Raw genomic sequence first — 111,280 nt, forward strand, 5'->3', positions numbered from 1 at the left:
AATCTGTGAAACCCGTAATCTGGATTACTCGTCAGCGATGCTGGCGGGCGGCCAATTCTCGAGGCGCATGCCAAGAGACAGACCACGGGAGGCCAACACGTCCTTGATCTCAGTCAGGGACTTCTTACCGAGGTTAGGAGTTTTAAGCAACTCAACTTCGGTACGCTGTACCAGATCACCAATATAGTGGATAGCTTCTGCCTTCAGACAGTTCGCAGAACGAACTGTCAGCTCCAAATCATCGACAGGACGCAGCAGAATCGGATCAAACTCGGGTTTCTCTTCTTTCTTCTCGGGCACGCTGACATCGCGCAGATCCACGAAGGCTTCCAGTTGTTCAGCCAGAATAGTGGCGGAACGACGGATGGCTTCTTCAGGATCCAGAGTACCATTGGTCTCCATGTCGATGACCAGCTTGTCCAAGTCGGTACGCTGTTCCACGCGTGCTGCCTCAACATTGTAGGCAATACGAACGATGGGGCTGAACGCGGAGTCCAGCAGCAGGCGACCGATAGGACGCTCTTCATCATCGTTGTGAACACGAGCAGAAGCAGGCACATAACCACGACCGCGCTGAACTTTCAGGCGCATGCTGATTTCAGCATTGGCGCCAGTCAGGTGGCAGATTACGTGCTCCGGGTTTACGATCTCGACTTCATCACCGTGAGTGATATCACCAGCGGTAACGGGGCCTGTTCCAGACTTGGTCAGGGACAGAGTTACCTCGTCCTTGCCTTCCAGCTTCACAGCGATACCTTTCAGGTTGAGCAGGATTTCAAGAATGTCTTCCTGTACACCTTCTTTGCTGCTGTACTCGTGCAGTACTCCGTCAATTTCGACTTCAGTAACCGCACAACCGGGCATAGATGACAGCAAAATACGACGCAGAGCATTGCCCAGCGTGTGACCAAAGCCACGCTCAAGCGGCTCGAGAGTCACTTTCGCGTGAGTCGGGCTAACTTGCTCGATGTCAACTAGCCGCGGTTTAAGAAAATCTGTTACAGAACCCAGCATTGTGTCCTCTCTTTAGAAGCTAGCTTTACTTGGAGTAAAGCTCGACGATCAGCTGTTCGTTAATGTCGGCAGACAGGTCGGAACGCTCTGGCAGGCGCTTGAAGGCACCTTCCATCTTAGCAGCGTCAACCTCTACCCAAGTCGGCTTCTCGCGCTGACCAGCAACTTCCAGGGAAGCTTTGATACGCGCTTGCTTCTTAGCCTTCTCACGAACGCAGACCACGTCCTCAGGGGATACCTGGAAAGAAGGAACATTTACGACACGGCCGTTTACCATGATGGCTTTGTGGCTCACCAGCTGACGAGATTCAGCACGGGTAGCGCCGAAGCCCATACGGTAGACGACGTTGTCCAGACGACCTTCCAGCAGCTGCAACAGGTTTTCACCGGTGTTACCCTTTTGACGGGCAGCATCGCGGTAGTAGTTGCGGAACTGTTTTTCCAATACGCCGTAGATACGACGAACTTTTTGTTTCTCGCGCAGTTGCACACCGTAGTCAGACAGACGCGCTTTACGCGCACCGTGTTGACCTGGAACGGTGTCAATCTTGCACTTAGAATCAATCGCACGAACACCAGACTTCAGGAAGAGGTCGGTGCCCTCACGACGGCTAAGCTTAAGCTTAGGACCGATATATCTTGCCATCTTCTTTCTCCAACAATCCTAGACCAAGTAGCTACAGCGTTATACGCGGCGCTTCTTGGGAGGACGACAACCGTTGTGCGGGATCGGAGTCACATCAGTAATATTAGTGATGCGGAAACCAGCCGCGTTCAGAGCGCGGATGGAAGACTCACGACCGGGACCCGGACCTTTGACCATGACTTCCAGGTTCTTCACGCCGTATTCTTTGGCGATCTCACCAGCACGCTCAGCAGCTACCTGGGCAGCAAACGGAGTGGACTTACGGGAACCACGGAAACCGGAACCACCAGAGGTAGCCCAAGACAGAGCATTGCCCTGACGGTCAGTAATGGTCACGATTGTGTTGTTGAAAGATGCATGAACGTGTGCAATACCGTCGCTCACTTGCTTTTTAACGCGCTTGCGAGCACGAGTCGGAGTTTTAGCCATTTTCTACCTTCCCGTTACTTCTTGATAGCCTTGCGCGGACCCTTACGGGTACGAGCGTTGGTCTTGGTACGTTGACCACGAACAGGCAGGCTACGACGGTGACGCAAACCACGGTAGCAACCCAGATCCATCAAGCGTTTGATGTTCATGGAAATCTGACGACGCAAGTCACCTTCAACGGTGAATTTACCTACTTGCTCGCGCAGACTTTCGATCTGAGCTTCGTCCAAGTCTTTAATTTTCACATTCTCAGCAATACCGGCTGCGGCACAGATGGCCTTGGAGCGGGTACGACCGACGCCATAAATCGCAGTCAACGCAATGACTGCATGCTTATGGTCAGGAATGTTAATGCCAGCGATACGGGCCACTGTTCACTCCTACGTAGCGTAGATAACGACCACCACAAAGCCCGTGAGCGGATACGTGGCGGTCAACCAATACACAACAAAAGTTGGCTGGCTATAATAGCCAGCACAACTATTTGTTGCAAGTACTAACCGTAAAAATTAGCCTTGGCGCTGTTTATGCTTTGGCTCGCTGCAAATCACACGCACCACACCGTGACGCTTGATGATTTTGCAGTTACGGCAGATTGCCTTAACGGAAGCACGAACTTTCATTGCTTAACTCCGTAACTACGCCGACCTTTAGCGGCCGTAGCCCTTCAGGTTGGCCTTCCTCAGGACGTCGCCATATTGATGAGACATCATATGGGTTTGTACCTGAGCCATGAAGTCCATGATAACTACCACGATAATCAGCAGCGAGGTGCCACCGAAGTAGAACTGTACGTTCCAGGCAGTCATCAAGAACTGGGGTACCAGACAGATAAAGGTGATATAGAGCGCACCTGCCAATGTCAGGCGAGTCATAACCTTATCGATGTAACGTGCTGTCTGCTCGCCCGGGCGGATCCCCGGGATAAAGGCTCCACTCTTCTTCAAGTTATCTGCTGTCTCGCGGGGGTTGAACACCAGCGCGGTATAGAAGAAGCAGAAGAAGATAATGGCTGCTGCATAGAGCATCTCATACAAGGGTTGACCCGGCTGCAGGACCATAGAGACCTGCTGCAGAACGTCAGCTACCTTGCCCTCGCCCTGACCAAACCAAGAGGTAATGGTCCCAGGGAAGAGGATGATGCTGGATGCGAAAATCGCAGGAATCACACCGGCCATATTTACTTTCAACGGCAGGTGTGTGCTTTGCGCGGCGAATACCTGGCGGCCTTGTTGACGCTTGGCGTAGTTCACGACGATACGACGCTGACCACGTTCCACGAACACCACAAAGTAAGTCACTGCGAAAACAATCAAGCCCAGCAACAACAACAGCAGGATGTGCAATTCCCCTTGACGTGCCTGTTCGGCCGTAGCGCCAATGGCATGAGGCAGACCAGCAACGATACCCGTGAAAATAATCAACGAGATACCATTACCAATCCCACGCTCGGTAATCTGTTCACCCAACCACATCAAGAACATGGTACCGGTGACCAGACTCACAACGGCCGTGAAATAGAAGCCCAAACCCGGATGAGTCACGAGTCCCTGCATCATATTCGGCAGACCGGTTGCAATACCAATGGCCTGGAAAGTTCCCAAAACCAGCGTGCCCCAACGGGTATATTGGCTAATCTTGCGACGGCCGGATTCACCTTCTTTCTTGAGTTCAGCAAGAGCGGGGTGAACCACAGTCAGCAGCTGGATAATGATCGACGCCGAAATGTACGGCATGATCCCCAGTGCAAGAATAGAAGCACGCGAGAGTGCACCACCACTGAACATGTTAAACATCTCAATGATGGTGCCCTTCTGTTGTTGGAACAACTCGGCCAGTACGGCGGCGTCAATACCAGGAATAGGCACATAAGAGCCTGCACGGAAAACGATAATCGCCCCGAGAACGAAGAGCAGACGGCTCTTCAGTTCACTCAGACCACCCTGTGCTTTAACATCCAATCCTGGTTTCTTAGCCATTGTACTGATTATTCCTCGATTTTACCGCCAGCGGCCTCGATGGCTGCACGTGCACCTTTGGTGACGGACAGACCACGAACGGTCACAGCACGGTCAATGTTGCCAGACAGAACAACTTTAGCGAAAACGATGTTCTTAGTAACAACACCGGCTTGCTTCAGAGTGCTCAAATCGACCACATCACCTTCTACCAGGGCCAGTTCGTTCAGACGCACTTCGGCAGATACCAAAGATTTGCGAGAGAAGAAACCGAACTTCGGCAGACGGATTTTCAAAGGCATCTGACCACCTTCGAAACCGTTGCGGACTTTCCCGCCACCGGAACGAGAGGTTTGGCCTTTCACACCACGACCACCAGTCTTGCCCAGACCTGAACCGATACCACGGCCCGGACGGTGCTTAGCAGACTTGGAACCTGGGGCCGGAGACAGAGTATTCAGACGCATGCTTAGCCCTCCACCTTAACCATGTAATAAACCTGGTTGATCATACCGCGTACGCAAGGAGTATCTTCCAGCTCGACGGTGTGACCAATGCGACGCAGACCCAGACCACGCAGAGTCGCCTTATGCTTTGGCAGACGGCCGATAGAGCTGCGAGTTTGAGTTACTTTTACAGTGTTAGCCATGTCGCATTACCCCAGAATTTCTTCAACGCGCAGACCACGCTTGGCAGCGATCTGAGCCGGGGATTGACCCTGCACCAGAGCGTCGACAGTTGCGCGAACAACGTTGATTGGGTTGGTGGAACCGTAGGTCTTAGCCAGCACGTTGTGGATACCAGCAACTTCCAGCACAGCACGCATGGCGCCGCCTGCAATGATACCAGTACCTTGTGAGGCCGGCTTCATGAACACGGTGGAGCCAGAGTGAACACCACGCACCGGATGGTGCAGAGTGCCATTGTTCAGCTCAACTTTGCTCAGGTTACGCTTAGCCTGTTCCATTGCCTTTTGAATGGCAGCTGGAACTTCACGGGCTTTACCGTAACCGTAACCTACACGGCCGTTACCATCACCCACCACGGTCAACGCGGTGAAGGACATGATACGACCACCTTTAACAGTTTTCGAAACACGGTTTACTGCAATCAGCTTTTCTTGCAGTTCGCCGGCTTGAGATTCGACTTTAGCCATCTTCGACTCCTAGCTTAGAACTGAAGACCAGCGTCACGAGCAGCGGTAGCCAGAGCGGCTACACGACCGTGATACTTGAAACCGGAACGATCGAAAGATACGTTCTGAACGCCTTTGGCAATAGCACGCTCAGCGATTGCTTTACCTACTGCGGTAGCTGCATCAGCATTACCGGAGTATTTAAGCGCTTCACTGATGGCTTTCTCTACTGTAGAAGCAGAGGCCAGAACTTCGGAACCGTTGGCTGCGATAACCTGCGCGTAGATATGACGCGGGGTACGGTGAACAACCAGACGGGTCGCTCCCAGTTCCTGCATCTTCTTCCGAGCACGAGTAGCACGACGGAGACGAGCTGCTTTCTTGTCCATAGTGTTACCTTACTTCTTCTTAGCTTCTTTAGTACGCACTTGCTCGTTGGCATAGCGTACACCCTTGCCCTTGTAGGGCTCCGGAGCGCGGTAAGAACGGATATCGGCGGCGACTTGGCCAACCAGCTGCTTGTCCACACCACGGAGAACGATCTCAGTAGCAGTCGGGCATTCAGCGGTGACACCAGCCGGCAGCGCATGCTCTACCGGGTGAGAGAAGCCCAGAGCCAGCGCGACAGCATTGCCCTTGATGGAGGCTTTGTAACCCACACCAACCAGCTGCAGCTTACGCTCGAAGCCTTGGGTAACACCGATTACCATGTTGTTAGCCAATGCACGTGCAGTACCGGCCTGAGCGTCAGCACCAGCGATGCCGTCGCGCGGGGCGAACTTCAGTACATTGTCTTCTTTGGTCACTTCTACACCGGCGTGGATGGAACGAACCAGGGAACCTTTACCACCTTTGATGGACAGTTCCTGACCGTTCAGAGTCACCTCTACGCCAGCAGGAATAGTGACGGGTGCCTTAGCAACGCGAGACATTTCCGACCTCCTATTAAGCGACGTAGCAGATGATCTCACCACCCATGCTTGCCTGACGGGCAGCACGGTCGGTCATCACACCTTTAGACGTGGACACGATAGCAACACCGAGACCGCCCATAACTTTCGGCAGATCAGTAGTGCGCTTGTAAATACGCAGGCCGGGACGGCTCACGCGTTGGATCAGTTCTACAACCGGCTTGCCCTGGAAATATTTCAGTTCAATTTCCAGTTCCGGCTTCACATCACCTGCTACGGAGTAGCCAGCGATGTAACCTTCTTCTTTCAGCACGTTGGCAATAGCCACTTTCAGCTTGGAAGAAGGCATGGAAACCGCAACTTTGCTCGCCGCTTGACCGTTACGGATGCGGGTCAGCATGTCCGCGATCGGATCTTGCATGCTCATAGTCTAACTCCCGAGATTCTTACCAAGAGGCCTTTTTGAGACCTGGAATTTCGCCCTTCATGGCATGCTCACGCACCTTGATGCGGGACAGGCCAAACTTGCGCAGGAAACCGTGCGGACGACCAGTAATATTGCAACGGTTACGCTGGCGGGACGGACTGGAATCACGGGGCAGCTGTTGCAGTTGCAAGACAGCATCCCAACGCGCTTCTTCAGAAGCGTTCATATCAACAATGACAGCTTTCAGCTCGGTTCGCTTAGTGGCGAACTTGGCTACCAGCTTCGCACGCTTTGCTTCACGTGCTTTCATGGATGTTTTAGCCATAACCCTAACCTTACTTGCGGAATGGGAAGTTAAAGGCAGCCAGCAGAGCACGGCCTTCTTCGTCGGTATTCGCGGAAGTGGTGATGGTGATATCCAGACCACGGACGCGATCGACTTTGTCATAGTCGATTTCCGGGAAGATGATTTGCTCACGCACGCCCATGGAGTAGTTACCACGACCATCGAACGCTTTAGCGTTCAGGCCACGGAAGTCACGGATACGCGGTACGGAGATGCAAATCAGCCGTTCCAGGAACTCCCACATACGCTCGCCACGCAGGGTTACTTTACAACCTATCGGGTAGCCTTCACGAATCTTGAAGCCCGCAACAGATTTGCGAGCTTTGGTGATCAGTGGCTTCTGACCGGAAATGGCAGCCATATCGGCAGCAGCATTTTCCAGCAGTTTCTTGTCAGAAATCGCCTCACCAACACCCATGTTCAGGGTGATTTTCTCGATCCGAGGGACTTGCATGATCGTCTTGTAACCGAACTGCTTTGACAGTTCTTTTGCTACATCGGATCTGTAGTAATCATGCAGTTTCGCCATCGTTAAACTCCAATTACTTTACAAGTTCGCCGGTAGACTTGAAGAAACGAACTTTTTTGCCGTCTTCAATCCGGAAACCAACGCGATCAGCCTTGCCAGTGGCAGAGTTGAACAGCGCTACGTTTGAAACATCGATCGGGGCTTCTTTGGTGATGATACCGCCAGCCTGACCCAATGCGGGTACCGGCTTCTGGTGTTTCTTCACCTGGTTGATGCCTTCCACGAGAACCTTACCTTTAGCGATCAGGACTTGAGTGACTTTGCCACGCTTGCCCTTGTCTTTACCGGTAAGAACAATCACTTCGTCTTCGCGACGGATTTTAGCTGCCATCGTTCGACTCCTTACAGTACTTCGGGTGCCAGGGACACAATCTTCATGAACTTCTCATTACGGAGTTCACGGGTCACCGGGCCAAAAATACGAGTACCGATTGGCTGTTGGTTGCCGTTAAGCAAAACAGCCGCATTGTTGTCGAAACGGATGACAGAGCCGTCCGGACGACGAACGCCTTTACGGGTGCGTACGACCACCGCGTTATACACATCACCTTTCTTCACTTTACCGCGAGGAATAGCTTCCTTGATGGAAACCTTGATGATGTCGCCGATGCCGGCGTAACGGCGGTGCGAGCCACCCAGAACCTTAATACACATTACACTGCGAGCGCCGGAGTTGTCGGCTACACCCAGCATACTTTGCATCTGGATCATTTTAGTGCTCCGCTTTGTTTACTTCTTATCCCTTCCGGGATCTGGCTGCCTTCAAAAGGCGCGAAACTATAACACAGCTTCTTTTGAAAAGGTAGCCTAAAAAACAAACGGCCCCGAAGGGGGGCCGTTTGGGCAAAAAAGGACCATTAGGCCTTTTCTACGACAGCAACCAGGGTCCAGGACTTGGTCTTGGACAGCGGGCGGCATTCGCGGATTTCCACGAGGTCACCAGCTTTACACTCGTTGTTTTCGTCATGTACGTGCAGCTTGGTAGTGCGCTTGATGATCTTACCGTAGATCGGGTGCTTTACCTTGCGCTCGATAGCGACGGTGATGGACTTGTCCATCTTGTCGCTAATTACACGACCTTGCAGAGTACGGATTTTGTCAGTCATTACGCACCTGCCTTCTCTGTCAGTACAGTCTTAATACGTGCGACGTCACGACGCACTTGTTTCAGAGTGTGAGTCTGAGCCAGCTGGCCGGTGGATGCTTGCATGCGCATGTTGAATTGCTCACGCAGCAGACCCAGCAGCTCCTGGTTCAGTTCATCGACGCTCTTTTGACGCAGATCTTGGGCTTTCATCACATCACCGTCTTAATTACGAAAGTGGTCTGAACGGACAGCTTGGCAGCGGCCAGGGCGAAGGCTTCACGAGCCAGAGCCTCAGGAACACCATCCATCTCGTACAGAACCTTGCCAGGTTGGATCGGGCATACCCAGTATTCGACGTTACCCTTACCTTTACCCATACGAACTTCGAGGGGCTTTTCGGTAATCGGCTTGTCCGGGAACACACGGATCCAGATCTTACCCTGACGCTTAACGTGACGGGTCATGGCACGACGGGCTGCTTCGATTTGACGAGCAGTCAGTTGACCACGGGTAGTCGCCTTCAGGCCAAAGGTACCGAAGGAAACTTCGTTACCAGAGTTGGCCAGACCGCGGTTACGACCTTTGTGGGTCTTGCGGAATTTAGTACGCTTTGGTTGCAACATTTACCGAATCTCCTTACTTAGCAGCGCGGCGCTTGTTGTCACGCTTGGGCTTTGCAGGAGCTTGCTCTTGAGCAGCGGCAGCATTGACTGCAGCCAGACCGCCCAGAACTTCGCCCTTGAAGATCCAAACTTTGACGCCGATCACACCGTAAGTGGTGTGGGCTTCAGAAGTTGCGTAGTCGATGTCGGCACGCAGGGTGTGCAAAGGCACACGACCTTCACGGTACCATTCGGTACGCGCGATTTCAGCGCCGCCCAGACGACCGGACACTTCCACTTTGATGCCCTTGGCACCCAGGCGCATGGCGTTCTGTACGGCGCGCTTCATAGCACGACGGAACATTACGCGACGTTCCAGCTGGGAAGTGATGCTGTCGGCAACGAGTTTGCCATCCAGCTCCGGCTTGCGGACTTCGGAAATGTTGATCTGAGCAGGCACGCCAGCAATGACGGCGACGGCTTTGCGCAGTTTCTCAACGTCTTCGCCTTTCTTACCGATCACAACACCCGGACGAGCGGTGTGAATGGTCACACGGATGCTCTTGGCCGGACGCTCGATGGTGATCTTGGACAAGGACGCGTTTTTCAGCTCCTTGGTCAGGAACTGGCGTACTTGAAAATCGCTGTACAGGTTGTCAGCGAAGTCTTTGGTGTTCGCGAACCAGGTAGAATTCCAAGGCTTGGTAATACCCAGGCGAATGCCATTAGGATGTACTTTCTGACCCATTGCTTATCTCCCAGCCTTAGCGTCGGATACCACTACAGTGATGTGAGCGGTACGCTTGAGGATACGATCCGCGCGACCTTTGGCACGAGGACGGATGCGCTTCATGGAGGGACCTTCGTCGACCATGATAGTAGCAACACGCAGGGCGTCGATGTCGGCGCCTTCGTTGTGCTCAGCGTTTGCAATGGCAGATTCCAGCACTTTCTTCACCAGAACAGCAGCCTTTTTCGGGCTGAAGGTCAGGAGAGTCAGAGCCTTGTCTACGGACAGACCACGTACTTGATCGGCTACCAGACGAGCTTTCTGGGCAGAAGTACGGGCATAACGGTGTTTAGCGATAGCTTCCATCATTTATCCCTTAGCGCTTCTTAGCCTTCTTATCAGCAGCATGGCCGCGATAAGTACGAGTCGGTGCGAATTCACCCAGTTTGTGACCGATCATTTCTTCGGTAACGAAAACCGGAACGTGCTGACGACCATTATGGACAGCGATGGTCAAACCGATCATATTCGGGATGATCATTGAACGACGGGACCAGGTCTTAACCGGCTTTTTATCCCCGCTTTCCACCGCTTTCTCTACCTTCTTCAGCAAGTGCAGGTCAATAAAAGGACCCTTCTTGAGAGAACGTGGCATGGTGATTCCTCTATGTTAACAATTACTTGTTACGACGACGTACGATGTACTTGTCGGTACGCTTGTTCTTACGGGTCTTGAAGCCTTTAGCCTTCTGGCCCCATGGGGACACAGGCTGCATGCCTTTGTTACGACCCTCACCACCACCGTGCGGGTGATCAACCGGGTTCATCGCCATACCGCGAACGGTCGGACGAATACCACGCCAGCGGTTTGCACCGGCTTTACCCAGTTGACGCAGCATGTGCTCGGAGTTACCGACTTCACCGATGGTAGCGCGGCACTCGGCCAGAACTTTACGTACTTCGCCGGAACGCAGACGCAGAGTTACATAGTTACCATCACGCGCCAGGATCTGGATGAAAGTACCAGCGGAACGAGCCAGCTGGGCACCTTTACCAGGTTTCATCTCTACGGCGTGAACGGTAGAACCGACCGGGATGTTGCGCATCGGCAGGGTGTTACCCACCTTGATTGCAGCATCAACACCAGAAGCGATAGCGTCACCAGCTTTCAGGCCTTTCGGCGCCAGGATGTAACGACGCTCACCGTCTGCATACAACACCAGAGCGATGTTAGCGGTACGGTTAGGATCGTATTCCAGGCGTTCTACTTTAGCCGGGATACCGTCTTTGTCGCGCTTGAAGTCGACGATACGGTAGTGTTGCTTGTGACCACCACCGATATGACGGGTAGTGATACGGCCGTTGTTGTTACGACCACCGGACTTGCTTTTGCTGTCCAGCAGAGCGGCGAAGGGCTTACCCTTGTACAGCTCTTGATTGACGATCTTAACGACGTGGCGGCGGCCCGGAGAAGTAGGCTTGCACTTAACGATTGCCATTTTTCAGAACTCCTCTTACTCGGCTGCGCCCATGAAGTCGATGTCCTGACCAGCTTTCAGGGTCACATAAGCCTTTTTCCAATCGGAACGACGGCCTACACGCGCACCTGAGCGCTTGGTTTTACCCTTCATGTTCAGGGTACGGACGGTCTCAACTTCGACCTCGAACAGTTTCGCAACTGCAGCTTTGACTTCCGCCTTGGTGGCATCAACAGCAATCTTGAACACGATAGTGTTCTGCTTTTCTGCGACCATGGTGCTCTTTTCAGAGATATGCGGAGCCTTCAGAACTTTCAACAAACGCTCTTCGCGGATCATGCCAGCATCTCCTCGATTTGCTTAACTGCATCAGCAGTCATCAGAATCTTGTCGAAAGCGATCAGGCTGACCGGGTCGATACCGGCAACGTCACGCACGTCAACTTTGTACAGGTTGCGAGCAGCCAGGAACAGGTTCTCATCGACTTCAGCAGTCACGATCAGAACGTCAGTCAGTTCCATCTCTTTCAGCTTGGCGATCAGTTCTTTAGTCTTCGGCGCTTCGATGCCGAATTTCTCAACAACGATCAGGCGCTCTTGACGTACCAGCTCGGACAGGATGCTACGGATAGCGCCGCGGTACATCTTCTTGTTAACTTTTTGGCTGTGATCTTGCGGCTTAGCAGCAAAAGTCACACCACCGGAACGCCAAATGGGCGAACGGATGGAGCCAGCACGGGCACGACCAGTACCCTTCTGACGCCACGGCTTTTTGCCGCCACCAGACACTTCAGAGCGAGTCAGCTGCGCACGAGTACCCTGACGGGCACCTGCGGCATATGCAACGACGACCTGGTGAACCAGAGCTTCGTTGAATTCGCGCCCGAAGGTAGTCTCGGAAACTTCAAGAGCGCTCTTGGCGTCTTTCATTACCAATTCCATTACTATCTCCTCAGACGTTACGCTTTGACGGCAGGTTTGACGATCACGTTGCCGTTGGTTGCACCCGGTACTGCACCTTTGATGAGCAGCAGGTTACGTTCAGCGTCAACACGAACCAGTTCCAGGTTCTGAGTCGTTACACGCTCAGCACCCATGTGACCAGCCATCTTTTTGCCCTTGAATACACGACCCGGAGTCTGGTTCTGACCGATAGAACCCGGAGCGCGGTGAGACAAGGAGTTACCGTGGGTCATATCCTGGGTGCGGAAGTTGTGGCGCTTTACAGTGCCCGCAAAACCTTTACCCTTGGATGTGCCAGTAACGTCTACCATCTTAACGTCAGCGAGAAGATCTACTTTCAGCTCGCTACCAACAGTGAAAGTTTCACCGTTGTTCAGGCGGAATTCCCACAGACCGCGGCCGGCTTCGACACCAGCTTTGGCGAAGTGGCCAGCTTCCGGCTTGGTTACACGGCTGGCTTTTTTGGCGCCAGTGGTAACTTGAATAGCGTTGTAGCCGTCGGTTTCTACAGATTTGACCTGAGTTACACGGTTAGCTTCAACTTCGATAACAGTCACCGGGATAGAAACGCCATCTTCAGTGAAGATGCGAGTCATACCCACTTTGCGACCTACAAGACCGATTGTCATTGTTATCAACCTCTTTCCGTAATTAACCCAGGCTGATCTGGACGTCTACACCGGCTGCCAGATCCAGACGCATCAGGGCGTCTACGGTCTTGTCAGTCGGCTCAACGATGTCTACCAGACGCTTGTGAGTGCGGATCTCGTACTGATCACGCGCATCTTTGTTGACGTGCGGGGAGATCAGGACGGTGAAGCGCTCTTTGCGAGTCGGCAGCGGGATAGGACCGCGAACCTGCGCGCCAGTGCGCTTTGCAGTTTCAACGATTTCCGCTGTGGATTGATCGATCAGGCGATGATCAAAAGCCTTCAGGCGAATACGGATTCTTTGGTTCTGCATTGACAGAGCTCCAATAGATAAAAGAACATAAATCAACACCGCCCGACCGAGAATACTCCCGCCAGAGGTGCGATTTTTCACGTTTCCTCCCATATCGGGAGGACTGTATGGCTGGCGACTCGTAAACGGGAAGCTCAGCAGCAGACCAATCGTCTGGCTTACCTCATGGGTAAGCGGAGGGGATTATACGGATTTTTTCAATTCGCGCAAGGGCGGGCGGACAGATAGTGCGCAACTTTGTGTGGCGGATGGATCTCGCTGACGATCCCCTGCCCGCCTACCGCAAACCGGTAACGACAATGTTGCAAACAGGCTGATAGACTGCGCCCTTGCCTCTGTCAGCGGAACGACCCCGATGCTCAAAGATCAGAAAAAAGCCTATCAATATGGACTCTGCGCCGTCGCCCTCTGGTCGACGGTGGCCACCGCCTTCAAGATCTCCCTCGCCTACTTCGAGCCGGTGCAGCTGCTGCTCGTGGCGGCCCTGACCTCGACCCTGACTCTCGGCGCTATCGTTGCCAAACAGGGCAAGCTGTCGCTGCTGCGGAGCTATATCAAGGAGCGTCCCTTCTACTATCTGGCATTGGGGGTGTTGAATCCCTTCCTCTATTACCTGCTGCTGTTCAAGGCCTATGATCTGCTGCCCGCCCAGCAGGCACAGACCCTCAACTACACCTGGGCCATCACCCTCAGTCTGCTGGCCGTCCCCTTCCTCGGCCAGAAGCTGCGCCGCCGCGACGGGGTCGCCATAGTGCTGGGTTACTTCGGCGCCCTGGTGATCGCCACCAAGGGGGATGTGTTCGGCCTGCAGTTCGACAGCCCGCTCGGGGTGACGCTGGCACTGGTGTCGACCCTGATCTGGGCCGGCTACTGGATCCTCAACACCCGCAACCAGGGCGATCCTGTGGTCAGCCTGCTGCTCGGCTTCCTCATCAGCCTGCCGTTTATCGTCGTGGCGACCTGGCTGCTCTCCGACTTTGCCATGACCGCCTGGCAGGGTTGGGCCGGCGCCATCTATGTCGGCCTGTTCGAGATGGGGTTCGGCTTCGTGCTCTGGTTGATGGCCCTGCGCCACGCCACCAACACGGCGCCCATCAGCAACCTCATCTTCATCTCGCCCTTCGCCTCCCTGGTGCTGCTCAACCTGCTGATCGGCGAGACCATACACCCGGCGACCCCCATAGGGCTGGCCCTGATAGTGGCGGCCCTGCTCATTCAGCAGCTGAAATACGGCAAGCGCTACCGCAAGACGAGCGAACCCCAGGCCTGACAATGCAAAAGGGGCGCATCCATCGATGCGCCCCTTCTCAATCCATCCACTCCAGCGGCTGGTGCTTGGGCAGCCGGATCTCCACCAGCAGGCCCCCCAGCTCCGAGTCTCCCAGCCGTATGGTGCCGTGGTGCTGGGACACTATCTTGGCGACGATCGCCAACCCCAGCCCGCTGCCACCCCCGGTGCGCGCCACATTGCCCTGGGTAAAGGGCTTGAGGACCCGGGAGTGATCCTGGGCCGGAATGCCGGGACCATCGTCCGACAGCCGCAGCCGGACCCAGTGACCGTCGTCTTTCAGCTCCACCTGCAGCCGGCTCGCCCCATAGCGTCGCGAGTTGCCCGACAGGTTGTTGAGGATGCGGCGAAGGCTGATGGGGTTGCAGGCCACCCGCACCGCCTGCTCCGGCAAGACCAGCTCCAGCTCCAGCCCCTGATCGGTCTGCATCAGCAGGGCATCGTGGATCAGCTGGGTCAGATCGATCTGCTGGGTGTCCAGCCCCTCGTCCGGGCGTATGTAGTCGATGAACTGATCGATGATACCGTTGGATTCATCGATGTCCGCGTTGATGCTCTCCCGCAAGTACTCGTCTCCGGACGACATCATCTCGGTCGCCAGCCGGATGCGGGTCAAGGGGGTGCGCAGATCGTGGGAGACCCCGGCCATCATCAGGTTGCGCTCCTCGATCAGCCGCTTGATGGAGCTCGACATGTGGTTGAAGGTGCGGGTCAGCCGGCGCACCTCCCGCGAGCCTCGTTCCCCCAGCGCATCGGGGAAGTTGCCGCGCGCCACCGCCACGGCGCCCGCCTCCAGATCCTCCAGCGGACGCACCAGCTGGCGGGCGAAGCGCCAGGCGGCAAACAGGGTCACCACCAGCAGCACGCTCATGTAGATGATCAGCGGCTCGATGTCATCATCCTCGATCTCGGTCAGCGGGATCCGCACCCATATCTGGCTGGCATGGGGCGGCTGGATCCAGATGATGTAGTGATCCTGGATCTCGACCCGCACCTTGGTCGGCCCCTTCAGCTCACGGCTGATGTTCTCTTCCAGATAGGCGTAGGGTTTGGAGTCGTTGAGCCCGTGCTGCTCCGCTTCGCTCTGGGTGTAGATGTCACTGCCGGTGGCCACATAGACCAGCGCCTCGGCATCTTCGCTCAGCGCCAGCTGCTTGCTGTCGATGGGGAAGATCAGCTTGACCTGATTGGCCAGCAGATGGCTGATCTGCTTGACGGTGGGTGACAGCAGATAGTTATAGAAGGTGACATAGGAGACAAACTGATAGACCACCAACACGGCAGCCAGGAACCAGAGCATGCGGGAGAACATGCTGCTCACTTTCTTCATGCGCCATCACCGTCCGGCACAAACACATAACCCAGACCCCAGACGGTCTGCAGGTAACGGGGCTGGGCCGGGTCCTGCTCCAGCAGGCGGCGCAGGCGGGACACCTGCACGTCTATGCTGCGCTCGGTCGCGGTGTACTCGCGGCCCCGGGCCAGGTTCATCAGCTTGTCACGGGAGAGCGGCTCGCGGGGGTGGCTCACCAGCACCTTGAGCACCGCAAACTCGCCGCTGGTCAGGGCGACGGGGTCGCCGTCGCGGCTCAGCTCACGGGTCGCCAGGTTGAGTTGATGGGCGCCAAAGCTCACCACCTTCTCGGCGGAAGAGGGGGCACCGGGCAGCTCGACGGTGTGGCGCCGTAGCACGGCGCGGATCCGGGCCAGCAGCTCGCGAGGGTTGAACGGCTTGGGCAGGTAGTCATCGGCCCCCATCTCGAGCCCGACGATGCGATCCACCTCGTCCCCCTTGGCGGTGAGCATCAACACAGGTATCTGGTTACCCGCCTCGCGCAGGCGGCGGCAGATGGAGAGTCCATCCTCCCCCGGCAGCATCAGGTCCAGCACCATCAGGCTGAAGTTCTCACGGGTCAGCAGCCGATCGGCCTGCTCACCGTTGGCGACGCCCCGCACCATGAACCCCTGCTCGGTGAGGTAACGCTCCAGCAGGGAGCGTAATTTCAGATCGTCGTCGACCACCAGAACCTTGTATTGCTGACTCATCGCTGCCTCTCCTCTCTCTCTTCTGCCCCAATACTAGGGCGCCCCCCGGCAACGACAAAGCATAAATATGTTACCGGTTATTACCCTCATCCCGGGAACCACGGGGGATGGCACCCGCGCTGGACAAGCTTGTGGCACCTTTTTGCTCGACAGCCAGACGCCAATGGCTAAGATCCCGGGCAGCACAATGCAACCCGCCATGCTGGCGCAAGGGATTGATAAGCTCATGAAAACCAAACTCATCACCCGCGAAGGCTACAACAGACTCCGGCAGGAGCACGACACCCTGTGGCGCGAGGAGCGGCCCGAGGTCACCAAGAAGGTGGCCTGGGCGGCGAGCCTGGGGGATCGCAGCGAGAACGCCGACTACCAGTACAACAAGAAGCGGCTGCGGGAGATCGATCGGCGGGTGCGTTACCTGCGCAAGTGCCTGGAGGAGCTGACCATAGTCGATTATGCCCCGTCCCAGGAGGGCAAGGTGTTCTTCGGCGCCTGGGTCGAGGTGGAGAGCGAAGAGGGAGAGACCAAGCGCTTTCGCATCGTCGGCTATGACGAGATCTTCGGTCGCAAGGATTACATCTCTATCGACTCCCCCATGGCCCGCGCCCTGCTCAAGAAGGAGGTGGGGGATGAGGCCATAGTGCGCACCCCCGTCGGTGACGCCTGCTGGTATGTCAACGACATCAGCTACCCCAAGTGACCCTATCGGGAGAGCGCGGGCCCACCCGCCCCGGTGACCACCTGCCCCCGCGGGGTCAGGCTGGCGCCCTTGCCCGGGGTGGCATCCCCAGCGTCGACCTCATATAGTGCTCACACCCGGCGCCTTGCGGCGCCAACCGGCCCGCGCTGCAGCGGCCTGGCTGGTACCTTGAGTACCGCCAGGACAGACCCCTTGCACGGCGACATAGCCCCGCGCTGGCCAGTTAGACAGGACCCGACCACAGAGACCCCAGATGCACAGCCATGTAATTGAGAGACAGATTGCCGGTGAGCTGAATGCCCGCCCGGAACAGGTGCAGGCCGCCGTGCGCCTGCTGGACGAAGGTTCCACCGTGCCCTTCATCGCCCGTTATCGCAAGGAGGTGACCGGCGGCCTGGACGACAGTCAGCTGCGTACCCTGGAGAGCCGCCTCGGCTATCTGCGTGAACTGGAAGATCGCCGCCAGGTGATCATTCGCTCCATCGAGGAGCAGGGCAAGCTGACCCCCGAGCTGGCGCGCGAGCTGAACGGTGCCGACAGCAAGACCCGGCTGGAAGATCTCTATCTCCCCTACAAGCCCAAACGTCGCACCAAGGGGCAGATGGCCATCGAAGCCGGGCTGGAGCCGCTGGCCAATCTGTTGCTCACCGACCCCATGCAGGATCCGGAGCAGGAGGCGGCCCGCTTCCTCAATGCCGAGCAGGGAATAAACGACAGCAAGGCCGCCCTCGACGGCGCCCGCTACATACTGATGGAGCGCTTCGCCGAGCAGGCCGATCTGCTGGAGAAGCTGCGGGACTACCTGTGGCAAAACGCCACCCTGCGCGCACGGGTGGTGGCGGGCAAGGAGCAGGAAGGGGCCAAGTTCAAGGACTACTTCGAACACGATGAGCCGCTGCACAAGGCCCCCTCCCACCGGGTGCTGGCCATGCTGCGTGGCCGCAATGAAGGGGTGCTCAACCTGGCGCTGGTGACCGGCGACGACGAGAGCGCCAGCCCCTGCGAGGGCATCATCACCCATCACCTCAGGCTGAACCTGCAGGGCCGGCCGGCCGACAAGTGGCTGCAGGGGGTAGTGAGCTGGACCTGGAAGATCAAACTCTCGCTGCAGATGGAGACCGAGCTCATCGGCCGCATCCGCGAGAGTGCCGAGGAAGAGGCGATCAAGGTGTTTGCCATGAACCTGCAGGATCTGCTGATGGCGGCGCCGGCCGGTATGCGCTGCACCATGGGGCTGGATCCGGGCATCCGTACCGGGGTCAAGGTAGCCGTGGTCGATGCCACCGGCAAGCTGGTCGATCACGCGACCATCTACCCGTTCGAACCCAAGAAGCAAGTCGATCAGAGCCTCAGGACCCTGAGCGAGCTGTGCCAGAAGCACAAGGTCGAGCTCATCAGCATCGGCAACGGCACCGCCTCGCGGGAAACCGACCGGCTGGTGAGCGATCTGTTCGAGCGCTATCCCGCCGCCAAGGCGCAGAAAATAGTGGTGAGCGAAGCCGGCGCCTCCGTCTACTCCGCCTCCGAACTCGCCTCCCAGGAGTTCCCGGATCTCGACGTCTCCATCCGCGGTGCCGTCTCCATCGCCCGCCGGCTGCAGGATCCCCTGGCCGAGCTGGTCAAGATCGATCCCAAGAGCATAGGCGTGGGCCAATACCAGCACGATGTGGGTCAGAGCCAGCTGGCGCGCCGGCTGGACGCCGTGGTCGAGGATTGCGTGAACGCGGTGGGGGTGGACGTGAACACCGCCTCGGTCGCCCTGCTCAACCGGGTCTCCGGCCTCTCCCAGACCCTGGCCCAGAACATAGTCGCCTACAGAGACGACAACGGCGCCTTCCACAACCGCCAGCAACTGCTCAAGGTGAGCCGGCTCGGCCCCAAGGCGTTCGAGCAGTGCGCCGGCTTCCTGCGCATTCGCGGCGGCAGCAACCCGCTGGACGGCTCGGCGGTGCACCCGGAATCCTATCCCGTGGTGGAGCGGATCCTGGCGCAACTCCAGCAGCAAGTGGAGAGCCTGCTCGGCAACGGCAGCCTGCTGCGCGGCCTGAGGGCCGCCGACTACACAGATGAGCGATTCGGGGTCCCCACGGTCACCGACATCATAGGTGAACTGGACAAGCCGGGCCGTGACCCGCGCCCCGAGTTCAAGACCGCCACCTTCAAGGACGGGGTGGAGAAGATCAGCGACCTGGTGCCCGAGATGGTGCTGGAGGGCGTGGTCACCAACGTCACCAACTTCGGCGCCTTCGTCGACATCGGCGTGCATCAGGACGGGCTGGTGCACATCTCCTACCTGACCGATCGCTTCATCAAGGATCCCCGCGAGGTGGTCAAGGCGGGCGACATAGTGCGGGTCAAGGTGCTGGAGGTGGATGCCCCGCGCAAGCGGATCAGCCTCACCATGCGCCTCAATGAGAAAGCCGGCGAGAAGAGTGGGCAGCAGGCCCGCAAACCAGCCGAGCCGCGTCAAACGATGGGCGCGCCCAAGGCGAGAAGCGAGCCGAGGCCGGCCAATCCCATCGGGGGGGCCATGGGCAACGCCTTCGCCGCCGCCCTCTCCAAGAACAAGAAATAGCCGACCGGCACGATGAAAAAGCCCCGAAAGGGGCTTTTTCATGGGTCTTCGCCAAGGCTGAGGAGTCACAGGCCATCAAGGTTGCCCTGCACTGACAGTAGGCGACTTAGATATCCAGGCTGAAGCTCTGACGGGGGGTGGGCCTGACCGCCTGCCGATAGTGCTGGGCGATGATCTGATTGCGTCTGTCCATATAGGCACCGAGCGGGCCGGATGCACCGCTGGCAGGCTCGACCTCCATCAGCTCCCTGCGGGCCTGCGCCTGCTTGAGCGTGGCGGTGCGGGCCACGCTCAGATCCTGGGAGGAGGGCTCGGCCGGTGCCAGGGCGGCAGCGCGCACCTGCTCATGCTGGCGCATCTCACGACCCCGCTCCACCCGCTGCTGTTGCTTCTGTTGCTCCTGCTGGCCTGACTCCTGCTGCCTGCGCTTCCCGTCTTCATCGGTGGCGTCGACAAAGCGCTGGGGCGCCGCCGTCGGGCTGGCTGGCGTACTCTCACGGGAGGATTGGGCAGCGGGGTTGGCCTGGGCGGCCCTGGACTGGTCTTTCTGGGAGGCCACGCCGGACTCGGCAGCGGAGGCCTCGCCCTGGCGCGCCTGGGGTACGAGTTCGGTGCGGCGATTGTCAGTCCGTGCCGATTCCATCTGCGGGTGCAGCTGATTGGGAATCATCGGCGGCAGACCGACGTTGATGTTCATCTCACACCCTGATGTCGATCAGGGTACCCAGCATGTCGCTGGCGGTCTGGATCACCTTGCCGGAGGCGCCGGCCTGCAGCTCGGCCACCTTGAGCGTGACCAGCTCGTCCGGCAGCTCCACCCGATCGCCGCCCGGCGTATTGAGGCGGGCGATCTGGCCGGATGCCTGCTCGGCGAGCAGTTCCGCCCGCTGGAATCCCTGTACTCCCGTCGTCATGGCGGAATCTATACGCATCATCTTGCTCCTCTGGCTGTTGACTGATTATTCACCACCCAGAGGAATTATTGAAGCCTGCCGCTCGCTTTTCAGCCGATGAACTCCCGCACCATGGCGATGAACTGCGCCGGATGGGAGATGAAGGGAGCATGGGAGGCCTTGTCCAGCACCAGGCTGCGGCTATGCGGATAGCGCTCGTCCAACAGCGGGATGGCCGCCTTGGGCACCAGCGAATCCAGCCTGCCGTAGATGCGCAGCCAGGGCAGGCTGAGCGCAGATAGTTCATCCCGCAGATCGACATCGGCCAGCAGGCAGAGGCCGGCCTCCAGCGCCGCAAGCTGGGGCACCGGCCGCTCCGCCAGCCAGTGGCGCAGCTGACGGATGTCATCCCGGGCGTGCTCGCTGCCCATGGCCTGGATCGCCAGGAAGCGCTCTATGGTCTGCTTGAAGTCCCCCGCCAGCATCTGGTTGAAGCCGGCCAGCACCTTGGGCGCGATGCCGGGCCACTCATCCCGCGCCATAAAACAGGGCGAACTGGCAACCGTGATCAGGGATTGCACCCGCTCAGGATGAGTCAGGGCCAACTGGCTCGCCACCAGGCCGCCGAGGGACCAGCCGAGCAGATGACAACGCTCCGGCAATACGCTGGCCACCAGCTCTGCCAGCCAGGACAGGGAATAGTCACTCCCGTCGTTCAGGGGACTGTTGCCGAAGCCGGGCAGATCCACCAGATGCACCCGATAATGGTCCGCCAGCTGCTGGGCTATGCCGTGCCAGACAGCGCCATTCATGCCCCAGCCATGCAACAACACCAGATCCGGCCCCTGGCCAAACCGCTCAACCGATATGCTCATCTAGACTCAAGATCCCTGTTTATCCGCTTGGTGCCTGCATGTTAAAGCGGCTGCTCGCCAAAGCAAGTCCGATCCTCGGCAGTCGGGCCGACTGGCTGGGGCTCTGTCTGCTCTGCCGCCAGCCCTGTGACGACAAGCCCCTGCTGTGCGACTGGTGCCAGCGGGCCCTGCGACAACAGGAGCCTCGCTGCCAACTGTGCGCCGCCCCGCTGCCGGCCGAAGGGATCCTCTGCGGCCGCTGCCAGCGCCGGCCACCACCCTGGCAGCGACTGCAGGTGATCGGCGACTACCTACCGCCCTACCCCCTGCTCATCCCCCGCCTCAAGTACTCGGGCCAGATCCTGTTGGCGTCCCCCCTCGCACGCTTGCTGGCCGACCATCTGGATCTCGCGCAGCCGCCCGAGGTCATCATTCCGGTGCCGTTGCACTGGTGGCGACACTGGTGGCGCGGCTTCAATCAGGCGCAGGAGATCGCCGATACTCTTGCCGAGATCACCGGCATCCCCTGCGACAACGGACTGCTGCGCCGAGCCAAGGCCACCCCGCAGCAGACCAGGCTGAGTGCCGGCCAACGTCGGCGCAACCTGCGCGGCGCCTTTCAGATCCGAACCCACCACTATCGCCACGTGGCGCTGCTCGACGATGTGGTCACCACGGGTGCCACCGCGGGCCAGCTCACCCGCTTGCTCCACGAGAGCGGTGTCCAACGGGTTGAAGTCTGGGCAATCTGCCGCACCCTGAAGCACCTGAAATGACGCCCACGCAGAACAGGCTCCACTCGGCTGCTCATTTTTATAACCACGGCATGAAGGAGTAACGGAGTGAGCACTTTGCCGCTCTCTGTCACATCATGAAGCACAGCAAGCAACTACTGCCATGCTACCCAAGCCCTGCCAAGAGAGTTATCATGAATACCCTAGTCGTACACTCAGGTTTATGAGGATAGTGATGATCAGCATTTCCGACACCGCCCAGGCGCATTTCCGCAAGCTGCTGGAAAATCAGCCTGATGGCACCAATATCCGGGTGTTTGTGGTCAATCCGGGAACCCAGAACGCCGAGTGCGGCGTCTCTTATTGCCCACCGGATGCGGTGGACCCGGAAGATCAACACCTGCCTTTCAGCGGCTTCGACTGCCTGGTCGATCCCCTGAGCTCCCCTTATCTGGTGGATGCCACCATAGATTTCGTCACCGATCAGATGGGCTCCCAGCTCACCCTCAAGGCGCCGAATGCCAAGATGCGCAAGGTCGCCGACGATGCCCCCCTGGCCGATCGCATCGAATACGTGCTGATGTCAGAGGTGAACCCCATGCTGGCCGGTCACGGTGGCAAGGTGACCTTGATTGACATCACCGACGACAAGCTGGCGATTTTGCAGTTCGGTGGTGGTTGCAACGGCTGCTCACAGGTGGATTACACCCTGAAAGAGGGGATCGAGAAGCAACTGCTGGAGAAATTCCCGGGCGAGCTCAACGGCGTGAAAGATGCCACCGAGCACCAGCGTGGTGATCACTCCTACTATTGATCGGCCCTGCCGCTCATGAAAAAGGCCCCGCCAGATCCTGGCGGGGCCTTTTGCTATCCGGCGAGCCGAACAGGATCACTCGTCGCGCTTGTCCCGGCTGAGCAGGGCGATGGCGGCCTCTTTCGGGTTCTTGCCCTGATAGAGCACCTGGAAGATCTGCTCGCAGATGGGCATCTCGACGCCGCAGCGGGCCGCCAGCAGATGCACCTCCTTGGTGTTGCGATAGCCTTCCACCACCTGGCCGATCTCGGCCATGGCGGTCTCCACCGTCTTGCCAGCCCCGAGCGCCAGCCCGAAGCGGCGGTTGCGAGACTGGTTGTCGGTACAGGTCAGCACCAGATCCCCGAGCCCCGCCATCCCCATGAAGGTCTTGGCATCGGCACCGAGGGCGGCGCCAAGGCGCTGCATCTCCACCAGACCCCGGGTGATGAGCGCTGTCCTGGCGTTGGCGCCAAAACCCAAGCCGTCGGAGAGGCCGGCACCGATGGCGATGACGTTTTTGACCGCCCCGCCCAGCTGCAGGCCGATGAAGTCCGGGTTGGTATAGACCCGGAACGAACGGCCACAGTGCAGCAGCAGCGAGAGATCGTCGGCGAAGTCGTCGTGGGTCGACGCCACCGAGATGGCGGTCGGCAACCCGGCGGCCAGCTCCCTGGCGAAGGTCGGGCCTGAGATCACCGCCAGCGGGATATCCTCACCCAGCACCTCGCGGGCCACGTCCTGCAGCAGCCGGCCACTGTCCGGCTCCAGCCCCTTGGTAGCCCAGGCGATACGGGTATCGGGGCGCAGGAAGGGCTTGACCCGGGCCAGCACCTGACCGAACACATGGCTCGGTACCACCAGCAGCAGCACGGGGGCGGCTTGCACCGCCTGCTGCAAGTCGGCAGTCAGCTGCAGATCGGCGGGGAAAGGGACATCCGGCAGGAAGGTCTTGTTGCAGCGATCTTGTTCCAGCACGGCGACATGAGCGGGATCGTGACCCCACAGCAGGGTCGGATGACCGTTGCGTGCCAGAGAAATGGCAAGGGCGGAGCCGTAAGACCCCGCCCCCAAGACCGAGATAGCGATCTGGTCGGCCATTATCAGGCTTCCGCAGTCGCCTGCTGGGCCTGTGCCTGCGCCATGTGCTGGGCAAACAGGGCATCGAAGTTGACCGGTGCCAGGTTCAGCTGCGGGAAGGAGCCCTTGCTCACCAGGTTAGCCACGGCTTCGCGGGCATAGGGGAACAGGATGTTGGGGCAGAAGGCGGCCAGGCAGTGAGCCAGCTGCGGCTCCGGCAGGTTGCCGATGGAGAAGATACCGGCCTGCTGCACTTCACACAGGAAGGCGGTCTCGGTTTCCAGCTTGCAGGTCACGGTCAGGGTCAGCACGACCTCGTACACGCCGTCGGCCAGCACGCTGGTCTTGGTGTCCATGTCCAGCTTGACGTCCGGCTGCCACTCTTTCTGGAAGATGTGCGGAGTGTTCGGCGCTTCGAAGGAGACATCCTTGGTGTAGACACGCTGGATGTGGAATTCCGGTTGCACTTCCTGGTTGTTGATTTCGTCAGCCATTTCGTTTGATTCCTTTTTAAGAAAATGAGTGGGCGCAGGCCCTTAAATCAGCGTTTTTTGGTTACCGGCAGATTCTCTGCACGCCATTGGGCCATGCCACCGCTGAGCGTATACACCTGCTTGAAACCGGCCTTGCTCAGTAGGCGACCCGCGCCACCAGCGGTCATCCCCGACTCGCACACCACTATGATGGGGGCATCTTTATGCTTTTCAACCGGACCCAGATTATTGGCCTGGATCTGGGTGAGGGGCAGGTGATGAGCGCCGGCCAGGTGGCCCTTGGCAAACTCTTCCTGACTGCGAATGTCCACCACTGTGGCACTTTCACGGTTGATCAGCAGGGTGGCGGTGTGGTTGTTCACCGCCTTCACCGGAGAAAAACGAGCACGCACCGTGGTGTACACCAGGGTGCCTGCCAGGCCGAACCAGGCTGCTGCCAGCAGCGGGTTGCGGGCCGCAAAATCCAAATACTCTTGCATCTTCTACTATCCAGGGACCAAGACAAGGGCCCGAGTATACATGGGGCCCCCGATAAGATCAGCCATCTTGGCGGCAAAGCGAGAGCAAGCTCCCATCAGGGGTTGAGCGCGGGTTTCCCCCCATGAAGAGCGGCCATAGACGCGGGTCTGGCGGGCATGCAAAAGCGGTTGTAAAGACGATGACGAGGTTGGCAGACAAGCCGGCAACATGCCGAAAACGGGCCGATAACAGCAAAAAATCCAAGCCGCAGAGGGGCTTGGCTATCAGGTGACTATTTCGGCAGATGTAGTAATATTACGCTAGTTTCACTTCCTGCAATTCATTCCTATCCGAGAGGACATAGCCTTATGTCAACAGCTAAGAAACCTTTGGTTCTGGTCATCATGGACGGTTGGGGCTACAGCACCAAGCAAGAGCACAACGCCGTCGCTGCCGCCAAGACCCCCAACCTCGACCGTCTCGCCCGTGACTACACCAGCACCCTGATCTCCGGCTCCGGCCTGGATGTGGGTCTGCCGGATGGTCAGATGGGCAACTCCGAAGTGGGTCACGTCAACATAGGTGCCGGTCGCATCGTGTATCAGGAGCTGACCCGCATCTCCAAGGAGATCAAGGACGGCGACTTCTTCCAGAACGTCGAGCTGGCCAAGGCTGTTGACGGCGCCGTGACCAACGGCAAGGCCGTGCACATCATGGGTCTGATGTCACCGGGTGGCGTACACAGCCATGAAGAGCACATCATGGGCATGATCGAGATGGCCGCCAAGCGTGGCGCCGAGCAGATCTATTTCCACGCCTTCCTGGATGGCCGCGACGTGCCGCCGCGCTCCGCCCAGTCCTCCATCGAGCAGTTCGATGCCCTGTTTGCCCGCCTGGGCAAGGGTCGCTTCGCCTCCATGATCGGCCGCTACTTCGCCATGGACCGTGACAACCGTTGGGACCGCGTGCAGCAAGCCTATGACCTGATGACTCAGGGCAAGGGTGAGTTTACCGCCGACAGCGCCAGCGAAGCCCTGGCCGCCGCCTATGCCCGCGACGAGAACGATGAGTTCGTCAAGGCCACCCGCATCGGTGCCGCCGCCCCCATGCAGGATGGCGATGCGTTGATCTTCATGAACTTCCGTGCCGACCGTGCCCGCGAGATCACCCGCGCCTTCGTCGACAGCGACTTCACCGGCTTCGCCCGTGCCGTCACCCCGGCGCTGAACTTCGTGATGCTGACCGAATACGCCGCCGACATCAAAACCACCTGCGCCTACCCGCCCACAGCCCTGGTGAACACCCTGGGTGAGTGGCTGGCCAAGCAGGGCAAGACCCAGCTGCGCATCTCTGAGACCGAGAAGTACGCCCACGTCACCTTCTTCTTCAACGGTGGCGAAGAGTCCTGCTTCAGCGGTGAGGATCGCGAGATCGTCGCCAGCCCGAAAGTGGCCACCTATGATCTGCAGCCGGAGATGAGCTCCGAAGAGCTGACCGACAAGCTGGTCGGCGCCATCAAGAGCGGCAAGTACGACGTCATCATCTGCAACTACCCGAACGGCGACATGGTCGGTCACACCGGCGTGTTCGATGCCGCGGTCAAGGCCTGTGAGGCCGTCGATCACTGCATCGGTCGTGTCACCGAGGCCCTGGCCGAGGTGGGTGGCGAATGCCTGATCACCGCCGACCACGGCAACGCCGAGAAGATGCTGGACGAAGAGACCGGTCAGGCGCACACCGCCCACACCAATCTGCCGGTTCCCCTCATCTACTTCGGTCGCAAGGCCGAGGTGCTGGAAGGTGGCAAACTGTCCGATCTGGCCCCGACCATGTTGACCCTGATGGGTCTGCCTGTGCCGCCGGAAATGACTGGCAAGCCCCTGATGATTCTGAAATAATCCTGCCCCATGCGGGGATGCGAAGTTATTTCAACCAAAACCAGTCGCGTCGGCCTGTTGGCCGGCGCGCTGTTTTTTTGCCTGATCGGCGCTGCCGGCACGGCCCAGGCTGCCAACCAGCAGCTCGGCACCATGCAGTCCCAGATCAAGGAACAGCAGAAGACCATCAAGCTCAGCAAGCAGGAGCTGGCCAAACTCAATACCCAGCTCAAGGCCGATGAGCAGGCCATCTCGGCCGCCGCCGCCAAGCTCGATCAGACCAAACTGCAGCTGAAGCAGAACCAGCAAAAGCTGGTGAACCTGCAGCAGGACAAGCTGGATCTGGAGCAACAAGCCAAACATCAGAAACAGTTGCTGGCCAAGCAGGCGGAAAGCGCCTTCCAGGCGGGCAACCACGACTACCTCAAACTGCTGCTCAATCAGCAGGATCCGGCCAAACTGAGCCGCGCCCTCGACTATTTCGACTATCTCAACAAGGCCCGCATCGAGGCCATCGACGCCCTGCGCGCGACCCGCGCCAAGCTGGCCAAGAACCAGCAGGCGACCCAGGAGACCGAAAGCAAGCTGCAAGCCCTGCTGAGCGAACAGCAAGCGTCCCACCAGAGCCTGCTGGCCAGCCAGCAGAGCCGCGCCAAGGTGCGCAACCAGCTGCAGCTGTCGGTGCAGGATGACGAGCAGAAGCTGACCAAGCTGGTCAAGGCGGAGAAGGCCCTGAAGGCCCGGCTGGAAGAGCTGCGCCGCCAGCGGGAAGAGCAGGAGCGCCGTGAGCGGGCCGAGCGGGAACGCCTCGCCAAGCTGAAAGCCGAACAGGAACGCCAGCGTCGCCTGGAGGCACAACGCCTGGCCGCCGAACAGAAGCGGCTTGCGGAACAACAGCGGATCGCGGCGCAACAGCAGAAGGCCGGCGAGCAGCAACGGCTCGCCGCCGAGCAGCAGAGAGTGACCGCACAACAAAACAAGGTGACTCAACAGCAAGCCGCCGCGCGCAGCAGCGCCAAGGCAAGCACAGGCGGCTACGGTGGCCTCAGCACCAATGGCAGCCTGCGCTGGCCGGTACAGGGCCCGATCCTCATCTCCTACGGCTCGGCTCGTACCGCCGAGCTCAAGTGGAAAGGCACCCTGATCGGCGCCAGCGAAGGCACCCAGGTCAAGGCGGTGGCGCCAGGACAGGTGGTCTACGCCGACTGGCTTGACGGCTTCGGCATGCTGCTGGTGATAGACCATGGTAAAGGCTATATGAGCCTCTATGGTCACAACCAGTCACTGCTGCGCCAGGTTGGCCAGAGCGTGGAGCAGGGCGAACCCGTGGCCCTGGTCGGCGACAGCGGCGGCCAGGACAGACCCGGCCTCTACTTCGAGATCCGCTATCAGGGTGAGGCCATCAACCCGACCAAGTGGTTGGCCAAGCGCTAACTGGTATTCAAGAGCACATGCCATCGAGCGCCTCATGAAAAAAGCCTGCATCCGCAGGCTTTTTTCATGCTGGCCCAGGCCCATCTCGCTGGCCGATGACGAAAACTTACGAAGTTTCCCGCACCATCCTGGTTGGCGCCATCAGGGGAAGACGACCATGCCGATCTGCTCCAGCAGCCCCTGCTGCTGATCCTCGCTTATCTGCACGCCGTCCAGCTTGACCAGACGCAGATCCAGCCCGGGCAGGTCGCACTGGCGCAGATCGCAGCCCTGCAGGTTGAAGCTGGCCCAGTCTATCTGGCCAAACTCGGAGCCGCTGAGATCGGATCCCGCCAGCGAGGCGCCCAGCAGGCTGGCCCCCTGCCAACGGTTGCCGCTCAGCTCGCACCGCTCCAGCAGGCAGCCGTCAAAGTTGGCGTAGCTGAAGTTGTTGCCGGTCAGATGGGCCTCGCAGAAGTAGCTCTTGACGGTGATCTGGTTGGCGAAGCTGGCACGGGCGAAGTTGATGCCCATGGCCTGGCAGTCGCGCAGCTCCAGCCCGAGGCACTGGCTGCGGCTCAGATCCGCCAGGGTCAGGTCGCAGCGCAGGAAGCTGGCCTCCCGCAGATCGCAGCCCTGCAGCGAGCAGCCGAGTTCGCGCTCCCGTTCGTAGAAGCTGCAGTCGACGAAGCGGCTCTCGCTCAGATCCAACCAGGAGAAGTTGCAGTCGATGAAGCGGCAGTCAGCGAACTGCTCCCCTTCCACTTCCTGCTGCTCGAATCGCTTCCCCTCGAAGCACTTGCCCTTGATCATCCGAAATTTCTCCTAATGATGGCGTCATATGCTGACTTTATTGCGTGAAAAAGGTAATGTTACCTGTAACATTGCTGCCGGAACCCAAGATGAACGACACCCGCAAACGCCGCCCCACCCTGCAAGACATCGCCGATCAGACCGGGGTCACCAAGATGACCGTCAGCCGCTACCTGCGCGATCCACACACAGTGGCCGAGGGCACCCGGGGGCGGATCGCCGCCGTGGTGGAAGAGCTGGGCTACATCCCCAACCGGGCACCGGACATTCTCTCCAACGCCACCAGCAAGGCGATCGGCATCCTGCTCCCCTCTCTCTCCAACCAGGTCTTCTCCGCCCTGGTGCACGGCATAGAGACGGTGACCCGCCCCGCCGGTTACCAGACCCTGCTCGCCCACTACGGTTACAATCCGGAACAGGAAGAGGAGCAGGTGGCCTCCCTGCTCTCATACCACGTGGATGGCCTGATCCTGTCCGACAGCCTGCACACCGAGCGCACCCGCAAGATGATCGCCACCGCCGGCATCCCCGTGGTGGAGACCATGGATCTGCCGCAGAACCCCATCGACATGGTGGTCGGCATGGATCACCGGGCCGCGGCCCGGGCCATGGTAACAGAGATGCTGCGCCGGGGGCGCCGCAAGGTGGTCTACCTGGGGGCACGGCTCGATGTGCGCACCCAGCTGCGGATGGAGGGCTACTACCAGGCGATGGCCGATTTCGGCCTCGATGGCCAGCACCTGCTGACCGAACAATCCTCCAGCTTCACCCTGGGCGGCCAGCTGCTGGAGCAGGCGCTGGCGCGCTACCCCGATCTGGACGGCCTGTTCTGCACCAACGACGATGTGGCGGTCGGTGCCCTGCTGCAGTGCCAGGCCAGGTGGATACCCGTGCCCCAGCAGATCGCCATCGCCGGCTGCAACGCCCTCGACATCGGCCACGCCATGACCCCCAAGCTGGCCAGCATAGTCACCCCGCGCGAGGAGATAGGCCGTGAGGCGGCAACCATGCTGCTGGCCCGCCTGGGCGGCCAGCCCAGACCCGACAGCCGCATGGACTTGGGCTTCTCCCTCTATGAAGGGGAGAGTCTGGGCTGAATAAGCCCGATCCCCTGACTCCCCGCCTCCCCGCTCATAAGGGATAGGCAATGACGACCCTCCCCCTGGCCGGCTCAAGCCGGCACCCCGAGCCCCCACAGAAATAACACAGGCCACCCGAGGGTGGCCTGTTGGCTTGGCAAGCAAGGTGGCGGCTTGGCGCCAGGCTAGGTTAGCGCTGGACCAGGGCGACGGCTTCGCGGGAGAGGCGAGTCACCTCTTCCCAGTTGCCGTTCTTGACCGCATCGGCCGGCAGCATCCAGGAGCCGCCGACGGTGGCAACGCATTTCAGCGCCAGATAATCGGCGACGTTGTGCGGGCCTATACCGCCGGTGGGGCAGAAGCGGACCTGCGGCAGCGGCGCGGCGATGGCCGCGAGCGCCTTGGTGCCGCCGTTGGCCTCGGCCGGGAAGAACTTCAGGTGGCTATAACCCGCCTCCAGCGCCTGCATCACCTCGGAGGCGGTGGCGACCCCGGGGATCAGCGGCGCCGTGCTCTTGGCGGCGTGGGCCAACAGCGCCGGGGTCATCCCCGGCGAGATGACGAAGCGGGCACCGGCGGCCACGGCGGCATCGAACTGCGCGCAGTTGAGCACGGTCCCCGCCCCCACCATGGCCTCCGGCATCGCCTTGGCGATGAGGGCGATGGCATCCAGTGCCACCGGGGTGCGCAGGGTGATCTCGAACACCGAGATGCCACCCGCCAGCAGCGCCTGTGCCATCGGCAGGGCCTGCTCCAGGTCGTTGATGACCATCACGGGCACCAGCGGGGAGGCGGCAAACACCTCGGCAGGGGTCAGTTTCCAGTTTTGCATAGCTCTTCCTCAGTCAAAGATGGTGGCGCCACACTCGGCGCTCGATACCGCGCGACGCATCACGCTAAACAGTTCACGGCCCCAGCCTTCCTGCTCCAGGCTGAGATCCGGCTCGACCGGGGTACGGCCGCTCAGATCGGTCAGGCAATCCAGGCGGCCCGATTCGGCATCCACCCGCAGCAGGTCACCGTCTCGCAGCAATCCGATGGCGCCGCCGTGCAGGGCCTCAGGGGTGACATGGATGGCGGCCGGGATCTTGCCGGAGGCACCGGACAGGCGGCCATCGGTGACCAGCGCCACCTTGTGACCCGCCTTCTGCAGGTTGCCGAGCACCGGCATCAGCTTGTGCAGCTCCGGCATGCCGTTGGCGGCGGGGCCATTGTGGCGCACCACTATCACCGCATCCAGATTGAGCTCGCCGGCCTGGTAGGCCGCCTCCACCGCATGCTGGGAGGAGAAGACCTTGGCCGGTGCCTCGATCACGCGATATTCCGGGGCCACGGCCGAGACCTTGACCACGGCGCGGCCCAGATTGCCAGACAGCAGCTTGGTGCCGCCTGTGGCCTGGAATACAGAGCCTGTGGGAGAGAGCACGCTCGTATCGCTACTCTCGCCCACCGGCTGCCACACCAGCTTGCCATCCACCAGCAGGGGGCGGCTGAGGTAATCCTGCATCTCGCCGAAGGTCGGGGTGGCATCCATGTGGATCAGCCCCTCCTGTGCCAGCCGGCGCATCAGGCCGGGCACGGCACCGGCCTGCTCGAAGGCGTTTACATCGGCCGGGCCGTTCGGGTACATGCGCACCAACAGCGGCACCACGTCGGAAAGATCGCTCAAGTCGTCCCAGGTCAGATGCAGGCCGGCGGCGCGGGCCAGCGCCACCATGTGGATGCTGTGGTTGGTGCTGCCGCCGGAGGCGAGCAGGGCCACCAGGCCGTTGACCAGAGAGCGCTCGTCCAGCACCTCGCTCAAGGGACGATAGGCCGGGGAGCCGGGGATCATGGCGCTGATGCGGCGCGCCGCCTCGGCGGTGAGGGCGTGGCGCAGCTCGCTGTGGGGATGCACGAAGGCGGAGCCCGGCAGCATCAGGCCCATGGCCTCGAACACCAGCTGATTGGTGTTGGCGGTGCCATAGAAGGTGCAGGTGCCGGGCGCATGGTAGGCGCCGCACTCCATCTCCAGCAGCGCCTCGCGGCCCACCTGACCGGCGGCATACTGCTGGCGCACCTTCACCTTGTCATCGTTGCTGATGCCGCTGGCCATGGGGCCGGCCGGCACGAAGGCGGTGGGCAGATGGGCATGGGAGAGCGCCCCCATGATCTGGCCCGGCGCTATCTTGTCGCAGATGCCGAGCAGCAGGGTGGCGTCGAAGGTGTTGTGAGAGAGGGACAGCGCCGTGGCCTGGGCGATGAGATCCCGGGAGAAGAGTGACATGTCCATCCCGGGCTGGCCCTGGGTGACGCCATCACACATGGCGGGCACCCCGCCGGCGACCTGGGCACTGTGGCCCAGCTCGGCCAGGGTCGCCTTGATCTGGTCCGGGTAGCCCTGATAGGGCTGATGGGCGCTCAGCATGTCGTTGTAGGCGGTGACTATGCCGACGTTGGCGCGGGTCAGATCGAGGATGCGACCCTTCTCGTCCGTGCTGCAGGCGGCGACGGCGTGAGCCAGGTTGCCACAGGCCAGGGCGGCGCGGGTCTTGCCCTGCTCCGCCTGGCGTTGAATGCGGGCCAGGAAGGCCTGGCGACGGGTGGCACTGCGCGCACGGATGCGGGCGGTGACCTCGAGGATGATGGGATGAGTCATATTGCTTGCTCCAGTGCGGTGACGGCGCGGTCGACAACCTGTTCGAAGCCGCCGTCGATATCGATACAACATACCCCAGCTTCGCCATCCGGGCGCTCCAGCGCATCGAATTGGCTCTGCAGCATGCTCTCGCGCATGAAATGACCGTGACGGGCCTTCATCCGCGCCAGGATCAGCTCGTAGTCCCCATCCAGGAACAGGAACCTGACCGATTCGTTGCCCTCGCGGATCTGATCGCGATAGTGGCGCTTGAGGGCGGAGCAGACGATCACCCCCACCTCGTTCTTCTGTTCCAGGCTGTAGGCCGCATCGCGGATCCGCTCCAGCCAGGGGGCGCGATCCTCATCGTTGAGTGGGGCGCCGCCCGCCATCTTCTGAATGTTGGCACGAGGGTGCAGATCGTCGCCGTCGATAAACTTGGCGCCGATGACCTGAGCCACCCGAGCCCCGACCGACGATTTGCCGCTGCCGGAGACGCCCATCACGATAATACTCTTACCAGCCATTGTTTGACCTCTATCCCATTTCTCAAAAAACGTACCGTAGATGACTTCTAACTTACCACGTTACCGGTAACATGTTACCGGTAACGTCATGGCATGTGAAGTGGTGCACAGATTTGTGCAAGACGATAACTGGAACTTTTGAGGATAGAAAAATTATGGAAGGTGTGGCTAATACCCCCGATGTCGCCTACCTGCTTTCGGTAGCAGGCGGTGCAATTATCATGTTGTTGCTGTTGATAATGCGCTTCAAGATCCACGCCTTCGTCGCCCTGACGCTGGTCAGCCTGGTCACGGCCCTCGCCACCGGCGTGGCCTACGATCAGGTCGTAACGACCATGCTGGGCGGATTCGGTAGCACCCTGGCCGGGGTGGCCCTGCTGGTCGGTCTCGGCGCCATGATAGGCCGGATCCTGGAGATGACGGGCGGCGCCAAGGTGCTGGCCGACACCCTGATCAGCCGCTTCGGTGCCCATCGCGCTCCTCTTGCGCTCGGTGTGGCCTCCCTGCTGTTTGGCTTCCCCATCTTCTTCGATGCGGGCCTCATCGTCATGCTGCCCATCATCTTCAGCGTAGCCAAGCAGTTTGGTGGCTCTGTGCTCAAATATGCACTGCCGTCTGCGGGCGCCTTCGCGGTGATGCACGCCTTCATGCCCCCCCACCCCGGCCCCGTTGCAGCCAGTGAGCTGCTCGGCGCCAACATCGGCCTGCTGACCATAGTCGGCCTGCTCGTCGCCATCCCGACCTGGTATCTGGGTGCCTATCTGTATGGCCTGTGGGCCGGCAAGAAGTTCGACCTGCCGCTGCCGCCGAGCTTTACCGACCCGGCGGCCATCCCGGCCGGCCAGCTGCCAAGCTTCGGCCAGGTGATCTCCATCCTGCTGCTGCCGCTGGCACTCATCTTCATGGATACCGGCCTCAACACCCTGGGCGCCATGGGCATGGTCGACAAAGGGGCTGATTGGGTCAATATCCTGCGCATGGTCGGCAAGACCCCGATCGCACTGCTGATCACCCTGCTCTACGCGGTCTGGGTCTTTAGCAAGCAACAGGGCAAGATACAGCTGGAGAAATTCTGTAACGATGCGCTGGCCCCTGTCTGCGCCGTCATCCTGGTGACAGGTGCCGGTGGCATGTTTGGCGGCGTACTGCGTGCCAGCGGCATCGGTGCCGCCCTGGCGGACGTGCTCTCTGACACCGGCATGCCGGTGATCCTGGCCGCCTTCCTGGTCTCGACCGCCCTGCGGGTAGCCCAGGGTTCTGCGACCGTGGCCCTCACCACCACCGCGGCCCTGATGGCGCCCATGGTTGCCGCCACCCCTGGCCTGAGCGAACTGGACCTGACCTTCATCGTCATCGCCATCGCCGGTGGTGCGACCGTGCTCTCCCACTTCAACGACTCCGGCTTCTGGCTGGTCGGCCGCTTCCTCAACATGGATGTGAAGACCACCCTCAAGACCTGGACCGTGATGGAGACCCTGCTCGGCACCATCGCCTTCCTCATCGTGGCCATGGCCAGCGTGGTGTTTTAACCTCGCCAGACAGACGGGTCGGGACCTCTCCCGACCCGTTTTCAATGGACGGCTCCCAGAGCCGTCGATTCTTTGTTGGGTATTCACCGCCTAGATTGCTAGAATCGCCTATTCATTGCCCCGAGTGGAACGCTTAACCCCGTGATTTCAGGTTTCTCTATGCATTCATCGGCACATTATCGACAGTTGCTGACTCGTCTGCCCCAGATCGCGGTCCCCGCGGATCGGTTCCAGGTGCTCAGCAGCGCCAAAGAGTTCAAAAGCAGGATCCTCTCGCTCATCGCCAGCGCGACCCAGCGCATCTATCTCGTCGCCCTCTATCTGCAGGATGACGAGGCGGGACGGGAGATACTGAGCGCGCTCTACGCCGCCAAGCAACGCAACCCCGCCCTCGACATCAAGCTCTTCGTCGACTTCCACCGCGCCCAGCGCGGCCTGATCGGCAAGGGCAAGCAGGGGGGCAACCACCTGATGTATCAGGAGATGGCCGCCCGCCACGAGCACCAGATCGCCATCTACGGCGTGCCGGTGAAGGGGCGTGAGCTGCTCGGCGTGCTGCACCTCAAGGGCTTCATCTTCGACGATACCCTGCTCTACTCGGGTGCCAGCCTCAACGACATCTACCTGCACCAGCAGGAGCGCTACCGCTTCGATCGCTACCACCAGATCACCAGCCCTGAGCTGACCCGCAGCATGGTCAACTATGTGGACGATGTGTTCCTGCGCAGCGAAGCGGTGCAACGGCTGGATCGGGCCGAGATCCCCAGCGCCAAGCTGCTGAAGGGGCCGATCCGGCGCTTCAAGCACAGCCTGCGCACCAGCCAGTATCGCTTCAAGAGCACGCTGGTGGGGGCCGAGGACGTCGCCATCACCCCCATGGCGGGACTGGGCAAGCGTGGCAACCAGCTCAACCGGATGATCCGCAACCTGGTGCGCGCCACCGAGCGGGAAATCTTCATCTGCACCCCCTATTTCAACCCCCCCAAGGAGTTGAACAAGGACGTAGAGGCGCTGCTCAAGCGCGGCTGCAAGGTGACCATAGTGGTCGGTGACAAGACAGCCAACGACTTCTTCATCCCACCGGAGGAGAAATTCTCCACCATAGGCGGGCTGCCTTACCTGTACGAGACCAACCTGCGCCGGTTTGCCGAGCGCAACCAGCGTCACATCGACTCGGGTCGTCTCAACCTGATGCTCTGGTGCTGCGAGAAGAACTCCTATCACCTCAAGGGCATCTTCGTGGACGAGGAGTGGGCGCTGCTCACCGGCAACAACCTCAATCCCCGCGCCTGGGCGCTGGATCTGGAGAATGGCCTGCTGGTACACGATCAGCACCGCCACCTGCGCGAGCGCTTTGCCGAGGAGCGGGCCAACATCCTGGCGCACGCCCGTCGCATCAGCCACTTCGACCAGATAGAGCAGATCAAGGATTACCCTGAGCAGGTGCGCAAGCTGCTGGCCCGGATCCACAGGGTCAGGGCTCATATCCTGCTCAAGCGAATCATCTAGACCGCAATTCGGCTTCCGTCTCAGCCCCCACCCAAAGGCCTCCCGTTTTCGGCAGGCCTTTTTCAGATGCGGCAACCCAACCCGGCTCACAGCAACACGGCTTGCATCGAGCCATCAACAACCCCTATCATCTGGACATATTTACAGTATTTTCGGGCATCTAATTGATGAAATTGGATAAAATCTCCCTCGATAGCCTCAAGGGCGTCGGCAGCAAGATGCTGGAGAAGCTCGAGCGGCTGGGGCTGGCGACGGTACAGGATCTGCTGTTCCACCTGCCCCTGCGCTACGAGGATCGCACCCAGGTGTGGCCCATCGGCGATCTGCCGCCCGGGCTGCACGGCGCCGTCGAGGGCGAAATCCAGGACACCCAGCTGGTGATGGGCCGCCGCCGCATGCTGGTGTGCCGCATCAGCGATGGCACCGGCAGCCTGACCCTGCGCTTCTTCAACTTCACCGCCGCCCAGAAGAACAGCCTGGCCCCCGGTCGCCTGCTGCGCTGCTTTGGCGAGGTGCGCCCCGGCAAATACGGGCTGGAGATGGCCCACCCCGAGTACAAGCTGCTCGGCGAGGAGCAGGCCGGCCAGACCGAAGAAGCACTTACCCCCGTCTACCCGACCACAGAGGGGCTGCGCCAGCTCAGCCTGCGCAGCCTCACCGATCAGGCGCTGGCCCAGCTCGAGCTGTACGGGGTGGAGGAGCTGCTGCCCGCCGGCCTCTACCCGCACCAGATAGAACTCGCCGCCGCCCTTCGCCTGCTGCATAGACCTCCTCCCTCGGTGGCGCTGGCGCTGCTGGAGAGCGGCCAGCATCCGGCCCAGCAGCGGCTGGTGCTGGAAGAGCTGCTGGCCCACAACCTGTCGGTGCTGAAAGTCCGCGCTCAGGCCCAGACCCAGCTGGCCCGGTCCCTCAAGCCGGCCCCCACCCTGGTCAAGCAGCTGCTCGGCGCCCTGCCGTTTAAGCCGACCGGGGCCCAGAACCGGGTGGTGGCGGAGATCAGTCAGGATCTACAACGCAGCTACCCCATGATGCGGCTGGTGCAGGGGGACGTGGGCTCCGGCAAGACGCTGGTCGCGGCGCTGGCGGCGCTACAGGCCATAGGCAACGGCTGCCAGGTGGGGCTGATGGCGCCGACCGAGCTGCTGGCCGAGCAACATGCCATCAACTTCGCCCACTGGCTGGAGCCGCTCGGCATCAAGGTCGGCTGGTTGGCGGGCAAGCAGAAGGGCAAGGCCAGGGAAACCCAGCTCGCCGCCATCGCCGATGGCAGCGTCAAGATGGTGGTGGGCACCCACGCCATCTTCCAGGAGCAGGTAGTGTTCCAGCGCCTCGCCCTGGTGATCATCGATGAGCAGCACAGATTCGGGGTGCACCAGCGCCTCGCCCTACGCGAGAAAGGAGAGCGGGAGGGGGTACATCCTCACCAGCTGATCATGACCGCCACCCCCATTCCCCGCACCCTGGCGATGACCGCCTACGCCGATCTCGACACCTCTGTCATCGACGAGCTGCCGCCGGGCCGTACCCCCATCACCACTGTCGCCCTGCCGGACACTCGCCGGGGCGACGTGATCGCGCGGGTCAAGCTGGCCTGCGAGGAGGGCAAGCAGGCCTACTGGGTCTGCACCCTGATCGAGGAGTCCGAGGTGCTGGAGTGCCAGGCCGCCGAGGACACCGCCGCCGAGCTGCAGAACCTGTTGCCCGGCCTGCATATCGGGCTGGTGCACGGCCGCATGCGGCCGGTCGAGAAGCAACGGGTGATGGAGGAGTTCAAGGCCGGCATCTTGCAGCTGCTGGTCGCCACCACCGTCATCGAGGTAGGGGTGGATGTGCCCAACGCCAGCCTGATGATCATCGAGAACCCGGAGCGGCTCGGGCTGGCCCAGCTGCACCAGCTGCGCGGCCGGGTCGGTCGCGGCTCCGTGGCCTCCCACTGCGTGCTGCTCTATCACGCCCCCCTCTCCAAGACGGCCCAGAGCCGGCTCGGGGTGCTGCGGGAGACCAGCGATGGCTTCCAGATCGCCCAGCGCGATCTGGAGCTGCGCGGCCCGGGCGAGTTGCTCGGCACCCGCCAGACCGGCTTGGCCGATCTCAAGATCGCCGATCTGGTGCGGGACCAATCGCTCATCCCCCAGGTGCAGAAGCTGGCGCGCTACCTGATGGACAGACACCCTAGCCACGTCGATCCGCTGATCCGCCGCTGGCTGGGACTGCGGGATCACTATTCCAACGCCTGACACCCCATTGAGAACAGGAGGAGGAAGCCGATGAATTGCTGGCTTCCTCATGGGCAAACAGATTATCCATATCAGGTTGCCCCGCTGATCCGCCGCAGGCCGGGGCTGCGGGATCACTATTCCAACGCCTGACAACCCATTGAAAACAGGAGGAAGATGTCGATGAATTCCTGGCTACGCGCCCTGCTCTATGTATTCGCCTTCCTGCTGCTGTTCGTCTGGGTGGGTCTCGGCCTGTTCGACGCCGAACGGGCCAGGGCCCCCATCGCCAACTGGCTCAGCCAGCAGACCGGGGTGCAAGTCACCATAGGCCGGCTGGTATTCAACCCGCTCCATCCCTACACCCTGCTGGCGGAGCAGGTGCAGTACGGCGACGCGGTGAAGCTGGACAAGATCTACCTGGAGATAGACAGCATCGACTGGCTGAACCGGGATGTGCGCATCGCCCACCTGGATCTCATCCGCCCCCTCATCAAGCTGCCGCTCCCCAACCAGTTGCCGACCCTGCCGGTGCACTCCCTCACCATAGGGGACAGCAACATCGACAACCTCAGCCTGCAGAGCGACGGGCTCATCCTGCGCGGCCTGAGCGCCACCCTGAGCGACTGGGAGCTGATCTATCCCCGGCACCAGCCCCAGGCCAACCTGAGCCTCAGCATCAACCAGCTCGACAGCCCCAGCCTGACCCTGGCTCGCCTCAACCTGAAGGGACGACTGGAAGGCCAGGTGCTGAGCACGGACAAGCTGACCACCAACCTGTTCGACGGCCTGCTGGAGACCGGCATGGTGCTGGACTGGCCCGCACGCAGCCTGCAGCTGCGCGGCCTCAAGGCCCGTGGCCTGCGGGTCGAGCTGGACAGCCTCGGCCAGGCCGAGTTCCCCCTGCGCCGGATCAGCCTGGATCGGGGCCAGTTCGACGAGACCAGCGTCAACGCCAACGCCCAGGAGCTCGCCCTCAACAACTTCAGCGGCCAGCTCACCGCCTTCGAGTGGCAGGCGGGCAGCCGACCGACCGGTTACCTCACCGGCTCTCTGGCCGATCTCGGTCGTGGCCTGTTCCAGCTGGAAGAGATCAAGGGGCGGCTCGCCTTCTCGCCGCAGCAGCTCGATGCGGAGCTGCAGGGCAAGGCTTTTGATGGGGAGTTCAACCTGGAGCTGGCGCTGGACCCCGATCTTCAGAAGCTGACCCTGAAGGAGATGACCCTGAGCGGCATGGACATCAGCCTGCCAGATGGGTGGTGGCAGGATTGGCAAGGCTGGCGCCCACAGCAGATCGATGTGCGCAAGCTGGCCTTCGATCGGCTCAAGGTGCTCTCCTTCGACGACAGCCTGCCCCTGTCGCTGACCGGCTGGCAGCTCTACCTGACCGACCTCAGCCTGCGCGGTGATCAGCCGGGCCCCCTGCTCGGCCGGGCCAGGGTGGAGAGCAAGTGGTTCGAGCTGGTGTGGGACGGTCTCTCCGCCCGCAACGGCGAGCTGGATGGCGAACTGACGCCGAGCTCCTGGCAGCTCAACAAGCTGTCCAGCACCTTGCCCGACGAGGGGGCCATCGAGCTGAGCGGCCAGTGGGGCAAGGCACCAGGCCAGAACAGCCGCCTGCGACTACAGGGCAAGCAGCTGGATCTGGAGCAGTGGGGCAGGCTGCTGCGGGCCCCCGTCTCGCTGGCGGGCAAGCTGGATCTGGGTGTTGATCTGCAGGCAGATATGAGCAAGAAGCTGACCGACTGGCGCAGCACCCTGCAGGGCAGCCTGAGCCTGGATGCCAGGGATCCTTTCTGGGACAAGGTGAATATAGATCCGCTGCTGGACGAGTGGTTCAAGGGCGCCACCCCGCCGACCCTGACGGCGGACGGCCTGTGGCAGGCGATGCAGCAGGGGGATACCCCCTTCTATCGCGTCAAGCTAAACGCCAAGGCCGAAAATGGCCTGGTCCAGATCGAACAGGCGGGCGCCTCCACCATCACCCACCTGCTGGCCCTGCAGGGGGGCGTCGATCTGGTCAACGGCCAGTGGCAGCTGGATCTCGGCGCCCTGAACGGGCAACGCTGCGCCGAGCTGCTGGCCCGCTGGCGCGGCCCGCTCGACGCCCCGACCCTGAGCTGGAGCTTCCCGGCCGAGGCCTCCTGCGGCTGGGAGGCCGGCGTACGCTACCCGGCCCAGGGCCGCAGCAGCCCGCTCTGGCGCCCGCAGCCCAAACCGGCGACCCCAGACACCAACAAGGCCTCATGATGAGGCCTTGTCATTGAACCGGCAGGCGGTCGGGCCCCCTAGCCGCCCCGCTTGATGGGCAGCACCACGTACTGGCCGACGAACTCCACCGCCAGCTTGCGGCCGCTGAACAGCTGCACCCGCAGGCTGAACTTGGCCGACTCCCCGCTCTTGAGCGGTGCCAGCACGGCAGGCATCCCCTCCCGGGCGACCCTGGCCTCCGGCTCCTCGCTCACCGGCCGGTAGTATTTGATATTGCCCTCGGCCAGCACGGTATCGCCCCCCAGCCCGGCCTCCTTGAGCTGCAACCAGATGAGCCCCCAGCCCGCCAGCACACACTGGCTGTAGATGCTGCCGGCAAACATGGTGTCGTGGACGTTGAGGTTGGCCGCCAGCTTGGCCTTGAGATGAAAGGTCTGGCCGTCGTAATGGGTGATGTGCACCCCCATCTTCTCGCTGATGGGGATGCCCCGCGACCAGCGGGTGGTGAGATCCTGACACCACTCCGGGCGATACTGGATGGTCTGCAGCGGGCTCAGGGACTTGATCATCTGGCGGTGGGTGATGCGGCCGAAGGAGACAGGTCCTTCCCCCACCTCGAGGAAACCGCAGCGGCGGTAGAACTCCACCGCCTCCTGGCGGGCGTTCATCACCAGCCGCTTCACCTTCTCGTCGCGGGCGAGCTGCTCGAGATCCTCCACCATGCGGGCCCCCAGCCCCTGACCCCGAAACTCGGGTTTCAGCGCCATGAAGCGGATCTGGGCCTCGTCACCACCGACGAACAGCCGGCCGACGGCGATGGGGGTACCGTCTTCGGCCAGCATCAGCCGATGAATGGCGACGGTATCGTATTCGTCCCGCTCGGAACCTATTGGCAGATTGAACGGCTTGCGCAGCAGCTCCCAGCGCAGTTGGTAGTAGCTTTCCAGCTCGGCTGCCGTTTGGGGGGTGACCACCCGGTACATAGATACATCCTTGAGTTACACTGGTCGAAAACCATCTTGCCGTGCAAATTCATGGACTTCAATCCGCAAGCGTACCAAGCCGAACACTTATTGCACCTCAGCACCAAGGCCGAGCGCCGGCTCTGCATCCTGGAAAACGCCGAGCACCGCTGGCTGGAGATGGACGGCGTGGTGCAATCGGCCATGTGCCTCAGTGAACCGGACCGGCTCTGCCTGCCCCATCAACAACACATAGCCGCGCGGCTGCCAAGCCAGGCGAGCCGGATCCTGGAGCTGGGGCTGGGGGGCGGGGATCTCACCCGCCATCTGGGGGCACGCTGGCCCGAGGCAAGCCACGACTGCGTGGATCTGGATGCCGAGGTGCTGACCCTCTTCCAGGCCTTCTTCCAGGCGCCAGGGGGACCCTCTGCTCGGCCGCCGCGCCTGCATCACGCCGACGCGCTCCGTTTCCTGTTAGACAGCAGGGAGCACTACGATCTGGTGCTGCTGGATCTGTTCAGCCAGGACGGCAACCCCCGACTGCTGTTCCAGGCCCCGCTCTATCAGGCGCTGGCCCAGTGCCTGCGCGGCACCCTCATCATCAACCTGCTGCCACGCACCCGGCTGGAGCTGGAGCAGGCGCTGCGGCTGGCCGAGGAGTGGGTCGGCCCCACCCAGGCCTATCCGGTCCCCGGCTACCTCAACGTGATCCTGCACGCCACCCGTCAGGACGCCGCCTAGACCTGCAGCCAGAAGGTCACGGGGCCGTCGTTGAGCAACCGCACCTGCATGTCGGCGGCGAAGCGACCGGTCTCGGTCGGCAGGCCGCTATTTTTCGCCTGGGCGACGAAATAGTCATAGAGCCGCTCGGCATCGCTCGGGTGAGCGCCGCCGGAGAAGCCCGGCCTCATCCCCTTCTTGGTATCCGCCGCCAGGGTAAACTGGGACACCACCAGCAGACTGCCGCCGGCCTGGGTCAGGCTGAGGTTCATCTTGCCGTCCGCATCGGAGAAGATGCGATAGCCGCTCACCTTGTGCAGCAGCTTGTCGGCCTTGGCCTCGTCATCCCCCTGCTCCACCCCGAGCAGTACCAGCAGACCGGCGTCGATGGCACCGGTCACCTCTCCCTCGACGGTCACACTGGCCTCGGAGACCCGCTGAATCAATGCGATCACTCATCACTCCTTTGTCTTGTCAGAAAGAAACGACCGCCAAGAGGCGGCCGTTGATGTTAGCAACAAGGTGTGGGCTCAGCCCAGCTCCTCTGCGCCCGGTTTCTCATATTCGCCGAGACAGGCGGTGGTCTCGGCCCCCAGCAACACCACCAACCAGCTCAGGTAGACCCAGACAAACAGGATAGGGATTGTCGCCAGCGCGCCATAGATGGCCTGATAGGAGGGGAAGTTGGTGATGTAGATGGTGAAGCCGCGCTTGGCCAGCTCGAACAGGCTCGCCGCCACCAGGGCACCGATGAAGGCGTGGGTCAGCCGCACCTTGCAGTTGGGCACCACGGTATAGATCAACAGGAAGCCGAACACGGAGAACAGGAACGGCAGACCCCGCAGCAGCCAGTAACCCACCCCGAACAGCGCCTCGCCCTGGAAGAACCGCAGCGAGATGATGTAGGAGGAGACGGCGATGCTGGCGCCGATGAGCACGGGCCCCAGGGTCAGGATCATCCAGTACATGGCGAAGGCCTGGGCCAGCGGCCGGCTCTGGGTCGAGCGCCAGATGTAGTTGAGGTTCTTGTCGATGGCCGAGATCAGCATCAGGGCGACCACGATCAGGGCGCCGATACCGACCGCCGTGGTGTTGGTGGCATTGGCCACGAAGCCGTCGATGTACTCCTTGAGCGCCTCCCCGGCGGTCGGCACGAAGTTGTGATAGACGAACTGCTCCATCGCCTGCTTCAGGGTCTGGAACACCGGGAAGGCCGACATCATGCCGAACACCACGGCCACCATGGGCACCAGGGAGAGCAGGGTCACGTAGGCCAGGTAGCCGGCGGTGACGGTCAATCTGTCCTGCTGGAAACGACCCCAAACAAACTGGGCGAAGTGGGCACCATCGTGGCGCAAGAAGGAGAGGGCGTGACCGAGGCGGCTAGCGATTGTGTTCTGCATCGTGGTTCTCAGAGGCTTCATCATGCAGATATTGTGTCAGATGGCATGGCCATTTGACCACCCGTGGCCGGATGGAGTTGGCCTATACCCCGCCAAACGGCCATAAAAAAAGAGGCCCGAAGGCCTCTCTCTGTCTGTCGATGCACAGATATCAAGCACGACCGGCGCGCTTGCGATCCATCTCGGTCAGCAGTTTCTTACGGATACGGACAGCCTTTGGAGTAACTTCAACCAACTCATCGTTGTCGATGAACTCGAGAGCCTGTTCCAGGGTCATGCGGATCGGCGGAGTCAGCACCTGGGCTTCGTCGGTACCGGAGGCACGCATGTTGGTCAGCTGTTTGCCCTTCAGGCAGTTAACAGTCAGATCGTTGGAGCGGGAGTGGATCCCGATCACCTGGCCTTCGTACACCTCGGTAGCATGACCGATGAACAGACGACCGCGGTCTTGCAGACCGAACAGGGCGAAAGTCAGGGCCTTACCGGTGGCGTTGGAGATCAGCACGCCGTTCTGACGCTCACCGATGCTGCCACCCTTGTGCGGACCGTAATGGTCGAAGCTGTGATACAGCAGACCAGTACCGGAAGTCATGGTCAGGAACTCGGTCTGGAAACCGATCAAGCCACGGCTCGGGATCATGAAGTCAAGACGGACGCGGCCCTTGCCATCCGGAGTCATGTTGGTCATCTCACCCTTACGCAGGCCGAGTTGCTCCATGACTGAACCCTGGTTCGCCTCTTCCACATCGACAGTGACTGTCTCATACGGTTCGTGAAGCACGCCATCGATGGTGCGCAGGATAACTTCTGGACGGGATACCGCCAGTTCGTAGCCTTCGCGACGCATGTTTTCGATCAGGATGGACAGGTGCAGTTCACCACGACCGGATACACGGAACTTGTCCTGGTCATCAGTGTCTTCCACACGCAGGGCCACGTTGTGAACCAGCTCCTGGTCCAGACGCTCACGGATGTTGCGCGAGGTAACGAACTTGCCTTCTTTACCGGCAAACGGTGAGGTGTTGACCTGGAAGGTCATGTTCACGGTCGGCTCATCAACGGACAGAGCCGGCAAGGCTTCAACTGCGTTGTTATCACAGATGGTGTCGGAGATTTTCAACTCGCCCAGACCGGTGATGGCGATGATGTCGCCCGCTTGCGCGCTTGCCACTTCAGTACGAGCCAGGCCCAAGTAACCCAGTACCTGACCAACCTTGCCAGTGCGAGTCTTGCCATCAGCACCGACAACGGTGACCTGCTGGTTGCTCTTGACGCGACCACGGCTGATGCGGCCGATACCGATAACACCCACATAGGAGTTGTAATCGATCTGGGAGATCTGCATCTGGAAGCCGCCATCAGGATCGGCATTCGGTGCTTTCACGTTATCAACGATGGCCTGGAACAGCGGCTCCATGCTGTCGGACTCAACGTTCTGATCCATGGAAGCCCAGCCGTTCAGAGCAGAGGCGTAGACAACTTTGAAATCCAGCTGGTCATCGGTGGCACCCAGGTTGTCAAACAGGTCAAAAACCTGATCCATAACCCAATCAGGACGGGCGCCCGGACGGTCAACCTTGTTGATGACCACGATCGGCTTCAGACCCTTAGCGAAGGCTTTCTGGGTCACGAAACGGGTTTGCGGCATCGGGCCGTCAACGGCGTCGACCAGCAGCAGCACGGAGTCAACCATAGACAGAACCCGCTCAACCTCACCACCGAAGTCAGCGTGACCCGGGGTATCGACGATGTTGATACGGTAGTCATTCCAGCGGATCGCAGTGTTCTTGGCGAGAATGGTAATACCACGTTCCTTTTCCAGGTCGTTGGAATCCATCAGACGCTCTTGACCATCAGTGGTACGGTCCAGGGTTCCAGACTGCTGCAGCAGCTTATCAACCAGGGTAGTTTTGCCGTGGTCTACGTGCGCAATAATCGCAATATTGCGTAAATTCTCTAACATTCTCGCCTCAATCACCGGGTAAAATTGGGCGCTAATTGTACTCTCGCCTTTGTGATCTGCCTAGCAGAATTGCAGTGCATTCACGCACAACAGGGGATCAGGATCATAGACCCCATGCTGAAAGCCTGCTTAGATGGGGGCTGATCGTGCTGGCGCACCACGATGGTGCACCAAAACGATCCAAGGTTGCACCACTTTGAAGCGCGACCCTGCACGAGAGCGGGTATCCCGACAGCCTGAAACGGTGCAAATGCCCTGAAATCAAGCTGTCACAAACTTGGCACGATACTGGCTTATGTGAATGTGACGACGCATTCACCCAAAGAGTTTTAACACCGGAGGTTACTTAGCATGTCAGCCCAGAACGTTTTGGCCCTGATCCAGGAACACGAAGTCAAGTTTGTTGACCTGCGCTTTACCGACACCAAGGGTAAAGAGCAGCACGTATCCATCCCTTCCCACCAGGTCAACGAAGAGTTCTTCGAAGACGGCAAGATGTTCGATGGCTCCTCCATCGGCGGCTGGAAGGGCATCAACGAGTCTGACATGGTGCTGATGCCGGATGCGGCCTCCGCCAAGCTGGATCCGTTCACCGAAGAGACCACGCTGAACATCGTCTGTGACGTGCTGGAACCGGCCACCATGCAAGGTTATGACCGCGACCCGCGCTCCATCTCCAAGCGTGCTGAAGACTTCCTGAAAGCCAGCGGCATCGCTGACACCGTGCTGTTCGGGCCGGAGCCGGAATTCTTCATGTTCGACAACATCACCTTCTCCAACACCATGGGCCACAGCTTCGTGAAGATCGAATCCGAAGAAGCTGCCTGGAACTCGGGTACCGAGTACGAGCACGGCAACAAGGGTCACCGTCCCTTCGTCAAGGGTGGTTACTTCCCGGTTGCACCGGTTGACTCCTCCCAGGACATCCGCGCCGCCATGTGTCTGGTGCTGGAAGAGATGGGTCAGGTTGTCGAGGCGCACCACCACGAGGTGGCTACCGCCGGTCAGAACGAGATCGCCACTCGCTTCAACACCCTCACCCTGAAGGCCGATGAAGTACAGGTTCTGAAGTACGTGATCCACAACGTGGCCCACGCCTACAACAAGACCGTCACCTTCATGCCGAAACCCATGTTCGGTGACAACGGCTCCGGCATGCACTGCCACCAGTCCCTGGCCAAGAACGGCGTCAACCTGTTCGCCGGCGACCTGTACGGCGGTCTGTCCGAGATGGCGCTGCACTACATCGGCGGCATCATCAAGCACGCCAAGGCCATCAACGCCTTCGCCAACCCGACCACCAACTCCTACAAGCGTCTGGTTCCGGGTTACGAAGCGCCGGTCATGCTGGCTTACTCTGCCCGTAACCGTTCCGCCTCCATCCGTATCCCTGTGGTGCCGAGCCCGAAAGCCCGCCGCATCGAGGTGCGCTTCCCGGATCCGGCTGCCAACCCGTACCTGGCCTTCGCAGCCCAGCTGATGGCCGGTCTGGACGGTATCATCAACAAGATCCATCCGGGCGATGCCATGGACAAGAACTTGTATGACCTGCCGCCGGAAGAAGCCGCAGAAGTGCCGACCGTTGCCGGCTCCCTGGACGAAGCCCTGGCCGCACTGGACACCGACCGCGAGTTCCTGACCCGTGGTGGCGTGTTCAGCGATGACTTCATCAACTCCTACCTGGAGCTGAAGCAGCACGATGTGGATCGCGTACGCATGACTCCGCACCCGCTGGAGTTCGAGCTGTACTACTCCGTCTAAGCCGACGTGCTTGTTTTATCGTGAAAAAAACCCGCCAGATGGCGGGTTTTTTGTCTGATCGGTCGAGTCACAGCGCCATGGATCCGGCCATCAGCCCGGCACCCATGTCATCCCATCGGCTTATCTTATCCCCATGGGTCCGACAATCGGTCTGAGCGTTTTTTCTCTGATAGGATTAAACAGGACACCGTCAAGGAGAGATGGATGAAAAATTTACACCCGATATGGATGCTGGGCCTGTTGCTGCTGATGCCCTGCGCCGCGCAGGCCGCCACAGTCTATTCCTGGGTCGATGCCAATGGCGTGACCCACTACACCGATGCCCCTCCCCCCGGCAAACGGGCCAAGGAGCTGGATCTGCGGGTCTCCCCCCTCATCGGCACGGCCCCCCACTCGGTTCAGGTCGACAACTTCAATAGCCTGACCGGTGTCGATGCCAAGAAGGCGCAGGAAGCCAGCCCACTGGCGATCACGCTGCTCTCCCCCGAACCGGGCAGCACCCTGCGTGACAACACCGGCAACGTGGTGTTTCAGGCCGAGGTCAGCCCCCATGCCCCGGTACAATACGATGTCCGCCTCACCCTGAACGGCAAGGCGGCCCCCCTCGTTCATAACAGCCTGGCCATCCGGGTCGAAAACCTCGATCGCGGTGCCCACGAGGCACGGCTCGAGCTGCTCGCCAAAGACGGTACGATCCTTGCTAAATCTAAACCAGCCACCTTTTACCTGCACAGAACGACGGTAGATCCAGCTCCCAAACCCACCCCCAAGGCCGATTAGGGGTGATGTGATGCACCGATGCGGGTAAACTCAATGCACCATATCGGTGCATCATTAGTGTGCAGCACCGTTTTAGGGAGAAACCTGTGCCAACCCGCTCGGATCATGCCAAGACCCTCTTGGACAACCTGTTGACCGCCGTCATCCTGATGGATGAACGGCTCTGCATTCAATTCGTCAACCCGGCGGCCGAACAACTGCTCTCCCTCAGCGAGCGGCGACTGATCGGGATCGAACTGCCCCACCTGCTGGAGCACATCTCCCTCGATCTGCAACGGTTCAAGCAGTGCCTCATTTCGGGGCAGGGCTTCACCGACAGCGAAGTCACCCTGGTGGTGGAAGGGGAACCCAGGCTGGTCGAGATCAGCGTGAGCCCCATGGCCGACCACGAGCAGCGGCTGATGGTGGTGGAACTGCGCAAGATCGATCAGCAGAAGAAGATCAGCCAGGAGCTGCAGCAACATGCCCAGCAACAAGCGGCCAAGGAGTTGGTGCGCGGCCTGGCCCACGAGATCAAGAACCCGCTGGGTGGCCTGCGCGGCGCGGCCCAGCTGCTGCAAAAGGAGCTACCGGATCCGGCCCTGCGCGAATACACCGGCATCATCATAGAGCAGGCCGATCGGCTGCGGGTGCTGGTCGATCGCCTGCTCGGCCCCCAGCGCCCCGGCCGGCACCAGATGCACAATGTGCACTCTGTGCTGGAGCAGGTGCGCCGCCTGGTGGATCTGGAACTGCCGCCCCAGATCCGCATCGAGCGGGACTACGACCCCAGCATTCCGGAGTTCGAGATGGAGCCGGATCAGATGCAGCAGGCCTTCCTCAACATGGTGCGCAATGCCGCCGAGGCGCTGGGGGAGCAGGCCGGCTTCATCCGCATCAAGACCCGTACCGCCTTTCAGGTCACCATCCACGGCCAGCGCTACCGGCTGGCGGCCGAGATCAAGATCATCGACAACGGCCCCGGCATCCCGGATGCCATCCGCGACACCCTGTTCTACCCCATGATCACCGGCAAGGATGGTGGCACCGGCCTCGGTCTCTCCATCGCCCAGAACCTGATCGATCAACACAAGGGGCGCATCGACTGCATCAGTTGGCCAGGTCACACCGAATTCACCATCTATCTACCGCTTCGCAAATAAGGGAACCTCATGACAGCAAAAGTGTGGATCGTCGATGACGACAGCTCCATCCGGTGGGTCCTGGAGCGCACCCTTGGCAGCGAAGGCTTCGAATGCGAGAGCTTTGCCGATGGCGAAGCCCTGCTGAGCTCGCTTGAGATGCGCTCGCCGGACGTGATCCTGTCCGATATCCGCATGCCGGGCATCGACGGGCTCAGCCTGCTGGAGCAGATCCACCGCCGCCAGGCCGATCTGCCCATCATCATCATGACCGCCCACTCTGACCTCGACAGCGCGGTCAACGCCTACCAGCGCGGCGCCTTCGAATACCTGCCCAAGCCGTTCGACATCGAGGAGGCGGTGACCCTGGTGCGACGCGCCGAGAACCATCTGAAGGAGCAGCGCACCAAGCGCAAGGCACGCCAGCAGGAGCCCGGCAACAGCCCCGAGATCATCGGTGAGGCGCCAGCCATGCAGGAGGTGTTCCGCGCCATCGGCCGGCTCTCCCGCTCCAGCATCTCTGTGCTGATCAACGGCCAGAGCGGCACCGGCAAGGAGCTGGTCGCCCACGCCCTGCACAAGCACAGCCCGCGCGCCCACAAGAACTTCATCGCCCTCAACATGGCGGCGATCCCGAAAGATCTCATCGAATCCGAGCTGTTCGGCCACGAGAAGGGGGCCTTCACCGGCGCCAACAACATCCGTCACGGCCGCTTCGAGCAGGCCGACGGCGGCACCCTGTTTCTCGACGAGATCGGCGACATGCCGCTGGACGTACAGACCCGGCTGCTGCGGGTGCTGGCCGATGGCCAGTTCTACCGGGTCGGCGGCCATCAACCGGTACAGGTGGACGTGAGGATCATAGCGGCGACGCACCAGAACCTGGAGAAGCGGGTCGCCGATGGCGAGTTTCGGGAGGATCTGTTCCACCGCCTCAACGTCATCCGCATCCACATCCCGGCCCTCAAGGAGCGGCGTGAGGACATCCCCCAGCTGGCCCATCACTTCCTGCTGCGGGCCGCCAAGGAGCTCAACGTGGAGGCCAAGAGCCTGCACCCGGATACCCAGGCCTATGTCAGCCGCCTGCCCTGGCCGGGCAACGTGCGCCAGCTGGAGAACGTCTGCCGCTGGCTGACGGTGATGGCCTCGGGTCAGGAGGTGCTGGTGAGCGATCTGCCGCCCGAGCTGCTGACCCCCATCACCAGCACGGCGGAGCCGGGCCAACCCGCCTCGTCCGGTGGCTGGCAGCAGCAGCTGCAGGATTGGGTGGCCGCTAAGCTGGCGCTGGGGGAAACCGACATCCTGGCCGACGCCCTGCCCCAGTTCGAGCGCATCATGCTGGAGACGGCGCTGGAACACACCCGCGGCCACAAGCAGGAGGCCGCCCGCCTGCTCGGTTGGGGTCGCAACACCCTGACTCGCAAGCTGAAGGAGCTCGACATTCCCTGATGCCCGAGGAAAAACGATTCCCATCACGCCTTGACGAATCGCCGACCGATAAGACCCCGTTTGCTTGCAAACGGGGTATCTTTTTTAGGAGCCCTGCCTAGAATGGCAGGCTTTCCAACCCGACTCGCAGAAGGCGCCTCCATGATTGACAGATCCCTCCCCCTGACCGACCTGCACCGCCATCTGGATGGCAACATCCGCCCGCAGACCATTCTCGAGCTGGGTCGCCTGCACAACATCCGGTTGCCCGCAGACGAGCTGGAGGCGCTGCGCCCCCACGTGCAGATCGTCGAGAACGAGCCAAGCCTGGTCGCCTTCCTGAAGAAGCTGGACTGGGGCGTGGCCGTTCTGGCCGACTACGATGCCTGTCGCCGGGTCGCCTATGAAAACGTGGAAGATCTGCTGCGCGCCGGCATCGACTATGCCGAACTGCGTTTCAGCCCCGCCTACATGGCGATGGCCCACAAGCTGCATCCGCAGGGGGTGGTGGAGGCCATCATCGACGGCGTCGCCGCAGGCAGCCGCGACTTCGGCATCAAGACCAATCTCATCGGCATCATGAGCCGCACCTTCGGCACCGCACAGTGTCACGCCGAGCTGGAAGCCTGCCTGGCCCAGCGTGACCACCTGGTCGCCATCGATCTGGCCGGTGACGAGCTGGGCTTCCCCGGCGAGCTGTTCATCGATCACTTCCGCAAGGTGCGCGACGCGGGCATGAGAGTCACTGTGCATGCCGGTGAGGCGGCAGGGCCCGAAAGCATGTGGCAGGCCATTCGTGAGCTCGGCGCCGAGCGCATCGGTCACGGCGTCAAGGCCATCCAGGATCCGCGCCTGATGGCCTATCTGGCGGAGCATCGCATCGGCATCGAGTCCTGCCTCACCTCGAACCTGCAGACCACTACGGTGGCGAGCCTCGCCGATCACCCAGTCCGCCAGTTCCTGGCCGCCGGCGTGCTGGCCTGCCTCAACACCGACGATCCGGCGGTGGAAGGCATAGATCTGCCCCACGAATACGAGGTGGCCGCCCCGGCCGCCGGCATGACGGCGAGCGAGATCCGCACCGCCCAGCAAAATGGCCTCACCCTGGCCTTCCTGAGCGATGGCGAGAAGACCGAACTGAGCGCCCGCGCCGCCCAGCGCTGAGACTCATGCCTTAGCGCCCAATAAAAAAACCGCCGAGGGGCGGTTTTTTATGTTCCAGGCACACAACCGAGTCAGATCACCCGGGAGAACTGCTGCTGGCGCGCCTTGTTGCGCAGGTAGACATCGAAGCACATGCAGATGTTGCGGATCAGCAGCTGGCCGGTGGATACCACCTCCAGACCCTCTTCGGTTCTGCGCACCAGACCGTCGTCGACGAAGGTCTGCAACAGCTTGAGGTCTTCCGCGAAGTACTCCTTGAAGACCAGGCCATGGGCCTGCTCGACGGCGGCGAAGTTCAGGGAGAAGTCGCAGATGAGGCGCTTGATCACCTCGCGGCGGATCAGGTCGTCCCGATTCAGGGAGCACCCCTTCCACTGGGCATGACCCAGTTCTTCCACCTGGGCGTAATAGGCCTTGAGCTCTTTCTGGTTCTGGGAATAGGCATCGCCGATCATGCTGATGGAGGAGACCCCCAACCCCAGCAGATCGCAATCCCCCTGGGTGGTGTAACCCTGGAAGTTGCGGTGCAGCTTGCCCTCGCGCTGCGCCACCGCCAGCTCGTCATCGGGCTTGGCGAAGTGATCCATGCCGATGAACTGGTAGCCCTGGCCGGTGAGGAAGGCGATGGTGTCCTGCAGCATCGCCAGCTTCTCCCGGGGGGCTGGCATGTCCTCTTCCTTCAGCTTGTGCTGGGCGGCGAACCGGCTCGGCAGATGGGCGTAGTTGAAGATGGAGAGACGGGCCGGATCCGTTTTGAGCACTTCCTCCAGGGTGTGGTGGAAGCTGTCGCGGTTCTGGTGCGGCAGGCCATAGATGAGATCCAGGTTGGTAGAACGGAATCCCAGCTCGCGGGCACGCTCCAGCATGGCGCGGATGAAGTCGTTGTCCTGCTCGCGGTTGACCGCGACCTGAACCGCCTTGTTGAAGTCCTGCACGCCGAGGCTGATGCGGTTGAAGCCCAGCTCCCTCAACACATTCAGCATGTCGATCGCTATCTCGCGCGGATCCACCTCAATACTGATCTCGCCCTCGTCCGCGAACCGGAAGTGTTCGCGCAACATGGCCATCAGGCGACGAGTCTGGGCTTCATCCAGATAGGTGGGCGTGCCGCCGCCCCAGTGCAGCTGGGTCACCAGCCGGTGCTTGAACAGCGGAGCCTGGGCCTTGATCTCCTGCTCGAGGAAATCGAGGTACTGATCGGCCTTGTGCTGGTGACGGGTGATCACCTTGTTGCAACCGCAGTAGTAACAAAGCTTGTGGCAGAAAGGGATGTGCACGTAGAGCGACAGATTGCGCGCCGGATACTGCTCGGCGGCGTGAACGAAGTCCGGATAACCGAAGCGCTCGTTGAACTCCAGCGCGGTGGGATAGGAGGTGTAACGCGGACCGCTGTAGTTGTATTTTTCGATCAGGGCCTGGTCCCATACAATCTGTTCTGCTTGCACGCTTGCTTCCTCTTTCTTCTTGTTATCACCGAGTCAACTGAAAGTCCTTCAGTCGCGCCACATCCTTGAGGATCTGCGCTTCCAGCTCGGCCTCGTAGCCACTGCGCTCGAGATCCATCCTCATCACTTCATTGCGCTTGAGCGTCCGCCTCGCCTCGTGAGTCGGCATCTCCTTCACCTTCTCATAGAGGTCGTACAGGCCGGGAAACTCGCTGGCAAAGGCACGCCCGCCCGGGATCTGCAAGGCATCCAGCAGGTTGGTCAGCCGGATGGCCCCCTCGGAATAGTCGCACTGACCATCCCGCACCGCATGGGCGATGACCCTGACGCTGTCGAGGATACGTTCATTGCGGGCCGCGATGGCACGCAGCTGCATGTCGCGCTGGCGCTTGAGGCGGGCCAGCAGGGTACCGGCGTAGACTGCCAGCCCCAGCAAGATCAGGCCACCCAACAGGGCGGCCAGCATCCATCCACTCATCACTTTTTCTTCGGCTCTGGCTTGGGTTCTGGCTGATAGTCGACCTTGCTGAAGCGATCCCACAGCTCCTCTTCGGAGGCAGGCTGGCTCGGCTCGTCATACTCTTCGTCAAAGGAGCCATCGTCGTCTTCGTCTTCATCGGTGTCGATGATGCCGAGTTCATCCATCAGCTCCTGATAACGATCGACGCGCTGGTCGACCCAAGCCTGCTCGGCCGCGTCCAGGGTCTCGCCGGTATCCAGCCGATCCAGCAGGTCGTTCAGGCGATCATCGTTCTCGATGGCGGCAAGTTCCTGCTCCGGCGTCATCAGCAGCGCCTTCTCTTTCAGCGGCTTGGGTGCAACCGGTTTGGTTTTCTTCTCTTCCACGATCAGCACGACCGGCTTGCGAGAGCCGATGCGCGGATCCTTGGCCTGCTTGCCACTACCGCTCTTGTTGGACTGCTCTGCCTGCTGGCGGGAGCCTGCCTTCAAGCCCTTGCGCTTGGCGGCGCGTTTGCGCTCACGGCCTTCTATGGCACTGGCATCTGATTCTTTGCGCTTGCCGGTAGGCTTGCGGGTGGGTTGTTTGGCCGACATGAATGACTCCGAGAAATATCTGGATTGAAGCCCGCGCCCGGGAGGATCTCGTCCGGGGAGGATGCTGAGGCGGGGAACAGTAAATCTGGAACAAGAGTGGGATCCCGCACCAATTCGGCCATATTTGGCCGCTGAACACCGCAGGATCGGCATCCTCTGGGCATGTTGCTGGTATTTTGACACAGAATGGCTGGGCGGGTTAATGACTCAACAGAAAAAAGGCAGCCGAAGCTGCCTTGATATGCTTATGCGAGTCCCATTCCCTGGCTGCGAATCGCCTTTTCCCTTGGCGTACCTCTGCGCATCATATCTTGGGGTCTTCCTGACCCTTGTTGGTCAATCCTGAATGTGCGTGTGCTTGCCTGACCCGTCCCGATGACGTCCTGCCATCCATTCGGGGTGGTTGCCTCCCGCAGCCCCGCTCGTCCCGAGCGGTCACCATCCTGGTCTTTCAATCCGTTGCTCATCACTTGCGCCGAGCCGACTCCCTGTCTCGCCTTCCCGAACCTGAATCCGCTCGCTGGGCCACTCCATGCACCCACTGTAGCAACTTGGCAAAAAGGCTCAATCCACTCAGAATGTTTTCAAACGAACATAAATCTTCAGTTTTAATTCAACATATTGAAAATTATAGTTTCTATAATGAAAGCCATGACTAGTTTCAGCCCGGACCAGGCTTGGAAATGGGAGATCTCTTACAACAATGCAGGCCATTTAGAGTAAATAGTTTTAAAGGTCAAAAATAAACGGGAAACCAATGGTTCCCCGTTCTTTTCAATAAGATAAACCGCAGGTGCTATCAGTGCAGACCGCCCACGTATTTGGACAGCGCCTCGATATCCTGATCCGTCAGCTTCTTGGCCACGTCCCGCATCATGCCGTTCGGATCGTTCTCACGGGCCGCCGCACGGAAAGCGGTAAGCTGGGCCTTGATGTAGGCGGGATGCTGGCCTGACAGGCTGGGATACTTGGCCTGTTCGACACCGGAGCCACGCGGTCCGTGGCAAGCAGTGCAAGCCGCCAGACCACGACTCATGTCTCCTCCCATGTAGAGCGCCTTGCCTGCCGCGACAACGTCATCCGGCACCGCGACCGGGGTGACCTTCTGGGTGGCATAGTAGGCGGCCAGGTCGTCCATATCCTGATCGGACAGGGGCAACGCCATGGGTCCCATGATGGGTGCAACCCGGCCAGTTTGGCCAGAAGCAGCAGCCTTCAGTTCAACTAATTGTTTTTTGATATATGATGCGTGCTGACCAGCAATCTTGGGATACATATCGACTGGGCTGTTACCGTCCGGTCCATGACAAGCCGCACACACGGCAGCCTTGGTTTGTCCCGCAGCGGCATCGCCCTTGGCTTGTGCCATCCCCGTTACGCCAACCATCAGAGCAAGAGTAATGACTAGGTTCTTCATGGCGTTCCAACTTCTCGTTATTAGGCTTCCAGATCCCATGCCGCTGAAGGCATGTTAAAATAAACGCGTTTAAGCGACGCTATTTTACACGATTTCACATAAAAGTAACTCTATAACCCTCTATCTCTATGGGGAATTTACGTTGGATACACAAACTCTAAATTTCAATAAGGTGCATTTTGTGACCAGCGCACCCGACATCCGCCACCTGCCAAATGATGGGGGTGTCGAGATTGCGTTTGCCGGCCGTTCCAACGCCGGTAAGTCATCTGCATTGAATACCTTAACCAAACACAAGAACCTGGCACGGACCAGTAAGACCCCGGGCCGTACCCAGCTGATCAACCTGTTCGAGCTGGAACCGGGCAAGCGTTTGGTCGACCTGCCTGGCTATGGTTATGCCCAGGTACCGCTGGAAATGAAGCTCAAGTGGCAAAAGTCGCTGGCAGAATACCTGCAGCGCCGCGAGTCCTTGAAAGGGCTGGTGATCCTGATGGATATCCGCCACCCGCTCAAAGAAACTGACATGAACATGCTGGAGTGGAGCTCACACCGTGAGCTGCCGGTCATACTGCTGCTGACCAAGGCCGACAAGTTGAGCCCGGGTCCCCGTAACAATCAGGTGATCAAGGTACGCCAGGCCGTGGCCGAACTGGGTCCGCAGATCCAGGTCGAGGCTTTCTCTTCCCTCAACAACATAGGCGTCGAGAAGCTGGCTCAAACCCTGAGCGGCTGGTATCTGTCCAATGCCGAGATCGCTCCGGTAGACATCGACGAAGATCACCAGATCGAGGAGTAAGTTACTCCTCATCTTGCTGCAATGAGCGGAGTTGGCCCTCCGCTGATTGATTGAAAGACTTTCAAGCCACCCCTCGCAGATCCCTCCTCACCCCGATAACGGTCATTCCGACCAGCAATAAACAACAAATCATTTAATATCAGGCAGATAATAAGTTCGACCGCCTAGAGAATTAACTTTCAATAGCCCTGATAGCGTTTTCATTATTCCAGCGACAGAGATCATGCCGAAGGCACTTCAAGAACGAAAATGAAAATTTATTACAACAATGGGAGGAAAAGGGACAAAAATGAGGCCAGTCCCGCTATCTGCGGTCTGGCCTGAAGCAATGAGTTCAAAAAATTGGGAAAAAGCTAATTCTCGAGAACAAAGACGATTGGTTTTCCTCAAGAAACATCTCATTCTAGCAAAAAATCGATCAAATTAAAGCTTTTGCTCTAAATAAGGCGCATAAAAAAACACCCCGACGATGACTCATCGGGGCTGCTATTCAGCCACATTCAATTACGTGAAATAAAAGGTCTGAAAGATAGAACATCTTACCTCTGTACCCTACATCGAGAACTGTACAGCAAAGCAGCAAAAAGTGAAAGTAATTTATGTAATTTAGTTTCATAAAAAACGTATAAGAGAATTCACTTTATTTTTCATATAGATAAAAAAATCCCCAGTACGAATACCGGGGAGTTATAAAGGTGACTAGCTAGCACTTCCTCAACTATCTAGTTAGTCAGCGCCATTTCACTCAAGTTCCGCTGTATTGAAAAAAAACTTGAAAATCTTGCGGGCACATTAAAGCATTCGTCGTAGTACGTTGTTATTAATGTGTTTTTAGTTCATCCGTTGCATGCTCGAAGGCCATCAAAATATCGTCTGCCTGGCTTCTGCCCGACTGATAGGCAGGTCAGCCAGCTTTTCCAACCGATACCACCATCGGGAAAGCTCCCATCAGTCTGACCAGAAAATCCACATGCCGCTCATCGAACCCCAGCCTCATCCCTCGAGACACTGAGCCTGACTCACAGTATCCCCAGATTACGCTTGAGTTCCCTCAATACCTGCTTGGTCCCCGGCCGGATGCCGCGCCACACGGTGAACGCCTCGGCCGCCTGCTCCACCAGCATGCCCAGCCCATCCATTGTGTGCAGGGCGCCATGTTGCTTGGCCCAGTGAATGAAGGCGGTATCCGCCGCACCGTACATCATGTCGTAGATGGCGACACCGCCGTGGATCATGGCCGGCGGCAGGGGGGGGAGGTCCCCCTGCAGGCTGGCGGAGGTGGAGTTAATGATGAGATCGAACGAGCCACTCAGCTGTTCATAGGCCTGGGCCATCACCGCCCCCAGATCCTGGAATTCGGTGGCCAGTTGCTCGGCCTTGGCGTGGGTACGGTTGGCAATCACCAGCTCGCTCGGTCGCTCGGCCAGCAGGGGCGCCAGCGCCCCTCGGGCGGCACCACCCGCCCCGAGCAGCAAGATCCGGCTACCGGCCAGATTCACCCCATGGGCCTTGAGATCCGCCACCAAGCCTGCACCATCGGTATTGTCCCCAAGCAGCACCCCGTCGTCGGTCAGCTTGATGGTGTTGACCGCCCCGGCCCGCTGGGCCCGTGGGCTCAGTCGAGCGACCAGGGAGAATGCCTGCTCCTTGAAGGGCACTGTCACGTTGCAACCCTTGCCCCCCTCGGCGAAGAAGGTCTGCAGGCTGACCGCAAAATCATCGACTGCGGGCTCGGCCAGGCCATATTCCAGCGCCTGCTGGGTCTGCCTGGCAAACAGGGTGTGGATGAAGGGAGACTTGCTGTGGCGCACCGGGTGGCCAAAAACCAGATAACGATCCATCAAATATATCCATCGAAGGGCGGTCTCCCGATTTAACGGGTTTTCCCCCCGGGGGACAAGCCGAATCTCGGCCACGAAAAAGGGCCCTTGGGCCCTTCTTCTCACAACCAGTTTCTGGGGGTGAGGTAGTCGCTGTAGAGCAATGCCTCCTGACTACCGGGCTCGGGTTGCCAATCGTACTCCCAGCGCGCCAGCGGCGGCATCGACATCAGGATCGACTCGGTGCGGCCACCGGTCTGCAACCCGAACAGGGTGCCCCGGTCGTAGACCAGGTTGAACTCCACGTAACGACCGCGCCGATAGAGCTGGAACTCCCGCTCCCGCTCCCCATAGGGCAGCGCCTTGCGCCGCGCGATGATCGGCAGATAGGCATCGAGGTAACCTCTGCCCACCGCCCGCATAAAGGCGAAACAGTCGTCAAACGGCCAGCGATTCAGATCGTCGAAGAAGAGGCCGCCGACACCACGAGTCTCATTGCGGTGCTTGAGGAAGAAGTAACGATCGCACCACCCCTTGAACTCGGGGTAGATCTCCTCACCAAAGGGCTGGCAGAGATCGTGCGACACCTGATGCCAGTGCAGCACATCCTCGGCAAAGGGGTAAAACGGTGTCAGATCGAAGCCACCGCCGAACCACCAGATGGGCTCTTCACCCTCTTTCTCGGCGATGAAGAAGCGGACGTTGGCATGGCTGGTCGGCACATAGGGATTGTGGGGGTGGATCACCAGCGAGACCCCCATGGCCTCGAATCTGCGCCCCGCCAGCTCCGGCCTATGGGCGGTCGCCGAGGCCGGCATGGCATCACCATAAACGTGGGAGAAGTTGACGCCCCCCTGCTCAATCACGGCGCCCTGGCGCAGCACCCGGGTACGGCCACCACCACCACCCTCACGGGTCCAGGCGTCTTCCACGAAGCGCCCTTCCCCATCGGCCTGCTCCAGGCCCTGGCAGATCTCGTCCTGCAGCTGCAGTAGGAAGGCCTTGATCTGGGCCACGTCCGGTTTGCTCATCTCGTCTCCAGTCGGGCGGGATCCTGTCCCGCCCGTCTTATTATGGTGTCGCTGCCAAAGTCAGAGGCCGCTCGCGGCCTGGCAAAGAAGATATGCCCTCAAGAGGGGCGAATGACAGCGCCGGTTCTGGCGTCCTTGATCTCGGACGGATTAGCCTGTTCACCCACTTCGCCTGGCAGGATATAGGCCAGCAGGTGCGCCAGCGGCGCGCCTATGTCGGCGACGCAGCGAGCGGGCGCTTCACCGGTCAGATTGGCGCTGGTCGACACCAGCGGCTTGCCGAAGGCGCGGCACAGCGCCTGCACCTGAGGATGCGCCGTCACTCGAACCGCCAGGGTATCGAACTGGCCGGTGAGCCAAGCAGGCGTCGTGGCACGGGCGGGCATGATCCAGGTGAAGGGACCCGGCCAGCTAGTCTGTACTCGGGCAAGCTGATCGGCACTGAGCTGGCTCAGATCGATGTAATCCTGCAACTGCGCCAGATCGGCGGCAATCAGGATCAGCCCCTTCTCCACCGGACGCTGCTTGATGGCCAGCAGACGCTGCACGGCCGACTCGGAATCGGGATCACAACCCAGGCCGAACACAGCCTCGGTCGCGTAGGCGATCACCCCGTCATCGCGGAGGGCGGCAATCGCTTGTTCAAATTCGTTTGGCATAGAAAAAATGCGGTAGCCGAGCTACCGCCTCATCACTGATTGACATTGAGTCTGCTAGAGCGGCAACCGCTTGTTCAGATTCATTTTCCCTGGAACGCAGAAAAAATACGACCCGTCAGGCTGGCTGCCGCCTCATCGCTTACTTGAGCAGTTGAGCCTGCAGGGCGGCATCCTTGGCCATCACCTCTTCGGCATTCTTCTGGCGCTCGGCGCGTACCTTGACTGCCAGGGCGTCATCGGCCACGGCCAACATCTGGGCAGCCAGATAACCGGCGTTCTTGGCGCCGGCCTTGCCGATCGCCACTGTCGCCACCGGCACGCCACCCGGCATCTGCACGGTGGAGAGCAATGCATCCAGCCCCTTGAGCGGGCCACCATCGATGGGCACCCCGATCACGGGACGGGTGGTGATGCCGGCCACGGCACCAGCCAGGTGGGCGGCCAGCCCGGCGGCGCAGATGAAGACCTTGCAACCACGGGTTTCGGCATCGGTGACATACTGATGGGTAGCGGCCGGGGTACGGTGCGCGGAGGTGACCTTCACTTCCACTGTGATATCAAACGACTTGAGGACTTCAAGGGTGGATTGCATCACGGGAAAATCAGAATCAGAGCCCATCAATACGGCAACAAAGGGTTTATTCATGGTGGGAATTTCCTTACTCCAAGTGGGGGGTTGAAGTTCGCCGAAAACGTTTCAATTTGGTTACGGCGGCGGGATTATACCTGCTCACTCTGATGGCCGCATTTCTTTTGCGGGCAGATCCACCTCAGATTTCCCCTCACTTTCTTCTCCACCATGATGCCCCAGCCACATTCGGGACAAGGCATGGGGATCGGCTTGTCGTTAACCACATATTTACAATGGGGATAGCCGTCGCAGGAGTAGAACTGCTTGCCGTAGCGGGAGGTGCGGCTCACCAGATGACCCTTGCCACACTCGGGACAGAGGATCTGGGTGTCGTCGCTTTCCTGCAAGGATTCGATGTGCTGACAGGCCGGATACTGGGTGCAACCGACGAACAGGCCGTAACGCCCCTTCTTGATCGCCAGCGGCTGACCACAATCCGGGCAGGCGGAACCTTCCAGCACCTTTTCAATGTCGCGGCCGGACGGTGTCAGGGAACGGATGTAGTCACAGGCGGGATAGGCGGAGCAGCCCAGAAAGAGGCCATGCTTGCCCTGGCGGATCACCAGCTCGGCACCACACTGCGGGCAAGGCTCTCGCTCGAACGCGTTCTCGTGGGCAGAAAAGAGGTGATGATCGATTTTTGACATGGGCCGCGCCTTGAAATCCAGATGGCCTGAATTCTACCAGCGCGGCACCGGACTGTCAGTGAATGACACCGTCTGACTCATCAAACACCAGCTCTTCCATCTGCTGGTAGGCATTTTCACTGCCCGGTACGTTGAACAGCACCATCATGACGACCCACTTCAAATCGTCCAGCTCGATATCCGGCTTGTCCAGCTCGAGCAGACGCTCGATGCAGATCTCGCGGGTTTCGGCATTCAGCACCTGGGCCTGTTCCAGGAACAGCAGGAAGCCACGGCATTCGGTGCTGAGGCGGGCCAGCTCTTGCGGGGCATAGATCCGCATCGAGCCTTGTGCGCTGGCGGAGACATACACCTCCCGTTCGCTGTCATGTAGATTGGCCAGCCTTTCCAGCCAGTTGAGCGCCTTCTCGATCTCGTCCTGATTGAAACCGGCTCGGCTCAGTTCGTCGGTGAGTTCATCCTGCTCTACCATCACATCAGCATCGCTGTGGATGTAGGTCTCGAAAAGGTACATCAATACATCAAACATGATTCGCCCTCCTCGTTCTGACGTATCCACCGGCTACCGCCATCACTGCACCGGCCAGCTCCAGCTCTACCAACCTGCCCAACACCAGTTCGACAGGAAGCCGGGACCGCTCGGCAACGGTATCCACGCTCGTGGCTTCATAATCTACGTTATCCAACAAATCGGCATAAGGCAATTCGCTATTATGCGAAGGCTCGGGTGAATGACTCGCCGGTCTCGCCAGCGGCACCAAGGCGGGCAGTTCCTCCATGACATCGGCCGCAGTCAAGACCAGTTTGGCCCCCTGCTGGATCAGCCTGTTGCAGCCCAATGCCTGCACATTCTGCGGGGCGCCGGGTACGGCGAACACCTCGCGCCCCTGTTCCAAGGCGTAACGGGCCGTGATGAGGGAGCCACTCTGTTCGGCCGCCTCCACCACCAGGGTACCGAGGGAGAGCCCGCTGATGATGCGATTGCGACGGGGGAAGTGCTCGGCGAGTGGCCCTTTGTCCGGCGCCAGCTCGGAGATCAGCAGGCCGCCGCGTTCCAGGATTTGCATGGCCAACCCCTGATGACGCTTCGGATAGAGGCAATCGAGACCAGAGCCCAACACCGCCAGCGTCACGCCCCCGGCCGTCAACGCCTGCTGATGACAGACGCCATCGATGCCGAGCGCCAGCCCCGAGGTGATCGCCAGGCCGCATTCCACCAGCTCGGCGCACAGCCGAGCCGCGTTGTCCTTGCCGGCATAAGTGGGATGGCGCGTGCCCACCATTGCCAACTGGGGCAGCGCCAGCGCCTCCAGCGCGCCACGGCAATAGAGCAGCAGCGGCGCGGCGGGGATCTCTTTTAACAGGGAGGGATAACTGGGGGTATCTGGACAGATGAGATGCTGACCCGGCCTGCTCGCCCAGAGCAGCCCTTGCTCTACCTCGGGCAGTGGCCACCTGAGTTGGCGGATCTGGGCCTCGCTGAGGCCCATCTCCCGAAGCCTGGCATCGTCGCAGGCAAACAGGGCGGCGATATCCCCCTCGAAGTGGGCCAGCAGGCGAGATGCGGTGACAGGACCTATGCCAGTCACCGCATCCAGCGTCAGCCACAGTGCGAGCCGTTCGAGTGGAGGCGACACGTCAGAAGTTGGTGACCTGGTAGCCCGAGCTGACCATCTCCTGACTCTGCAGGATGAGGCCATAACTCAGCTTGTCGTAGACCTTGAATAGCATGACCCTGGCGACGGCCTCAGATGGCAGAGCTGACTTGCCCGCCGAGTAGAAGGCCTTGTTATACACTGAGGCATATTCGCGGTATGAGACCTTGCCATCCCTGTCCACCATCTCGGCGCCCGGGCGCTGGATCTCGAGCACATCGCCGGGGGCGACCCGATCCCGCAGCCCCTTGTTGATGAGCACCACATCAAACTTGCCGCCGCCGCGCGCCTTGCTCGGCAGTTCGACCACATAGCCGGGGGAGATGGTTGGCGCCGCCTTCGGCATGAATACGGCGGAGAGACTCTCCTGTGGCGGTAGCGGGATGATCTTGTCCCCCTGATACACCTCGCGCCTGTTGTGTGTCAGCGTGACTCTGGTGCTGTCGTTGGCCAGCCGCTCCTCCGCCCGCACCGTGCCGACGAAAACGGCCTCCTGACCGAGCTGCTCCCCGGTCTGCCTGTCCTTGTAGGTCACGCCCGGGTGATAAACCCCGTAGTCCTGGCCCGGGGTCAGCGAACCCCGCACATAGAGGGTATCCCCCTCCAGCATGCCGACGTGCTTCTCGTTATTGCCGAGCACATAGGGCAGGTCCTTGACCTGCTGGCTGTCGGCCAGAATGTGGTCGGTCTGCAGGAAGGGACCTATCTCGCTGAGTGGCAGGGTCGGGATCGGGCTGGCCTTGTTCTCGTAGCGGTTCTTGGGAGACAAGTGAATGACCTGTTTGCCGCCCTGGCTGGCCTTGCCGAGGCGAGGCTCGCCATTGACCCAGCTCAGTTGCAACACGTCACCGGGGTAGATCCAGTGCGGATTGGCAATCTGGGGATTGATGTTCCAGAGGCGTGGCCAGAGCCAGGGCTCGGCCAGGTATTGGCCCGAGATGTCCCAGAGGGTATCCCCCTTCTGGACGACATAGCTGTCTGGATAACCGGGTTTTAGCGTCAGCTGGTCGGCCATGGCACCACCGGCCAAGGCTGTCGCCAGAGAGGCGAGGATGATTTGCTTCAGATGCATAACACTCCCTGTTACTTCTGCACGCAAAGTGTTGCTGTTTTTTGTCGACGTAAATGACTAGAATTACGTCAATATTGACTGCGTTTATATGAAACTAAAGAAAAAACTATGGCCATTCTAGATGTATTGCGTTTCCCCGATGAGCGCCTGCGTACCGTCGCAGCCCCTGTCGAGACCATTACACCCGAGTTACAACAGATTGTAGATGATATGTTCGAAACCATGTACGCGGAGGAAGGCATAGGCCTGGCCGCGACTCAGGTCGACATTCATCAGCGCATCATCGTCATCGACGTCTCTGAAGACCGTGAAGATCAGCTGGTGCTGATCAACCCGGAGATCCTCGAGCAGTCGGGTAGCACCGGCATCGAAGAGGGTTGCCTCTCCGTCCCCGGCAGCCGCGCTCTGGTGCCGCGCGCCGAGTGGGTCAAGGTGCGGGCACTGGATCGCCACGGCAAGCCGTTCGAGCTGGAAGCGGACGATCTGCTCGCTATCTGCATACAGCATGAGATGGATCATCTGGTCGGCAAGCTGTTTGTGGATTACTTGTCCCCGCTCAAGCGCCAGCGCATCCGTCAGAAGCTGGAAAAGATGGCTCGTGAAGATCGCAAAGCCCTCTGAGGATCTGCCCCATTGAATAAGCTGAAACTGATTTTTGCCGGTACTCCCGACTTCGCCGCCCGTCACCTGGCGGCGTTGTTGTCTTCCGACCACGAGGTCGTCGCCGTCTATACCCAGCCCGACAAGCCGGCGGGCCGTGGTCAGAAGCTCAGCGCCAGCCCGGTCAAGGAGCTGGCCCTCGCCCACAATCTGCCGGTCTACCAACCCGCGTCCCTGCGCAACGAAGCCGCACAGGCCGAGCTGGCCGCCCTCGGCGCCGATCTCATGGTGGTGGTGGCCTACGGCCTGATCCTGCCCAAGGCGGTGCTCGACACCCCGCGGCTGGGTTGCCTGAACGTGCACGGCTCCCTGCTGCCACGCTGGCGCGGTGCCGCACCTATCCAGCGCGCCATCTGGGCGGGCGATGTCGAAACCGGCGTGACCATCATGCAGATGGATGTGGGGCTGGATACCGGCGCCATGATCCGCAAGGTGAGCTGCCCCATCGCCTTTGATGAGACCTCTGCCAGCCTCTATGACAAGCTGGCCGAGCTGGGACCGCAGGCGCTGGTCGAAACCCTCAACGCCATGGCCGCCGGTGATACCGCCGCCGAGGCGCAGGACGATGCCCTGGCCAACTACGCCCAGAAGCTCTCCAAGGAAGAGGCGCGCATCGACTGGTCCATGGAGGCCGTCGCCATCGAGCGCTGCATTCGCGCCTTCAATCCCTGGCCCATCAGCTGGTTCGAGGTGGCGGAGCAGACCATCAAGGTCTGGCAGGCCGAGGTGCTCGAGCAGGAACATGGCCAGGCGGCCGGTACTCTGCTCAAGGCCGACAAGCAGGGGATCGACGTCGCCACCGGCAAGGGCGTGCTGCGCCTGCTGACCCTGCAACCGCCTGGCAAGAAGGCCATGTCCGTCTCGGATCTGCTCAACTCTCGCCGCGACTGGTTTGCACCCGGCACGCAATTGAATTGAATTGAATTGAATTGAAACAAGCGGGGCCCGGGCCCCGACTTGCGCATCTAAGGTAACTCTATGAAAACACGTGCACAGGCCGCTCTCGTTATTCAACAGGTGCTGGATCAGGGCCAATCCCTCTCCGCTGTTCTGCCTGCTGCCCAGGAGAAGGTGGCGCCTCGCGACCGCGCCCTCCTGCAAGAACTCTGCTATGGCACCCTGCGCTGGCTGCCCCGCCTCGACGCGGCGGTGAGCGAGATGATGGACAAGCCGCTCAAGAACAAGAGCCGCATCTTCCACTATCTGATCCTGGTCGGTCTCTATCAGCTCATCTACACCCGCATTCCGGCCCACGCTGCGGTGGCCGAGACCGTCAACGCCGTCAAGCTGCTCAAGGGCACCTCCCTGCGCGGCCTGATCAACGGCGTGCTGCGTAACTTCCAGCGCAGCGCCGAAGTCATACTGCTGCGCATCGACCGCATCCCCAGCATCCGGCTCGGCCACCCAGAGTGGCTCACCAAGCGGCTGCGTCAGGCCTATCCCGAGGATTGGGAATTCATCATGGAGGCCAACAACCAGCGCCCCCCCATGTGGATCCGCAACAACGGCCAGCGCCAGAGCCGCGAGCAGATGCTGGCCCGCATGGCCGAGGTCGGCATCAATGCGATGGCCGGTGAGGAAGGGGACGACTGCATCCTGCTGGTGCGCCCCTGCGACGTGACCAAACTGCCCGGCTTCGAGCAGGGCGACTGCTCGGTACAGGACGGTGCCGCCCAGCAGGCCGCCCGCCTGCTCGACCCGCAACCGGGTGAGTGGGTGCTGGATGCCTGCGCCGCCCCCGGTGGCAAGACGGCTCACCTGCTGGAGTTGCAACCCGCCCTCGCCGGCGTCATCGCGGTCGATGCGGACGAGAACCGCCTCAAGCGGGTGCAGGAGAACCTGGATCGCATCGGCCTCCAGGCCCGGGTGATCCATGGCGATGCCAGTACGCCGGACCAGTGGTGGCCACAGGGTCAGTTCGATCGCATCCTGCTCGATGCCCCCTGCTCCGCCACCGGCGTCATCCGCCGTCACCCCGACATCAAGTGGTTGCGCCGGGATCAGGACATCCGCGAGCTGGCCGAGCTGCAGCGCCGCATCCTCAACGCCCTCTGGGCCAAGCTGAAGAGCGGCGGCACCCTGCTCTACGCCACCTGCTCGGTGCTGCCGGAAGAGAACCGCGACCAGATCCGTGCCTTCCTGGCCGACACCAGGGACGCCAGGCTGGTGCCCCTGCACGAGCAGGACACCCCGGCTTGTCCGGGTCGCCAGTTCCTGCCGGGCGAGGCCGAGATGGACGGCTTCTATTATGCCAAGCTGATCAAGCAGTAAGCGGCAACTGTCGAGGCTGTATTCGGGCGCCCTCCAGCGGGCTGGCGCCCTCTCTTCGAAGCAACAGCGTGAGTAAGATTTCCCTATGAAGATCCGCATTTCGGGCATCAGACTGGCTGGCCACCTCAGTAACGGAACAACCTTGGGTAAGATTTCCCTATGAAAATCATCATTCTGGGCGCGGGTCAGGTCGGCGGCACGCTAGCCGAGAACCTCGCGGGTGAAAACAACGACATCACCATAGTCGATACCGACAGCGACCGTCTGCGGGAGCTGCAGGACAAGTTCGATCTGCGGGTGGTGAACGGTCACGGCGCCCACCCCAGGGTGCTGCGCGAAGCGGGCGCCCAGGATGCCGACATGCTGGTGGCGGTCACCAACAGCGACGAGACCAACATGATCGCCTGCCAGGTGGCCTACTCCCTGTTCAACACCCCGAACAAGGTGGCGCGCATTCGCTCCCCGGCCTATCTGGTGGAGCGGGATCGGCTGTTCCTGCCGGAATCCGTGCCGGTGGATCACCTGATCGCCCCCGAGCAGCTGGTAACCGACTACGTACGCCGGTTGATCGAATACCCGGGTGCGCTGCAGGTGGTGGACTTCGCCGGCGGCAAGGTGGGGCTGGTGGCGGTCAAGGCCTACTACGGCGGCCCCCTGGTGGGCAATGCGCTATCCACCCTGCGGGATCACATGCCCAACATCGAGACCCGAGTGGCCGCCATCTTCCGTCAGGGCCGCTCCATCCGCCCCCAGGGCACCACTATCATAGAGGCGGATGACGAGGTGTTCTTCGTCGCCGCCGCCGGCCATATCCGCGCCGTGATGTCGGAGCTGCAGCGGCTCGAGAGCCCCTATCGCCGCATCATGATAGTCGGGGGTGGCAACATAGGTGCCGGCCTCGCCCGCCAGCTGGAGAAGCGCTACAGCGTCAAGCTGATCGAGCGCAACCAGAAGCGGGCGGAACAGCTGTCGGAGCTGCTGGAGAACACCATCGTCTTCTGCGGCGACGCGGCGGATCAGGAGCTGCTGGCGGAGGAGCACATCGATCAGATCGACGTCTTCATCGCGGTGACCAACGAGGACGAGTCCAACATCATGTCGGCCCTGCTCGCCAAGAAGATGGGCGCCAAGAAGACCATGGTGCTGATCCAGCGCAGCGCCTACGTGGATCTGGTGCAGGGCGGCTCCATCGACATCGCCATCTCGCCCCAGCAGGCCACCATCTCGGCCCTGCTGACCCACGTGCGCCGGGCGGATATCGCCAACGTCTACAGCCTGCGCCGCGGCGCGGCCGAGGCCATCGAGGCCATAGCCCACGGTGACGAGAACACCTCCAAGGTGGTGGGCAAGACGGTGGGCGAGCTCAAGCTGCCGCCGGGCACCACCATAGGCGCAGTGGTGCGCGGCGACGAGGTGCTGATCGCCCACGATCGCACCCAGATCCAGCAGGATGACCACGTGGTGATGTTCCTGGTGGACAAGAAGTACATTCCGGAAGTGGAACGTCTGTTCCAGCCAAGTCCCTTCTTCCTGTAACCTGCCCATGCATCAGGCGACAGCACCCAGACCCGGATCTTTCCCCAAGGAATCGTCCGGGTCTTTTGTTAATCAACGACCAGGTTATCTCCGATGATCAAGCTGCGTCCCATCGTCTTCACCCTCGGGCTGGTGCTCTCCAAGCTGGCCCTGTTCATGTGGTTGCCCACCCTGCTGGCGCTGCTCACCGGTTCCGAGGGCTTCGTCGAATTTCTCAAGTCCGTGCTGATCACCCACGGCGCCGCCCTGCTCTGCCTGCACTACGGGCGCAAGGCGGAATTTCACCTCGGGGTGCGGGAGATGTTCCTGCTCACCACCTCGGTCTGGGTGGTGGCCTGCATCTTCGGCGCCCTGCCCTTCTTCTTCATCAACCACATCGACTTCACCGACGCCTACTTCGAGACCATGTCCGGTGTCACCACCACGGGTTCCACAGTGCTGTCCGGGCTGGACGGCATGGCCCACAGCATCTTGCTGTGGCGCTCCATCCTGCAGTGGCTCGGCGGTGTTGGCTTCATCGTGATGGCGGTAGCCGTGCTGCCCTACCTCAACGTGGGCGGCATGAAGCTGTTCCAGACCGAGAGCTCGGATTGGTCTGACAAGAGCGCACCGCGCGCCAAGACGGTGGCCAACAACATAGTGGTGGTCTACCTGGTGCTCTCCATGCTCTGCTTCCTCGCCTACTGGGTGAGCGGCATGACGCTGTTCGAGGCGGTCAACCACTCCATGACGACGCTGAGCACCGGCGGCTACTCCACCTCGGATCAGTCCATGTCCCACTTCTCCAACTCGGCGCACTGGATCGGTACCCTGTTCATGTTCCTCGGCGGCCTGCCCTTCCTGCTCTACATCCAGAGCCTGAACCGTCGCGACAACAGCCTGCTCAAGGATGCCCAGGTACAGGGCTTCTTCTGGCTGGTGGTCTGGGTGACCGTCATCGTCACCTTCTATCTCTGGGTCAGGGATATTTACGGCTTCATGGATGCCCTGCGCATCAGCAGCTTCAACATAGTCTCTGTGCTGACCACCACCGGCTTCGGCCTCGGTGACTTCGGCACCTGGGGGCCGCTCACCAGCATCATCTTCATCATTTTGCTGGCGCTCGGCGCCTGCTCCGGCTCCACCGCCGGGGGGCTCAAGATCTTCCGGGTGCAGGTGGCCTTCGCCCTGTTCAAGAAGCAGATGCGCCAGCTGATGCACCCCTCCGCCGTCTTCCCCCAGAAGTACAACGGCCGCCCGGTCAACGACGCCATCATCCGCTCCATGATCTCCTTCGTGCTGGCCTATTTCGCCATCATCTTGCTGATCGCCGCCCTGCTCGCCGCCATCGGCCTGGATCCGCTGACCGCCATCTCCGGCTCCATCACGGCGGTGGCCAACGTGGGTCCCGGCATGGGCCCCATCATAGGACCCAGCACCAACTTCGCCACCCTGCCGGATGCGGCCAAGTGGATCCTCTCCTTCGGCATGCTGCTGGGTCGACTCGAGATCCTGACCGTCGCGGTGATCTTCTTCCCCTCCTTCTGGCGGCAGTAAGGCCGGAGCGGCGGATCCTGATGACAAAAAGGGCAGCCCATGGGCTGCCCTTTCCATCTGCTTTCGACCATCTCAGTCGGCGGAGTCTTCCCGCTCCAGCGCACGGTTGATTAGCGGCTCCGGCAGCGGCTTGGTCACCTCCACCCCCAGCTCGCGAAAGCGCTCGGCCTGGGCGATCAGGTTACCGCGGCCGTTGACCAGCCGACCCATCGCCTTGTCGTAGCTCTCCTGCGCCTTGTGCAGGCTGCCCCCCATCTGCTGCATCTCCTCCACGAACAACCGCAGCTTCTCGTACAGCCGTCCGGCCCGCTCGGCGATCTGGCGCGAGTTCTGGTTCTGGCGCTCGTAGCGCCACAGGTTTTCTATGGTGCGCAGCGCCACCATCAGGTTGGTGGGGCTGACCAGTAGGATGTTGTGATCCAGCCCGTAGCGCACCAGGGAGGGGTCGGCCTCCAGCGCGGTCAGAAACGCCGGCTCCACCGCCACGAACATCAGCACATAGTCCAGGGTGCGCACCCCGGGCAGTTGCTGGTAATCCTTGCGGCCCAGCTCGCGGATGTGGTTGCGCACCGATGCAACGTGCTCCTTGAGCGCCACCGCCTTCTCCAGCGTGTCGTCGCTGTTGTACCAGCGCTCGTACGCGGTCAGCGACACCTTGGCGTCTATGATGATGTCCTTGTCTTGCGGCAGGTGGACGATGACGTCGGGCTGATAGCGCTTGCCCTTGTCCACCTCGATGTTGACCTGGGTGTGGTACTCGTGGCCCTCCCGCAGGCCGCACTCGGAGAGGATACGGGCCAGCACCACCTCACCCCAGTTGCCCTGCTGCTTGCTGTCCCCCTTGAGGGCCCGGGTGAGCGCCGCGGCCTCTTCGGTCATGCGGGCATTGAGCTCGGCGAGGCGCTCCAGCTCGAACTTGAGGCTGTGGCGCTGGGCCGTCTCCTGAGCGTGGGTCTCCCCCACCTGGCGACGGAAACCCTCGAGCTGCTCCTTGAGCGGTGTCAGCAGCAGATCCAGGCTGTTCTGGTTCAGTTCGCGGAAGTTACCGGAGTTTTGCTCGAAGATACGGTTGGCGAGGTTCTCGAACTGCTGGCTGAGGCGGGCCTCCGCCTGCTGTTGCAGTTGCAGCTTCTCGGCGCTGGCGATGCGCTCGCTGCGCAGGGTGGCTTCGGCATCCTTGAGGCGGGCGGTGAGCTTGAGCAGCAGGGCCTGCTGCTGCTCCAGCTTCTGCTGGCCCAGCATCTTCTCGTCCTGCAGCTCGTCGAATCTGTCCTGCAGCGCCTGATGGCGCTCCTCGGTCAGCAGCATCTCCTCCCGGGCCGCGCGGCGGCCCACCAGCCAGCCGAGGCCCAGGGCGAGCAGACCCGCCAGCAACGCAGGCAGCCAGCTCGTCATCGGGATCATCGCCGACTCCGCTGGCGCAGGAAGAGTTCGAGGTAGCGGTTGAGCAGCAGCCAGAGCAGGACATAGATGAGGTAGGCGGCCAGCACCACCCACTTGTGGCTATTGACCCCGGTGTCGAGCTCGGCGAACTCGATACCCTTGATGCGGCAATAGGCCCACATCAGCAACGGGAAGACATAGAGCAGGGAGGCACGCCAGAGAAATAACCACATGTGTATGTTCGACCACGCAAAAAGATCTGCCTAGCTTACACAAGGCCAACCCGGCTTGCGATCCTGCGCCACGCTATTCTCTGGCTTGCCGGCGGAAATCTGGCTAAAATTAACCCCTAATAGGTATTCGGGGTAGGCATGACTCACTTTTTCTGTCGCTGGTTGATGCACGCACTGGGAAGCCCCGCCAAACCGGCCGTGGCTTGCCATGAGGCACGCCCGCCCTGGGCCATCGAGGAATCCCAATACCTCGCCCTCTGCAACCGTTGCGGTGAATGCTTCAAGGCCTGCCCCAACGGCCTGCTCAAACCGGCCGATCAGCCGGAATACGACGGTACCCCCATCGCCGGCACTCCGGTGCTGGATCTCGCCTGCGGCCAGTGCAGCTACTGCGGCAGTTGCGCCAGAGCCTGCCCCACGGGGGCGCTGGATCTGCGACTCGGCCGCCAGGTGCAGACCCGGGTCAGGATCGAGGCGAGCTGCCAGGCCCGCCAGGGCTTCTACTGCCTGCTGTGCGAGGATGCCTGCCCCCAGCAGGCGATCAAGGCCAGCAGCGAGGGGGTGAGCGTCAACATGGCGGCCTGTGACGGTTGCGGTGCCTGTGGCCTCGCCTGCCTGCACGGTGCCATCACCCTGATCCCGCAACCCTAGCCCACACCATCCGACTCGAATGCCAGAAAGCACAGAGGGGCCCTTGGGCCCCTCATGGTCTGCCTCGGCCTTATGCCATGGCCAGGACGTTGTCCTGCTCTATCCCCAGCAGGTGGCAGAGCCGGGTCGGATCCCGCACCGCATCGGCCAGGGTGTATTCCCCCAGCACCTCGAGGAAGGCATTCATGGCGCGGCGCAGTATGCCCTGGATACGGCAACCGCCGGAGAGACGGCAGTTCTCGCGTTTGCAGTCCACCGGACAGAGCACGTGCTCCATGTCCATCACCACGTCGCGCAGGTTGATGGAGACCGCGGAGCGACCGAGGCGGATGCCGCCGTGCTTGCCACGGATCGTCTCGATGTAACCCTTGATGCCGAGCTGATGCACTATCTTGACCACGTGGTTGCGGGAGATGGCGAAGGTGTCGGCCACCTCGGTGATGGTCGACAGGCGATCTCCCGGCTGGATTGCCAGAAAAGTCAGGGTCCGCAGGGCATAGTCGGTAAATCGTGTCAGTTGCATGGTCGCACTTGCCTCTTACTACAAGCCAGAAATCAGGACGACAACCAGGGGCCAAGGGACGGGGATGGTGCGTGCGCCCGCACAGGATCCGCATCTTGAGCCGAGTCGTGGAGTGACAAGGTTAAGAGCAGCCCGGACGGGTGTCGACGAAGATGTACATAAATCGACACTTTCTTTGATTGATCGCAAACTTGCCGGCTTGGGGTGGGGTTTCGGCCATTTCTGGCGACTAAATCCCACCGGCCGGCGCGGGGTCAAAGACGGGAGCATCGGGTTGGAACGTCAGCTTCAGTGGGGCAGTCTCAGCCAGTTTTTCAGGGCCTGGGAGGGGATGGAGCTCTCCGACGCCACCGCGAAGGCGCCCCAGTCCACCGCGCACTGCAGGGCATCCTGGATCGCCATGCCACGGGCCAGGCCGTGGATGAGGCCACCGGCGAAGGCATCCCCCGCCCCCGTGGTATCCACCACCGACACCGGCCGCGCCGCGACCCGGATCTGCTCCTCGCCGTGGATGGCCACGGCCCCCGCCTTGCCCTCGGTCAGCACCAGCCACTCCAGCTGCTCCCCCGCCAGGCCGCGGGCATGCAGCCAGGGATCGGCCACCTCCGCCAGATCGGCGCGGGAGGCCACCAGCACATGGCAGGGACGGCGGGCCTGGCCGCCCTTGGGGTACTGGGCCACCACGAAGCTCTTGCCGAGCATCTGGCGCATGTAACCTATGATGGCGGTGCCGGGATAGTTGACGTAGAGGCAATCCACCCCCTCCACCGGCAGGTCACCGGGCAGATCGGGGCGACGGGGACGGCGCAAGATGGTGCGCTCGCCGGTGGAGTCCACCAGGATCAGCAGCTCGCCGGTCTCGCCACCGAAGCGCTCCACCTGGCTGCAATCCAGACCATGGATCGCCGCCTGCTCCAGCAGCCAGTCGCCGGTCTCGTCCAGCCCGATGCGCGAGGCGATGCGCACCTCGTGCCCCGCCCACACCAGGCCGATGCCGGTGTTGGCGGCGCCGCCCCCCAGCCTGCGCCCCTGATCCAGGTACTGCAGACGGGCCCCCGCCACCAGCGGTTCGCCCAGGGAGAGCACATGGTCACAGTTGAGGTTGGCGAGCAGCAGGATGCGGGACATGGGTACCTCTAAGACAGGAGGACATGACGGCATCATCGGCCGGGGCCGATGATGCGAGAGGGTCAGTAGACGGGTAGTTCCACCCCGGTCATCAGCTCGTCGATGCGCGCCTGGGTCGGCTGCTGCATGACGTTCTGGATCACCTCCTTGGTGAGGTGCGGCGAGAAGGAGCTGATGAAGTCATACATGTAGTTCTGCAACAGTATGCTCTTGCTGAAGCAGAGCTGGGCCGGGCAGGGCGCGAACAGGTACTCCAGGTTGATGGCCACCAGGCCGGGGGCATCGGTGTCGTCGGCCACCAAGGATGAGATGATGCCGATGCCGAAGCCCAGCTCCACGTAGCGCTTGATGACGCCGGCATCCATCACCGTCATGTAGTAGTTGGGGGTGAGGCCAGCGGCCTGGAACACCTGATCCTGCACCTGACGCCCGGTGGCGCCACTCTCGTAGCTGAGGATGGGGTACTGACAGAGCTGCTCCAGGCTCGGCTTCTTCACCTTGGCCAGCGGGTGATCCTGCGGCACCACCAGCGACAGGGTCCAGAGGTAGGCGGGCAGTGCGATCAGCTCCTTGTCGAAGCCGATCTCGTGGGCCACGATGGAAAAATCGGAGTAGCCCTTGCTGATCTGCTCCTTGTTGGCCGACATCACCGGGTGCAGATGGAACGAGATCTTGGGGTACTTCTTGGTGAAATAAGTGACGCTCTTGGGCAGCAGATAACGCGCTATGGTGTGGGTGGTGTGGATGTTGAGCGTGCCCACGGTCGGATCCAGGTACTCGCGGGAGATGGCCTTGATCTTGCCCTCGATGTTGAGCATCGCCTCGGCACACCTGATGATCTCCTCGCCCACCGGGGTGATGCGATGCAGGTGCTTGCCGCGGCGCTCGAAGATACGCACCCCCAGCTCGCTCTCCAGCAAGCCGATCTGCTTGCTCACCCCAGGCTGGCTGGTATAGAGCGCATCGGAAGCGACGGAAACATTGAGATTGTGGTCCCGCACCGCGATCAGATACTTCAACTGCTGTAGTTTCAAGGCTTCACCCTCACAGGCTGGCGCGGCTGTCATTGGATGGACAAGGCCGCCACAAATGGCGGCCAGTGTATCATCCGAACTTGGCATATCACCGCTTGATCCTTCATTTTGCTACAAAATCTAGCATCTGCAGGGGTTATATGACAAACGGGGTTCAGCGCACGGCGGGCCCGACCGGCAGCATGCCGAGAAACTGCAGCAGCCACTGCATCATGGTGGCCGAGTCCACCTCCCCCTCCAGGGAGGAGAGGCTGCTCTGGTAGTGCTCATCGGGCAGCCGATCCCGTCGCCGCTCGATCAGCGCCCGGTTGTACTCCACCGAGAACTCAGGGTGGCCCTGAATCGCGACTATGTGATCCCCCTGCAGGAACATGAAGTTCGGGCAGAAGTCGTTGCCCGCCAGCAGGGTCGCCCCCGGCGGCAGCTGCTCCACCTGATCCTGGTGGCTGGCCAGGATCCGGATCGTGTCCAGCCCAGGCTGCATCCAGGGCTTCGCCTCCTGCATGGGGTGGACGGAGACGCCGAGCCCCCAGCCCTTGGTGGACTTCATCACCTCCCCCCCCAGTGCCTGGGCGATCACCTGATGGCCGAAGCAGATCCCGGCCAGTTTGACGTTCTGATCGTGGGCGCGCCGGATCCAGTCGCGCAGCGCCAGGATCCAGGGCAGATCGCTGTAAGCATCGTGGCGCGAGCCGGTGATGAGCCAGGCATCGCATTCGTTCAGGTCGGCCGGCAGCTCGCCATCGAGCGCCGACCAGACCCGGTATTCCAGCGCCGGGGCCAGCGCCCGGAAGCCCTTGATAAACATCTCGGAGTAAACGGGGCCAAAACTCCCCGCCAAATCGGGGTCCAGCCGGTCACAATCGAGAATTCCCAGTCGCATCTGTTACTCCTTCACAGGGATAGCGGGGCACTCCGGCGGATCCCTCCGCCGGGCCATGCCTAGGCTAGCTACTGCATGGTTGGTCATTTCATGGTCGGCATGGAGAACTCGGCGCCGGCTCGCAGGCTCTGTGGCCAGCGCGCGGTGACTGTCTTCATCCGGGTATAGAAGCGTACCCCATCCGGCCCGTGCATGTTGAGCGGCCCGAAGATGGACCGTTTCCAGCCACCGAAGCTGTGAAACGCCATGGGCACCGGGATGGGAACGTTCACCCCTACCATACCGACCTGAACCCGGGTGGTGAAGTCCCTTGCGGTATCGCCGTCACAGGTAAAGATGGCGGTGCCGTTGCCGTACTCGTGATCGTTGATGAGCCCGAGCGCGGTTTCATAGTCCGGCGCCCGCACTATGGCCAGCACCGGGCCGAAGATCTCCTCCCGGTAGATGCGCATCTCGGGGGTCACCCGATCGAACAGGCTGCCGCCGATGAAGTAGCCTTCGCCGTGGCTGACGCCGCGCCCATCCACTCGCAGCTGGGCCCCCTCGGCCACCCCCTGATCCACGTAGCCGCGCACCTTGGCCAGATGCTCGCGGCTGATGAGCGGCCCCATCTCGTTCTCCGGGCTCGCGCCCAGACCCGGGCCGACCCGCAGCGCCTCCACCAGCGGTGTCAGCTTGGCCACCAAGGCATCGGCGGTGACCTCGCCGACCACCACGGCCACCGAGATCGCCATGCAGCGCTCGCCGGCCGCACCGTAAGCCGCTCCCATCAGGGCGGAGACCGCCTGATCGAGATCCGCATCCGGCATAACCAGCATGTGGTTCTTGGCGCCGCCCAGCGCCTGCACCCGCTTGCCATGGGCCGAGGCGGTGGCATAGATGTACTGGGCGATGGGGGTGGAGCCGACGAAGGACACCGCCTGCACACGCGGGTCGGTCAGCAGCACATCCACCACCTCCTTGTCGCCGTTGACCACGTTGAGCACCCCGTCCGGCAGGCCGGCCTGCTTGAGCAGCTCGGCCATGCGCAGGGAGAGCGAGGGATCCTTCTCGGACGGCTTGAGGATGAAGCTGTTGCCGCAGGCCAGCGCCACCGGGAACATCCACAGCGGCACCATGGCCGGGAAGTTGAACGGCGTGATGCCGGCGCAGACCCCCACCGGTTGCATCATGGAGTGGCTGTCCACCCCGCGGCCCACGTTGAGGGAGTGCTCCCCCTTGAGCAGATGAGGGATGCCGCAGGCAAACTCCACCACCTCCAGCCCCCGAGTCAGCTCGCCCTGGGCATCGGAGAACACCTTGCCATGCTCGCGGCTGATGAGCCGGGCCAGCTCGTCGCGATGCTCCTCCATCAGCGCCTTGAAGCGAAACATCACCCGCGCCCGTACCAGCGGCGGAGTCTGGGACCAGTCGGCGAAGGCCTGCTCGGCGATGGCGATGGCCTCGGCGCACTCGGCGGCGGTGCTGAGCACCACCTGTCCCTGCTGCTGGCCGGTGGCCGGATCGAAGATGGCGCCGAAGCGCTCGCTGTGGCTCTCTTTCGTCTCACCGCCGATGAAGTTGCTAACCCGGTATGTCATATATCCTCCTTGATGGGTAATTCGTCTCAATCCTGCGTGGCGTCATGAGATCGGCACGCAGGAAGATGGCGCCCGCAGCGCGTGCACCATGAAAAATAAGGTGAAAAATCAGTCCTGTGCCTGCAGGGCATCCTGCAGCAGGGTGAAGAGATCGTCGATCTCGCTGCGCTCTATGATGAGGGGTGGCGACAGGGCGATGATGTCGCCGGTGACGCGGACCAACGCCCCCTTCTCGAAGCAGCGCACGAACACCTCGTAGCCACGCTTGCCCGGTGCATCCGGCATGGATTCCAGCTCGATGCCCGCCACCAGACCGTAGTTGCGCACATCCTTCACATGCTTGCAGCCCTTGAGGGAGTGGGCCGCCGCCTCCCAGTAGCCCGCCAGATCGGCGGCGCGGTTGAGCAGATTCTCGTTGCGGTAGATCTCCAGGGTCGCCAGACCGGCGGCGGCGGCCACCGGGTGACCCGAGTAGGTGTAGCCGTGGAACAGCTCTATGGCTCCCTTGCCCGCCGCTATCATGTCGTCATAGATGTGGTTCTGCACCAGCACGGCCCCCATGGGGATGGCGCCGTTGGTGAGCCCCTTGGCACAGGTGATCATGTCGGGCATGACATCGAACTCCTGGGCGGCGAAGGGGGCACCCAGCCGGCCGAAGCCGGTGATCACCTCGTCGAAGATCAGCAGGATGCCGTGCCTGGTGCAGATCTCCCGCAGCCGCTTGAGGTAGCCCTTGGGCGGCATGATGACGCCGGTGCTGCCGGCGATGGGTTCGACGATGACGGCGGCTATGTTGCTGGCGTCATGGAGGAAGACGATCTTCTCCAGCTCGTCGGCCAGGCTGAGATCCTCCTCGGGCAGGCCCTTGGTGAAGGCATTCTTGGCGATGTTGAGGGTATGGGGCAGATGATCCACCCCGGTCAGCAGGGAGCCGAACCACTTGCGGTTGCCGGGGATGCCGCCGACCGAGATGCCGCCGAAGCCGACCCCGTGATAGCCGCGCTCGCGGCCGATGAGGCGGGTGCGGCTACCCTGGCCGCGCGCCCGTTGCCAGGCCAGCGCTATCTTCAGCGCCGTATCGACGGCCTCAGAGCCGGAGTTGGTATAGAAGACGTGGCCGAATCCCTTGGGGGCTATCTCCACCAGCTGGTTGGCCAGCTCGAACGGTAGAGGGTGGCCCATCTGGAACGTAGGGGCGAAATCGAGGTGGGAGATCTGCTGGGAGACCGCCTCGGCAATCTCGCGCCGACCATGGCCCGCGTTGCAACACCAGAGCCCGGCGGTGCCATCCAGTATCTTGCGGCCATCCTCTGAGTGATAATACATCCCCTCTGCCGACTTCAGGATACGCGGCGCCGCCTTGAACTGCTGGTTGGCGGTGAAGGGCATCCAGAAGGCGGACATGTCGGAGGGAGTATTGATGTCGCTTATCGGTTTCATGGTCACCTCATCCTTAAGGCGTTTAGTAACGCTTGGCTTGTGCCTATTAAATTAAACACCTGAATCCATAAAAAAGGGCCATTTATCGCCCCTGCTTGGTGTCACCCTCTTGGGGTGGTATAAGATATTTAACACAATTTTAATAATAGTAAACAGTCAAGGAGTGTCTATCGATGGATATCGGTCACCGCCTCAAGGCGGTTCGCACCAAGGCGGCCCTCTCCCAGCGCGAGCTGGCCAAGCGCTCCGGTGTGACCAACGGCTTTATCTCCCAGATCGAGAAAAATCAGGTGAGCCCGTCCGTGGCCTCGCTGCGCAAGGTGCTGGAAGGCATTCCCATGTCGCTCGCCAGCTTCTTCACCGATGAGACGGAGATGGATTCCGAGGTGATCTTCCGTGCGGACGACATGCCGGATCTCGGCACCCACCCCATCAGCTACCGGCTGGTGGGTCACAGCCGTGCCAACCGCGCCATCGGCATGATGCAGGAGATCCTCCCCCCCGGGGCCGACACCGGCGACGACATGCTGAGCCACGAAGGGGAAGAGTGCGGCATCGTCATCCAGGGTCAGGTCGAGGTGACCGTCGGCGAGCAGATCCACCTGCTGGCGCCGGGGGATGGCTACTACTTCGACAGCCGCACCCCGCACCGTTTCCGCAACGTGGGCGAGCAGGAGTGCGTGCTGATCTCGGCCAACACCCCGGCCAGTTTCTGATGACGGAGCGGCCGCCTTTGGCGGACGGGCGGGCCCACCAGCCCCGGTGATATCCCCGTCCGTTGCCAAAGGCTGACGGGGGCAAGTGTTTAACAAAATTGTACACATATGATTTACAAGCGGCAGGATGTTTAGCATATTGATACGCGGAGACTATCTTTGCCGGTTCAAGGAGTGAACATGAGTGACCTGACCCTGGCCCAGTGGCAACACAAGGCCGCCCATCTGACCCTGCCCTCGCAAGCCTTTATCGACGGCAGCTACCGGGACGCCGTCAACGGCGCCACCTTCGACTGCATCAACCCTGCCAACGGCCAGCTGCTGACCAAGGTGGCATCCTGCGATGCCGCGGATGCCGAGCTGGCGGTGCAAGCCGCCCGCGCCGCCTTCACCGACAAGCGCTGGAGCGGGCTGGCCCCGAAGCAGCGCAAGCAGATCATGCAGCGCTTCGCCGATCTGATGCGCCTCAACAAGGTGGAGCTGGCGCTGCTGGAGTCGCTGGACATGGGCAAGCCCATCGGCGACGCCATGGGCTATGACGCCCCCGCCGCCGCCAACTGCATCGCCTGGAACGCCGAGGCCATCGACAAGATCTACGATCAGGTCGCCCCGGTCGAGGAGAGCGCGCTGGCGCTGGTGACCCGCGAGGCACTCGGGGTGGTGGCCGCCATCGTGCCCTGGAACTTCCCGCTGGTGATGGCCTGCTGGAAGCTGGGACCGGCGCTCGCCACCGGCAACTCCGTCATCCTCAAGCCGTCCGAGAAATCCCCCCTCACCGCCCTGCGCATCGCCGGCATCGCGAAAGAGGCGGGCATCCCGGATGGAGTCTTCAACGTGCTGCCAGGCTTTGGCCACACCGTGGGTGAGGCGCTGGCCATGCACATGGACGTGGACTGCATCACCTTCACCGGCTCCACCAAGATCGGCAAGCATCTGGTGCAGTGCTCCGGCAAATCGAACCTGAAACGCGCCTTCATGGAGTGTGGCGGCAAGAGCCCCAACATCATCATGGCGGACGTGCCGGATCTGGACGCCGCCGCCAAGAGCGCCGTCGGCGCCATCTTCTACAACCAGGGCGAGGTGTGCACCGCCGCCTCCCGCCTGCTGGTGCAAAACAGCATCAAGCCGCAGTTCATGGCGCGGCTGCTGGCCCATGCCCGCGAGTGGATCTCCGCCAACCCGCTCGATCCCGCCACCCGCATCGGCGCCATGGTGGACAACATCCAGCTGGAGCAGGTGCTGCGTTACATCGAGATCGGCCAGCAGGAGGGCGCCAAGCTGCTGCTGGGGGGCCAGCGCACCAATCAGGAGAGCGGTGGCTTCTATATAGCCCCCACGATTTTTGATGAGGTGACGCCGCAGATGCGCATCTTCCGCGAGGAGATCTTCGGCCCCGTGCTGGCGGTGAGCGGCTTCGACACGCTCGAAGAAGCCATAGCGCTCGGCAACGACAGCGACTACGGCCTGGCCGCCGCCATCTGGACTGCGGACCTCAATCAGGCGATCAAGGGCTCCCGCGCCCTGCGCGCCGGCACTGTGTTCGTCAACAACTGGGATGGGGGCGACATGACGATGCCGTTCGGCGGCTTCAAGCAATCCGGCAACGGCCGCGACAAGTCGCTGCACGCGCTGGAGAAGTACACCGAGCTGAAGAGCACCTGGATCCAGCTCGATTAATGTCAGAAATGAGCCGATGTGACGAAAGAGGGGGAGAAATCCCCCTTTTCCATTTTTACCCTTTCATCACCCGCCTCAATCGATATAATCGTCAAATAGACAAGCTGTTAAATATAAAGATAAAAATGCTGTTTTTTCTGGGAAGTGTACTGTTTCTGGTAGTGGGGTTGCCGCTCCTGTTCTTCGTGCTGGGCCAGGGTGAGGCCTATGTGACCTGGGGCCCCTGGATCTCCGCCATCGTACTCATGCTGTGGCTGCTGATGGATGTGGAGAAGATCCGCCGCGGCGGCGGTCGCTGAGCCGGTTCCATGCTGTAAAAATCTCGCCAAGCCTCGTTTATTCACTTCTTTCCCCCCAAAAGTATCGCTACACTGATTTTTTGCGATGTTTTCCAACATCCGATTCTGAAGGTTATCCACATGCAGCAACAAATTCAGCGCCAGGGCGTCATCTATGCCCTGTGTGCCTATACCCTTTGGGGCCTGGCGCCCATCTACTTCAAGACCATTTCCGCCGTCCCGGCCGCCGAGATCCTGACCCATCGCATGATCTGGTCCTGCGTCCTGCTGCTGGTGCTGACCCTGCTCGGCCGCCAGTGGCACAAGGTGCGGGCGGTGCTGCGCCAACCCAAGGTGCTGCTCACCCTGGCCTTCACCTCGGTCACCGTCGGTGGCAACTGGCTGCTGTTCATCTGGGCCATCAACAACGGCCACATGCTGGATGCCAGCCTCGGCTACTACATCAACCCGCTGTTCAACGTGCTGCTCGGCATGCTGTTCCTGAGCGAGCAGCTGCGCCGCCTGCAGTGGTGGGCCGTGGGGCTGGCGGTGATCGGGGTCGCCGTCCAGCTCATCGCCTTCGGCTCCCTGCCCTGGATTGCACTGGTGCTGGCCTCGAGCTTCGCCATCTACGGCCTCATCCGCAAGAAGCTGGCCCTCGATGCCCTCACCGGCCTGCTGATCGAGACCCTGATCATGCTGCCCCCCGCCGCCATCTACCTGTGGGGATTCGCGGACAGCCCCACCAGCCACCTCACCGAAAATGACTGGCACCTCAACCTGCTGCTGATCGCCGCCGGGGCCGTCACCACGGCGCCGCTGCTCTGCTTCACCGCGGCCGCCACCCGGCTCAAGCTCTCCACCCTGGGTTTCTTCCAGTACATAGGCCCCAGCCTGATGTTCATCCTGGCGGTGACCCTGTACGGGGAGTCGCTGGCGCTGGACAAGATGATCACCTTCGGCTGCATCTGGAGCGCGCTGGTGCTGTTCAGCCTGGACGGGCTGCGCAGCGGCAAGCGCCGTCAGGCCGCGGGTTGAGGCGCAGGGTGCGCGGTGGTCGACGCAATAATCTACAAGCCAATCGCCGGCTTTCGGGTTATCAATAGTCGATGAGCGCACCCCAATCCCGCATCCATTACTGGCAATCCCCGCTGCTGCCGGGGGTTGAACTCTCCCACTCCCACCACAGGGAGTTCAGCTATGGCCGCCACGTACACCTGGACTATCACATAGGTCTGGTGCAGCAGGGCGGCCAGAAGTTCATCCACAAGGGCAGCAGCCACAACCTGGTGCGCGGCGAGCTCTCCACCGTCAACCCGGACGAGATGCACGACGGCCTGAGCCTGCTGCCGGAAGGCTACGAGGTGCGGGTGTTTGCCATCGCCCCCGAGCAGCTGGCGCGCTGGCTGCCAGACAACCCTGAGCCCTTCTTCGACAAGGGGCTACAGGCCAGACCCGACCTCTATCAGGGCTTCGCCCGGCTGCACATGTACCTGGATCGCCCCCAGCCGGACGGCCTGCTGGCGGAGAGCCGGTTGCTGGCCCTGCTCGGCGATCTGCTGCGGCTGGCACCGGAGCGCCACGCCCTGGCGGATCCCCAGCTGCGCTACCTGCGCGATTATCTGCTGGGTCAGCTGGATCAGCGCCACAGTCTGGAGGATCTGGCCGCCCAGTTCGGGCTGGATCGCTTCGCCTTCCTGCGCCAGTTCAAGAAGAAGACCGGCATGACCCCCTATGCCTGGCTCAAGCGGCTGCGCCTCGAGCGCGGCAAGCTCCTGCTCGCCCGCGGCCTGCCGGTGAGCGAGGTGGCGCTGGCGGTCGGTTTCTTCGATCAGAGCCACTTCCACCACGGCTTCCGCCAGGCCTTCGGCCTCACCCCGGCGGACTACCGCCAGCAGATGCAGTCGCTCACAGGCCAGTCGAGCTGACGGCCACCGGCCCGACCGATTACCACCGGCAGATGCTCTCTTTCACAGGCTAAGCAGGCTGACGACCACCGGCCCGACCGATTACCACCGGAAGATGCTCTCTTTCACAGGCTAAGCAGACTGACGACCGCCGGCCCGGCCAAATACCACCGGCAGATGCAATCTTTTACAAGCCAGCCCCCGCCCCTATCCCCCATGCTGCCACCTCGTCGTCTTTCCTGGAGTTATGTCATGTTCACCAGCCTGTTTCTGACCATAGGTCTCATCCACCTGATCGCCCTGGCGAGCCCGGGTCCCGACTTCGCGCTGATCCTGCGCACCAGCCTGCACAGGCCCACCGCCCTCGGGGCGGCGCTCGGCATAGCGCTCGCCATCCTGCTGCACGCCACCCTCAGCCTGACCGGCATCAGCCTGCTGATCGCCAGTCAACCCTGGCTGTTCATGGCGGTGAAGATAGTGGGTGCCCTCTATCTGGGCTGGCTCGGCTGGGGGGCGATCAAGGCGGCGCGGCAGGAGAGCGCGACGCTGGCACTCAGGGCCGGCGGCGAGCTGCAAGGCTGGAACCGGGGACTGAGAGCCGGGCTCGCCACCAACCTGCTCAACCCCAAGGCGCTGCTGTTCTTCATGGGCCTGCTGGCGGCCATGGTGACGCCGCAGGTGGACGGCCTGACCCGTGGCCTGCTGATCCTGGAGTTGTTCCTGCTGTCTCTGGCCTGGTTCGGGCTGCTGGCCTGGAGCCTCTCCACCGCACGGGCCCAGCATCTGCTCGGCCGGGTGCAACGGCCGCTCAATCTGGTCACCGGCCTGCTGTTTGGCGCCGTAAGTTTATCCATCCTGGTGGAGCTGGCCGGCGAGGCGAGCGCCTATATCTGAACCATGCAGGCCACACCCGTCGCCGAGTGGACCCAGCGCAGTAGGGTGAAACGGCCGCTCAATCTGGTCACCGACCTGCTGTTTGGTATCACCCGCCCAGTCTCTCTATCCTGGTGGAGCTGGCCGGCGAGGCGAGCGCCTATATCGGAGCCATGCAAACCACGCCAACCGTCGAGCGGGCTGGTGTCGGACTCATTGTGGGATTAGGATGCAGGCCGTCAACTCACCACAATAGTTTAAGGATGCATCGGCATGACTCGAAAATGGTCGCTCCCCATCGTGGCACTCGCGGGGGGAGCGTTACTCTGGCTCGGCAACACCTTTGGTATGAAATGGGCCCTGATGGCCCTGATCGGATTCGGCTTCGGCTTCACCCTCTCCTTCAGTCGCTTCGGCATCGTATTCGGTTGGCGCGAGATGCTGACCAAGCGCAACAGTTACTATGTGCGGGTTCACCTGCTCACCATCGCCATCGAAATTCTGCTGTTCACTTGCTTCCTCTCCTTCAGTCACGCCCTGTTTGGCGATGCCATGGTGGGCAACGTGATGGCCATCGGCATTCCCTTCATCGTCGGCGCCTTCCTGTTCGGCATCGGCATGCAGCTGGCGGGGGTCTGCGCCACCGGCACCCTCTACTGCTGTGGCGAGGGCCAGCCCCGCTTCTGGCTGGTGCTGCTCTGCTACGGCATAGGCACCCTGATCAGCAACCAGTTCCGCCCCACCTTCGACGCCACCTTCTCCAGCCAGGTCGTGCTGGCCAAGGATCTGACCGGCAATATCTGGAGCGGCATGTTGCTCAACCTGGCGCTGGTCGCCGTGCTGTTCCTGCTGTTTCGCAAGAGTGAATTGAAGCGCACCGGCGAGATCAAGCCCATCTTCGGCGGCGGCAACCTGTTCTGGCGCGACGGTCGCTTCACCGTACTGACCGGCGGCATCCTGATCGCCCTGCTCAACTCCGCCGTGGTGGCCCTGCACGGCTCGGCCTGGACCATCACCGGCGCCGTCTATGACATGGCGCTGCGCGGTGCCTCCCTGTTCGGCCTGTTCGAGGGCAACCCGAAATTGGCCCAGCCGCTGTTCACCAACCCCATGGTCGGCATGTTCTGGCTGGGGATCCTGGGGGCGGCGCTGGCTCGCTGTCTCAGCGGGGGCGGCAGCCACACCCCGATCCGCCTCGGCAACAGCCTGGCGGCCATCCTCGGCGGTCTGCTGATGGGGATGGGCGCCATGTACAGCGCCTGCAACCTGGGCGGCTTCTTCGACGGCACTGCGTCGGGCAGCCTGCACGGCTGGGTCTGGATGCTGATGGCCCTCGGCGGCAGCCTGATCGGCATCCGCCTGCGGCCGCTGTTCAAACTCTGATGCAAGCACGGGATGGGGCCGATCTGGGTCGGCACCATCCCGCTCTTCCTCGCCAAACGGGTTCTCCCTGCCGGCACTGCCTCCCGATCCCCCTCTCAGCCCAATGCCCTTATCAGCAGCAAGATCGCGAAGCCGGTGAACATCACCGCCGACAACCGGTTGATCCCCCTGGCGAAGCGATCGCCATAACCCTGCAGCCCCACCCAGCGAAACGCCAGGCAGTAGCCACCGTGCACCACCAGCACCACGCCACTGAAGCTCAGCGCCAGCAGCATGCACTGGCCCAGCGCCCCTTGGCGAAAGTCGATGAACTGGGGGAACAGGCTGGTGAAGAAGATGATCGCCTTGGGGTTGAGCAGGCTGATGAGCGCCCCCTTGGCGAAGCTACGCAGACAATCCCGATCCGTGGTCGTGCCCACCACTGGGCTGACCCCGCGCTGACGCCAGGAGTTCACCCCCAGATAGAGCAGATAGAGGGCGCCCCCCAGGGTGAGGATCTGCTGGCCCCCGGCCAGCCAGTGGGTAAACCAGAGCACCGCCAGCGAGGCCAGGGTCGCCACCAGCAGTATCCCCACCGCTACCCCGACGAAGCCGGCGATGGCGTGGCGGGTGCCCCGGGTCAGGGTGTTGCCTATGGTGTAGATCACCGCGGGGCCGGGACTGAGCACAGTCCCCAGGGCGAGCAGCAGGTAGAGGGCGTAATATTCGAGACTCATCGCAGGGCATTCCGTGGTCGGTTGGATGCCGCCCAGTATATTGACAGCCTCTTCGCCAGCCAGACATAGTGGCGCTCGGCTTTATAAACCAGGAGTTTAGAGTGGATCGCCTGACTGCCATCGAGATCTTCGTCGAGGTCGCCCGCGCGGGCAGCTTCAGTGCCGTGGCGGATCGCTTCGAGATGACGCCGGCCATGATCGGCAAATACATCAAGTGGCTGGAGGCCAGGGTCGGCTCCCGCCTGCTCAACCGCAACACCCGCCGCCAGAGCCTGACCGAGGCGGGCAGGGAGTACCTCGGCGGTTGCCAGAGCCTGCTGCAGCACTATCGGGAGCTGGAGCAGAATACCCAGGCCCACACCGGTCAGGCGGCGGGCAAGATCCGCATCAATGCCCCCATCACCTTCGGCAGCTATCGGCTGACCCCCCTGCTGTGCCGCTTCATGGCGCTGTATCCGCAGATCCGCATCGAGCTGGATCTCTGTGATCGGCTGGTCGATGTGATCGGCGATGGTTTCGATCTCATCTTCCGGGTCGGCACCCCCAAGGACGCCGCCTACATCGCTCGTCCGCTGAGCCACTCGGCCTCGGTGTTCTGCGCCTCCCCCCTCTACTTGCAACGCCACGGCATCCCGCTCGAGCTGGCGGACCTGGCACGCCACCACTGCCTGGGCTTCGCCCCCTGGCTGACCCAGTCCGGCCTGGCCGCGGAGTTTCCCCTCGAGCAGTTGCACCTGTGGGACAGCCCCTTCATCAGCAACCACGGCGGCGCCCTCAAGGTGGCCGCCCTGAACCATGCGGGCATAGTGCTGCAACCGCGCGCCCTGCTGAGCCAGGAGCTGGCCAGTGGCGCCCTGCTGGAAATCCTGCCGGATGCCCTGCCCGCCCCGCGCCCCGTCAACATGCTCTACCCCGCCAGGGAGCCCATGCCGTTGCGGCTGCGACTGCTGATCGACTACCTCAGCAAACACCGCCACGAGCTGGACATAGCGGCCTGACGCGGGCCGGCCGGCTCATTCCCCGCGCTGTTTCACCCTGCGCAGATAGACATAGCCCTCGCCGGGGCTGCCCCAGCGCTGATGGGCGTCATTGTCGTAGGCCCTGTCCAGCAACCTGACGCTGTTGGGGCCGATCCAGAGGTATTGCACCAGGGTGCTGGCGCCGCCGAAGTTGGTGGCACAGCTGCCGACCCTGCTGTGGCCCGCGTATTCCCCGGAGGGTTGGCGGGTCAGCCAGATCTCGCAGCCCTGGCGCAGGGAGAGTTGTTGCGGGGTGAGGGAGTCGAGCAGTTCGGGCTTGCGCCAGGCGCCGGCGAAATCGATGGCCCTGGGCATGGTCAGCTCGGCCATCAGGATGCGACCGTCCGGCAGCGGGGAGAAACGGTAGATGCGCTGGCGAAACGGGCGCACCGCCCGCTCGGTCAGGAATTGCTCGGCATAGACCCAGCGAAAGCCGCTGTAGCCGGGCCAGATCTCCACCAGCCGCAGCTCGGCGCTGGTGAAGCGGCGATCGTAGCCGGCCTGCTCCTGGCTGGAGAACTCGCCGGTGAACCAGGAGAGCAGCGGCTCCATGCTGGCCTGGCTCGCCAGGGTGGTCGCCGGCGCGGCAACAAAGGGGGTCGGCGCCGCCCACACCAGGCTGGCGTAAAACAACCCGAACAGGGCAGCCATCAGCTGTATCATCGAATCCTTCCGAGTCGCTTGCATGGCGGCGATTATATGAGCGAACGGCGGCAATAACCTCTACCTTGATCAACTCCTTGCAGATCTATCGAAAAATCACTCGGTTAGCGAAAGAAGCTGACGGCAGGGGCCAGCCTCGCCGCCTCAGCCAAGATAGGAGAGCACCGCAAACTCGTTGCCGCCAAATTCGAACGCGGCCACCTCGTGCATGCCCATCTTCTCGTGGGCGCGCAGCGAGGCGATGTTGTCACACCGAATGAAGAGGATCCCCTCTCGCGCCGGCAGTTGGTGCCGCAACGCCGAGAACATGGCCTGCGCCAGGCCCTGGCCCCGCGCCTCGGCGGCCACGCAGATGGGGCCGTACACATAGGCATCGGGCGCCCCCTCATAGGCGGAGAACATGGCCCTGACCACGGGCACCTCTATGGTCATGGCCCGCGAGCCGGTCACCAGGAAGCCAGTCACCCGCCCCTCCCGGCGCGCGACTATCAGCGGCATGGCACCCATCATCTCGGCAATCTTGTCCCGCGGCAGACTCGCCGCCAGGGAGCCGCCCCTATCGGCCTGATTCTCGGCCTGCAGCGCCGCTATGCCATCCAGATCGCCCTCGACCGCGCACCCGATCACGACCTCGCTCATGTTCACACTCCTGCCCATCTCTGTCTGTGTTGAGGGCCACCCCGCACCAGCCGGTGCTGGGTCGCCGTATCAGCAAGGCCGTATGAGTCGCTTGCATGGCGGCGATTATATGAGCGAACGGCGGCGATCGCCTCCCCCTGCGGCAAATACAGTGGCCGCCACCACCCCCTGATGCCGACCTGGGTGATAGCCGTTTGACCAGGAGGCCGAGGCGGCGTCCGGCCTGCGGCTATGGCGCCTTGACCGCGGATGAAAAGCCGACCCATGCTTGTCCATACCCGAGTCACAAGGAAGTGAGTCTGCCATGAGCCAATCCCGCTTTTCCCCCCTCGACCCCATCTCCCGCCACTCCGAGATCCTGTTCGGCCTGCTGATGGTGCTCACCTTCACCGGCTGCTTCAACGCCCTGGAGGCGGGGCAGGCGGAGGTCAAGGAGCTGCTGATCGCCGGCATCGGCTGCAACATCGCCTGGGGCATGATCGATGCCATCGTCTACCTCATCACCACCCTGGCCGAGCGCGGCCGCTCCCTGCGACTGCTGCAACAGCTGCGCCTGCTGCCGCAGGGGGAACCGGCGGCCCTGCTGGCGATCCGCGATGCGCTGCCGCAACTGCTGGCCGAGATCAGTCGCGACGAGGAGCTCAGAGGCTGGCAGGCTCGCCTGAACGAGCACCCTACCACGGCGCTGGGCCGCATCTTCTTCTGGAACGATCTGCGTAACACTCTGGGGGTCTTCCTGCTGGTGTTCCTCTCAACCTTCCCCGTGCTGCTGCCGTTCATCTTCCTCGATGACACCGTGCTGGCGCTGCGCCTCTCCCACGCCATCGCCCTGCTGATGCTGATGCTGATCGGTCGTGGCCTGGCCCACTACGCCGGCTCCCCGCGCCCCTGGCTGATCGGCATCCTGTTCGCCGCGGCGGGCGCCGTGATCGTCGTCATCACCATCGCCCTTGGCGGCTAAGCCGCCGCCTCCCATCCCGCCACCATCCCTGCGCCTGCCCTTCTCCCCTCGCCCCCTGGCGGCCAGGGGTGAGGCGGGCACGGCGCCCATGAGCAGCTATCCTTGTGCGGGACCCCAGGAAGAGGAATGGATCATGACGACAGGAACGGTACGACTGCACAGGGTAGTCAAGGCCCCGCCGCTGCGGGTCTATAGAGCCTTCATCGAGGCGGATGCGCTGGCCAAGTGGCTGCCGCCCCACGGCTTCACCTGCCAGGTACACCAGCTCGAGGCCAGCGTCGGCGGCACCTTTAGGATGTCGTTCACGAATTTCGGCACCGGCCACGGCCACTCCTTCGGTGGCGAGTACCTCGAGCTGGTGCCAGGTGCGCGCATTCGCTATACGGACAGCTTCGATGACCCCAACCTGCCGGGGGAGATGCGAGTGACCATCAGCCTCAGCCCGGTGCTGTGCGGCACCGACCTCGCCATAGTGCAGGAGGGGATCCCCGCGGTGATCCCGGTCGAGATGTGTTACCTCGGCTGGCAGGAGTCCCTGACCCAGCTGCTTGCCCTGGTCGAGCCCGAGATACCGGGTTAGCTGCGCGGACGGCGCCCCGTCTATTCGGCCAAACGGCGACCCTGGGTCGCCGTTTTCTATCTGCCTGTCGCCACACATATGGTCCGGCGCTCGACCGGCGGCGACCCTGCCCGCCACACCTGTTGCTTCCCCAAACGCAGAGAGCCTGCCGACATGGCAGGCTCTCTGGCGAAAGGCTGGAGCGCTTATTGCAGGTTCAGGCCGCCCAGGTAGTCCTTCTTGCCGAGATCGACCCCCGCCTGACGCAGCAGGGCATAGGTCATGGTGAGGTGGAAGTAGAAGTTCGGGATGCCGTACTCATGGACGCAGGTCTTGCCATCCATCCCCTTGCCACCGGCCCAGTAGGGGAAGTAGTGGCCGCTCTCGAAGCGGCCGTAGTCGGCGTCCAGCTTGCTCTGCAGGAAGGCGATGGTCTTTTCGACATGAGTGCGCAGATCCGCCATGGTCTTGGGCTCGTCCCCCATGACCGGCATCTCGCTGTGGCTGGCGGTGGCGACCACGGCGCGGGCCGAGTCACAGCAGATCAGCACCTGTTTGCTTAGCGGCAGCATGTCGACGATGAGGCGCTCGCCGAAGAAGTTGTCCACGTTGAACTTCTTGGCCTCGGCATGGGTGGCGGCCTTGGCCAGGCAGCCGTCGAGATTGGTCAGCATCTTGATAAACTGGGCGGTAATGTCACGGTTCATGGTGCGTTCTCTAATCGGGTTGAAGGCGGGTTTGCACGAGCGGCCCCCACTATAGCGCATCCGTTTTCCGGTTCGAGCCTGTGGCGATAAAAAGCCCAGCAAGCGAGCGTGATCCGCGACAAGATATGGCAACCATTGCAGAGGGTTGTAGGTTCGATTTCCTCTCTCCAAGGTGCCGCATAACGTCGCCCACCACCGGAAGGCACGAGTCACTTGCATAATGGAAGTAAGGGCCGTATGGTTACTTTCATTATGCAAGTAACCTGATGACCCCACATGCGCAAGAAGAGTCTGAGTGAACAGCAGTGCCCCATCGCCCGCAGCCTGGATCACGTCGGCGAGTGGTGGAGTCTGCTGATTATCCGCGATGCCATGCATGGCCTGTCGCGCTTCGATGAATTTCAAAAGAGCCTTGGCATCTCCCCCAACATACTGACCCGACGCCTGACCGCCCTGGTCGAGGGGGGCCTGATGGAGAAGCGGCTCTACTCCGAGCGGCCCCCTCGCTATCAATATGCGCTCACCCCCCGCGGCCAGGATCTCAGCGCCGTGCTGATCGCCCTGCTCACCTGGGGCAATAACCACCTGGCGCCCGAGGGGGCCAGCATCCAGCTGAGGGATGCCCAGACGGGCGAGCTGGTCGAGCCCCTGCTGGTGGACAGGCGCACGGGTCAGGAGATTTCACCCTCGCGCCACACCCTGGTGCCGGGACCGGCCGCCAGTGATGGCATGAAGCAGCGTCTGCGCCATGCCAATGGCGTGATGAGCGGCGATAACCCTTCGAAACAGGAATCAGAATCATGAGCTCAACTCGCATCGTGGTGACAGGAATGGGAGCGGTGACCCCGCTTGGATATGGGGTGGAAACCGTGTGGCAGCGGCTGTTGGCGGGCCAGTCCGGCTTGCGCCGCCTGCCGGAGGCCTTCACCGAAGGGCTGGCCGCCAAGGTGGGCGCCATGGTGCCCTCCCTGGCCGAAGATCCCGTGGCCGGGTTTGACCCCGATGCCGTGGTATCGACCAAGGAGCAAAAGAAGATGGATCGCTTCATCCTGTTTGCCATTGCCGCGGCCAAGGAGGCCCTGTTGCAAGCCAACTGGGCCCCCAAGACGGCGGCGGAGCAGGAGCGCACCGCCACCATCATCGCCTCGGGCATCGGCGGCTTCCCCGCCATCGTCGAGGCCGTGCGTACCACGGATGAACGGGGACCGCGCCGCCTATCCCCCTTCACCATCCCCTCGTTCCTGGTCAACATGGCGGCGGGCCATGTCTCCATCAACTTCGGCTTCAAAGGGCCGCTCGGGGCGCCGGTCACGGCCTGCGCCGCAGGGGTGCAGGCCATTGGCGACGCCGCCCGACTCATTCGCTGCGGTGAGGCAGAGATCGCCATCTGTGGCGGGGCCGAAGCCACCATAGACCGCGTCAGCCTGGGCGGGTTTGCCGCGGCCCGCGCCCTGTCGTCCGCCTATGCCGATGATCCCGAAGCGGCCTCCCGTCCGTTCGATGTCGACCGCGATGGGTTTGTCATGGGCGAAGGGGCCGGGATCCTGGTGATTGAATCCCTGGAACACGCCCTGGCCCGGGGTGCCACCCCCATAGTGGAGCTGGTGGGGTATGGCACCAGTGCCGACGCCTATCACCTCACCGCCGGTCCCGAAGATGGCGACGGCGCACGCCGCGCCATGATGACGGCCCTGGCTCAGGCCGGCATTCAGGCGGCGGATGTCCAGCACCTCAATGCCCATGCCACCTCGACTCCGGTGGGTGACAAGGGGGAGCTGGCCGCCATCAAACGCGTATTTGGCGATGACAACCAGATTGCGGTGACCTCCACCAAGTCAGCCACCGGCCATCTGCTGGGGGCCGCCGGGGGCATAGAAGCCATCTTCACCGCCCTGGCCATTCGCGACCAGAGAGTGCCCGCCACCCGCAACCTGCAACACCCCGATCCGCTCGCCGACGGCGTGGACATAGTGCGGGGCACGGCCCGTGACATGCGGATCGAGCACGCCATCTCCAATGGGTTTGGCTTTGGCGGCGTGAATGCCAGCGTGCTGTTCAAGCGCTGGCAGGGGGCCTGACCTCGCCGGCGGGTGAACATCATCATGCCGGCTGAATGGGCGGCGAACTCCCCGCCCGGGCGCTCGCCGACTCTTTCCATCATCTTGGATACCCATCTTTTTGATGTCGAGCACCAACCTCCCTACGACTCGCTCAAAAGGAGGGGTGTCCCAGATTTGTCACCAGCCACCCCTCTGAATCGCTAGTCCCGCCTCATATCACACCCCGGTATGTCATCCGATGCCGGGCATGACGTTGCCTGAATAAGAGGCTTTTTAGGCCAGAACCGCCACCTTGTTGCTCCAACTCCAGCCCCTCATCACTCCATCACCAGCCTTGCTACGGCTTACTCAGAAAGGTGGGTGTTCCAGATTTCTCGGTTCGATTAGCGAAGCGCAGTCGGACGATCCCTTTGATTACAGCCTGTCGGCAAGGGTGACAGCCTCTGACTGGGTTGCCTGTGTATCAGCAAATAGCCGCCTGCCGAGATGGCGGATCAGCAGCAGAGGGGGCAGCAGCGTGAGCAGCAACCAGTGGGTATGGGGTAGGATAAAGGCCCAGATGATCTCGTGAGGCTGCCAGGTCGAGGCGGTCGCCGTCATAAAGGCGGTGTCATAGGTCTGCCACAGCCAGAGCCCGGCAAAGAGCGGCGGCAACAGCAGGCGCGGTGTCAGCAGAAACAGGGGCAAGAAAGCACAGGCGAGCACGGCGCTGAACTCCAGCATGGCCGGGGCCAGCTCGGCAAAGGTCCGCCCCGAAGAGAGGCCGCTCCATTGTAGGGACATGTCCTCGGTCAGTGCAGGCCACCAGGAAGCGTACTGGAACAGGGTGAACGAGAGGGCAAACAGCAGGCTGGCCAGCAGCGCCAGCACCGTTTTTCGCAACAACCAGCGCCCCAGTAGGCGCAGCCTTGGCATCCATTTAGACATTAATGACTCCCATCTGGTGACGGGGCAGTATGCCGTCCCTACCAGCCTCCTCAAAGCAGCATCTTCGGACACCCACCTCTGGGTGACGACACGGGTAACCCTCCAGACAAGGCCCACCTCAGAAAGATGGATATCCTAGATTTCCGGATAGTCTTCTTTCAGGCCTTATTAAGGCTTCAATCAAGGCTGACATGGATGTACACTAACGACAGTTTGTGTCGTGGTAGTCATATATCTATTGCTCTTTTCAGGAATATATCAGGTTACAGCGAGTCATAAGATGATAAATCATATTTATGGGATTATTGGTATCGTCGGCACTTTGGTTACGATTGTGACGAGCTTCATCAGAAATCAAGAAATATCTCAATGGCTTCTTGTATGCTCAGGTTGGTTTGCTGCTTTAATAATTGGATGGTTCACGCATAAAACAATAAAGATCCTAAGCAGAGATCATAAAGAAGTAGTCATTAGTAATGATACAGTGAAACAAAACCTTATAGATCGCAATCAAAATTTAACCACAGAGCTTGCACATGCCTTAGAGCAAAAAGAGAAAATGGAAGGAATCGCAGCTTATTTAGCTACACAAAGCTCTCAGGTTATCGCTATGCCTAGAGCTATTGTAAGGCAAGAAAACACTGAATCAGGAGGAAACTAAAATGAGTATTAATTTTGATGATTATTCATATTATCCTGCATTAAGAACGCGCGCTGCAGAAATTCTTGGGTTGAATCAATTGACTCATGATAAAAAAGAAAAAATACTTCCACTAGTAACTTTAGGTAAGTGGCCGAGGGCTGATGAAATTCAAGTATCTCTCGATAAGACCCTAGAGGCAATGGATGGTTTACCTTTCATCCTCGATGTTACTCAAGAGAGCAAACATCACTGTGCTTCAAGTTTAGAGCTTCTATCTTCTGAAAATAACTTCAGTAATTGGATATCTTTTTGCTCTCGCAATGATGCTATTATCCCTGTTGTTCAGATGCCAGAATCTGCGAGACTTAGAGATGTAGTTCAACAGGCAAGAACCCTTGAAAGAGAAAAAGGGGCGATTGCATTTCGCATTAAAAACCTTAATACAGACATTAATAAAACGATTGCATCTTTAGTCTCTTTAGATTCGCCAGAAAGTGCCATTATATTCATTGATTTAGGTTATATAAGAGGGCATATATCAACAATGACCTCAGCAGCAATAAATGCGATAAACCAAATAAGAACAGAACTTCCAGAAGCCATAATAAGTGTTTTGCCAACCAGTTTCCCAAGTTCTGTCGCGAATTTTTCTGGTGAGAGTGGGCAATTTGGATATATAGATATAATGGAAAGAGAGTTCCACCAGGCTATTGGAGGGAGAAGTGTATCAATATATGGAGATCACAGTTCAATCCACTCTGTTGTCTATGACGATGTTGGTGGACGTTATGTGCCTCGAATCGACGTGGCATTAGATGACGCTTGGTTTTTTGAGAGAAGGCCAGGGCTTGATAGCAAAGGATATATTGAAGCAGCAAAAGCAATTTTGAAAAGATATCCAGATTATTTGGATGATGAATCTTGGGGGGCCCAAATGATCAGAAATGCTGCGTCTGGTGACATTGTCGGTATGGGCAGTCCTGCAAAATGGATATCGGTACGTGTAAACCTACACATAACAAAGCAAATTGAATTATCAGAAGCACTTAAAACTGCCTACGATCCTGAAGAGGAATTTTTCTGAGGTTAGAAGGGAGGGGAACCTCCCTTATTACTTTATGACTCTTTTCAATACTTTAATGGGTTGAGTATTACCAACCTCTCCATGTTTTCTCATAAAATTTTCAATATTCGCCGTATAGAATTCATTTGATGCTTCTATCTTTATACTTCCAGAAGCATTCAGTTTATTTTGTTCCCGCCTCAACTTAGCTTTGCTCAATAAACTCAAATCAGTCTCACTAGAGAAACTAGTATCAACCAACTTCTTCAAGAAATTACTAGATGTTTCTTTATAACGATTTTTAAGAGCGTTCAACGTGAAGCTTCTAATTCTTGATAATGAAAACTGATAAGCCATATTTTCTAGTGACTCACGACTAGTTTCAAACGGAAGCTGACTCCCATTCTCAACGAGAAATGTTTGCAACTCTTTTTTCAGCAGAAAATTAAGATAAATACTTTTATTTCTTAGAATTGATGTCCGTCCACGCTGAACGATTTTAAACCGAACACCATTGTTAGTATTTGAATATTCAATAACGCCTATATCAGAGGCTACTTTTTTTGTGACTTCGTAAGTAAATTTTGGAGCACAAACAACAGTAACTTTCTCAAAACGAGAAACAAATGTTTCTAATTGGCCGTCTAGTCGCTTAAGAGAATCAAAGTCACTTTTAATTTCAAATGCTTGGAGGTGGCCGTTGGCCACGGCCAAGTCGGCACGACGACTCCAATCTGCCACAACCATTTCATTAATAAGAGTAGCATTCTCTAATAAGCCCTTTTTAAAAAGCCAATCAATAAGGGCAATTTTAACTTCCTGCTCTCGCAATAAAACTGACATGATTTCGCCACACCCTTTAAACTTTAAAAGTAGTATAGCAAGATATTTTAATATAATCCACACATGTATCGCACACATATTTAAATATGTATTTTTTAGAATGGGACCATCAATATCAAAAATAAATTATAAATTTGAACTTCGATATACGAATCACATAGTTAAACATTTCTTATATGTACTGCAAGTTTATTTAAAAACTAGACTCAAGTAATAGCAATACATACTTCAGACAATGTTATTAAGAACCCAAGTCACAGATGGGCACGGTTTTGATCCCCCTCCAATCCGCCGAGGGTCAGAGGCAACGTCAGGGACGCCATCAGGGATGATGGCGTAGCCGCAGTCGGCACAGGGATGTGCCGTCTGCGGCGACCCGTCCGATGTTGGCTCTGGCCCGAGGGCACTGGCGAAGCCAGCGGATTGGCGGGGGTGGCCTTTCTTTTGGTGACTTTTCTTTGGCCACGCAAAGAAAAGTTACTCGCCCCAGCCCGAAGGGCGGGCGAAACCCTGTCGAGGGCCACGCCCTCGCGTCCTGCACGGAGCCAGCCGTGCCAAGATCCAAAACCCCCCTCATCCCCAACCCTTCTCCCACAAGGGGAGAAGGAGGCAAAGACTATCTCGGGGATGATCCCCTCTCCCGTTGGGAGAGGGTCAGGGTGAGGGGATTAAAGCGCCTCCAATCTGGCATAGGCCGTCACCAGCCACTTGGCGCCGACCTCGTCGAACTGGATCTGGACCCGGCTCTGCTGGCCTACCCCTTCGAAGTTGAGCACTATGCCTTCGCCGAATTTCGGATGCAGCACCCGCTGGCCGAGCTTGATGCCGCTGGCGTCGAAGCTCTGCTGCACCTCGTTCTGGCTGAAGCGGCCGTACTGGGTCGGGCGGCTGACCTGGGTGCGCAGCCGGATCTCTTCCAGGCACTCGGCGGGCATCTCGCGGATGAAGCGGCTCGGCTTGTGGAACATCTCGCGGCCATAGATGCGGCGGCTCTCCGCATAACAGATGTAGAGCTTCTCCATGGCGCGGGTCATGCCCACGTAGCAGAGGCGGCGCTCCTCCTCGAGCCGGCCCGACTCCTCGGTGGATTGCTGGCTGGGGAACATGCCTTCCTCCACGCCGACCAGCAGCACCAGGGGGAACTCCAGCCCCTTGGCGCTGTGCAGGGTCATCAGCTGCACCGCATCGGCGTATTCGTCCGCCTGATTTTCGCCGGACTCCAGCGCCGCGTGGGCGAGGAAGGCCGACAGATCGCTCATGTCTTCCAGCTCGTCCGGCCGCTGATACTGACGGCAAGCCGTCACCAGCTCGTCCAGGTTCTCCACCCGCGCCTGGGATTTCTCCCCTTTTTCGGCCAGATACATGGCCTTGAGGCCGGAGTGCTGGATGGCGATGTCCGCCTGCTGATGCAGGGGCAATAAGGAGACCTTCTCCTCCAGCGCGTCGATGAGATCGACGAAGCCGCGCACCGCGTTGCCGGCGCGACCGGTCAGCACCTTGTCATTGAGCAGCACCCTGGCCGACTGCCACAGGTTCAGCCCCTGATCCCTGGCGTTGTTGCGCAGTATCTCCAGGGTGCGATCGCCTATCCCCCGGGTCGGGGTGTTGACGACCCGCTCGAAGCTGGCGTCGTCGCCTCTGTTGTTGATGAGGCGCAGGTAGGCCATGGCGTCTTTGATTTCCTGGCGCTCGAAGAAGCGCAGGCCGCCGTAGATGCGGTACGGCATGGCGTCCTGCATCAGTGCCTCTTCCAGCACCCGGGACTGGGCGTTGGAGCGATAGAGGATGGCGCAGTCGGCCAGCAGTCCCCCCTTCTCCTTCCAGTCCTTGAGCCGGCCGACCACGAAGCGGGCCTCGTCCACCTCGTTGAAGGCGGCGTAGAGGGAGATGGGATCCCCTTCCACCCCCTCGGTCCACAGCTCCTTGCCGAGCCGCTCCGAGTTGTTGGCGATGACGCAGTTGGCGGCCTTGAGGATGTTGGCGGTGGAGCGGTAGTTCTGTTCCAGACGGATGGTCTCGGCGCCCTGGTAATCGGTCAGGAAGCGCTGGATGTTCTCGATCTTGGCGCCGCGCCAGCCGTAGATGGACTGATCGTCGTCGCCGACGATCATCACCTTGCCGGACTCGCCGGCCAGCATCCGCAGCCAGGCGTACTGGATGCCGTTGGTGTCCTGGAATTCGTCCACCAGGATGTTCTGGAAGCGATCCCGGTAGTGTTCGAGGATGTGCGGCTTGTTCAGCCACAGCTCGTGGGCGCGCAGCAGCAGCTCGGCGAAGTCCACCAGCCCGGAGCGATCGCAGGTCTCCTGGTAGGTCTTGTAGATCTGCTGGTAGGTGCGGGTGACGGGATCGCCGTAGAGATCGATGTCGCCGGGGCGCAGGCCTTCGTCTTTCTTGCCGTTGATGTAGCCCATCACGGCGCGCGGCGCCCAGTGCTTCTCGTCCAGATTCAGTGCCTTGAGCACCCGGCGGATGAGACGATACTGGTCGTCGGAGTCGAGGATCTGGAAGTCCTGCGGCAGGCCGGCATCCAGATGATGGGCCCGCAGCAGGCGGTGGGCGATGCCGTGGAAGGTGCCGATCCACATGCCGCGCACGCCGTCGCCTATCACCTTCTCGACCCGGCCGCGCATCTCGGCGGCCGCCTTGTTGGTGAAGGTCACCGCTATGATGGAGAAGGGTGAACAACGCTCCACCTGCATCAGCCAGGCGATACGGTGCACCAGCACCCGGGTCTTGCCCGAGCCGGCGCCCGCCAGCACCAGCAGATTGCTGCGAGGGGCCGCGACCGCGTCTCGTTGCTTGTCGTTGAGCCCGTCGAGCAGGGTTGAAACGTCCATCACCACTCCTGTTTATTTATACAGGCGGCGATTATACGGCCTGAGCGGCCAGAGACCAAATCGTCGTGCGGCCGCTCCCGTCACGGGCCGATCGCCCGCCTCCCATGCCACAGATTGGCGCCAATGGAAGCTTCCTTTTTCATCAAGGGAAGAAAACGCTTGCTTATAACACCATGAATATAAACAAAAATGTCATTTGAGCCTTATTAATCGCAGCATTTACATCTGAAAACAAGTACAAAAACAAACACTTATAAATCAATTTGCTTATATTTCAAACCGTTAACGCAAACGTTTTTCCTTTATGATCCCCTTGACCCACACGATGGCTCACTTACAGTTAGCCGGCGTGCTTTATGACCTGCTGATAACAGGTTGTGGACCCTCACATAACAATCAAGGATACGATCGTGACTAAAGTGCTCAAGCTGGCCACCGTGGCCGCCCTCACCCTCGCTGCCCTGTCCGCCCAGGCAGCCTCCGATCCCGCCGTCATCTATGATACCGCCGGCAAATTCGACAAATCCTTCAACGAAGCCGTGTTCCGTAATGGCGTCGAAGTCTACAACAAGGACAAAGGCGTCAAGGTCAAGGAGTTCGAACCCCAGAACGAAGCCCAGCGTGAGCAGGGTCTGCGCCGTCTGGCCAGCCGTGGCAACAGCCCCATCGTCGCCGTCGGCTTCAACATGGGTTCCGCGGTAGAGAAAGTCGCCACCGAATTCCCGAAAACCCAGTTCACCATCATCGACATGGTGGTCGACAAGCCGAACGTACAGTCCCTCATCTTCAAGGAGCATGAAGGCTCCTTCCTGGTGGGTGCGCTGGCAGCCATCGCCTCCAAGAGCGGCAAGGTCGGCTTCGTGGGCGGCATGGACATCCCGCTGATCCGCAAATTCCAGTGCGGCTACGAGCAGGGCGCCAAGTACATCAATCCGAAGATCGACGTGTACCAGAACATGACCGGCTCCACCCCGGCCGCCTTTGCTGACCCGGCCAAGGGTGCCGAGCTGGCCAAGTCCCAGTTCGCCAAGGGCGCCGACGTGGTCTATGCCGCCGCCGGCGGTACCGGTATCGGTGTCTACCAGGCTGCCAAAGATGAAGGCAAGCTGGCCATCGGCGTGGATTCCAACCAGAACCACCTGCAACCTGGCACCATGCTGACCTCCATGGTCAAGGATGTTGGCCTGGCCGCTTACAAGTCCTGGGATGACGCCGCCAAGGGCAGCTGGAAGCCGGGTATCCAGACTCTGGGTCTGGCCGAAGGCGGGGTGGATTGGGCACTCGACAAAGACAACGAGAAGCTGATCACCCCGGACATGAAGGCCAAGGTTGACGCCATCAAGGCCGACATCATCTCCGGCAAGGTCAAGGTGCACGACTACATGAGTGACAACTCCTGCAAATACTGAGTCACCGCTACTACTCTCAATCCAAGATGACCGGCCCGTACGGGCCGGTTTTTAGTCTCTAATTCATGACCCGCAAGGACTGCATCATGGACCAGACAGATCGCTATGCCATCGAATTAAGAGGTATCGATAAGCGGTTCGGCGAAGTGTACGCCAACAAGCAGATCGACCTTCAGGTTCAAAAAGGCAGTATTCACGGCATCGTCGGCGAAAATGGCGCCGGCAAGTCGACCCTGATGAGCATCATCTACGGTTTCTACCATGCCGATAAAGGCGAGATGCTGATCGACGGTAAACCGTTCAAACCCCATGGCTCACAAGATGCGATCGGCGCAGGCGTGGGCATGGTGCACCAGCACTTCATGCTGGTGAACAATTTCAGCGTGCTGGAGAACGTCATCCTCGGCGCGGAAAACGGCTGGCACCTTGGCCAGAGCCTGGCGGCGGCCGAGAAGCTGCTCGGCGAGCTGGCGCGGGACTATGGTCTCGAGGTGCCGCTGCACGAGAAGGTCGAGGATCTGCCGGTGGGCCTGCAACAGCGGGTCGAGATCCTCAAGGCGCTCTATCGCGGCGCCCGCATCCTGATCCTCGACGAGCCGACCGGGGTACTGACCCCGCAAGAGGCGGATCACCTGTTCGAGGTGCTCAAGAAGCTGCGGGATCAGGGCGCGACCATCATCCTCATTACCCACAAGCTGCGGGAGATCCTGGCCATCACGGATCAGGTCTCCATCATGCGCCGGGGCGAGATGGTGGCCCACGTCGCCACCAAGGATACCGACAAGGAGCAGCTGGCCGAGCTGATGGTGGGCCGCAAGGTGCGCCTCAAGGTCGACAAGGGCGAAGCCCAGCCGGGCGCGGCCAAGCTCAAGGTCGAAGGCCTCAGCTACATCGATGACAACAAGGTGGAGCGGGTCAAGTCCGTCAGCTTCGAGGTGCGGGCCGGCGAAGTGGTCGGCATCGCCGGCGTCTCCGGCAACGGCCAGTCCGAGCTGCTCAGCCTGCTCGGCGGCATCCTCCAGCCGAGCAAGGGCAGCTTCACCATCACCGGCGGCGGCAAGGCCCATGAGGTGAGCGTGGCACAGCCGGCCGATCCCGAGATGGTGCGCAACTTCGGTCTCGGCCATATCCCGGAAGATCGCCACAAGATGGGGCTCATCAATCGCTTCGAGGCGAAAGAGGCCTTCATCCTCGGCTATCACCGCCGCCCCCAGTACAACAGGGGCTGGCTGCAGAACAAGGAGGCGATCCTGCAGGATTGCCAGGCCAAGATGGACAAGTGGGACGTGCGCCCGCCCCATCCCGACCACAAGACCGCGAACTTCTCCGGTGGCAACCAGCAGAAGCTGGTGATCGCCCGCGAGGTGGAGCAGAACCCGGATGTGCTGCTGATCGGTCAGCCGACCCGGGGCGTCGACATCGGCGCCATCGAGTACATCCACCAGCAGATCATCGCCATGCGCGACAAGGGCAAGGCCGTGCTGCTGGTGTCGGTGGAGCTGGACGAGATCATGAGCCTGTCTGACCGGATCCTGGTCATCGCCGATGGTCGCATCGTCGGTGAGCTGGACGGCGCCAAGGCGGACGAACGCACCATAGGGTTGATGATGGCTAACATAGTCCCAGACGAGATTGCCAAGGAGGCTCGCCCATGAGCCAGACACGTATTCCTGCCTGGATCTCCGTGGGCGTGCTGCCCGCGATCAACATACTGCTGGCCTTCCTGGTGTCGGCCATCCTGTTCTATTACCTCGACATCAACCCGCTCGATGCCGCCGACATCATGTGGTACGGCGCCTTTGGCACCGGCGAGGGAATAGGCTTCACCCTCTACTACGCGACCGGCTTCATCTTCACCGGTCTGGCGGTGGCGGTGGCCTTCCACGCCGGTCTGTTCAACATCGGCGGTGAGGGCCAGGCCTATATCGGCGGCCTCGGCGTGGGGCTGGTCTGCCTGCTGCTCGGCGATGTGCTGCCGTTTGCGCTGCTGCTGCCGCTCGCCATCATCGCCGGTGGCCTGTTCGGCGCGGCCTGGGCCTTCATCCCGGCCTGGCTGCAAGCCAAACGCGGCAGCCACATCGTTATCACCACCATCATGTTCAACTTCATCGCCGCCTCGCTGATGGCTTACCTGCTGGTCGATGTGTTCAAGCCACCAGGATCCATGGCCACCGAGAGCAAGGTGTTCGCCGTGGCGAGCTGGCTGCCGAAGATCAGCGAGCTGGCGGCCGGTTTCGGTGTGGCGATGCCGAACAGCCCGCTCAACATCAGCTTCGTCTGGGCGTTGATCTGTGCCGTGCTGGTGTGGGTCTTCATCTGGCATACCCGCTGGGGTTACGAGATCCGTTCGGTCGGGGCCAGTCAGAGCGCCTCCGCCTACGCGGGCATCTCCTATCCCAAGGTGGTGATCCTGGCCATGGTGATCTCCGGCATGCTGGCGGGCTTCTTCGCCCTCAACGTGCTGCAGGGCGAGCTGCACCAGATCAAGCTCAACTTCGTGGAAGGCTTCGGCTTCACCGGCATCGCGGTGGCCCTGATGGGGCGCAACCACCCGGTCGGCGTCATCATCGCCAGCCTGCTGTTCGGCTTCCTCTATCAGGGCGGCGCCGAGCTCAGCTTCGAGTTCGGGGTGGATCGCAACATAGTGGTGGTGCTGCAGGGTCTGGTGATCCTGTTCTGCGGCGCGCTTGAGCACATGCTGCGTCCGCGCATCGAGCAGTGCTATCTGGCATTTGCCAACCGCTCAACCGCGCAAGTCAAAGGAGCCTGACCATGTTCGAAACCCTGATATTGATGCTGGATGCGACCATTCGTACCGCGCCACCGTTGATTCTGGCCGCCATGGCCGGGATGTTCTGCGAGCGCTCCGGGGTGGTCAACATCGCGCTGGAAGGCAAGCTGCTGGCGGCGGCGTTCGCCAGCGGTGCGGCGGCGGCGGTCTCCGGCTCGGCCTGGATCGGGCTGGGCGCCGGGGTCGGCGTCTCAGTCCTGTTCGCCCTGCTGCACGGCTTCGCCACCATCACCCACCGCGGCGATCAGGTGGTGAGCGGCATGGCCATCAACATACTGGCAGCCGGTCTGACCGTCACCCTTGGCCGTTACTGGTTCGATCAGGGCGGCCAGACTCCGGCGCTGTCCGGCGCTTCGCGCTTCGCCCCCATCGATCTGCCCTATGCCAAGGAGCTGTATGACGTGCCTGTCGTCGGCCAGCTCTACAGCGAGCTGCTGAGCGGCCACTCCCTGCTGGAGTACGTGGCGTTTGCCGCCGTGCCCCTGGCCTGGTGGGTGCTGTTCCGCACCCGCTTCGGCCTGCGTCTGCGCGCCGTGGGCGAGGCACCGGCCGCGGTCGATACCGCCGGCATCTCAGTGGTGCGGATGCGCTACACCGCGCTGATGATCGGCGGCCTGCTTGCCGGTATCGGTGGCACCTACCTGGCCGTGGCCCAGACCGCCCAGTTCATCCCCAACATGAGCGCGGGCAAGGGCTTCATGGCGCTGGCGGCGCTGGTGTTCGGCAAGTGGAAGCCCTGGAGCGCCATGGCGGCCTGCCTGCTGTTCGGCTTCCTCGACGCCGTCGCCATCCGGCTGCAAGGGGTCAGCATCGGCGATTTCCCGATCCCGGTGCAGGCCATAGAGGCGCTGCCCTACGTACTGACCGTGTTCCTGCTGGCCGGTTTCATCGGCAAGGCGGTGGCGCCCAAGGCGCTCGGCACCCCCTACGTCAAGGAACGGGAATAGCGGCGCATGGCGTCATCCAACAGAAGGCCCACGCAAGTGGGCCTTTTCTTTTTCGGGCGGCGGACTCAGCCGATGGGCCGCACCAGCACGGGCTGGGCGGGATCGCTCAGCCGCTCGGCCAGATAGTCCACCAGCAGCCGCACCTTGGGGGAGAGGTGGCGGTTGTGGGGATAGAGCGCCCAGATCCCCTCCTGTGGCGCCCGCAGCTCGGGCAACAGCTCGATCAGCTCCCCCCTGGCGAGGTGCTCGCTGACGTAGTAGTCCGGCAGCTGGATGATGCCTATCCCCTTCAGGGCCGCGTCCAGCAGGGCGTGGCCGCTGTTGCACTGCAGCAGGCCGCGCACCCGCACGCTGTGGGGCTGCCCGTTGAGGGTGAAGTGCCACTCATCGCCATTGCCTGCCAGGCAGCGGTGGCGGGACAGCTCGGAGAGGCTGTTGGGCATGCCGTGCCGCACCGTGTAGGCCGGCGAGGCGCACACATAGGGCACCCGCTGCGCCAGCTTGCGCGCCACCAGGCTCGAATCCTTGAGATGGCCGAGCCGGATCGCCAGATCGAACCCCTCGTGCACCAGATCCAGCAGCTGGTTGGTGAGGTTGAGGGTCACCTCCAGCTGGGGGAAGCGCACCATGAAGTCGTTCACCAGCGGCGCTATGCGGCTCTCGCCATAGGAGACGGGGGCCGTGATGCGCAGCAACCCCTGCGGCTGGGCCTGGTGCTGGCCGAGGGCCAGCTCGGCCTCGTAGAGGTTGTCGAGCAGCTGGCGACAGTGGCGGTAATAGATCTCGCCCAGCTCGGTGAGCCGCACCTGACGGGTGGTGCGCAGCAACAGCTTGGCCTGCAGCCTGTCTTCGAGCTGCGCCACCTGCCGGCTGACCTGGGCCACCGACACCCCCAGCTTGCGCGCCGCCGGGGTAAAGCCCCCCTGCTCCGCCACGCTGACAAATTCACAAACGCCTTCCCAGCCGAACATTATTACCTGTGTGTAAAAGTGATTTGAGATTTAGCCTTATTATCACCAAATCGGCGGGAAACTACACTCAACGTCCGAACCCTTTTCCGTTCACCCATTCAACAAGAGGACGTCATCCATGGCACAGGTTCAGAGCATCAAGTGTAAGGCCGCCATCGCCTGGGGCCCGGGCCAGCCCCTCTCCATCGAAGAGGTGGAGGTCATGCCGCCCCAGGCCGGTGAGGTGCGGGTGCGGATCAAAGCCACCGGCGTCTGCCACACCGATGCCTTCACGCTGTCCGGTGAAGATCCGGAAGGGGTCTTCCCCTGCATCCTGGGTCATGAGGGCGGCGGCATCGTCGAGTCCATCGGCGAGGGCGTCACCAGCGTCAAGGTGGGGGATCACGTCATCCCGCTCTACACCCCGGAATGCGGCGAGTGCAAGTTCTGCAAGTCCGGCAAGACCAACCTGTGCCAGAAGATCCGCGCCACTCAGGGCAAGGGGCTGATGCCGGACGGCACCACCCGCTTCTCCAAGGACGGTCAGCCCATCTATCACTACATGGGCACCTCCACCTTCAGCGAATACACTGTGCTGCCCGAGATCTCCATCGCCAAGGTGGATCCGGCCGCCCCGCTGGAAGAGGTGTGCCTGCTCGGCTGCGGCGTCACCACCGGCATCGGTGCCGTGATGAACACCGCCAAGGTGAAGGAGGGTGAGAGCGTCGCCATCTTCGGGCTGGGGGGCATAGGCCTCTCCGCCGTGATCGGTGCCCGCCTGGCCAAGGCCGGCCGCATCATCGCCATCGACATCAACGAGAGCAAGTTCGAGCTGGCCCGCAAACTCGGCGCCACCGACTGCATCAACCCGAACGACTATGACAAGCCCATCCAGGAGGTGATCGTCGAGCTCACCGACGGTGGCGTCGACTTCTCGTTCGAGTGCATCGGCAACGTCAAGGTGATGCGCGCGGCGCTGGAGTGCTGCCACAAGGGCTGGGGCGAGTCGGTCATCATAGGCGTCGCCGGTGCCGGCCAGGAGATCAGCACCCGTCCGTTCCAGCTGGTCACCGGCCGGGTATGGCGCGGCAGTGCCTTCGGTGGGGTACGCGGTCGCAGCGAGCTGCCGAGCTATGTGCAGCGCTACATGCAGGGGGAGTTCCGCCTCGACGACTTCATCACCCACACCATGCCGCTCGAGCGGATCAACGAGGCATTCGAGCTGATGCACGAAGGCAAGAGCATCCGCACCGTCATCCACTACTGAGCCATGACAGCCCCGCCCGCCAACGGGCCGGCGGGGCCAGGAGTCCTTCGATGAATCTGGACATCATCAGCAGCAACAAAAGCTTCGGCGGCTGGCACAAGCAGTATCGCCACCGCTCTGACCTGCTCGATTGCGAGATGCGCTTCGCCGTCTATCTGCCCCCCCAGGCCCTCACCGGCCAGAAGGTGCCCGTGCTCTACTGGCTCTCCGGCCTCACCTGCACCGATGAGAACTTTATGCAGAAGGCAGGTGCCCAGCGCATCGCCGCCGAGCTGGGCATCGCCCTGGTGGCGCCGGACACCAGCCCGCGCGGTGACGGCATCGCGGACGACCCCGGCTACGATCTCGGCATGGGGGCCGGCTTCTACGTCAACGCGACCGTCAGCCCCTGGCGCGACCACTACCAGATGTATGACTACGTCACCCGCGAGCTGCCCGAGCTCATCGAGACCCACTTCCCGGTCTCGACCCGGCGCGCCATCAGCGGCCACTCCATGGGGGGACACGGGGCTCTGATCGCCGCCCTGCGCGAACCTGGCCGCTATCGCTCGGTGTCGGCGTTCAGCCCCATCAGTCACCCGAGCCGCTGCCCCTGGGGCCAGAAGGCGCTCGGCGCCTATCTCGGTAACAACCCCCTGCTGTGGCAGGAGTGGGATGCCTGCCAGCTGCTGCGCCACCACGAGCCGGCCCCCCTGCCGACCCTGGTGGACGTGGGGCTGGACGACCCCTTCCTGGAGGAGCAGCTCGGCATCGATGCCCTGGCCGAAATAGCGGCGACCAAGGACTGGCCGCTGGAGCTCAACCGCCACGCCGGCTATGACCACAGCTACTACTTCGTGGCGAGCTTCATCGAGGCGCACCTGCGCTTCCACGCCCGTCACCTCGGCGAACAGCTCTAACCGCGCTCGCGGGTCGGCAAGAGTCGAGGCCCGCCTTGGCCAAGGAACAGGAATCAAGGATGAATCTCTTTACCGCACTGCTGGCCACGCCGGATCGCTTCGAGCAGCTGTTTGCTCAGGTGCCCGGCGACCGCCTGAACTGGGAGCCCGCCAACTGGGCCGGCATCCCCTCTGAGCACTTCTCGGCCCAGGGGCACCTCTGCCATCTGTTGGACATAGAGACGCTGGGTTATCAGCTGCGCTTCCGGCGCACCCTGGCTGAGACGCTGCCCCTGCTGGCCTCCCTCGATGGCTATCAGCTGGCGCAGGATAACGACTACCCACGGCAGGATGCCGCCGTGCAGCTGGCCCGGTTTCGCGCCGCCCGAACCCAGACGATCGACTGGCTCAGCGCCCTGCCTGCCTCGGCCTGGCGCCGACGGGCCCACTATGGCAGCTATGGCGAGGTGACGCTGGATGGGCTGGTGCGCCTGCTCGCCAGCCATGACCACCAGCATCTCGCCGGCATGCAATGGCTGTTGATGCGACTCAATGCGGATCTGGGGCTGCAGATCCCACTGGAATGAAGCCGCCTCCGTGACGGTGCACCATAGAAAAAGGCCCTTTCAGGGCCTTTTTCTCGTGCCGTGCTCAGCTCCCCTCGCGGGTGACCGAGCCTGAGCCCGCGACCCGCTGCTCGACCTTGGGATCGCCCCAGTAGGCGATGCTACCGGAGCCGGCGATGTTGATATTGAGCCGCTCCCTGGCTCTAACCTCCACGTCGCCACTACCGGCGATATTGACCTCGGCCTCGCCGCTCTCCAGCCGGCTGCCCTGAACATCACCGGTGCCGGCGATGTTCAGCTCGAGCGTTCGGACTGTGCCGGATCCCAGATCCAGTCCGCCCGAGCCGGCGATATTGCCCTCTAGGCTGTCCAGCTCCAGCCGCTGGACCTGGATACCGCCGGAACCGGCCAGTGACAGCACCAACTTGTCGCCCTTGAAGTGACCTATCTCCCCCTGGCTGTTGCCCGCCAGGGCCAGCTCGCGCAACCTGGGCAGGGTGATGGTCAGCTCCAGCGGCTCGGTGGGGGCGAGCTTATAGCCATCCTCGACCTCGATCTCCAGCTGGTTGCCACGCTCGGTGACGCTGAGCAGCGGCAGCAGGTTCTCCTGCCCCCGGATGCTCAGCCCCGGCTTGTCACCGGCCAGGATCCTTATGGTCGCCGGCACCATGGCCGCAACCTTATCTATCTCGCCGAGCGGCTGCCGCTGCTCGATGACGGCTCCCGTCCCCACCACCTCGGTATCCTCCTGCCAGCTGCATCCACTCAGCAGCCCCAGGATCAATGCCATCCCCATCATCCGTGTCATGCCACATTCCTCGTTGTCATTGGTCGCATCCCGTGTCTCGGTCTCTCAAGATTGCAAACTCCATGCCACATCATCAACCCTATGATTTACATCGATATCTATGGCTGAGGCGGCATGCTGACCGATAAGCAGAGAGTCATTTAGACCACAAGTTGGTCAGACTGACCAGCCCCAGTCGGGGTGGCGGCTCCCGGTTGACCGCACCTCACGGGGGCCACTACGCTGATAGGCCATGGAAGTTTTCTGTTGTGCCACCGGTCTGTTGAGCCAATAGTAATAGCCTGTTGGCCATGCGGCCCGCCATGGCGGCCTTGTCGCCATCACTGTCATGTCAGTCTTCACTGCCAACGAGGAGTCAAAGCGTGACCCAAGCCAGCTACCAGTTCGCCAGCACCAGCGGCCTGCCTGCCCCGACCCGCACCCCGCTGCTGACCGGTGAGGATCCCGAGCTGAAACGGCGCGAGCTGCTCGACTACTTCTGCCAGACCTTCGCACTCTACGACAGCCTGTTCGACTGCCTGGCCGATGATCGCGCCTGGTTCAACAAGGCGATCCCGCTGCGTCATCCGCTCATCTTCTACTACGGCCACACCGCCGCCTTCTTCATCAACAAGTTGCTGGCGGCCCGCCTGATCGACAGCCGCATCGACCCCCGCATCGAGGCCATGGTCGCCATCGGGGTGGATGAGATGAGCTGGGACGATCTGGACGAGACCCACTACGACTGGCCCGGGGTGGCCGAGCTGCGACACTACCGCGCCAAGGTGCGCGCCCGGGTGATCGACTTCATCCAGCAGATGCCACTGACCCTGCCCATCGACTGGCAGAGCCCGGCCTGGGTCATCCTGATGGGGACAGAGCACGAGCGCATCCACCTCGAGACCTCCAGCGTGCTGATCCGCCAGCTGCCGCTGGCCTGGGTGCGATCCCAGCCCCAGTGGCCCAGCTGCGGCGAGGCCTGCCATCGCATCGACGAGGTGCCCCTCAACGATCTGCTGCCGGTGGCGGCGGGGCGGGTGTGCCTCGGCAAGCAGGACGCCACCTACGGCTGGGACAACGAATACGGCGAACGCCACATCGAGATCCCTTCCTTCCAGGCCAGCCGCATGCTGGTGAGCAATGCCGAATACCTCGCCTTCGTCCAGGTCGGTGGTTACCGCCAGCAGGCCTGGTGGGATGACGAAGGCTGGGGCTGGTGCCAGTATGCCAAAGCGCAGATGCCCAGCTTCTGGCTCGGCTCCCCGGCCGAGCCCGAGCAGCTGCAACTGCGGCTGATGACCGAGCGGGTGGCCATGCCCTGGGACTGGCCGGTCGAGGTGAATCAGCTGGAGGCCGCCGCCTTCTGTCGCTGGAAGGCGGCCCAGACCGGCCTGCCCATCCAGCTGCCGAGCGAAGGGGAGTGGGCGCTGCTGCGCGAGTCGCTGGCGGGGGATCAGCCGGACTGGATCGAGGCACCCGGCAACCTCAACCTGGCGCGCTTCGCCTCCCCCTGTCCGGTGGATGCCTGCCCGCAGGCCGGCTTCTTCGATCTGGTGGGCAACGTCTGGCAATGGACCAGCACCGCCATCGATGGCTTCGACGGCTTTCGGGTACACCCGCTCTACGATGACTTCTCCACCCCCACCTTCGATGGCAAGCACAGCCTCATCAAGGGCGGCAGCTGGGCAAGCACCGGCAACGAGGCGCTCAAGTCGTCCCGTTACGCCTTCCGCCGCCACTTCTTCCAGCATGCGGGCTTCCGCTATCTGGTCTCCCGCTATCAGGAAGCCATCACAGTGAATCCTTACGAAACCGACACCCTGGTCGCCCAATACCTGGACTTCCAGTACGGTCCGACCCACTTCGGGGTGGCCAACTACGCCAAGACCCTGGCC

At 61.1% G+C, this 111,280-nt stretch carries 119 protein-coding genes (1 of these 119 running past the window's edge); 47 read left to right on the forward strand and 72 right to left on the reverse strand.

Features of this window, described 5'->3' with window-relative positions:
- Positions 1-24: 24 nt before the first annotated feature.
- The 27 genes from EL255_RS19970 to rpsJ all read right to left on the reverse strand — a co-directional run bounded on the left by EL255_RS19970 (position 25) and on the right by rpsJ (position 13,217).
- A complete protein-coding gene (locus EL255_RS19970) occupies positions 25-1,014 on the reverse strand; it encodes a DNA-directed RNA polymerase subunit alpha (protein WP_005307997.1) in 990 nt (329 codons plus the stop codon).
- A 25-nt stretch (positions 1,015-1,039) separates the two neighbouring features.
- Positions 1,040-1,660, reverse strand: coding sequence for a 30S ribosomal protein S4 (gene rpsD, locus EL255_RS19975; RefSeq protein ID WP_042652866.1), 621 nt, complete (start codon positions 1,658-1,660; stop codon positions 1,040-1,042).
- Between the two features lie 39 nt (positions 1,661-1,699).
- Positions 1,700-2,089, reverse strand: a complete 390-nt coding sequence (gene rpsK / locus EL255_RS19980) for a 30S ribosomal protein S11 (RefSeq protein WP_005319702.1) — start codon at positions 2,087-2,089, stop codon at positions 1,700-1,702.
- Positions 2,090-2,103: 14 nt separating this feature from the next.
- Positions 2,104-2,460 (reverse strand): 30S ribosomal protein S13, encoded by a 357-nt coding sequence (gene rpsM, locus EL255_RS19985; RefSeq protein ID WP_005307991.1) that lies wholly within the window; start codon positions 2,458-2,460, stop codon positions 2,104-2,106.
- 138 nt (positions 2,461-2,598) lie between these two features.
- The gene (gene rpmJ, locus EL255_RS19990) at positions 2,599-2,712 is read right to left on the reverse strand and encodes a 50S ribosomal protein L36 (protein ID WP_005319705.1); all 114 of its coding nucleotides are present in this window, start codon (positions 2,710-2,712) and stop codon (positions 2,599-2,601) included.
- A 27-nt stretch (positions 2,713-2,739) separates the two neighbouring features.
- Positions 2,740-4,068, reverse strand: coding sequence for a preprotein translocase subunit SecY (secY, locus tag EL255_RS19995; protein ID WP_042652867.1), 1,329 nt, complete (start codon positions 4,066-4,068; stop codon positions 2,740-2,742).
- An 8-nt stretch (positions 4,069-4,076) separates the two neighbouring features.
- Positions 4,077-4,514, reverse strand: a complete 438-nt coding sequence (gene rplO / locus EL255_RS20000; protein ID WP_042652868.1) for a 50S ribosomal protein L15 — start codon at positions 4,512-4,514, stop codon at positions 4,077-4,079.
- A 2-nt stretch (positions 4,515-4,516) separates the two neighbouring features.
- Positions 4,517-4,696 (reverse strand): 50S ribosomal protein L30, encoded by a 180-nt coding sequence (gene rpmD / locus EL255_RS20005; RefSeq protein WP_005307985.1) that lies wholly within the window; start codon positions 4,694-4,696, stop codon positions 4,517-4,519.
- Positions 4,697-4,702: 6 nt separating this feature from the next.
- Entirely contained in the window at positions 4,703-5,203 is a 501-nt protein-coding gene (gene rpsE / locus EL255_RS20010; RefSeq protein ID WP_042010196.1) for a 30S ribosomal protein S5, read from the reverse strand.
- Positions 5,204-5,217: 14 nt separating this feature from the next.
- The gene (gene rplR, locus EL255_RS20015) at positions 5,218-5,571 is read right to left on the reverse strand and encodes a 50S ribosomal protein L18 (RefSeq protein ID WP_005319717.1); all 354 of its coding nucleotides are present in this window, start codon (positions 5,569-5,571) and stop codon (positions 5,218-5,220) included.
- Between the two features lie 9 nt (positions 5,572-5,580).
- Positions 5,581-6,114 carry a 50S ribosomal protein L6 gene (gene rplF, locus EL255_RS20020; protein WP_005319720.1) on the reverse strand — a complete coding sequence of 178 codons (534 nt, stop codon included), beginning with the start codon at positions 6,112-6,114 and terminating at the stop codon, positions 5,581-5,583.
- A 13-nt stretch (positions 6,115-6,127) separates the two neighbouring features.
- Complete coding sequence (gene rpsH / locus EL255_RS20025; protein WP_042652869.1) at positions 6,128-6,520, reverse strand: 30S ribosomal protein S8; 393 nt, start codon at positions 6,518-6,520, stop codon at positions 6,128-6,130.
- 19 nt (positions 6,521-6,539) lie between these two features.
- Positions 6,540-6,845 (reverse strand): 30S ribosomal protein S14, encoded by a 306-nt coding sequence (rpsN, locus tag EL255_RS20030; RefSeq protein WP_042652870.1) that lies wholly within the window; start codon positions 6,843-6,845, stop codon positions 6,540-6,542.
- 10 nt (positions 6,846-6,855) lie between these two features.
- Entirely contained in the window at positions 6,856-7,395 is a 540-nt protein-coding gene (gene rplE / locus EL255_RS20035; protein WP_042652871.1) for a 50S ribosomal protein L5, read from the reverse strand.
- A gap of 13 nt (positions 7,396-7,408) precedes the next feature.
- Positions 7,409-7,726 (reverse strand): 50S ribosomal protein L24, encoded by a 318-nt coding sequence (gene rplX / locus EL255_RS20040; protein WP_042652872.1) that lies wholly within the window; start codon positions 7,724-7,726, stop codon positions 7,409-7,411.
- 11 nt (positions 7,727-7,737) lie between these two features.
- On the reverse strand, positions 7,738-8,106 hold the full coding sequence (gene rplN, locus EL255_RS20045; protein ID WP_005890908.1) for a 50S ribosomal protein L14: 369 nt from the start codon (positions 8,104-8,106) through the stop codon (positions 7,738-7,740).
- A gap of 146 nt (positions 8,107-8,252) precedes the next feature.
- Positions 8,253-8,501: a 30S ribosomal protein S17 gene (gene rpsQ, locus EL255_RS20050; protein WP_005307966.1), complete on the reverse strand. Its 249-nt coding sequence runs from the start codon at positions 8,499-8,501 to the stop codon at positions 8,253-8,255.
- A complete protein-coding gene (rpmC, locus tag EL255_RS20055) occupies positions 8,501-8,692 on the reverse strand; it encodes a 50S ribosomal protein L29 (protein ID WP_005319733.1) in 192 nt (63 codons plus the stop codon). Before rpmC ends, rpsQ begins: the two co-directional genes overlap by 1 nt.
- Positions 8,692-9,105 carry a 50S ribosomal protein L16 gene (gene rplP, locus EL255_RS20060; protein WP_033130009.1) on the reverse strand — a complete coding sequence of 138 codons (414 nt, stop codon included), beginning with the start codon at positions 9,103-9,105 and terminating at the stop codon, positions 8,692-8,694. The genes rpmC and rplP overlap by 1 nt, the downstream gene beginning before the upstream one ends.
- A gap of 13 nt (positions 9,106-9,118) precedes the next feature.
- Positions 9,119-9,832 (reverse strand): 30S ribosomal protein S3, encoded by a 714-nt coding sequence (rpsC, locus tag EL255_RS20065; RefSeq protein WP_033130008.1) that lies wholly within the window; start codon positions 9,830-9,832, stop codon positions 9,119-9,121.
- Between the two features lie 3 nt (positions 9,833-9,835).
- The gene (gene rplV / locus EL255_RS20070; RefSeq protein ID WP_005890899.1) at positions 9,836-10,180 is read right to left on the reverse strand and encodes a 50S ribosomal protein L22; all 345 of its coding nucleotides are present in this window, start codon (positions 10,178-10,180) and stop codon (positions 9,836-9,838) included.
- A 10-nt stretch (positions 10,181-10,190) separates the two neighbouring features.
- Complete coding sequence (rpsS, locus tag EL255_RS20075; protein ID WP_005307960.1) at positions 10,191-10,469, reverse strand: 30S ribosomal protein S19; 279 nt, start codon at positions 10,467-10,469, stop codon at positions 10,191-10,193.
- Between the two features lie 22 nt (positions 10,470-10,491).
- Positions 10,492-11,313 (reverse strand): 50S ribosomal protein L2, encoded by an 822-nt coding sequence (gene rplB / locus EL255_RS20080; protein WP_042652873.1) that lies wholly within the window; start codon positions 11,311-11,313, stop codon positions 10,492-10,494.
- Between the two features lie 15 nt (positions 11,314-11,328).
- Positions 11,329-11,631: a 50S ribosomal protein L23 gene (gene rplW, locus EL255_RS20085; RefSeq protein WP_005319747.1), complete on the reverse strand. Its 303-nt coding sequence runs from the start codon at positions 11,629-11,631 to the stop codon at positions 11,329-11,331.
- The gene (rplD, locus tag EL255_RS20090) at positions 11,628-12,233 is read right to left on the reverse strand and encodes a 50S ribosomal protein L4 (RefSeq protein WP_025325386.1); all 606 of its coding nucleotides are present in this window, start codon (positions 12,231-12,233) and stop codon (positions 11,628-11,630) included. Before rplD ends, rplW begins: the two co-directional genes overlap by 4 nt.
- Positions 12,234-12,250: 17 nt before the next feature.
- Entirely contained in the window at positions 12,251-12,883 is a 633-nt protein-coding gene (rplC, locus tag EL255_RS20095) for a 50S ribosomal protein L3 (protein ID WP_005319753.1), read from the reverse strand.
- Positions 12,884-12,905: 22 nt separating this feature from the next.
- Positions 12,906-13,217, reverse strand: a complete 312-nt coding sequence (gene rpsJ / locus EL255_RS20100) for a 30S ribosomal protein S10 (protein WP_005307944.1) — start codon at positions 13,215-13,217, stop codon at positions 12,906-12,908.
- Positions 13,218-13,572: 355 nt separating this feature from the next.
- On the opposite strand from rpsJ, the gene EL255_RS20105 reads away from it, so the two are divergent.
- Positions 13,573-14,487 carry a DMT family transporter gene (locus tag EL255_RS20105; protein WP_042652874.1) on the forward strand — a complete coding sequence of 305 codons (915 nt, stop codon included), beginning with the start codon at positions 13,573-13,575 and terminating at the stop codon, positions 14,485-14,487.
- 37 nt (positions 14,488-14,524) lie between these two features.
- Here EL255_RS20105 and envZ read toward each other — a convergent pair whose 3' ends face one another.
- A complete protein-coding gene (envZ, locus tag EL255_RS20110) occupies positions 14,525-15,835 on the reverse strand; it encodes a two-component system sensor histidine kinase EnvZ (RefSeq protein ID WP_042652875.1) in 1,311 nt (436 codons plus the stop codon).
- Positions 15,832-16,551 (reverse strand): osmolarity response regulator transcription factor OmpR, encoded by a 720-nt coding sequence (gene ompR, locus EL255_RS20115; protein ID WP_042652876.1) that lies wholly within the window; start codon positions 16,549-16,551, stop codon positions 15,832-15,834. The genes envZ and ompR overlap by 4 nt, the downstream gene beginning before the upstream one ends.
- Before the next feature lie 226 nt (positions 16,552-16,777).
- Between ompR and greB the strand changes: the two genes are divergently transcribed.
- Complete coding sequence (gene greB, locus EL255_RS20120; RefSeq protein WP_042652960.1) at positions 16,778-17,251, forward strand: transcription elongation factor GreB; 474 nt, start codon at positions 16,778-16,780, stop codon at positions 17,249-17,251.
- A 253-nt stretch (positions 17,252-17,504) separates the two neighbouring features.
- Complete coding sequence (locus EL255_RS20125; protein WP_042652877.1) at positions 17,505-19,826, forward strand: Tex family protein; 2,322 nt, start codon at positions 17,505-17,507, stop codon at positions 19,824-19,826.
- A 106-nt stretch (positions 19,827-19,932) separates the two neighbouring features.
- Here the strand turns inward: EL255_RS20125 and EL255_RS20130 are convergent, their stop codons facing one another.
- The 3 genes from EL255_RS20130 to bioH form a co-directional block, all read right to left on the reverse strand.
- Complete coding sequence (locus EL255_RS20130) at positions 19,933-20,523, reverse strand: hypothetical protein (protein ID WP_042652878.1); 591 nt, start codon at positions 20,521-20,523, stop codon at positions 19,933-19,935.
- A 1-nt stretch (position 20,524) separates the two neighbouring features.
- Entirely contained in the window at positions 20,525-20,758 is a 234-nt protein-coding gene (locus EL255_RS20135; protein ID WP_042652961.1) for a hypothetical protein, read from the reverse strand.
- 71 nt (positions 20,759-20,829) lie between these two features.
- A complete protein-coding gene (bioH, locus tag EL255_RS20140) occupies positions 20,830-21,594 on the reverse strand; it encodes a pimeloyl-ACP methyl ester esterase BioH (protein WP_042652879.1) in 765 nt (254 codons plus the stop codon).
- Positions 21,595-21,632: 38 nt separating this feature from the next.
- Between bioH and EL255_RS20145 the strand changes: the two genes are divergently transcribed.
- Together EL255_RS20145 and nfuA are read left to right on the forward strand one after the other, a co-directional pair.
- Positions 21,633-22,349, forward strand: coding sequence for a competence protein ComF (locus EL255_RS20145; protein WP_042652880.1), 717 nt, complete (start codon positions 21,633-21,635; stop codon positions 22,347-22,349).
- Positions 22,350-22,542: 193 nt separating this feature from the next.
- Positions 22,543-23,121 (forward strand): Fe-S biogenesis protein NfuA, encoded by a 579-nt coding sequence (gene nfuA, locus EL255_RS20150; protein WP_042652881.1) that lies wholly within the window; start codon positions 22,543-22,545, stop codon positions 23,119-23,121.
- Positions 23,122-23,196: 75 nt separating this feature from the next.
- Here nfuA and gpsA read toward each other — a convergent pair whose 3' ends face one another.
- The 3 genes from gpsA to EL255_RS20165 are packed head-to-tail and all read right to left on the reverse strand — an operon-like array spanning position 23,197 to position 25,153.
- Complete coding sequence (gene gpsA / locus EL255_RS20155; RefSeq protein ID WP_042652882.1) at positions 23,197-24,201, reverse strand: NAD(P)H-dependent glycerol-3-phosphate dehydrogenase; 1,005 nt, start codon at positions 24,199-24,201, stop codon at positions 23,197-23,199.
- Between the two features lie 2 nt (positions 24,202-24,203).
- The gene (gene secB, locus EL255_RS20160; RefSeq protein WP_005890810.1) at positions 24,204-24,674 is read right to left on the reverse strand and encodes a protein-export chaperone SecB; all 471 of its coding nucleotides are present in this window, start codon (positions 24,672-24,674) and stop codon (positions 24,204-24,206) included.
- Positions 24,675-24,721: 47 nt separating this feature from the next.
- Positions 24,722-25,153: a rhodanese-like domain-containing protein gene (locus EL255_RS20165; RefSeq protein WP_042652883.1), complete on the reverse strand. Its 432-nt coding sequence runs from the start codon at positions 25,151-25,153 to the stop codon at positions 24,722-24,724.
- Between the two features lie 348 nt (positions 25,154-25,501).
- On the opposite strand from EL255_RS20165, the gene gpmM reads away from it, so the two are divergent.
- Both gpmM and EL255_RS20175 read left to right on the forward strand, forming a co-directional pair.
- A complete protein-coding gene (gpmM, locus tag EL255_RS20170; protein WP_042652884.1) occupies positions 25,502-27,031 on the forward strand; it encodes a 2,3-bisphosphoglycerate-independent phosphoglycerate mutase in 1,530 nt (509 codons plus the stop codon).
- 9 nt (positions 27,032-27,040) lie between these two features.
- Positions 27,041-28,444 carry a peptidoglycan DD-metalloendopeptidase family protein gene (locus tag EL255_RS20175; protein WP_042652885.1) on the forward strand — a complete coding sequence of 468 codons (1,404 nt, stop codon included), beginning with the start codon at positions 27,041-27,043 and terminating at the stop codon, positions 28,442-28,444.
- Between the two features lie 141 nt (positions 28,445-28,585).
- Here the strand turns inward: EL255_RS20175 and EL255_RS20180 are convergent, their stop codons facing one another.
- Positions 28,586-29,236, reverse strand: coding sequence for a Qnr family pentapeptide repeat protein (locus EL255_RS20180; protein WP_042652886.1), 651 nt, complete (start codon positions 29,234-29,236; stop codon positions 28,586-28,588).
- A gap of 89 nt (positions 29,237-29,325) precedes the next feature.
- Here EL255_RS20180 and EL255_RS20185 point away from each other — a divergent pair, with 89 nt between their 5' ends.
- Complete coding sequence (locus EL255_RS20185; RefSeq protein WP_042652962.1) at positions 29,326-30,333, forward strand: substrate-binding domain-containing protein; 1,008 nt, start codon at positions 29,326-29,328, stop codon at positions 30,331-30,333.
- A gap of 172 nt (positions 30,334-30,505) precedes the next feature.
- Here the strand turns inward: EL255_RS20185 and EL255_RS20190 are convergent, their stop codons facing one another.
- The 3 genes from EL255_RS20190 to EL255_RS20200 are packed head-to-tail and all read right to left on the reverse strand — an operon-like array spanning position 30,506 to position 33,459.
- Positions 30,506-31,147 (reverse strand): bifunctional 4-hydroxy-2-oxoglutarate aldolase/2-dehydro-3-deoxy-phosphogluconate aldolase, encoded by a 642-nt coding sequence (locus tag EL255_RS20190; RefSeq protein WP_042652887.1) that lies wholly within the window; start codon positions 31,145-31,147, stop codon positions 30,506-30,508.
- Between the two features lie 9 nt (positions 31,148-31,156).
- Positions 31,157-32,953, reverse strand: coding sequence for a phosphogluconate dehydratase (gene edd, locus EL255_RS20195; protein ID WP_042652888.1), 1,797 nt, complete (start codon positions 32,951-32,953; stop codon positions 31,157-31,159).
- The gene (locus EL255_RS20200) at positions 32,950-33,459 is read right to left on the reverse strand and encodes a gluconokinase (protein ID WP_042652889.1); all 510 of its coding nucleotides are present in this window, start codon (positions 33,457-33,459) and stop codon (positions 32,950-32,952) included. Before EL255_RS20200 ends, edd begins: the two co-directional genes overlap by 4 nt.
- A 221-nt stretch (positions 33,460-33,680) precedes the next feature.
- Between EL255_RS20200 and EL255_RS20205 the strand changes: the two genes are divergently transcribed.
- The 4 genes from EL255_RS20205 to EL255_RS20220 all read left to right on the forward strand — a co-directional run bounded on the left by EL255_RS20205 (position 33,681) and on the right by EL255_RS20220 (position 40,963).
- Positions 33,681-34,988, forward strand: coding sequence for a GntP family permease (locus EL255_RS20205; RefSeq protein WP_232018885.1), 1,308 nt, complete (start codon positions 33,681-33,683; stop codon positions 34,986-34,988).
- Between the two features lie 159 nt (positions 34,989-35,147).
- Positions 35,148-36,497, forward strand: coding sequence for a CDP-diacylglycerol--serine O-phosphatidyltransferase (gene pssA, locus EL255_RS20210; RefSeq protein WP_042652891.1), 1,350 nt, complete (start codon positions 35,148-35,150; stop codon positions 36,495-36,497).
- A gap of 167 nt (positions 36,498-36,664) precedes the next feature.
- Complete coding sequence (recG, locus tag EL255_RS20215) at positions 36,665-38,734, forward strand: ATP-dependent DNA helicase RecG (RefSeq protein ID WP_042652892.1); 2,070 nt, start codon at positions 36,665-36,667, stop codon at positions 38,732-38,734.
- 162 nt (positions 38,735-38,896) lie between these two features.
- The gene (locus tag EL255_RS20220; protein ID WP_042652893.1) at positions 38,897-40,963 is read left to right on the forward strand and encodes an AsmA family protein; all 2,067 of its coding nucleotides are present in this window, start codon (positions 38,897-38,899) and stop codon (positions 40,961-40,963) included.
- Positions 40,964-41,001: 38 nt separating this feature from the next.
- Here EL255_RS20220 and EL255_RS20225 read toward each other — a convergent pair whose 3' ends face one another.
- Positions 41,002-41,907: a bifunctional GNAT family N-acetyltransferase/hotdog fold thioesterase gene (locus EL255_RS20225; RefSeq protein WP_042652894.1), complete on the reverse strand. Its 906-nt coding sequence runs from the start codon at positions 41,905-41,907 to the stop codon at positions 41,002-41,004.
- A 51-nt stretch (positions 41,908-41,958) separates the two neighbouring features.
- Between EL255_RS20225 and EL255_RS20230 the strand changes: the two genes are divergently transcribed.
- Positions 41,959-42,627 (forward strand): spermidine synthase, encoded by a 669-nt coding sequence (locus tag EL255_RS20230; protein ID WP_042652963.1) that lies wholly within the window; start codon positions 41,959-41,961, stop codon positions 42,625-42,627.
- On the opposite strand, the gene dtd is transcribed toward EL255_RS20230, so the two are convergent.
- The 3 genes from dtd to typA form a co-directional block, all read right to left on the reverse strand.
- The gene (gene dtd / locus EL255_RS20235; protein ID WP_042652895.1) at positions 42,624-43,061 is read right to left on the reverse strand and encodes a D-aminoacyl-tRNA deacylase; all 438 of its coding nucleotides are present in this window, start codon (positions 43,059-43,061) and stop codon (positions 42,624-42,626) included. The genes EL255_RS20230 and dtd overlap by 4 nt on opposite strands.
- A 75-nt stretch (positions 43,062-43,136) precedes the next feature.
- Positions 43,137-44,009, reverse strand: coding sequence for a virulence factor BrkB family protein (locus EL255_RS20240; protein ID WP_042652896.1), 873 nt, complete (start codon positions 44,007-44,009; stop codon positions 43,137-43,139).
- Positions 44,010-44,160: 151 nt separating this feature from the next.
- Positions 44,161-45,972: a translational GTPase TypA gene (typA, locus tag EL255_RS20245; RefSeq protein ID WP_042652897.1), complete on the reverse strand. Its 1,812-nt coding sequence runs from the start codon at positions 45,970-45,972 to the stop codon at positions 44,161-44,163.
- 351 nt (positions 45,973-46,323) lie between these two features.
- Here typA and glnA point away from each other — a divergent pair, with 351 nt between their 5' ends.
- From glnA to add, 5 genes are all read left to right on the forward strand, one after another.
- Positions 46,324-47,733, forward strand: coding sequence for a glutamate--ammonia ligase (gene glnA, locus EL255_RS20250; protein ID WP_042652898.1), 1,410 nt, complete (start codon positions 46,324-46,326; stop codon positions 47,731-47,733).
- 204 nt (positions 47,734-47,937) lie between these two features.
- Entirely contained in the window at positions 47,938-48,513 is a 576-nt protein-coding gene (locus EL255_RS20255) for a DUF4124 domain-containing protein (protein WP_042652899.1), read from the forward strand.
- 86 nt (positions 48,514-48,599) lie between these two features.
- A complete protein-coding gene (glnL, locus tag EL255_RS20260) occupies positions 48,600-49,655 on the forward strand; it encodes a nitrogen regulation protein NR(II) (protein WP_042652900.1) in 1,056 nt (351 codons plus the stop codon).
- A 9-nt stretch (positions 49,656-49,664) separates the two neighbouring features.
- Positions 49,665-51,083 carry a nitrogen regulation protein NR(I) gene (gene glnG, locus EL255_RS20265; protein ID WP_042652901.1) on the forward strand — a complete coding sequence of 473 codons (1,419 nt, stop codon included), beginning with the start codon at positions 49,665-49,667 and terminating at the stop codon, positions 51,081-51,083.
- Positions 51,084-51,224: 141 nt separating this feature from the next.
- The gene (add, locus tag EL255_RS20270) at positions 51,225-52,226 is read left to right on the forward strand and encodes an adenosine deaminase (RefSeq protein ID WP_042652902.1); all 1,002 of its coding nucleotides are present in this window, start codon (positions 51,225-51,227) and stop codon (positions 52,224-52,226) included.
- A 71-nt stretch (positions 52,227-52,297) separates the two neighbouring features.
- On the opposite strand, the gene hemN is transcribed toward add, so the two are convergent.
- The 4 genes from hemN to EL255_RS20295 all read right to left on the reverse strand — a co-directional run bounded on the left by hemN (position 52,298) and on the right by EL255_RS20295 (position 56,144).
- Positions 52,298-53,671, reverse strand: coding sequence for an oxygen-independent coproporphyrinogen III oxidase (gene hemN / locus EL255_RS20275; protein ID WP_042652903.1), 1,374 nt, complete (start codon positions 53,669-53,671; stop codon positions 52,298-52,300).
- 25 nt (positions 53,672-53,696) lie between these two features.
- Positions 53,697-54,137 carry a DUF2489 domain-containing protein gene (locus tag EL255_RS20280; RefSeq protein ID WP_042652904.1) on the reverse strand — a complete coding sequence of 147 codons (441 nt, stop codon included), beginning with the start codon at positions 54,135-54,137 and terminating at the stop codon, positions 53,697-53,699.
- 11 nt (positions 54,138-54,148) lie between these two features.
- Complete coding sequence (yihI, locus tag EL255_RS20285) at positions 54,149-54,727, reverse strand: Der GTPase-activating protein YihI (protein WP_042652905.1); 579 nt, start codon at positions 54,725-54,727, stop codon at positions 54,149-54,151.
- A 799-nt stretch (positions 54,728-55,526) separates the two neighbouring features.
- Positions 55,527-56,144 carry a c-type cytochrome gene (locus EL255_RS20295; protein ID WP_042652906.1) on the reverse strand — a complete coding sequence of 206 codons (618 nt, stop codon included), beginning with the start codon at positions 56,142-56,144 and terminating at the stop codon, positions 55,527-55,529.
- 142 nt (positions 56,145-56,286) lie between these two features.
- Between EL255_RS20295 and yihA the strand changes: the two genes are divergently transcribed.
- The gene (yihA, locus tag EL255_RS20300) at positions 56,287-56,943 is read left to right on the forward strand and encodes a ribosome biogenesis GTP-binding protein YihA/YsxC (protein WP_042652907.1); all 657 of its coding nucleotides are present in this window, start codon (positions 56,287-56,289) and stop codon (positions 56,941-56,943) included.
- 1,019 nt (positions 56,944-57,962) lie between these two features.
- On the opposite strand, the gene aroE is transcribed toward yihA, so the two are convergent.
- The 8 genes from aroE to EL255_RS20340 form a co-directional block, all read right to left on the reverse strand.
- Positions 57,963-58,784 carry a shikimate dehydrogenase gene (aroE, locus tag EL255_RS20305; protein WP_042652908.1) on the reverse strand — a complete coding sequence of 274 codons (822 nt, stop codon included), beginning with the start codon at positions 58,782-58,784 and terminating at the stop codon, positions 57,963-57,965.
- A 101-nt stretch (positions 58,785-58,885) separates the two neighbouring features.
- A complete protein-coding gene (hemF, locus tag EL255_RS20310; RefSeq protein ID WP_042652909.1) occupies positions 58,886-59,794 on the reverse strand; it encodes an oxygen-dependent coproporphyrinogen oxidase in 909 nt (302 codons plus the stop codon).
- Between the two features lie 98 nt (positions 59,795-59,892).
- A complete protein-coding gene (locus tag EL255_RS20315; RefSeq protein WP_042652910.1) occupies positions 59,893-60,453 on the reverse strand; it encodes an L-threonylcarbamoyladenylate synthase type 1 TsaC in 561 nt (186 codons plus the stop codon).
- Positions 60,454-60,592: 139 nt separating this feature from the next.
- Complete coding sequence (gene purE, locus EL255_RS20320) at positions 60,593-61,099, reverse strand: 5-(carboxyamino)imidazole ribonucleotide mutase (protein ID WP_042652911.1); 507 nt, start codon at positions 61,097-61,099, stop codon at positions 60,593-60,595.
- A gap of 74 nt (positions 61,100-61,173) precedes the next feature.
- Entirely contained in the window at positions 61,174-61,731 is a 558-nt protein-coding gene (locus EL255_RS20325) for a DNA topoisomerase family protein (RefSeq protein WP_042652912.1), read from the reverse strand.
- A gap of 55 nt (positions 61,732-61,786) precedes the next feature.
- Complete coding sequence (locus tag EL255_RS20330; RefSeq protein WP_042652913.1) at positions 61,787-62,260, reverse strand: DUF494 family protein; 474 nt, start codon at positions 62,258-62,260, stop codon at positions 61,787-61,789.
- Positions 62,253-63,368: a DNA-processing protein DprA gene (gene dprA / locus EL255_RS20335; RefSeq protein WP_042652914.1), complete on the reverse strand. Its 1,116-nt coding sequence runs from the start codon at positions 63,366-63,368 to the stop codon at positions 62,253-62,255. The genes EL255_RS20330 and dprA overlap by 8 nt, the downstream gene beginning before the upstream one ends.
- 1 nt (position 63,369) lies before the next feature.
- Positions 63,370-64,458: a LysM peptidoglycan-binding domain-containing protein gene (locus EL255_RS20340; RefSeq protein ID WP_042652915.1), complete on the reverse strand. Its 1,089-nt coding sequence runs from the start codon at positions 64,456-64,458 to the stop codon at positions 63,370-63,372.
- Positions 64,459-64,566: 108 nt separating this feature from the next.
- Here EL255_RS20340 and def point away from each other — a divergent pair, with 108 nt between their 5' ends.
- The 5 genes from def (at position 64,567) to EL255_RS20365 (ending at position 70,461) form a co-directional block, all read left to right on the forward strand.
- The gene (def, locus tag EL255_RS20345; protein WP_042652916.1) at positions 64,567-65,079 is read left to right on the forward strand and encodes a peptide deformylase; all 513 of its coding nucleotides are present in this window, start codon (positions 64,567-64,569) and stop codon (positions 65,077-65,079) included.
- Between the two features lie 12 nt (positions 65,080-65,091).
- Positions 65,092-66,036, forward strand: a complete 945-nt coding sequence (gene fmt / locus EL255_RS20350; RefSeq protein WP_042652917.1) for a methionyl-tRNA formyltransferase — start codon at positions 65,092-65,094, stop codon at positions 66,034-66,036.
- Between the two features lie 60 nt (positions 66,037-66,096).
- Complete coding sequence (rsmB, locus tag EL255_RS20355) at positions 66,097-67,389, forward strand: 16S rRNA (cytosine(967)-C(5))-methyltransferase RsmB (RefSeq protein WP_042652918.1); 1,293 nt, start codon at positions 66,097-66,099, stop codon at positions 67,387-67,389.
- Between the two features lie 159 nt (positions 67,390-67,548).
- A complete protein-coding gene (gene trkA / locus EL255_RS20360) occupies positions 67,549-68,925 on the forward strand; it encodes a Trk system potassium transporter TrkA (protein ID WP_042652919.1) in 1,377 nt (458 codons plus the stop codon).
- A 93-nt stretch (positions 68,926-69,018) separates the two neighbouring features.
- The gene (locus EL255_RS20365) at positions 69,019-70,461 is read left to right on the forward strand and encodes a TrkH family potassium uptake protein (RefSeq protein WP_042652920.1); all 1,443 of its coding nucleotides are present in this window, start codon (positions 69,019-69,021) and stop codon (positions 70,459-70,461) included.
- 72 nt (positions 70,462-70,533) lie between these two features.
- On the opposite strand, the gene rmuC is transcribed toward EL255_RS20365, so the two are convergent.
- Positions 70,534-71,865 carry a DNA recombination protein RmuC gene (gene rmuC / locus EL255_RS20370; protein WP_042652921.1) on the reverse strand — a complete coding sequence of 444 codons (1,332 nt, stop codon included), beginning with the start codon at positions 71,863-71,865 and terminating at the stop codon, positions 70,534-70,536.
- Positions 71,862-72,077: a hypothetical protein gene (locus tag EL255_RS20375; protein WP_042652922.1), complete on the reverse strand. Its 216-nt coding sequence runs from the start codon at positions 72,075-72,077 to the stop codon at positions 71,862-71,864. Before EL255_RS20375 ends, rmuC begins: the two co-directional genes overlap by 4 nt.
- 138 nt (positions 72,078-72,215) lie before the next feature.
- Between EL255_RS20375 and EL255_RS20380 the strand changes: the two genes are divergently transcribed.
- The gene (locus EL255_RS20380) at positions 72,216-72,728 is read left to right on the forward strand and encodes a ferredoxin-type protein NapF (RefSeq protein WP_042652923.1); all 513 of its coding nucleotides are present in this window, start codon (positions 72,216-72,218) and stop codon (positions 72,726-72,728) included.
- 70 nt (positions 72,729-72,798) lie between these two features.
- On the opposite strand, the gene EL255_RS20385 is transcribed toward EL255_RS20380, so the two are convergent.
- From EL255_RS20385 to EL255_RS20410, 6 genes are all read right to left on the reverse strand, one after another.
- Positions 72,799-73,251 carry an Rrf2 family transcriptional regulator gene (locus EL255_RS20385; RefSeq protein ID WP_042652924.1) on the reverse strand — a complete coding sequence of 151 codons (453 nt, stop codon included), beginning with the start codon at positions 73,249-73,251 and terminating at the stop codon, positions 72,799-72,801.
- A gap of 288 nt (positions 73,252-73,539) precedes the next feature.
- Positions 73,540-74,379, reverse strand: coding sequence for a PfkB family carbohydrate kinase (locus EL255_RS20390; RefSeq protein WP_042652925.1), 840 nt, complete (start codon positions 74,377-74,379; stop codon positions 73,540-73,542).
- A 62-nt stretch (positions 74,380-74,441) separates the two neighbouring features.
- Complete coding sequence (locus EL255_RS20395; RefSeq protein ID WP_042652926.1) at positions 74,442-75,413, reverse strand: LysR substrate-binding domain-containing protein; 972 nt, start codon at positions 75,411-75,413, stop codon at positions 74,442-74,444.
- Between the two features lie 154 nt (positions 75,414-75,567).
- A complete protein-coding gene (locus EL255_RS20400; protein WP_042652927.1) occupies positions 75,568-76,296 on the reverse strand; it encodes a glutamine amidotransferase-related protein in 729 nt (242 codons plus the stop codon).
- Between the two features lie 83 nt (positions 76,297-76,379).
- Positions 76,380-77,876, reverse strand: a complete 1,497-nt coding sequence (locus tag EL255_RS20405; protein ID WP_042652928.1) for a CoA-acylating methylmalonate-semialdehyde dehydrogenase — start codon at positions 77,874-77,876, stop codon at positions 76,380-76,382.
- 108 nt (positions 77,877-77,984) lie between these two features.
- Positions 77,985-79,316: an omega-aminotransferase AptA gene (locus EL255_RS20410; RefSeq protein ID WP_042652929.1), complete on the reverse strand. Its 1,332-nt coding sequence runs from the start codon at positions 79,314-79,316 to the stop codon at positions 77,985-77,987.
- A gap of 173 nt (positions 79,317-79,489) precedes the next feature.
- Here EL255_RS20410 and EL255_RS20415 point away from each other — a divergent pair, with 173 nt between their 5' ends.
- The 7 genes from EL255_RS20415 (at position 79,490) to EL255_RS20445 (ending at position 86,150) form a co-directional block, all read left to right on the forward strand.
- Positions 79,490-80,032, forward strand: coding sequence for a cupin domain-containing protein (locus EL255_RS20415; protein WP_042652930.1), 543 nt, complete (start codon positions 79,490-79,492; stop codon positions 80,030-80,032).
- Positions 80,033-80,212: 180 nt separating this feature from the next.
- Entirely contained in the window at positions 80,213-81,709 is a 1,497-nt protein-coding gene (locus EL255_RS20420) for an aldehyde dehydrogenase (RefSeq protein WP_042652931.1), read from the forward strand.
- A gap of 125 nt (positions 81,710-81,834) precedes the next feature.
- Positions 81,835-82,008, forward strand: coding sequence for a hypothetical protein (locus tag EL255_RS21415; protein WP_170176021.1), 174 nt, complete (start codon positions 81,835-81,837; stop codon positions 82,006-82,008).
- 120 nt (positions 82,009-82,128) lie between these two features.
- Positions 82,129-83,025, forward strand: a complete 897-nt coding sequence (gene rarD / locus EL255_RS20430) for an EamA family transporter RarD (RefSeq protein ID WP_042652932.1) — start codon at positions 82,129-82,131, stop codon at positions 83,023-83,025.
- A gap of 71 nt (positions 83,026-83,096) precedes the next feature.
- Positions 83,097-83,915, forward strand: coding sequence for an AraC family transcriptional regulator (locus tag EL255_RS20435; protein ID WP_042652933.1), 819 nt, complete (start codon positions 83,097-83,099; stop codon positions 83,913-83,915).
- Positions 83,916-84,146: 231 nt separating this feature from the next.
- Entirely contained in the window at positions 84,147-84,788 is a 642-nt protein-coding gene (locus EL255_RS20440; RefSeq protein WP_042652934.1) for a LysE family translocator, read from the forward strand.
- Between the two features lie 252 nt (positions 84,789-85,040).
- Positions 85,041-86,150, forward strand: coding sequence for a YeeE/YedE thiosulfate transporter family protein (locus EL255_RS20445; RefSeq protein ID WP_232018886.1), 1,110 nt, complete (start codon positions 85,041-85,043; stop codon positions 86,148-86,150).
- Between the two features lie 95 nt (positions 86,151-86,245).
- On the opposite strand, the gene EL255_RS20450 is transcribed toward EL255_RS20445, so the two are convergent.
- Complete coding sequence (locus EL255_RS20450) at positions 86,246-86,866, reverse strand: LysE family translocator (RefSeq protein WP_042652936.1); 621 nt, start codon at positions 86,864-86,866, stop codon at positions 86,246-86,248.
- A gap of 101 nt (positions 86,867-86,967) precedes the next feature.
- On the opposite strand from EL255_RS20450, the gene EL255_RS20455 reads away from it, so the two are divergent.
- Entirely contained in the window at positions 86,968-87,864 is an 897-nt protein-coding gene (locus EL255_RS20455) for a LysR family transcriptional regulator (RefSeq protein ID WP_042652937.1), read from the forward strand.
- A 15-nt stretch (positions 87,865-87,879) separates the two neighbouring features.
- Here the strand turns inward: EL255_RS20455 and EL255_RS20460 are convergent, their stop codons facing one another.
- Complete coding sequence (locus tag EL255_RS20460; protein ID WP_084228313.1) at positions 87,880-88,548, reverse strand: chromophore lyase CpcT/CpeT; 669 nt, start codon at positions 88,546-88,548, stop codon at positions 87,880-87,882.
- Between the two features lie 144 nt (positions 88,549-88,692).
- Positions 88,693-89,187, reverse strand: coding sequence for a GNAT family N-acetyltransferase (locus EL255_RS20465; RefSeq protein ID WP_197720911.1), 495 nt, complete (start codon positions 89,185-89,187; stop codon positions 88,693-88,695).
- A gap of 304 nt (positions 89,188-89,491) precedes the next feature.
- Here EL255_RS20465 and EL255_RS20470 point away from each other — a divergent pair, with 304 nt between their 5' ends.
- Both EL255_RS20470 and EL255_RS20475 read left to right on the forward strand, forming a co-directional pair.
- On the forward strand, positions 89,492-90,148 hold the full coding sequence (locus tag EL255_RS20470; protein ID WP_042652938.1) for a hypothetical protein: 657 nt from the start codon (positions 89,492-89,494) through the stop codon (positions 90,146-90,148).
- A gap of 133 nt (positions 90,149-90,281) precedes the next feature.
- Positions 90,282-90,728: an SRPBCC family protein gene (locus EL255_RS20475; RefSeq protein WP_042652939.1), complete on the forward strand. Its 447-nt coding sequence runs from the start codon at positions 90,282-90,284 to the stop codon at positions 90,726-90,728.
- Positions 90,729-90,913: 185 nt separating this feature from the next.
- On the opposite strand, the gene EL255_RS20480 is transcribed toward EL255_RS20475, so the two are convergent.
- On the reverse strand, positions 90,914-91,414 hold the full coding sequence (locus tag EL255_RS20480) for a DUF1993 domain-containing protein (protein ID WP_042652940.1): 501 nt from the start codon (positions 91,412-91,414) through the stop codon (positions 90,914-90,916).
- Positions 91,415-91,690: 276 nt separating this feature from the next.
- Here EL255_RS20480 and EL255_RS20485 point away from each other — a divergent pair, with 276 nt between their 5' ends.
- Both EL255_RS20485 and fabF read left to right on the forward strand, forming a co-directional pair.
- The gene (locus tag EL255_RS20485) at positions 91,691-92,218 is read left to right on the forward strand and encodes a winged helix-turn-helix transcriptional regulator (protein ID WP_042652941.1); all 528 of its coding nucleotides are present in this window, start codon (positions 91,691-91,693) and stop codon (positions 92,216-92,218) included.
- Positions 92,215-93,492: a beta-ketoacyl-ACP synthase II gene (gene fabF / locus EL255_RS20490; RefSeq protein ID WP_042652942.1), complete on the forward strand. Its 1,278-nt coding sequence runs from the start codon at positions 92,215-92,217 to the stop codon at positions 93,490-93,492. Before EL255_RS20485 ends, fabF begins: the two co-directional genes overlap by 4 nt.
- A gap of 396 nt (positions 93,493-93,888) precedes the next feature.
- Here fabF and EL255_RS20495 read toward each other — a convergent pair whose 3' ends face one another.
- Positions 93,889-94,401 (reverse strand): hypothetical protein, encoded by a 513-nt coding sequence (locus EL255_RS20495; RefSeq protein ID WP_126623431.1) that lies wholly within the window; start codon positions 94,399-94,401, stop codon positions 93,889-93,891.
- Between the two features lie 280 nt (positions 94,402-94,681).
- Here EL255_RS20495 and EL255_RS20500 point away from each other — a divergent pair, with 280 nt between their 5' ends.
- Positions 94,682-95,062: a protein gop gene (locus EL255_RS20500; RefSeq protein ID WP_084228314.1), complete on the forward strand. Its 381-nt coding sequence runs from the start codon at positions 94,682-94,684 to the stop codon at positions 95,060-95,062.
- Between the two features lies 1 nt (position 95,063).
- Positions 95,064-96,128, forward strand: a complete 1,065-nt coding sequence (locus EL255_RS20505) for a beta family protein (RefSeq protein ID WP_084228315.1) — start codon at positions 95,064-95,066, stop codon at positions 96,126-96,128.
- Positions 96,129-96,155: 27 nt separating this feature from the next.
- Here the strand turns inward: EL255_RS20505 and EL255_RS20510 are convergent, their stop codons facing one another.
- Both EL255_RS20510 and uvrD read right to left on the reverse strand, forming a co-directional pair.
- Positions 96,156-96,950: a sce7726 family protein gene (locus EL255_RS20510; protein WP_084228316.1), complete on the reverse strand. Its 795-nt coding sequence runs from the start codon at positions 96,948-96,950 to the stop codon at positions 96,156-96,158.
- 668 nt (positions 96,951-97,618) lie between these two features.
- The gene (uvrD, locus tag EL255_RS20515; protein WP_042652943.1) at positions 97,619-99,790 is read right to left on the reverse strand and encodes a DNA helicase II; all 2,172 of its coding nucleotides are present in this window, start codon (positions 99,788-99,790) and stop codon (positions 97,619-97,621) included.
- Positions 99,791-100,200: 410 nt separating this feature from the next.
- On the opposite strand from uvrD, the gene EL255_RS20520 reads away from it, so the two are divergent.
- The 4 genes from EL255_RS20520 to EL255_RS20535 all read left to right on the forward strand — a co-directional run bounded on the left by EL255_RS20520 (position 100,201) and on the right by EL255_RS20535 (position 104,937).
- Positions 100,201-101,199, forward strand: a complete 999-nt coding sequence (locus EL255_RS20520; RefSeq protein WP_042652944.1) for a BMP family lipoprotein — start codon at positions 100,201-100,203, stop codon at positions 101,197-101,199.
- An 86-nt stretch (positions 101,200-101,285) separates the two neighbouring features.
- A complete protein-coding gene (locus EL255_RS20525; protein ID WP_042652968.1) occupies positions 101,286-102,854 on the forward strand; it encodes an ABC transporter ATP-binding protein in 1,569 nt (522 codons plus the stop codon).
- Positions 102,851-103,969, forward strand: coding sequence for an ABC transporter permease (locus EL255_RS20530; RefSeq protein WP_042652945.1), 1,119 nt, complete (start codon positions 102,851-102,853; stop codon positions 103,967-103,969). Before EL255_RS20525 ends, EL255_RS20530 begins: the two co-directional genes overlap by 4 nt.
- Before the next feature lie 2 nt (positions 103,970-103,971).
- Positions 103,972-104,937 carry an ABC transporter permease gene (locus EL255_RS20535; protein ID WP_042652946.1) on the forward strand — a complete coding sequence of 322 codons (966 nt, stop codon included), beginning with the start codon at positions 103,972-103,974 and terminating at the stop codon, positions 104,935-104,937.
- A 65-nt stretch (positions 104,938-105,002) separates the two neighbouring features.
- Here EL255_RS20535 and EL255_RS20540 read toward each other — a convergent pair whose 3' ends face one another.
- Entirely contained in the window at positions 105,003-105,908 is a 906-nt protein-coding gene (locus EL255_RS20540) for a LysR substrate-binding domain-containing protein (protein ID WP_042652947.1), read from the reverse strand.
- A 118-nt stretch (positions 105,909-106,026) separates the two neighbouring features.
- Between EL255_RS20540 and EL255_RS20545 the strand changes: the two genes are divergently transcribed.
- From EL255_RS20545 to EL255_RS20555, 3 genes are read left to right on the forward strand one after another with little or no spacing between them, the layout of a single operon-like run.
- A complete protein-coding gene (locus EL255_RS20545; RefSeq protein WP_042652948.1) occupies positions 106,027-107,154 on the forward strand; it encodes an S-(hydroxymethyl)glutathione dehydrogenase/class III alcohol dehydrogenase in 1,128 nt (375 codons plus the stop codon).
- A gap of 50 nt (positions 107,155-107,204) precedes the next feature.
- Positions 107,205-108,053, forward strand: a complete 849-nt coding sequence (gene fghA, locus EL255_RS20550) for an S-formylglutathione hydrolase (RefSeq protein WP_042652949.1) — start codon at positions 107,205-107,207, stop codon at positions 108,051-108,053.
- A gap of 59 nt (positions 108,054-108,112) precedes the next feature.
- Positions 108,113-108,619 (forward strand): DinB family protein, encoded by a 507-nt coding sequence (locus EL255_RS20555; RefSeq protein WP_042652950.1) that lies wholly within the window; start codon positions 108,113-108,115, stop codon positions 108,617-108,619.
- Positions 108,620-108,683: 64 nt separating this feature from the next.
- Here the strand turns inward: EL255_RS20555 and EL255_RS20560 are convergent, their stop codons facing one another.
- Positions 108,684-109,406, reverse strand: coding sequence for a head GIN domain-containing protein (locus EL255_RS20560; RefSeq protein ID WP_042652951.1), 723 nt, complete (start codon positions 109,404-109,406; stop codon positions 108,684-108,686).
- Positions 109,407-109,768: 362 nt separating this feature from the next.
- Here EL255_RS20560 and ovoA point away from each other — a divergent pair, with 362 nt between their 5' ends.
- Positions 109,769-111,280: the 5' portion of a 5-histidylcysteine sulfoxide synthase gene (gene ovoA / locus EL255_RS20565; RefSeq protein WP_042652952.1), read on the forward strand. 639 nt of this gene lie beyond the right edge of the window; 1,512 of the gene's 2,151 nt are visible here — the first part of the coding sequence; the start codon lies at positions 109,769-109,771; the stop codon falls past the right edge of the window.

This window comes from Aeromonas encheleia (assembly GCF_900637545.1).
Lineage (GTDB): Bacteria > Pseudomonadota > Gammaproteobacteria > Enterobacterales > Aeromonadaceae > Aeromonas > Aeromonas encheleia.

Excerpts from the sequence above, each read along its gene's own strand:
- EL255_RS19970 (WP_005307997.1), bottom strand. The coding sequence starts at position 1,014 with ATGCTGGGTTCTGTAACAGATTTTCTTAAACCGCGGCTAGTTGACATC.
- rpsD (WP_042652866.1), bottom strand. The coding sequence starts at position 1,660 with ATGGCAAGATATATCGGTCCTAAGCTTAAGCTTAGCCGTCGTGAGGGC.
- rpsK (WP_005319702.1), bottom strand. The coding sequence starts at position 2,089 with ATGGCTAAAACTCCGACTCGTGCTCGCAAGCGCGTTAAAAAGCAAGTG.
- rpmJ (WP_005319705.1), bottom strand. The coding sequence starts at position 2,712 with ATGAAAGTTCGTGCTTCCGTTAAGGCAATCTGCCGTAACTGCAAAATC.
- secY (WP_042652867.1), bottom strand. The coding sequence starts at position 4,068 with ATGGCTAAGAAACCAGGATTGGATGTTAAAGCACAGGGTGGTCTGAGT.
- rplO (WP_042652868.1), bottom strand. The coding sequence starts at position 4,514 with ATGCGTCTGAATACTCTGTCTCCGGCCCCAGGTTCCAAGTCTGCTAAG.
- rpmD (WP_005307985.1), bottom strand. The coding sequence starts at position 4,696 with ATGGCTAACACTGTAAAAGTAACTCAAACTCGCAGCTCTATCGGCCGT.
- rpsE (WP_042010196.1), bottom strand. The coding sequence starts at position 5,203 with ATGGCTAAAGTCGAATCTCAAGCCGGCGAACTGCAAGAAAAGCTGATT.
- rplR (WP_005319717.1), bottom strand. The coding sequence starts at position 5,571 with ATGGACAAGAAAGCAGCTCGTCTCCGTCGTGCTACTCGTGCTCGGAAG.
- rplF (WP_005319720.1), bottom strand. The coding sequence starts at position 6,114 with ATGTCTCGCGTTGCTAAGGCACCCGTCACTATTCCTGCTGGCGTAGAG.
- rpsH (WP_042652869.1), bottom strand. The coding sequence starts at position 6,520 with ATGAGCATGCAAGATCCGATCGCGGACATGCTGACCCGCATCCGTAAC.
- rpsN (WP_042652870.1), bottom strand. The coding sequence starts at position 6,845 with ATGGCTAAAACATCCATGAAAGCACGTGAAGCAAAGCGTGCGAAGCTG.
- rplE (WP_042652871.1), bottom strand. The coding sequence starts at position 7,395 with ATGGCGAAACTGCATGATTACTACAGATCCGATGTAGCAAAAGAACTG.
- rplX (WP_042652872.1), bottom strand. The coding sequence starts at position 7,726 with ATGGCAGCTAAAATCCGTCGCGAAGACGAAGTGATTGTTCTTACCGGT.
- rplN (WP_005890908.1), bottom strand. The coding sequence starts at position 8,106 with ATGATCCAGATGCAAAGTATGCTGGGTGTAGCCGACAACTCCGGCGCT.
- rpsQ (WP_005307966.1), bottom strand. The coding sequence starts at position 8,501 with ATGACTGACAAAATCCGTACTCTGCAAGGTCGTGTAATTAGCGACAAG.
- rpmC (WP_005319733.1), bottom strand. The coding sequence starts at position 8,692 with ATGAAAGCCCAAGATCTGCGTCAAAAGAGCGTCGATGAACTGAACCAG.
- rplP (WP_033130009.1), bottom strand. The coding sequence starts at position 9,105 with ATGTTGCAACCAAAGCGTACTAAATTCCGCAAGACCCACAAAGGTCGT.
- rpsC (WP_033130008.1), bottom strand. The coding sequence starts at position 9,832 with ATGGGTCAGAAAGTACATCCTAATGGCATTCGCCTGGGTATTACCAAG.
- rplV (WP_005890899.1), bottom strand. The coding sequence starts at position 10,180 with ATGGAAGCTATCGCTAAACACCGTTATGCCCGTACTTCTGCCCAGAAA.
- rpsS (WP_005307960.1), bottom strand. The coding sequence starts at position 10,469 with ATGCCACGTTCTCTCAAGAAGGGTCCTTTTATTGACCTGCACTTGCTG.
- rplB (WP_042652873.1), bottom strand. The coding sequence starts at position 11,313 with ATGGCAATCGTTAAGTGCAAGCCTACTTCTCCGGGCCGCCGCCACGTC.
- rplW (WP_005319747.1), bottom strand. The coding sequence starts at position 11,631 with ATGATCCGCGAAGAGCGTTTGTTGAAAGTTCTGAAGGCTCCGCATATC.
- rplD (WP_025325386.1), bottom strand. The coding sequence starts at position 12,233 with ATGGAATTGGTAATGAAAGACGCCAAGAGCGCTCTTGAAGTTTCCGAG.
- rplC (WP_005319753.1), bottom strand. The coding sequence starts at position 12,883 with ATGACAATCGGTCTTGTAGGTCGCAAAGTGGGTATGACTCGCATCTTC.
- rpsJ (WP_005307944.1), bottom strand. The coding sequence starts at position 13,217 with ATGCAGAACCAAAGAATCCGTATTCGCCTGAAGGCTTTTGATCATCGC.
- EL255_RS20105 (WP_042652874.1), top strand. The coding sequence starts at position 13,573 with ATGCTCAAAGATCAGAAAAAAGCCTATCAATATGGACTCTGCGCCGTC.
- envZ (WP_042652875.1), bottom strand. The coding sequence starts at position 15,835 with ATGAAGAAAGTGAGCAGCATGTTCTCCCGCATGCTCTGGTTCCTGGCT.
- ompR (WP_042652876.1), bottom strand. The coding sequence starts at position 16,551 with ATGAGTCAGCAATACAAGGTTCTGGTGGTCGACGACGATCTGAAATTA.
- greB (WP_042652960.1), top strand. The coding sequence starts at position 16,778 with ATGAAAACCAAACTCATCACCCGCGAAGGCTACAACAGACTCCGGCAG.
- EL255_RS20125 (WP_042652877.1), top strand. The coding sequence starts at position 17,505 with ATGCACAGCCATGTAATTGAGAGACAGATTGCCGGTGAGCTGAATGCC.
- EL255_RS20130 (WP_042652878.1), bottom strand. The coding sequence starts at position 20,523 with ATGAACATCAACGTCGGTCTGCCGCCGATGATTCCCAATCAGCTGCAC.
- EL255_RS20135 (WP_042652961.1), bottom strand. The coding sequence starts at position 20,758 with ATGCGTATAGATTCCGCCATGACGACGGGAGTACAGGGATTCCAGCGG.
- bioH (WP_042652879.1), bottom strand. The coding sequence starts at position 21,594 with ATGAGCATATCGGTTGAGCGGTTTGGCCAGGGGCCGGATCTGGTGTTG.
- EL255_RS20145 (WP_042652880.1), top strand. The coding sequence starts at position 21,633 with ATGTTAAAGCGGCTGCTCGCCAAAGCAAGTCCGATCCTCGGCAGTCGG.
- nfuA (WP_042652881.1), top strand. The coding sequence starts at position 22,543 with ATGATCAGCATTTCCGACACCGCCCAGGCGCATTTCCGCAAGCTGCTG.
- gpsA (WP_042652882.1), bottom strand. The coding sequence starts at position 24,201 with ATGGCCGACCAGATCGCTATCTCGGTCTTGGGGGCGGGGTCTTACGGC.
- secB (WP_005890810.1), bottom strand. The coding sequence starts at position 24,674 with ATGGCTGACGAAATCAACAACCAGGAAGTGCAACCGGAATTCCACATC.
- EL255_RS20165 (WP_042652883.1), bottom strand. The coding sequence starts at position 25,153 with ATGCAAGAGTATTTGGATTTTGCGGCCCGCAACCCGCTGCTGGCAGCA.
- gpmM (WP_042652884.1), top strand. The coding sequence starts at position 25,502 with ATGTCAACAGCTAAGAAACCTTTGGTTCTGGTCATCATGGACGGTTGG.
- EL255_RS20175 (WP_042652885.1), top strand. The coding sequence starts at position 27,041 with ATGCGGGGATGCGAAGTTATTTCAACCAAAACCAGTCGCGTCGGCCTG.
- EL255_RS20180 (WP_042652886.1), bottom strand. The coding sequence starts at position 29,236 with ATGATCAAGGGCAAGTGCTTCGAGGGGAAGCGATTCGAGCAGCAGGAA.
- EL255_RS20185 (WP_042652962.1), top strand. The coding sequence starts at position 29,326 with ATGAACGACACCCGCAAACGCCGCCCCACCCTGCAAGACATCGCCGAT.
- EL255_RS20190 (WP_042652887.1), bottom strand. The coding sequence starts at position 31,147 with ATGCAAAACTGGAAACTGACCCCTGCCGAGGTGTTTGCCGCCTCCCCG.
- edd (WP_042652888.1), bottom strand. The coding sequence starts at position 32,953 with ATGACTCATCCCATCATCCTCGAGGTCACCGCCCGCATCCGTGCGCGC.
- EL255_RS20200 (WP_042652889.1), bottom strand. The coding sequence starts at position 33,459 with ATGGCTGGTAAGAGTATTATCGTGATGGGCGTCTCCGGCAGCGGCAAA.
- EL255_RS20205 (WP_232018885.1), top strand. The coding sequence starts at position 33,681 with ATGTTGTTGCTGTTGATAATGCGCTTCAAGATCCACGCCTTCGTCGCC.
- pssA (WP_042652891.1), top strand. The coding sequence starts at position 35,148 with ATGCATTCATCGGCACATTATCGACAGTTGCTGACTCGTCTGCCCCAG.
- recG (WP_042652892.1), top strand. The coding sequence starts at position 36,665 with ATGAAATTGGATAAAATCTCCCTCGATAGCCTCAAGGGCGTCGGCAGC.
- EL255_RS20220 (WP_042652893.1), top strand. The coding sequence starts at position 38,897 with ATGAATTCCTGGCTACGCGCCCTGCTCTATGTATTCGCCTTCCTGCTG.
- EL255_RS20225 (WP_042652894.1), bottom strand. The coding sequence starts at position 41,907 with ATGTACCGGGTGGTCACCCCCCAAACGGCAGCCGAGCTGGAAAGCTAC.
- EL255_RS20230 (WP_042652963.1), top strand. The coding sequence starts at position 41,959 with ATGGACTTCAATCCGCAAGCGTACCAAGCCGAACACTTATTGCACCTC.
- EL255_RS20240 (WP_042652896.1), bottom strand. The coding sequence starts at position 44,009 with ATGCAGAACACAATCGCTAGCCGCCTCGGTCACGCCCTCTCCTTCTTG.
- typA (WP_042652897.1), bottom strand. The coding sequence starts at position 45,972 with ATGTTAGAGAATTTACGCAATATTGCGATTATTGCGCACGTAGACCAC.
- glnA (WP_042652898.1), top strand. The coding sequence starts at position 46,324 with ATGTCAGCCCAGAACGTTTTGGCCCTGATCCAGGAACACGAAGTCAAG.
- EL255_RS20255 (WP_042652899.1), top strand. The coding sequence starts at position 47,938 with ATGAAAAATTTACACCCGATATGGATGCTGGGCCTGTTGCTGCTGATG.
- glnG (WP_042652901.1), top strand. The coding sequence starts at position 49,665 with ATGACAGCAAAAGTGTGGATCGTCGATGACGACAGCTCCATCCGGTGG.
- add (WP_042652902.1), top strand. The coding sequence starts at position 51,225 with ATGATTGACAGATCCCTCCCCCTGACCGACCTGCACCGCCATCTGGAT.
- EL255_RS20280 (WP_042652904.1), bottom strand. The coding sequence starts at position 54,137 with ATGCTGGCCGCCCTGTTGGGTGGCCTGATCTTGCTGGGGCTGGCAGTC.
- yihI (WP_042652905.1), bottom strand. The coding sequence starts at position 54,727 with ATGTCGGCCAAACAACCCACCCGCAAGCCTACCGGCAAGCGCAAAGAA.
- EL255_RS20295 (WP_042652906.1), bottom strand. The coding sequence starts at position 56,144 with ATGAAGAACCTAGTCATTACTCTTGCTCTGATGGTTGGCGTAACGGGG.
- aroE (WP_042652908.1), bottom strand. The coding sequence starts at position 58,784 with ATGGATCGTTATCTGGTTTTTGGCCACCCGGTGCGCCACAGCAAGTCT.
- hemF (WP_042652909.1), bottom strand. The coding sequence starts at position 59,794 with ATGAGCAAACCGGACGTGGCCCAGATCAAGGCCTTCCTACTGCAGCTG.
- EL255_RS20315 (WP_042652910.1), bottom strand. The coding sequence starts at position 60,453 with ATGCCAAACGAATTTGAACAAGCGATTGCCGCCCTCCGCGATGACGGG.
- purE (WP_042652911.1), bottom strand. The coding sequence starts at position 61,099 with ATGAATAAACCCTTTGTTGCCGTATTGATGGGCTCTGATTCTGATTTT.
- EL255_RS20325 (WP_042652912.1), bottom strand. The coding sequence starts at position 61,731 with ATGTCAAAAATCGATCATCACCTCTTTTCTGCCCACGAGAACGCGTTC.
- EL255_RS20330 (WP_042652913.1), bottom strand. The coding sequence starts at position 62,260 with ATGTTTGATGTATTGATGTACCTTTTCGAGACCTACATCCACAGCGAT.
- EL255_RS20340 (WP_042652915.1), bottom strand. The coding sequence starts at position 64,458 with ATGCATCTGAAGCAAATCATCCTCGCCTCTCTGGCGACAGCCTTGGCC.
- def (WP_042652916.1), top strand. The coding sequence starts at position 64,567 with ATGGCCATTCTAGATGTATTGCGTTTCCCCGATGAGCGCCTGCGTACC.
- rsmB (WP_042652918.1), top strand. The coding sequence starts at position 66,097 with ATGAAAACACGTGCACAGGCCGCTCTCGTTATTCAACAGGTGCTGGAT.
- trkA (WP_042652919.1), top strand. The coding sequence starts at position 67,549 with ATGAAAATCATCATTCTGGGCGCGGGTCAGGTCGGCGGCACGCTAGCC.
- EL255_RS20365 (WP_042652920.1), top strand. The coding sequence starts at position 69,019 with ATGATCAAGCTGCGTCCCATCGTCTTCACCCTCGGGCTGGTGCTCTCC.
- rmuC (WP_042652921.1), bottom strand. The coding sequence starts at position 71,865 with ATGATCCCGATGACGAGCTGGCTGCCTGCGTTGCTGGCGGGTCTGCTC.
- EL255_RS20375 (WP_042652922.1), bottom strand. The coding sequence starts at position 72,077 with ATGTGGTTATTTCTCTGGCGTGCCTCCCTGCTCTATGTCTTCCCGTTG.
- EL255_RS20380 (WP_042652923.1), top strand. The coding sequence starts at position 72,216 with ATGACTCACTTTTTCTGTCGCTGGTTGATGCACGCACTGGGAAGCCCC.
- EL255_RS20385 (WP_042652924.1), bottom strand. The coding sequence starts at position 73,251 with ATGCAACTGACACGATTTACCGACTATGCCCTGCGGACCCTGACTTTT.
- EL255_RS20390 (WP_042652925.1), bottom strand. The coding sequence starts at position 74,379 with ATGTCCCGCATCCTGCTGCTCGCCAACCTCAACTGTGACCATGTGCTC.
- EL255_RS20400 (WP_042652927.1), bottom strand. The coding sequence starts at position 76,296 with ATGCGACTGGGAATTCTCGATTGTGACCGGCTGGACCCCGATTTGGCG.
- EL255_RS20405 (WP_042652928.1), bottom strand. The coding sequence starts at position 77,876 with ATGACATACCGGGTTAGCAACTTCATCGGCGGTGAGACGAAAGAGAGC.
- EL255_RS20410 (WP_042652929.1), bottom strand. The coding sequence starts at position 79,316 with ATGAAACCGATAAGCGACATCAATACTCCCTCCGACATGTCCGCCTTC.
- EL255_RS20415 (WP_042652930.1), top strand. The coding sequence starts at position 79,490 with ATGGATATCGGTCACCGCCTCAAGGCGGTTCGCACCAAGGCGGCCCTC.
- EL255_RS20420 (WP_042652931.1), top strand. The coding sequence starts at position 80,213 with ATGAGTGACCTGACCCTGGCCCAGTGGCAACACAAGGCCGCCCATCTG.
- EL255_RS21415 (WP_170176021.1), top strand. The coding sequence starts at position 81,835 with ATGCTGTTTTTTCTGGGAAGTGTACTGTTTCTGGTAGTGGGGTTGCCG.
- rarD (WP_042652932.1), top strand. The coding sequence starts at position 82,129 with ATGCAGCAACAAATTCAGCGCCAGGGCGTCATCTATGCCCTGTGTGCC.
- EL255_RS20435 (WP_042652933.1), top strand. The coding sequence starts at position 83,097 with ATGAGCGCACCCCAATCCCGCATCCATTACTGGCAATCCCCGCTGCTG.
- EL255_RS20440 (WP_042652934.1), top strand. The coding sequence starts at position 84,147 with ATGTTCACCAGCCTGTTTCTGACCATAGGTCTCATCCACCTGATCGCC.
- EL255_RS20445 (WP_232018886.1), top strand. The coding sequence starts at position 85,041 with ATGACTCGAAAATGGTCGCTCCCCATCGTGGCACTCGCGGGGGGAGCG.
- EL255_RS20450 (WP_042652936.1), bottom strand. The coding sequence starts at position 86,866 with ATGAGTCTCGAATATTACGCCCTCTACCTGCTGCTCGCCCTGGGGACT.
- EL255_RS20460 (WP_084228313.1), bottom strand. The coding sequence starts at position 88,548 with ATGATACAGCTGATGGCTGCCCTGTTCGGGTTGTTTTACGCCAGCCTG.
- EL255_RS20465 (WP_197720911.1), bottom strand. The coding sequence starts at position 89,187 with ATGAGCGAGGTCGTGATCGGGTGCGCGGTCGAGGGCGATCTGGATGGC.
- EL255_RS20470 (WP_042652938.1), top strand. The coding sequence starts at position 89,492 with ATGAGCCAATCCCGCTTTTCCCCCCTCGACCCCATCTCCCGCCACTCC.
- EL255_RS20475 (WP_042652939.1), top strand. The coding sequence starts at position 90,282 with ATGACGACAGGAACGGTACGACTGCACAGGGTAGTCAAGGCCCCGCCG.
- EL255_RS20480 (WP_042652940.1), bottom strand. The coding sequence starts at position 91,414 with ATGAACCGTGACATTACCGCCCAGTTTATCAAGATGCTGACCAATCTC.
- EL255_RS20485 (WP_042652941.1), top strand. The coding sequence starts at position 91,691 with ATGCGCAAGAAGAGTCTGAGTGAACAGCAGTGCCCCATCGCCCGCAGC.
- fabF (WP_042652942.1), top strand. The coding sequence starts at position 92,215 with ATGAGCTCAACTCGCATCGTGGTGACAGGAATGGGAGCGGTGACCCCG.
- EL255_RS20495 (WP_126623431.1), bottom strand. The coding sequence starts at position 94,401 with ATGTCTAAATGGATGCCAAGGCTGCGCCTACTGGGGCGCTGGTTGTTG.
- EL255_RS20500 (WP_084228314.1), top strand. The coding sequence starts at position 94,682 with ATGATAAATCATATTTATGGGATTATTGGTATCGTCGGCACTTTGGTT.
- EL255_RS20505 (WP_084228315.1), top strand. The coding sequence starts at position 95,064 with ATGAGTATTAATTTTGATGATTATTCATATTATCCTGCATTAAGAACG.
- EL255_RS20510 (WP_084228316.1), bottom strand. The coding sequence starts at position 96,950 with ATGTCAGTTTTATTGCGAGAGCAGGAAGTTAAAATTGCCCTTATTGAT.
- uvrD (WP_042652943.1), bottom strand. The coding sequence starts at position 99,790 with ATGGACGTTTCAACCCTGCTCGACGGGCTCAACGACAAGCAACGAGAC.
- EL255_RS20525 (WP_042652968.1), top strand. The coding sequence starts at position 101,286 with ATGGACCAGACAGATCGCTATGCCATCGAATTAAGAGGTATCGATAAG.
- EL255_RS20530 (WP_042652945.1), top strand. The coding sequence starts at position 102,851 with ATGAGCCAGACACGTATTCCTGCCTGGATCTCCGTGGGCGTGCTGCCC.
- EL255_RS20535 (WP_042652946.1), top strand. The coding sequence starts at position 103,972 with ATGTTCGAAACCCTGATATTGATGCTGGATGCGACCATTCGTACCGCG.
- EL255_RS20540 (WP_042652947.1), bottom strand. The coding sequence starts at position 105,908 with ATGTTCGGCTGGGAAGGCGTTTGTGAATTTGTCAGCGTGGCGGAGCAG.
- EL255_RS20545 (WP_042652948.1), top strand. The coding sequence starts at position 106,027 with ATGGCACAGGTTCAGAGCATCAAGTGTAAGGCCGCCATCGCCTGGGGC.
- fghA (WP_042652949.1), top strand. The coding sequence starts at position 107,205 with ATGAATCTGGACATCATCAGCAGCAACAAAAGCTTCGGCGGCTGGCAC.
- EL255_RS20555 (WP_042652950.1), top strand. The coding sequence starts at position 108,113 with ATGAATCTCTTTACCGCACTGCTGGCCACGCCGGATCGCTTCGAGCAG.
- EL255_RS20560 (WP_042652951.1), bottom strand. The coding sequence starts at position 109,406 with ATGACACGGATGATGGGGATGGCATTGATCCTGGGGCTGCTGAGTGGA.